The sequence below is a fragment of the Gilliamella sp. Lep-s35 genome (genome assembly GCF_009795845.1).
GTDB lineage: Bacteria > Pseudomonadota > Gammaproteobacteria > Enterobacterales > Orbaceae > Gilliamella.
In genome coordinates, this window is the sequence record NZ_WTEX01000005.1 from 57,672 (window position 1) to 142,011 (window position 84,340).

82 protein-coding genes and 1 pseudogene (1 of these 83 running past the window's edge) are annotated in these 84,340 nt (G+C 33.5%); 54 read left to right on the top strand and 29 right to left on the bottom strand.

Going from position 1 to position 84,340, the window contains the following annotated elements; translation table 11 throughout:
* Nucleotides 1-80 carry the 5' portion of an HTH-type transcriptional activator IlvY gene (ilvY, locus tag GQ590_RS03580; protein ID WP_160406682.1) on the bottom strand. It extends 823 nt beyond the left edge of the window, so only the first 80 of its 903 coding nucleotides appear in the window; its start codon is at nt 78-80; its stop codon lies beyond the left edge, outside the window.
* A 201-nt stretch (nt 81-281) separates the two neighbouring features.
* Here ilvY and prfC point away from each other — a divergent pair, with 201 nt between their 5' ends.
* The 7 genes from prfC to ihfB all read left to right on the top strand — a co-directional run bounded on the left by prfC (nt 282) and on the right by ihfB (nt 10,029).
* Nucleotides 282-1,874, top strand: coding sequence for a peptide chain release factor 3 (gene prfC, locus GQ590_RS03585; protein WP_160406686.1), 1,593 nt, complete (start codon nt 282-284; stop codon nt 1,872-1,874).
* A 100-nt stretch (nt 1,875-1,974) separates the two neighbouring features.
* A complete protein-coding gene (gene ptrA, locus GQ590_RS03590) occupies nt 1,975-4,863 on the top strand; it encodes a pitrilysin (RefSeq protein WP_160406688.1) in 2,889 nt (962 codons plus the stop codon).
* Nucleotides 4,864-4,977: 114 nt separating this feature from the next.
* Nucleotides 4,978-5,850, top strand: a complete 873-nt coding sequence (locus GQ590_RS03595; RefSeq protein WP_160406691.1) for a helix-turn-helix transcriptional regulator — start codon at nt 4,978-4,980, stop codon at nt 5,848-5,850.
* A gap of 26 nt (nt 5,851-5,876) precedes the next feature.
* The gene (gene aroA / locus GQ590_RS03600) at nt 5,877-7,160 is read left to right on the top strand and encodes a 3-phosphoshikimate 1-carboxyvinyltransferase (protein ID WP_160406894.1); all 1,284 of its coding nucleotides are present in this window, start codon (nt 5,877-5,879) and stop codon (nt 7,158-7,160) included.
* A gap of 1 nt (nt 7,161) precedes the next feature.
* Nucleotides 7,162-7,842, top strand: a complete 681-nt coding sequence (gene cmk, locus GQ590_RS03605; RefSeq protein WP_160406694.1) for a (d)CMP kinase — start codon at nt 7,162-7,164, stop codon at nt 7,840-7,842.
* 115 nt (nt 7,843-7,957) lie between these two features.
* Nucleotides 7,958-9,640, top strand: coding sequence for a 30S ribosomal protein S1 (rpsA, locus tag GQ590_RS03610; RefSeq protein WP_160406696.1), 1,683 nt, complete (start codon nt 7,958-7,960; stop codon nt 9,638-9,640).
* 98 nt (nt 9,641-9,738) lie between these two features.
* Entirely contained in the window at nt 9,739-10,029 is a 291-nt protein-coding gene (ihfB, locus tag GQ590_RS03615) for an integration host factor subunit beta (protein WP_065636617.1), read from the top strand.
* A 253-nt stretch (nt 10,030-10,282) separates the two neighbouring features.
* Here ihfB and GQ590_RS03620 read toward each other — a convergent pair whose 3' ends face one another.
* Nucleotides 10,283-10,999, bottom strand: a complete 717-nt coding sequence (locus GQ590_RS03620; protein ID WP_160406699.1) for a GntR family transcriptional regulator — start codon at nt 10,997-10,999, stop codon at nt 10,283-10,285.
* A 248-nt stretch (nt 11,000-11,247) separates the two neighbouring features.
* On the opposite strand from GQ590_RS03620, the gene GQ590_RS03625 reads away from it, so the two are divergent.
* The 3 genes from GQ590_RS03625 to GQ590_RS03635 all read left to right on the top strand — a co-directional run bounded on the left by GQ590_RS03625 (nt 11,248) and on the right by GQ590_RS03635 (nt 15,571).
* Complete coding sequence (locus tag GQ590_RS03625; RefSeq protein WP_065636619.1) at nt 11,248-12,576, top strand: 6-phospho-alpha-glucosidase; 1,329 nt, start codon at nt 11,248-11,250, stop codon at nt 12,574-12,576.
* Between the two features lie 123 nt (nt 12,577-12,699).
* Nucleotides 12,700-14,277 carry an alpha-glucoside-specific PTS transporter subunit IIBC gene (locus GQ590_RS03630; protein ID WP_160406703.1) on the top strand — a complete coding sequence of 526 codons (1,578 nt, stop codon included), beginning with the start codon at nt 12,700-12,702 and terminating at the stop codon, nt 14,275-14,277.
* Between the two features lie 631 nt (nt 14,278-14,908).
* Nucleotides 14,909-15,571, top strand: a complete 663-nt coding sequence (locus GQ590_RS03635) for a MarC family NAAT transporter (protein ID WP_160406706.1) — start codon at nt 14,909-14,911, stop codon at nt 15,569-15,571.
* A 24-nt stretch (nt 15,572-15,595) separates the two neighbouring features.
* Here GQ590_RS03635 and GQ590_RS03640 read toward each other — a convergent pair whose 3' ends face one another.
* From GQ590_RS03640 to GQ590_RS03660, 5 genes are all read right to left on the bottom strand, one after another.
* Nucleotides 15,596-16,288, bottom strand: coding sequence for a DUF2461 domain-containing protein (locus GQ590_RS03640; protein WP_160406709.1), 693 nt, complete (start codon nt 16,286-16,288; stop codon nt 15,596-15,598).
* Nucleotides 16,289-16,291: 3 nt separating this feature from the next.
* The gene (kdsB, locus tag GQ590_RS03645) at nt 16,292-17,056 is read right to left on the bottom strand and encodes a 3-deoxy-manno-octulosonate cytidylyltransferase (RefSeq protein ID WP_160406711.1); all 765 of its coding nucleotides are present in this window, start codon (nt 17,054-17,056) and stop codon (nt 16,292-16,294) included.
* Nucleotides 17,057-17,074: 18 nt separating this feature from the next.
* Nucleotides 17,075-17,260 (bottom strand): Trm112 family protein, encoded by a 186-nt coding sequence (locus tag GQ590_RS03650; protein ID WP_065636623.1) that lies wholly within the window; start codon nt 17,258-17,260, stop codon nt 17,075-17,077.
* Between the two features lie 3 nt (nt 17,261-17,263).
* Nucleotides 17,264-18,271 (bottom strand): tetraacyldisaccharide 4'-kinase, encoded by a 1,008-nt coding sequence (gene lpxK, locus GQ590_RS03655; protein ID WP_160406714.1) that lies wholly within the window; start codon nt 18,269-18,271, stop codon nt 17,264-17,266.
* A 100-nt stretch (nt 18,272-18,371) separates the two neighbouring features.
* Nucleotides 18,372-20,681 (bottom strand): DNA internalization-related competence protein ComEC/Rec2, encoded by a 2,310-nt coding sequence (locus GQ590_RS03660; protein WP_160406718.1) that lies wholly within the window; start codon nt 20,679-20,681, stop codon nt 18,372-18,374.
* Between the two features lie 289 nt (nt 20,682-20,970).
* Here GQ590_RS03660 and ggt point away from each other — a divergent pair, with 289 nt between their 5' ends.
* Nucleotides 20,971-22,674, top strand: coding sequence for a gamma-glutamyltransferase (gene ggt / locus GQ590_RS03665; protein WP_160406721.1), 1,704 nt, complete (start codon nt 20,971-20,973; stop codon nt 22,672-22,674).
* Between the two features lie 53 nt (nt 22,675-22,727).
* Here the strand turns inward: ggt and rplI are convergent, their stop codons facing one another.
* From rplI to rpsF, 4 genes are read right to left on the bottom strand one after another with little or no spacing between them, the layout of a single operon-like run.
* A complete protein-coding gene (gene rplI, locus GQ590_RS03670; RefSeq protein WP_160400066.1) occupies nt 22,728-23,177 on the bottom strand; it encodes a 50S ribosomal protein L9 in 450 nt (149 codons plus the stop codon).
* A 22-nt stretch (nt 23,178-23,199) separates the two neighbouring features.
* Nucleotides 23,200-23,427, bottom strand: coding sequence for a 30S ribosomal protein S18 (gene rpsR / locus GQ590_RS03675; RefSeq protein WP_025314965.1), 228 nt, complete (start codon nt 23,425-23,427; stop codon nt 23,200-23,202).
* Nucleotides 23,428-23,431: 4 nt separating this feature from the next.
* Nucleotides 23,432-23,740, bottom strand: coding sequence for a primosomal replication protein N (gene priB / locus GQ590_RS03680; RefSeq protein WP_160406724.1), 309 nt, complete (start codon nt 23,738-23,740; stop codon nt 23,432-23,434).
* Nucleotides 23,724-24,107: a 30S ribosomal protein S6 gene (rpsF, locus tag GQ590_RS03685; RefSeq protein WP_160406727.1), complete on the bottom strand. Its 384-nt coding sequence runs from the start codon at nt 24,105-24,107 to the stop codon at nt 23,724-23,726. Before rpsF ends, priB begins: the two co-directional genes overlap by 17 nt.
* A 416-nt stretch (nt 24,108-24,523) precedes the next feature.
* Here rpsF and GQ590_RS03690 point away from each other — a divergent pair, with 416 nt between their 5' ends.
* Genes GQ590_RS03690 through GQ590_RS03705 form a run of 4 tightly spaced genes read left to right on the top strand, consistent with a single transcriptional unit; the run spans nt 24,524 to nt 27,794 of the window.
* A complete protein-coding gene (locus GQ590_RS03690) occupies nt 24,524-24,871 on the top strand; it encodes an HIT domain-containing protein (RefSeq protein WP_160406729.1) in 348 nt (115 codons plus the stop codon).
* A 7-nt stretch (nt 24,872-24,878) separates the two neighbouring features.
* A complete protein-coding gene (locus GQ590_RS03695) occupies nt 24,879-25,529 on the top strand; it encodes a hypothetical protein (RefSeq protein ID WP_160406732.1) in 651 nt (216 codons plus the stop codon).
* Nucleotides 25,529-26,572, top strand: a complete 1,044-nt coding sequence (gene nagZ, locus GQ590_RS03700) for a beta-N-acetylhexosaminidase (RefSeq protein ID WP_160406735.1) — start codon at nt 25,529-25,531, stop codon at nt 26,570-26,572. Before GQ590_RS03695 ends, nagZ begins: the two co-directional genes overlap by 1 nt.
* Nucleotides 26,553-27,794 carry a sigma 54-interacting transcriptional regulator gene (locus tag GQ590_RS03705; RefSeq protein WP_202112858.1) on the top strand — a complete coding sequence of 414 codons (1,242 nt, stop codon included), beginning with the start codon at nt 26,553-26,555 and terminating at the stop codon, nt 27,792-27,794. The genes nagZ and GQ590_RS03705 overlap by 20 nt, the downstream gene beginning before the upstream one ends.
* Before the next feature lie 52 nt (nt 27,795-27,846).
* On the opposite strand, the gene GQ590_RS03710 is transcribed toward GQ590_RS03705, so the two are convergent.
* Together GQ590_RS03710 and GQ590_RS03715 are read right to left on the bottom strand one after the other, a co-directional pair.
* The gene (locus tag GQ590_RS03710) at nt 27,847-28,881 is read right to left on the bottom strand and encodes a glycosyltransferase (RefSeq protein WP_160406740.1); all 1,035 of its coding nucleotides are present in this window, start codon (nt 28,879-28,881) and stop codon (nt 27,847-27,849) included.
* Nucleotides 28,882-28,895: 14 nt separating this feature from the next.
* The gene (locus GQ590_RS03715) at nt 28,896-29,813 is read right to left on the bottom strand and encodes a glycosyl transferase (protein WP_160422535.1); all 918 of its coding nucleotides are present in this window, start codon (nt 29,811-29,813) and stop codon (nt 28,896-28,898) included.
* Between the two features lie 196 nt (nt 29,814-30,009).
* On the opposite strand from GQ590_RS03715, the gene rfbB reads away from it, so the two are divergent.
* From rfbB to rfbD, 4 genes are read left to right on the top strand one after another with little or no spacing between them, the layout of a single operon-like run.
* The gene (rfbB, locus tag GQ590_RS03720; RefSeq protein ID WP_160406746.1) at nt 30,010-31,071 is read left to right on the top strand and encodes a dTDP-glucose 4,6-dehydratase; all 1,062 of its coding nucleotides are present in this window, start codon (nt 30,010-30,012) and stop codon (nt 31,069-31,071) included.
* Nucleotides 31,072-31,084: 13 nt separating this feature from the next.
* Nucleotides 31,085-31,951 (top strand): glucose-1-phosphate thymidylyltransferase RfbA, encoded by an 867-nt coding sequence (gene rfbA / locus GQ590_RS03725; protein ID WP_065626154.1) that lies wholly within the window; start codon nt 31,085-31,087, stop codon nt 31,949-31,951.
* Between the two features lie 13 nt (nt 31,952-31,964).
* Complete coding sequence (gene rfbC, locus GQ590_RS03730; RefSeq protein ID WP_160406748.1) at nt 31,965-32,495, top strand: dTDP-4-dehydrorhamnose 3,5-epimerase; 531 nt, start codon at nt 31,965-31,967, stop codon at nt 32,493-32,495.
* A gap of 7 nt (nt 32,496-32,502) precedes the next feature.
* Nucleotides 32,503-33,369, top strand: a complete 867-nt coding sequence (gene rfbD / locus GQ590_RS03735; protein WP_160406751.1) for a dTDP-4-dehydrorhamnose reductase — start codon at nt 32,503-32,505, stop codon at nt 33,367-33,369.
* On the opposite strand, the gene GQ590_RS03740 is transcribed toward rfbD, so the two are convergent.
* Nucleotides 33,361-34,254, bottom strand: coding sequence for a glycosyltransferase (locus GQ590_RS03740; protein WP_160406754.1), 894 nt, complete (start codon nt 34,252-34,254; stop codon nt 33,361-33,363). The genes rfbD and GQ590_RS03740 overlap by 9 nt on opposite strands.
* Nucleotides 34,255-34,760: 506 nt before the next feature.
* Here GQ590_RS03740 and GQ590_RS03745 point away from each other — a divergent pair.
* The 3 genes from GQ590_RS03745 (at nt 34,761) to GQ590_RS03755 (ending at nt 38,317) form a co-directional block, all read left to right on the top strand.
* The gene (locus GQ590_RS03745) at nt 34,761-35,717 is read left to right on the top strand and encodes a UDP-glucuronic acid decarboxylase family protein (RefSeq protein ID WP_160406757.1); all 957 of its coding nucleotides are present in this window, start codon (nt 34,761-34,763) and stop codon (nt 35,715-35,717) included.
* 15 nt (nt 35,718-35,732) lie between these two features.
* Complete coding sequence (locus tag GQ590_RS03750) at nt 35,733-37,031, top strand: UDP-glucose/GDP-mannose dehydrogenase family protein (protein ID WP_160406760.1); 1,299 nt, start codon at nt 35,733-35,735, stop codon at nt 37,029-37,031.
* A gap of 167 nt (nt 37,032-37,198) precedes the next feature.
* A complete protein-coding gene (locus GQ590_RS03755; RefSeq protein WP_160406763.1) occupies nt 37,199-38,317 on the top strand; it encodes a glycosyltransferase in 1,119 nt (372 codons plus the stop codon).
* 307 nt (nt 38,318-38,624) lie between these two features.
* Here the strand turns inward: GQ590_RS03755 and GQ590_RS03760 are convergent, their stop codons facing one another.
* Complete coding sequence (locus GQ590_RS03760) at nt 38,625-38,891, bottom strand: DDE-type integrase/transposase/recombinase (protein WP_160406765.1); 267 nt, start codon at nt 38,889-38,891, stop codon at nt 38,625-38,627.
* A gap of 183 nt (nt 38,892-39,074) precedes the next feature.
* On the opposite strand from GQ590_RS03760, the gene GQ590_RS03765 reads away from it, so the two are divergent.
* The 11 genes from GQ590_RS03765 (at nt 39,075) to tsaB (ending at nt 53,748) form a co-directional block, all read left to right on the top strand.
* The gene (locus tag GQ590_RS03765; protein WP_160406767.1) at nt 39,075-40,154 is read left to right on the top strand and encodes a glycosyltransferase; all 1,080 of its coding nucleotides are present in this window, start codon (nt 39,075-39,077) and stop codon (nt 40,152-40,154) included.
* Between the two features lie 157 nt (nt 40,155-40,311).
* Nucleotides 40,312-41,256: a hypothetical protein gene (locus GQ590_RS03770; RefSeq protein WP_160406770.1), complete on the top strand. Its 945-nt coding sequence runs from the start codon at nt 40,312-40,314 to the stop codon at nt 41,254-41,256.
* Between the two features lie 439 nt (nt 41,257-41,695).
* Nucleotides 41,696-43,432, top strand: a complete 1,737-nt coding sequence (gene msbA, locus GQ590_RS03775; protein WP_160406773.1) for a lipid A export permease/ATP-binding protein MsbA — start codon at nt 41,696-41,698, stop codon at nt 43,430-43,432.
* A gap of 44 nt (nt 43,433-43,476) precedes the next feature.
* The gene (gene msbA / locus GQ590_RS03780; RefSeq protein WP_160406896.1) at nt 43,477-45,216 is read left to right on the top strand and encodes a lipid A ABC transporter ATP-binding protein/permease MsbA; all 1,740 of its coding nucleotides are present in this window, start codon (nt 43,477-43,479) and stop codon (nt 45,214-45,216) included.
* 81 nt (nt 45,217-45,297) lie between these two features.
* Nucleotides 45,298-46,374: a glycosyltransferase family 10 gene (locus GQ590_RS03785; RefSeq protein WP_160406776.1), complete on the top strand. Its 1,077-nt coding sequence runs from the start codon at nt 45,298-45,300 to the stop codon at nt 46,372-46,374.
* Nucleotides 46,375-46,482: 108 nt separating this feature from the next.
* Entirely contained in the window at nt 46,483-47,463 is a 981-nt protein-coding gene (locus tag GQ590_RS03790) for a glycosyltransferase family 8 protein (RefSeq protein ID WP_160406779.1), read from the top strand.
* Nucleotides 47,464-47,553: 90 nt separating this feature from the next.
* The gene (locus GQ590_RS03795) at nt 47,554-48,543 is read left to right on the top strand and encodes a glycosyltransferase family 2 protein (RefSeq protein WP_160406782.1); all 990 of its coding nucleotides are present in this window, start codon (nt 47,554-47,556) and stop codon (nt 48,541-48,543) included.
* A gap of 52 nt (nt 48,544-48,595) precedes the next feature.
* On the top strand, nt 48,596-49,549 hold the full coding sequence (locus tag GQ590_RS03800; protein ID WP_202112860.1) for a glycosyltransferase family 8 protein: 954 nt from the start codon (nt 48,596-48,598) through the stop codon (nt 49,547-49,549).
* Between the two features lie 21 nt (nt 49,550-49,570).
* Nucleotides 49,571-50,764: a glycosyltransferase family 9 protein gene (locus tag GQ590_RS03805; RefSeq protein WP_160406785.1), complete on the top strand. Its 1,194-nt coding sequence runs from the start codon at nt 49,571-49,573 to the stop codon at nt 50,762-50,764.
* A gap of 367 nt (nt 50,765-51,131) precedes the next feature.
* A complete protein-coding gene (locus tag GQ590_RS12835; RefSeq protein ID WP_160406787.1) occupies nt 51,132-53,036 on the top strand; it encodes an ATP-dependent DNA helicase in 1,905 nt (634 codons plus the stop codon).
* 31 nt (nt 53,037-53,067) lie between these two features.
* Nucleotides 53,068-53,748: a tRNA (adenosine(37)-N6)-threonylcarbamoyltransferase complex dimerization subunit type 1 TsaB gene (tsaB, locus tag GQ590_RS03815; RefSeq protein ID WP_160406790.1), complete on the top strand. Its 681-nt coding sequence runs from the start codon at nt 53,068-53,070 to the stop codon at nt 53,746-53,748.
* Between the two features lie 51 nt (nt 53,749-53,799).
* Here the strand turns inward: tsaB and GQ590_RS03820 are convergent, their stop codons facing one another.
* Nucleotides 53,800-54,066, bottom strand: a complete 267-nt coding sequence (locus tag GQ590_RS03820) for a GrxA family glutaredoxin (RefSeq protein WP_091119919.1) — start codon at nt 54,064-54,066, stop codon at nt 53,800-53,802.
* A gap of 805 nt (nt 54,067-54,871) precedes the next feature.
* Here GQ590_RS03820 and GQ590_RS03825 point away from each other — a divergent pair.
* The 5 genes from GQ590_RS03825 to GQ590_RS03845 all read left to right on the top strand — a co-directional run bounded on the left by GQ590_RS03825 (nt 54,872) and on the right by GQ590_RS03845 (nt 58,062).
* Nucleotides 54,872-55,042, top strand: a complete 171-nt coding sequence (locus tag GQ590_RS03825; RefSeq protein WP_160406793.1) for an integrase core domain-containing protein — start codon at nt 54,872-54,874, stop codon at nt 55,040-55,042.
* An 80-nt stretch (nt 55,043-55,122) separates the two neighbouring features.
* Entirely contained in the window at nt 55,123-55,812 is a 690-nt protein-coding gene (locus GQ590_RS03830) for a DUF2884 family protein (protein WP_160406797.1), read from the top strand.
* A 69-nt stretch (nt 55,813-55,881) separates the two neighbouring features.
* The gene (folD, locus tag GQ590_RS03835) at nt 55,882-56,733 is read left to right on the top strand and encodes a bifunctional methylenetetrahydrofolate dehydrogenase/methenyltetrahydrofolate cyclohydrolase FolD (RefSeq protein WP_160406800.1); all 852 of its coding nucleotides are present in this window, start codon (nt 55,882-55,884) and stop codon (nt 56,731-56,733) included.
* 92 nt (nt 56,734-56,825) lie between these two features.
* On the top strand, nt 56,826-57,317 hold the full coding sequence (ppiB, locus tag GQ590_RS03840; RefSeq protein WP_160406804.1) for a peptidylprolyl isomerase B: 492 nt from the start codon (nt 56,826-56,828) through the stop codon (nt 57,315-57,317).
* Entirely contained in the window at nt 57,310-58,062 is a 753-nt protein-coding gene (locus GQ590_RS03845) for a UDP-2,3-diacylglucosamine diphosphatase (RefSeq protein WP_160406806.1), read from the top strand. The genes ppiB and GQ590_RS03845 overlap by 8 nt, the downstream gene beginning before the upstream one ends.
* Here the strand turns inward: GQ590_RS03845 and modC are convergent.
* From modC to modA, 3 genes are all read right to left on the bottom strand, one after another.
* Complete coding sequence (modC, locus tag GQ590_RS03850) at nt 58,041-58,721, bottom strand: molybdenum ABC transporter ATP-binding protein (RefSeq protein WP_160406811.1); 681 nt, start codon at nt 58,719-58,721, stop codon at nt 58,041-58,043. The two genes, GQ590_RS03845 and modC, sit on opposite strands and share 22 nt — an antisense overlap.
* A gap of 3 nt (nt 58,722-58,724) precedes the next feature.
* Nucleotides 58,725-59,417 (bottom strand): molybdate ABC transporter permease subunit, encoded by a 693-nt coding sequence (gene modB / locus GQ590_RS03855; RefSeq protein WP_160406814.1) that lies wholly within the window; start codon nt 59,415-59,417, stop codon nt 58,725-58,727.
* Nucleotides 59,418-59,480: 63 nt separating this feature from the next.
* Nucleotides 59,481-60,248, bottom strand: a complete 768-nt coding sequence (gene modA, locus GQ590_RS03860) for a molybdate ABC transporter substrate-binding protein (RefSeq protein ID WP_160406817.1) — start codon at nt 60,246-60,248, stop codon at nt 59,481-59,483.
* A 277-nt stretch (nt 60,249-60,525) separates the two neighbouring features.
* Here modA and GQ590_RS03865 point away from each other — a divergent pair, with 277 nt between their 5' ends.
* From GQ590_RS03865 to GQ590_RS03880, 4 genes are all read left to right on the top strand, one after another.
* Entirely contained in the window at nt 60,526-61,302 is a 777-nt protein-coding gene (locus GQ590_RS03865; RefSeq protein ID WP_160406820.1) for a TOBE domain-containing protein, read from the top strand.
* A gap of 23 nt (nt 61,303-61,325) precedes the next feature.
* Nucleotides 61,326-62,789 carry a molybdate ABC transporter ATP-binding protein ModF gene (gene modF / locus GQ590_RS03870; protein ID WP_160406823.1) on the top strand — a complete coding sequence of 488 codons (1,464 nt, stop codon included), beginning with the start codon at nt 61,326-61,328 and terminating at the stop codon, nt 62,787-62,789.
* Nucleotides 62,790-63,176: 387 nt separating this feature from the next.
* Nucleotides 63,177-65,183, top strand: coding sequence for an excinuclease ABC subunit UvrB (gene uvrB / locus GQ590_RS03875; protein ID WP_160406826.1), 2,007 nt, complete (start codon nt 63,177-63,179; stop codon nt 65,181-65,183).
* 111 nt (nt 65,184-65,294) lie between these two features.
* The gene (locus GQ590_RS03880; RefSeq protein WP_160406829.1) at nt 65,295-65,558 is read left to right on the top strand and encodes a hypothetical protein; all 264 of its coding nucleotides are present in this window, start codon (nt 65,295-65,297) and stop codon (nt 65,556-65,558) included.
* Nucleotides 65,559-65,705: 147 nt separating this feature from the next.
* Here GQ590_RS03880 and purM read toward each other — a convergent pair whose 3' ends face one another.
* The 6 genes from purM to rsmE all read right to left on the bottom strand — a co-directional run bounded on the left by purM (nt 65,706) and on the right by rsmE (nt 70,168).
* A complete protein-coding gene (purM, locus tag GQ590_RS03885) occupies nt 65,706-66,743 on the bottom strand; it encodes a phosphoribosylformylglycinamidine cyclo-ligase (RefSeq protein ID WP_160406831.1) in 1,038 nt (345 codons plus the stop codon).
* Between the two features lie 98 nt (nt 66,744-66,841).
* Complete coding sequence (gene ruvX, locus GQ590_RS03890; protein WP_160406834.1) at nt 66,842-67,252, bottom strand: Holliday junction resolvase RuvX; 411 nt, start codon at nt 67,250-67,252, stop codon at nt 66,842-66,844.
* Nucleotides 67,253-67,255: 3 nt separating this feature from the next.
* Nucleotides 67,256-67,813 (bottom strand): YqgE/AlgH family protein, encoded by a 558-nt coding sequence (locus tag GQ590_RS03895; RefSeq protein ID WP_160406838.1) that lies wholly within the window; start codon nt 67,811-67,813, stop codon nt 67,256-67,258.
* 21 nt (nt 67,814-67,834) lie between these two features.
* A complete protein-coding gene (locus GQ590_RS03900; RefSeq protein WP_160406841.1) occupies nt 67,835-68,287 on the bottom strand; it encodes a GNAT family N-acetyltransferase in 453 nt (150 codons plus the stop codon).
* Nucleotides 68,288-68,290: 3 nt separating this feature from the next.
* A complete protein-coding gene (gene gshB / locus GQ590_RS03905; RefSeq protein WP_160406844.1) occupies nt 68,291-69,247 on the bottom strand; it encodes a glutathione synthase in 957 nt (318 codons plus the stop codon).
* Between the two features lie 195 nt (nt 69,248-69,442).
* Entirely contained in the window at nt 69,443-70,168 is a 726-nt protein-coding gene (rsmE, locus tag GQ590_RS03910) for a 16S rRNA (uracil(1498)-N(3))-methyltransferase (RefSeq protein WP_160406847.1), read from the bottom strand.
* 96 nt (nt 70,169-70,264) lie between these two features.
* Between rsmE and folB the strand changes: the two genes are divergently transcribed.
* From folB to GQ590_RS03925, 3 genes are read left to right on the top strand one after another with little or no spacing between them, the layout of a single operon-like run.
* Nucleotides 70,265-70,633, top strand: coding sequence for a dihydroneopterin aldolase (gene folB / locus GQ590_RS03915; RefSeq protein WP_160406850.1), 369 nt, complete (start codon nt 70,265-70,267; stop codon nt 70,631-70,633).
* A gap of 30 nt (nt 70,634-70,663) precedes the next feature.
* Nucleotides 70,664-70,918, top strand: a complete 255-nt coding sequence (locus GQ590_RS03920; protein WP_160406853.1) for a hypothetical protein — start codon at nt 70,664-70,666, stop codon at nt 70,916-70,918.
* Nucleotides 70,915-71,664, top strand: coding sequence for an MBL fold metallo-hydrolase (locus GQ590_RS03925; RefSeq protein ID WP_160422537.1), 750 nt, complete (start codon nt 70,915-70,917; stop codon nt 71,662-71,664). The genes GQ590_RS03920 and GQ590_RS03925 overlap by 4 nt, the downstream gene beginning before the upstream one ends.
* 333 nt (nt 71,665-71,997) lie before the next feature.
* Here the strand turns inward: GQ590_RS03925 and GQ590_RS03930 are convergent, their stop codons facing one another.
* Nucleotides 71,998-72,195, bottom strand: coding sequence for a hypothetical protein (locus tag GQ590_RS03930; protein WP_160406859.1), 198 nt, complete (start codon nt 72,193-72,195; stop codon nt 71,998-72,000).
* Nucleotides 72,196-72,244: 49 nt separating this feature from the next.
* On the opposite strand from GQ590_RS03930, the gene GQ590_RS03935 reads away from it, so the two are divergent.
* From GQ590_RS03935 to GQ590_RS03945, 3 genes are all read left to right on the top strand, one after another.
* On the top strand, nt 72,245-73,153 hold the full coding sequence (locus GQ590_RS03935; protein WP_160406863.1) for a hypothetical protein: 909 nt from the start codon (nt 72,245-72,247) through the stop codon (nt 73,151-73,153).
* 380 nt (nt 73,154-73,533) lie between these two features.
* Nucleotides 73,534-73,740, top strand: coding sequence for a hypothetical protein (locus tag GQ590_RS03940; RefSeq protein ID WP_160406867.1), 207 nt, complete (start codon nt 73,534-73,536; stop codon nt 73,738-73,740).
* Nucleotide 73,741: 1 nt separating this feature from the next.
* Nucleotides 73,742-74,170, top strand: coding sequence for an EamA family transporter (locus GQ590_RS03945; RefSeq protein WP_160406870.1), 429 nt, complete (start codon nt 73,742-73,744; stop codon nt 74,168-74,170).
* A gap of 30 nt (nt 74,171-74,200) precedes the next feature.
* Here the strand turns inward: GQ590_RS03945 and moeA are convergent, their stop codons facing one another.
* From moeA to rsmI, 3 genes are all read right to left on the bottom strand, one after another.
* The gene (gene moeA, locus GQ590_RS03950; protein ID WP_160406873.1) at nt 74,201-75,427 is read right to left on the bottom strand and encodes a molybdopterin molybdotransferase MoeA; all 1,227 of its coding nucleotides are present in this window, start codon (nt 75,425-75,427) and stop codon (nt 74,201-74,203) included.
* A gap of 175 nt (nt 75,428-75,602) precedes the next feature.
* Nucleotides 75,603-76,694, bottom strand: a complete 1,092-nt coding sequence (ychF, locus tag GQ590_RS03955; protein ID WP_160406876.1) for a redox-regulated ATPase YchF — start codon at nt 76,692-76,694, stop codon at nt 75,603-75,605.
* Nucleotides 76,695-77,418: 724 nt separating this feature from the next.
* Nucleotides 77,419-78,246: a 16S rRNA (cytidine(1402)-2'-O)-methyltransferase gene (rsmI, locus tag GQ590_RS03960; RefSeq protein ID WP_160406879.1), complete on the bottom strand. Its 828-nt coding sequence runs from the start codon at nt 78,244-78,246 to the stop codon at nt 77,419-77,421.
* 323 nt (nt 78,247-78,569) lie between these two features.
* Between rsmI and nlpD the strand changes: the two genes are divergently transcribed.
* The 6 genes and pseudogenes from nlpD to GQ590_RS03990 all read left to right on the top strand — a co-directional run bounded on the left by nlpD (nt 78,570) and on the right by GQ590_RS03990 (nt 83,871).
* Nucleotides 78,570-79,595 (top strand): murein hydrolase activator NlpD, encoded by a 1,026-nt coding sequence (gene nlpD / locus GQ590_RS03965; RefSeq protein WP_160406882.1) that lies wholly within the window; start codon nt 78,570-78,572, stop codon nt 79,593-79,595.
* Between the two features lie 124 nt (nt 79,596-79,719).
* Nucleotides 79,720-80,472 carry a 2,3-diphosphoglycerate-dependent phosphoglycerate mutase gene (gene gpmA / locus GQ590_RS03970; protein WP_091123425.1) on the top strand — a complete coding sequence of 251 codons (753 nt, stop codon included), beginning with the start codon at nt 79,720-79,722 and terminating at the stop codon, nt 80,470-80,472.
* A gap of 117 nt (nt 80,473-80,589) precedes the next feature.
* On the top strand, nt 80,590-81,168 hold the full coding sequence (locus tag GQ590_RS03975) for a thymidine kinase (RefSeq protein WP_160406884.1): 579 nt from the start codon (nt 80,590-80,592) through the stop codon (nt 81,166-81,168).
* Between the two features lie 188 nt (nt 81,169-81,356).
* A pseudogene (locus tag GQ590_RS03980) lies at nt 81,357-82,564 on the top strand (aldose 1-epimerase family protein).
* A gap of 269 nt (nt 82,565-82,833) precedes the next feature.
* Complete coding sequence (locus GQ590_RS03985; protein WP_160406886.1) at nt 82,834-83,427, top strand: UbiX family flavin prenyltransferase; 594 nt, start codon at nt 82,834-82,836, stop codon at nt 83,425-83,427.
* An 18-nt stretch (nt 83,428-83,445) separates the two neighbouring features.
* Nucleotides 83,446-83,871: a pyridoxamine 5'-phosphate oxidase family protein gene (locus GQ590_RS03990; RefSeq protein ID WP_160406890.1), complete on the top strand. Its 426-nt coding sequence runs from the start codon at nt 83,446-83,448 to the stop codon at nt 83,869-83,871.
* The last annotated feature ends 469 nt before the right edge of the window (nt 83,872-84,340 follow it).

The window sequence follows — 84,340 nt, forward strand, 5'->3', positions numbered from 1 at the left end:
ACATGCATGGCATTTGCCGTTACACCAAAGTGGCAGGTTTCGCATAAATGTAAGTACAGTTTTAAATCACGAATGTTCATAGCAGATTCCAATTTTATACTTAAACGCATACTTTTCCTGAAACTTTTTGACAAGAAGCAGTAAATTTTGCATTACTTATTGGGCAGATATTATGCATAGATAAATAAATAAGGCAAATTACGTTGCGTATAACGTTAATGGTAAAACAGGCAGATACCTGCTAAAATAGATGATTATTTTTTGTAGGTTAAAACAGTTTTATGACAGAGCAAGCTTATTTAGACGAAGTTAATGCGCGTCGCACTTTTGCAATTATTTCTCACCCCGATGCAGGTAAAACAACCATTACTGAAAAGGTGCTATTATTTGGTCATGCAATCCAAACAGCAGGTACCGTTAAAGGTCGCGGCGCTAATGCGCAGCATGCCAAATCCGACTGGATGGAGATGGAAAAACAGCGTGGTATTTCAATTACTACCTCTGTGATGCAGTTTCCTTATAATGAGTGCTTAGTTAACTTATTAGATACTCCCGGGCATGAGGACTTTTCTGAAGATACTTATCGTACGCTAACAGCGGTTGATAGTTGTTTGATGGTCATTGATGCGGCCAAAGGGGTTGAAGATCGCACACGAAAATTAATGGAAGTGACACGATTACGCAATACCCCAATTTTAACCTTTATGAATAAGTTAGACCGTGATATTCGTGATCCAATGGAATTGCTTGATGAAGTCGAAAATGAACTCAATATAATGTGTGCGCCCATTACTTGGCCAATTGGTTGTGGCAAGTTATTTAAAGGTGTTTACCATTTAGCTAAAGACGAAACTTATCTTTATCAATCAGGGCAAGGTCATACAATACAAGAGGTCAGAATTATTAAAGGGTTAACTAACCCTGATTTGGATTTAGCGGTGGGTGATGATTTAGCGCAGCAACTGCGTGAAGAGCTTGAATTAGTGCAAGGCGCATCAAACGAATTTGATTTAGATGCTTTCTTGTCAGGCGATTTAACACCAGTCTTTTTTGGTACGGCATTGGGTAATTTTGGCGTTGATCATATGCTTGATGGTTTAACAGCTTGGGCACCAACTCCTCAACCTCGTCAAACCGATAAGCGCGAAGTCGAATCATCAGAAGAAAAGTTCAGTGGTTTTGTTTTTAAAATTCAAGCCAATATGGATCCTAAACACCGTGACCGCGTTGCATTTATGCGCATTGTATCGGGTAAATATGAAAAGGGCATGAAATTACGACATGTACGTATTGCTAAAGATGTTAATATCTCTGATGCTTTAACGTTTATGGCTGGTGATCGTGAACATGTTGAACAGGCCTATGCCGGTGATATCATTGGTTTACATAATCATGGCACGATTCAAATAGGCGATACTTTTACACAAGGTGAAGATCTAAAATTTACAGGCATTCCTAACTTTGCACCAGAACTGTTTCGCCGAATTCGCCTTAAAGATCCGCTTAAACAAAAGCAACTTTTAAAAGGACTGGTTCAGCTTTCAGAAGAGGGGGCTGTACAGGTGTTTCGTCCATTAGCCAATAATGACTTAATTGTGGGTGCTGTTGGGGTTTTACAATTTGATGTTGTGGTTGCTCGATTAAAATCTGAGTATAACGTTGAAGCCATTTATGAGCCAGTTAATGTGACAACAGCGCGTTGGGTTGAGTGCTCAGATGTGAAAAAACTGGAAGAGTTTAAACGCAAATGCGAACAGAATTTGGCATTAGATGGTGGTGATAACCTTTCTTATATTGCGCCAAGCATGGTTAATTTGAATTTGACGCAAGAAAGGTATCCTGATGTTGAATTTAGAAAAACTCGCGAGCATTAAATTTTTTATTTCTTAATTACCGGCTTTATTAAGATACATTCGTATATTGGTAAAATTACTTTTGATATTATTTTAAACATGGATTGAGTGAGCAGATATTATGGTTTATAAAAACAAAAAATTGGTTAATTTTATTTTTAGTGGGATTATTGGGTTACTGCTTGTCACTTCTCCATCTTTTGCCATCGAAAATAAGCTTACAAAGCCCGTTTTGATAGAAAAAGTACAACAAAGCGAACGTGATAAGCGTCAATATGAAGTTGTTGAGCTAGCAAATAAAATGCGGGTGTTACTTGTTTCAGATCCTAAAGCAGTAAAATCACTGGCATCATTAGCACTGCCTGTTGGCTCGTTGCAAGATCCCAAAGATCAGCAAGGGTTGGCACATTATGCTGAACATATGGTATTAATGGGATCAAAAAAATACCCCGAACCTGCTAGCTTTTCTCAGTTTTTAAGCCGTCATGCCGGTAGTTATAACGCAAGTACTGCAGCGCATCGAACTGCGTTTTATTTTGAAGTTGAAAATAGCGCATTTGATAAAGCACTGGATTATTTAGCTGATGCTATTAGCGAGCCCAATTTAGATCCTAAATTTGCCGATAAAGAACGTAATGCAGTTAATGCTGAATTGACAATGGCTAGATCAAATGATGGTTTTAGGATAGGGCAAGTTGATTCTGAAACAATTAATCAAAACCATCCGAGTTCTCAATTTTCAGGCGGTAATTTAGAAACATTAAGTGATAAAGAAAATAGTAAATTGCAAGATGCTTTAGTGAATTTTCATAAAAATTATTATTCAGCCAATATTATGGTTGGCGTGATGTATAGCAATCAATCGATCAATAAATTGGCAAAATTAGCTGAAAATAGCTTTGGTAAAATCCCTAATAAAAATATTAATGCCCCAATAGTTGATAAGCCAGCTATAACGCCAAATGTGCTAAATAAACAAATTTCTATGGTACCAGCACAACCCAAAAAACTATTGTTTTTACAGTTTCCGATTGAAAATAATCTGGCTAAATTTGCCGATAAAACTGATGAGTATATCACTTATTTAATCAGTAACAGTAGTCATAATACGCTATCTGATCAGTTACAAAAGCAAGGTTTGATTGAAGGAATTAGTTCGTCTATCAATCCCATCCGTTATGGTAATAGTGGTATATTTAGTATTAATGTAAGTTTAACCGACGATGGACTTGCTCAAAAAGATAAAGTTATTGGCGCTATTTTTAATTATTTACAGTTAATTCAAAAGCAAGGAATTTCTGATGCTTATTATGAAGAGCTCAAAAAAGTTTTAGCGTTAGAATTTAAGTATCAAGATGTTGAGCGTGATATGTCTTATGTGGAATGGCTATCTGATCAGATGTTGTTGTACCCCGTTAAAAATATATTAAATTCTGATTTTATTGCTAATAATTTTGATAAAACAGCGATCACCGCTCGTTTAAAAAGCCTAACGCCCGATAACGTTAGAGTTTGGATTATTTCACCAAATCAAACAACTAATAAGACGGCTTATTTTGTAGACGCACCTTATAAAATCGATAATATTACTAGTGAGCAAAAAGCGAATTGGTTGGCTTTAGGCAAAAATTTCACATTTAGTTTACCTGAATTAAATCCTTATATTCCCGACGATTTTTCAATTGTGAAGCAAAACCGTGCTCAAGCTCAACCAGCTGGGTTTAGTAAACGTGGTAATCATCTTCATTTTGTTAGTCAATATTTCAAAACTGAACCTAAAGCAGCGATTGTGGTTTCGTTACGGAATAACGAGGCTTTTAGTGATGCTAAAGCAAAGGTCGCTTTTAATTTACTTGATTACATTGCAAGTCGTAATTTAGAACAATTACGATTTCAGGCAGGCGTTGCGGGTATTTCGTTATCAACAAATAATGATAATGGCCTGATGATTTCAGCTAGTGGCTTTAGTCAGCATCTACCTAAAATGGTGACAGCCATACTTGAGAGTTATCGAAATGTTACAATTGATGAGCAGAGTTTAGCATTAGCTAAATCTTGGTATTTGCAAGAATTGGATAAATCTGAGCATGCTAAAAGTTATTGGTTGGCGGTTAATCCTGTTAATGAATTGTCAGATTTGCCGTATTTTGAACGGGATGAAAGACGTCAAATCACAGCAACAATGACTATTAATGACGTGTTAACTTATCGCGATAATTTATTAACCCACTCAGTACCTTATATGCTTAGCTTGGGTAATTTGTCTAACGAGGATTCTTTAGATCTTTATCATTCCATTCAAAAAACACTAGTGCGTGATGTTGAATTTACTCCTGTTGATAATATTCAGATTAAAAAATCATTGGAGGCCAAAATGACTCAACACGCGAAAAGCACTGATAGTGCTTTGATGATGAGCTATATTCCAACAGGTTATGATCGAATTGCTAGTAGTATGCTAAGTTATACGCTATCGAAAATTATTTCACCTTGGTTTTATGATCAATTACGCACCAATGAACAACTTGGCTATGCGGTATTTGCTAGCCCTGTTACAGTTGGAGATTCAGTTGGAATGAGTTTTATCATTCAAAGTAACCAGTACGACCCTGCTTATTTATTGAAGCGTTATCAAGAATTTTATCCCGTTATATTAAATAAGCTTAAAGCATTATCGAAAGAAGATATTGAGCAATATAAAAAGGCGGCACTCAACGAGTTGAAAATGCCTCCGCAAACATTGGATGAAGAGTTTAGTCGCTATATGGCAGATTACCGTAATTCGCGTTTTGCGTTTGATTCACGGCACAAAAAAATTGAACAATTGAAAAAAATTAGTCAACAAGATTTAGTTGATTTTTATAACCGTTCAGTGATGGATAAAAAAGGTTTTGTATTTGCATCGCAAGTTCTTGGTAAGAGTGAAGATAGTGCTAAACAATCAGAGGCAATTTCTGAGTTTACTGAATTTGAAAATGTATCGGCATTGCAAAATGAGTTATTAAAATAGGTGTTATTTAAGTTGTTGATGAAAATATAGGCTACACCTGAAACATTTTGCCAAAAATTGGCATTGCTATCACCTTGTGATACACTGCCAAAATCTTAATAATTTGAGTGTATTATGATTACAGGATCGATTGATTATTGTGCTATAGGTCAGCGTCTACGTGCATATCGAATTGCCGCTTCGTTGAAAGCTGAGGATGTTGCAGAAAGTCTTAAAATTTCAAGAGCTGCGGTATATCGGTTAGAAAAAGGTGAAATTGTTAAAATCGAAACGTTAGAACGACTGGCATCTTTACTCGGTACTTCTTTTGCAAGTTTACTCGGTATTGATACTGAGTATTATTCGAGTGGCGAAGGTTTTTTTGAACGTATGCGCCAGTTAGAAGAACAATCAACACATATCTATTCTCACTTTGATCCTTTTTCATTTTTATTAACTTCTCCAGATTATTTAACCCATTTAGCCATGATGCTAAATGAGTCAAATGAGTCGATTGAACCTCAAAAATATTCAGTAATTTTGGCGATTTTAAAAGATCGTAAAAAGCAGTTTTATCAATCTGTTCCTAAAGTGATTAATTTAATTAGCTTGCGTAATATTGAACGGTTTTTGCATATTGGCTTAGTGGGTAATTTGACTATTTCCCCCGGTAAAAAGTCTGAAAGGATGCTACTTGCTCGCAACGAAATTTATCATTTAATTGATCTAATAGAACAGCAATCTTTTGCTTCAACGATTGCTATTACGCAAGAAGCTATTCCATCAATTACATTCCAAATTTTTTACCAAAACGACAACCCAATTTCGTTGGCAATAAGTCCATTTCGCTTAGGTGAATTGCCGAATGTGACAACAGGTATTGCTTCTATTACCTCATCGCAAGATGCTATTAAACGTTATCGTCATCTTTTTGATAAGTTATGGCAAAATAGTGCTAAAGATCATCACGCTATTGATTTGCTAAAAGCAACATTAGATAAATTTTAAATATTTATGAAATCTTAACGAGAGACATTATGTTATCTTTGACGTTACAACCAATAAAATCATTTAGTGGCACTATTAATTTGCCAGGATCTAAAAGCGTGTCTAATCGTGCTTTATTGTTATCAGCTCTAAGTAAGGGTAATACGCGTTTAACTAATTTACTTGATAGCGATGATGTGCGTTATATGCTTGATGCGCTTGCAGCATTAGGTGTGAAGTACCAGCTATCACACGATCGGACTATTTGTGATATTCAAGGAGTAGGGGGGATGTTGCAACCTGACCATGCATTAGAGCTTTTTTTAGGTAATGCTGGTACAGCAATGCGCCCTTTAGCTGCAGCTTTATGCCTTGGTCATAATAATATTGTGTTAACAGGCGAACCACGCATGAAAGAGCGTCCAATTGGTCATTTAGTTGATGCGCTGCGTCAAGGTGGAGCCAAAATTGATTATCTTGAAAATGAAGGTTACCCACCGTTACATCTTCATGGTGGCTTTATCGGGGGGAAAATCCAAGTCGATGGTTCGGTATCAAGTCAATTTTTAACCGCATTATTAATGGCTGCACCATTAGCAAAACAAGACACTGAAATTACTATTATTGGTGATCTTGTTTCTAAACCTTATATTGATATTACAGTCAAAATGATGGCAATGTTTGGCGTTACTGTAGTTAACAATAACTATCAATCATTTGTTATCAAAGCAAACCAAGATTATCAATCGCCAGGCGATTATTTAGTTGAAGGCGATGCTTCTTCTGCTTCTTATTTTTTAGCAGCGGCTGCAATTAAAGGCGGTACTGTTAAAGTAACTGGCATTGGAAAAAATAGCTTACAAGGCGATACCCAATTTGCTCATGTGCTTGAAAAAATGGGCGCTAAAATCACTTGGGCTGATGATTATATTGAATGTTCACATGGTGAATTAAATGGTATTGATATGGATATGAACCATATTCCCGATGCGGCCATGACTATTGCTACTACGGCACTGTTTGCTAAAGGCCCTACTACGATCCGTAATATTTATAATTGGCGAGTGAAAGAAACGGATCGCTTATATGCGATGGCAACTGAATTAAGAAAAGTTGGTGCAACAGTTGATGAGGGTCACGATTATATTACCATTGTGCCACCCAATAAATTAATCCATGCTGAAATCGAAACCTATAATGATCATCGTATGGCAATGTGTTTTTCGTTAGTGGCGCTTTCTGATACGCCTGTGACGATATTAGATCCTAAATGCACAATGAAAACTTTTCCTGATTATTTTGAACAATTTAAAAAATTAAGCGAACAATAAAATGAATAAAATAGTTCCCGTTGTTGCTGTTGATGGGCCAAGTGGTGTTGGTAAAGGTACGTTATGTCAGGCATTAGCCGATCATTTAAAATGGCATCTGTTAGATTCAGGTGCTATCTATCGTGTGCTTGCATTATCTGCTCTTGAAAAAAATATTGCATTGGATGATGAAAACCAGTTAGTTAATTTAGCGTTAAACTTACCTTTGACTTTTGATAGTAATGATATTGAAGTCAAGGTTTTGTTAAGTGGTGTTGATGTAACAAAACGTATCCGCACTGAAGAAACAGGAGGTGCTGCTTCAAAAGTGGCTGCGCTCAATAAAGTTAGAGCTGCATTATTACAGCGACAACGCGATTTTAGACAAGCACCTGGGCTTATTGCAGATGGTCGAGACATGGGGAGCGTGGTGTTTACCGATGCGCCTGTTAAAATTTTTCTTGATGCAAGTGCACAATCACGAGCCGAAAGACGAATGAAACAGTTGCAACATAGGCAAAAACATGTTAAATTCGCCGAAATTTTGCAGGAGATAACTGAGCGCGATGAACGTGATCGTAATCGGGCTGTTGCGCCACTTAAGCCTGCCATTGATGCGTTAATAATTGATACTACATCGCTTTCTATTCAAGATGTTTTTGAACAATCTATTACGTATATAAACAAAAAAATTGTGTTGTAAGTCAGTTTACAGCATGAGAAAACCAAGCTCCATCACAAGGATGAGTGGAGTATCATCAATAACCCCATAAGACATGATGTAATGTGGACGTTAAATTAATTTTAAGTATATAAATATGACTGAATCTTTTGCTCAACTCTTTGAAGAGTCTTTAAATCAACTAGACACTCGTTCTGGTAATATGATCCGTGGTACTGTCGTTGCAATCGACAAAGATGTTGTTTTAGTTGATGCTGGTTTAAAATCTGAATCCGCAATTCCAGTAGAGCAGTTTAAAAATGCCCAAGGTGAACTAGAAGTTCAAGTTGGCGATATTGTTGATGTTGTGCTTGACTCAATTGAAGATGGCTTTGGCGAAACAATTTTATCTCGCGAAAAAGCTAAACGTCATGAAGCATGGATAATACTAGAAAAAGCAGTTGAAGATGCTGCAACAGTTTTAGGTGTTATCAATGGTAAAGTTAAAGGTGGCTTTACGGTTGATCTTAATGGTGTTCGTGCGTTCCTGCCTGGTTCGCTTGTTGATGTTCGTCCATTACGCGATACTTCTCATATCGAAAACAGAGAAATCGAATTAAAAGTAATTAAATTAGATCAAAAACGTAACAACGTTGTTGTTTCACGTCGTGCAGTTATTGAATCTGAAAATAGTGCAGAAAGAGAACAACTTCTTGAAAATCTACAAGAAGGTTCAGAAGTTAAAGGTATTATTAAAAATCTTACAGATTACGGTGCATTCGTTGATCTTGGTGGGGTTGATGGTTTACTTCATATCACAGATATGGCTTGGAAACGTGTTAAACATCCAAGTGAAGTGGTTGAAGTGGGTCAAGAATTACTTGTTAAAGTACTTAAGTTTGACAAAGACCGCTCACGTGTTTCTCTTGGCTTAAAACAATTAGGCGAAGATCCATGGGTTTCAATTGCTAAACGTTACCCAGAAGGTACTAAAGTAACAGGTAAAGTAACTAACTTAACTGATTACGGTTGTTTTGTTGAAATCGAAACTGGCGTTGAAGGTTTAGTTCACGTTTCTGAAATGGATTGGACAAACAAAAACATCCACCCATCTAAAGTAGTTAGCTTAGGTGATGAAGTTGAAGTTATTGTGCTTGAAATTGATGAAGAACGTCGTCGTATTTCTCTTGGTCTTAAACAATGTAAACCAAACCCATGGTTACAATTTGCTGAATCACACAATAAAGGTGATAAAGTTAGCGGTAAGATCAAATCAATCACTGATTTCGGTATCTTTATTGGTTTAGATGGCGGTATTGATGGTTTAGTTCATCTTTCAGACATTTCTTGGAATATGCCTGGCGAAGAAGCAGTTAAAGCTTATAAGAAAGGTGATGATATTGAAGCGGTTGTGTTACAAGTTGATGCAGAACGTGAACGTATCTCTTTAGGTGTTAAACAACTAGAAGATGATCCATTTAGTAGTTTTGCGTCTAACTACAAAAAAGGTAATATTGTTAAAGGTACTGTAACAGCTGTTGATGCTAAAGGTGCAACTATCGAAATCGCTGAAGGTATTGAAGGCTACTTAAAAGCTCAAGATATTGCTCGTGAGCGTATTGAAGATGCGACAACAGCATTAAAAGTTGGTGATGAAGTTGAAGCTAAGATTGTCAATATTGATCGTAAAACTCGCGCAATTTCATTATCAGTACGTGCAAAAGATGAAGCTGACGAAAAAGAAGCCCTTGCTGCTGTAAATAATACTGCAACTCAAGAAGATGCATCATTTACTAACGCAATGGCTGAAGCATTTAAAGCAGCATCAAAAACTGAGTAAAAAATATTTATGTAAAGAGTAAAGAGGGCTTGCCCTCTTTTTCTTTTGTGGTATAAAATGAACAAGTTACATACCGCATAAATAAATTAGGAGTGATCATGAATAGATCAGATTTAGTAGAACGAATTGTTAACTGGCGAACACATCTTCCTGTTCAATTAGTTGATGATTCAGTTAGAGATATCATCGAACAGATCGCTTTAGCTATGGAAAGTAACGATCGTGTAGAAATTCGAGGCTTTGGTAGTTTTAGTTTAAACTATCGTGCTCCACGTAAAGCTAGAAACCCTAGAACTGGTGGTAATGTTGAAGTTAAACATAAATATATTCCGCATTTCAAACCAGGTAAAGAATTACGTGAAAGAGTAAATAATGCAGTAAATGCATAGTCTTTAAATTCTATATTTAGCAAGAAGCCATTGAGTCAAATCAATGGCTTTTTATTTTAAATAGTTTATAGTGAGCAAAAACCTCGATCGATCTTTCTTTAACAGGTTATAAATGGCTTGGCGGCCGAGCAAAAATGTTTAGCTAACCATAAAACCATAACCGTTATTACAGTTATTTTTCTTTATAATAGTGTGTTAGCTTTTGTATATGTTTGTATATGTAAAGAATGTGAGTAATTTTTACAATTGATATTTATTCTAATCCTCTGCGTGCAATATATTCAAACCTATATTGGAATCCCCTTAAATATTGAATACTATATTCAAATACTTCGCCATTAACTAATTCACTAGTTGAACGTAGGCATAATATAGGATAATTTGTTTCGATATTTAAATGTTTAGCAACAATGCTAGTTGCCAAAACTGGCTTTAAGTCTTGCCTACTTAGCGATATTTGATAGCCTTTTTGTTTTTCAATATAGTGATACTTCGATGTTTGCATTACTTTAACACTGAGATCAGGAAATAGTGAAAGAGGCATGTAACTTTGCTCTAAAATTTCAGGCTCATCGTCTATTGTTCTAATACGTATTATTGAATATATGAATGTTCCCACTTCAATATTTAGATGCTTTGCAATAACGGGTTGTGCTTGTTCTAACTGAAAATGTATTACTTTTGTACTAGCAATTCTTCCTTGTGAGGTAATGTTTTCTTCAAATCCTTTTAATTGAAAGGCATCGTGTTTAGCCGAATTACATTTAACATAGGTACCACTTCCTTTTATACGCACTAATAATCCTTGTTTTTCAAGTAGTTCAAGAGCTTTGCGAACAGTGACACGGCTAACATTATATATTTCTTGTAAAGCTTGTTCTGTAGGTAATACATCTTCAACATCTAATTCGCCAGAACGAATTTTTTTCTCAATAGTTTCAGCTATTTGTCGATAAAGTGGCTTACTCATAATCATATCCTACATATGAAATTTGTATTATCTTAACATTCAATAGTCAAAATATCATCAAATGAAAAATATTATTCTTTGAGCCTAACTATTATTGTTAAGTATCATTTATATGTCTATTTTCTGATACCGATAAAAATTTTGTGATCTTTTTCACATTAGTATTAAATAAGTATTATTTAATTTAATACTTATTGATAACATATAAATGTGTTTTTTATTCACAAATAGAGTTGAGGAAATTGGTTATGAAAAAGATTAATTTAACCGTTGTAGGTGCAGGTAGTACTTATACATTAGGTATTATGAGAAGTCTCGTTACAGAAAAACAAAATTTTCCGTTAAAACGCGTTGTTTTTTATGATATTGATGCAGCCCGTCAGGAGCTAAATGCCAAAGCAACTGAAATTATGTTTAAAGAACTTTATCCTGAAATTGAAGAGTTCATCTATACAACAGATAGAAAAATTGCTTTTGAAAACTCTGATTTCTTTTTTATGCAAATTCGTACCGGTGGTTTAAAAATGCGTGAGCGTGATGAACAAATCCCCTTATCTCACCAATGTGTAGGTCAAGAAACATGTGGTGCAGGTGGAATGGCTTACGGTTTGCGTTCCATAGGCGATATGATCGATCTTGTTCATGAAATTCGTTCATATAAAAAAGATGCTTGGATCTTAAACTATACTAACCCAGCTGCGATTGTTGCAGATGCCTTAAACCGAGAATTTCCTAATGATAATCGAATTTTAAATATTTGTGATATGCCTGCAGCAATCATGGTGAGCTACGCCAAATTACTTGGCTGTGAAATTTGGGATTTTGTACCGGAATACTTTGGTTTAAATCATTATGGTTGGTTTACTAAAATTAAAAATAAACAAGGCGAAGATTTAACTCAACGTATTAAAGATATTATTTTAAAAGAGGGGATTAAAGCAGTTGATTCAATTATTGCTAATGATCCTTCTTGGCAAGCAACGTTTAAAAACATGGAAACAATGTTAAGAGATAACCCTGAATTTTTGCCAAATACTTATTTACAATACTATTTATATCCAGAAAAAATGGTGAGTAAAGAAGATATTAATAATACGCGTGCGCGCCAAGTTATCAATGGGCGTGAAAAACAAGTATTTGAAATGTGTAAACGTATTATTGAAAAAAATTCTATTGTTGGTGAACAGCTTCATGATGATATTCATGGTCGTTATATGATTCGTGTTGCTGCATCACTAGCTTATAACAAAGGCGATATCTATCTTGTGATTGTTCCAAACAAAGGCATTATTAGCAACATACAAGATGATGCAATGGTTGAAGTGCCTTGTATGTTAACTTCTGATGGCCCTAAAGCGTTTGCTATTGGTAAGATTCCGACATTCCAAAAAGCGATGATAGAAATCCAATTAGGTTATGAAAAATTAGTCGTTGATGCTTGGTATGAAGGTTCTAAACAAAAATTAATCAATGCCTTAACGTTAAATAGAACTGTTGTTAACGTTCCAAAAGCAAAAGTAATTGTTGAAGAAATCTTAAACGAAAATAAAGACTATTTACCTCAGTTTTTTAAATAATTATTTTGTTTAACACGAATAATGCTAGCGTTTGAGTAAATGCAAACGTTTAGTGTTATTCACAAACATGTACAGAAATATTTAAGAATAACAAAATCATTATATTAATAAAAGGTTAATGTTATGAGAAATACAATTCAACGCTTTGGAGCAGCAATGTTTGTTCCTGTATTACTCTTTCCCGTTGCTGGTATCTTATTGGGATTGACTGTCGTTTTACTTAATCCTAATTTGTTTCCGTTTGCTGTAGAAGGATCCACTTATGTTAAAATTGTCAGTGTATTTCAAAAAGCATCCTTAGTTTTGTTTCAAAATATGCCAATGTTGTTTGCTTTAGGTTTGCCAATTGCATTAGCAAAAAAGGCATCAGGCCGAGCTGTATTAGCCGCTTTTATCTCTTATTTAACATTTAACTATTTTATTGCAGGAATACTTGATATTTGGAGTGAACAGTTAGGTATAAACTATCAAGTAGGGCAAACAGGATTAATTGAAATTAGTGGTGTATTAACATTAGATACTTCAATTGTTGGTTCAATTATGACAGCAGCTTTTACTGTTTGGATTCATAACCGTTATTTTGATTTACGTTTACCTGAATGGGCAAATGTATTTACAGGCACTCCATTAATCGTTATTATCTGTTTCCCTTTAATGTTGGTACTAGCTGTATTGACGGTATTGGTTTGGCCTCCTATTCAAAATGGTATTCAAAGTCTGCAAATTTTCATTTTAAATTCTGGTGCATTCGGTGTATGGCTATTTACTTTTTTAGAGCGCATTTTAATTCCTACAGGATTACATCATTTTGTTTATGGTCCAATCTATTTTGGTCCAATTGTTACCGATGGCGGTACAGTTAATTATTGGATTTCTCATATTTCTGAATTTGCTAATAGTACTAAATCATTAACTGAATTATTTCCTCAGGGTGGATTTATGTTAATTGGTATGGGGAAGGTATTTGGTTGCTCAGGTATTTCAATGGCTATTTATGCAACAGCAAAACCAGAAAATAAAAAAATGGTATTGGGACTATTAATTGGTGCAACAGTTACCGCTGTTTTGACAGGAATAACAGAGCCCATTGAATTTACATTCCTTTTTATTGCACCTATGTTATTTGTTGTTCATGCTTTTTTAGCAGCGTCAATGGCTGCAATTATGTATATGCTTGGTGTATCAGGAAATTTTTACTCAGGTATTATCGATTTTATCTTCCAAAACTGGTTACCTCTTGGGGAAAATCATTGGATGGCGTATGTTATTCAAGTTACTGTTGGTTTAACTTTTACAGCAATTTACTTTTTTGTGTTTAAATTCTTAATCCTTAAATTCAATCTTATGACGCCTGGCCGTTCAGATACTAATATTAAACTATTTACTAAATCAGATTACAAAAATAGTAAAAAGAATAAATCGCCAAATCAATCTGATACTGAATTTGAAACTAACGATTTGATAATTCAACAAGCAATTGCCTTTATTGAAGGATTAGGTGGTAAAGAAAATATTAGACAATTAACTAACTGTGCAACTCGTTTACGTATTGAAGTCAGTAATCCAGAATTAGTTCAGGAAGTGGCTTATTTTCAAAGTTATGGGGCAATAAATGTTGTATACAAAGGACAATCATTACAAATTATTGTTGGCTTAACTGTGCCTCAAGTTAGAGAAGAAATGAGTACGCGATTAAAATAAATCATGTCGATAAATTTTGTTAATAAGTAAACCATAAACCATTAATTGACGTGTTTAATCAATTCTAAAATAGAGATTATTTGTTATTTTGATTAAGCACGTAACTTATTAAAAAATAGAAATTTATTTTTGAATAATATATAGAAATTCTCTACATTGCTTTTAGTTATTTGAGCAACTCGGTAATAAATATCCATAAAAATAAAGTGATATCACAGACAAGAGATATGACGTTTATATCATAAAAAAATAGCCGCCCACATTTATTTTCTTGTAAAAAATATTCAGGAGTCTATACCGTTTAATTATTTTAAAAAATAAAAATTTGTTTTTACGTGTAATTGTGATGTGATTGATTAGTAAATATTTGAGGATTAAAAAAGTAGAAAGCAAAAGTTTAGTAATTTCGAGGAAAAATACATTATGAATTTATTTATAGGGTCTTCGAAAATTATTTTAATGATGTAGTTTTAACAGTACGGTATTTTTCTATACCTTATTTTTAATCTCAGTAATTGATTGTAACGCTTATTTATTACCCAATATTGGCTGTTAACTTACGCTCAATATATCATTTTTTATTTATTTCAATTATACTTAGCTACAATTTTTGTTAGATCTAAAAAAAGCTATGTTGGAACTGATACAAACTGTCGGCTTTGGTTTAATTCTATTTATTCCATTAACTAATCCTTTAACTACTGTGGTACTTTTATTGGGTCTATCGGGTGATATGACCAATGAAGAACGCAATTACCAATCAAAATTGACCTGTATTTATGTGTTTATAATTATGGTCGTGTCGTTTTATTGCGGACAGTTAGTTATGAGTACATTTGGCATATCAATCCCCGGATTACGCATTGCAGGCGGTATGATTGTTGGTATTATTGGCTTTAGAATGTTATTTCCACAACAACCATCACATAAAACCCTTGAAGCCGATGCTAAAAAGAAAGAAACCTCAAATAATATCGCTTTTGTGCCATTAGCCATGCCAAGTACAGCAGGGCCTGGAACGATTGCAATGATAATTAGTATGTCTTCAACAATAAAAAGTGGGGGCTATGACGTTTCTACTTGGGTTGTTTACGTCGCTTCAATATTAGTGCCTTTATTATTGTGTATTATTCTTTGGTTTTGTATGCGCAGTGCTGGCAGTATAATGCGCTTTATGGGAAAAAGTGGCATTGAGGCCACTTCAAGAATTATGGGCTTTTTATTAGTTTGTGTTGGAACACAATTTATAATTAATGGTGTGAAAGAAATTATATTAAATTTCCCTAATATCTAATATAAAAAGATAAACTCAATAAAGCTAAAGCATTGGTATATTTTTAATCATTTCCACTCGCATTAAATAATCGTAGAGTGGAACGAGCTGTTTAAATCCTTTAATTAATTTTTGGGGTAAGTCACTATCTAACACGTCTTCAATATGATTACTTGTTACCATAACTGCGAGGTTTTTTCGGTTATACCATGTTGCAATTTTGGCATCTTGCTCTTTGATTAAAGGACGTTTATAACTTTCCCCAACAAGTTCAAATGGTTTTTTGACACAACGTGTCATGGTTAAAAACTTGTTAGTATCGTTAAGAATCTCATCTCGAAAAATATCCATTGTTTGTTTTGATGAACAATAATAACCAAGTCCATATTGATAACTATTTGGACTAATTTCAAAAAAGTAAGCAGGTGCTTCTTTCCAATCTTTATTGGGTCGTTTAAATGTCAACCATAATCGGCTACGATAAAGTGATTTATCATTTGAAAAACGAGTGTCTCGATGTATGCGTGAAATCGTTTTACCAATAGCGGGGCGAGTTTCAAACCATTCATCAATTTTAAGCATTTCTGGTGCTAATTGTTCAACCAAAAGCCTAAATGGTTTAATTAAATCGTTATCATAAATAGCACGATGTTCTTCAAACCATGGTTTGCTGTTATTTATCCAAGCATCTTGTAAAAAATTAAGCCCTTCTTGCGTAAACCCAGTAAAGTTTGCCATTGCTTACTCCTTAAATAACGCTCTTACTTTTTCTAAATCTTCTAAAGTATCAACACCAATTGCAGGAGGTTGTTTTGCCACAGCGACATGAATCTTTTCACCGTACCAAAGTACTCTTAATTGTTCTAACATCTCAATTTGCTCAAGCGTTGATGGTGCCCATTTAATATATTGACGAATAAAGCCAGCACGATAAGCATAAATACCAATATGACGAAGATAAAAATCACCAATGCTAGACGGTTTTAACTGTTCAGCTGATTTCGCAAAACGATCGCGTTCCCAAGGAATGGTAGCCCTTGAAAAATAAAGCGCATAACCATCTTTATCTGTCACAACTTTAACAGCACCCGTATTAAATGCTTCTTCAACAGAATCAATTGGCACAGCTAACGTTGCCATTCCCGTTTTATATTGCACTAAATTTTCAGCCACTTGGTTAATAATGATAGGCGGTATTAAAGGTTCATCGCCTTGTACATTAACAATAATTTCATCATCTGCAAATTGATAAGTATTAATCACCTCAGCTAACCTTTCAGTACCTGAATTATGCTTATCACTTGTCAGAATAACTTCTCCACCATACGTTTTGACTACATCAAAAACTTGCTGATGATCGGTTGCAATGATCACTCGATTGGCTAAGGATTTTTTTGCTTGCTCCATTACACGCACAATCATAGGTTTTCCATGAATGTCCGCTAGCGGCTTAGCAGGTAAACGGCTTGAACCATATCTAGCAGGAATAATAACCGAAAAATTCATAACTAATATCCTATCTTTTTATTCTTGAGTAGATAATGGCTTATTAAGTGGCTGTGCTTCGCATTCAAGCAAAACAGGAATATTATCTTTTATGGTATAAACTAAATTATCCGCTAAACAAGTTAGCTGCTGATTATTGGCATCATACTGTAGTTGCCCATGGCATTTTGGACAAGCAAGTGCGCTCAAAAGGATTTCTTTCATATTTTATTCTCTTTGGGAGTTTATCTTATCTAATAAGGAACAGATCTGCTCAATTGCTTGCACGGGTATTACCGCATCAACGGGTAAATACCACCAATTTGGTTGAGCAAACTGCCTGCATTTAACCGCATCTTTTTCAGTCATTAAAAGAGTTTGGTTACAATTTGCAATATCGTTTAATAATGACAACGTAAATTTTTGATGATCGGCAAAAGGAACGGTTTTTATCACATTCGTTTGCATTTTTATCAACATATCAAAAAAACGGTTCGGATGACTAATACCAGCAATAGCACAAATATTTTGTAATGAAGATAATGGTTTTCTTTCTTGAGTAAGCAAATTTACCGCGTATCGTGGTGCTAATTGCATACTGTAGGCCTTATTTGGGTATTTTTGAGCTAGGTTATTTATACTGTCACCATTTATAATAATCAAATCAACTGATTTTAATCGACTTTCTCGCTCTCGCATTGGTCCTGCTGGCATCCACCATCCATTACCAAATAAACGTTTTCCATCAACGACCACCACTTCAATATCGCGCGATAATGCATAATGTTGCAAACCATCATCAGTTAAAATAACATCTAATTGATATTGCTTTAATAGTGCTTGAACAGCGTCAGAGCGGTGTGGAGATACAGCAATAGGCACATTAGTACGTTGATAAATAAGTACAGGTTCATCACCGGCTTGTTCGGTTGTTGTTGTTTTATCTAAAATAAGAGGATAATTGTCAGACTTACCACCATAGCCTCGCGAAACCACGCCAACTTGTAATCCTTTTTGTTTTAGTGATTCAATTAAACCAACAACTAGCGGTGTTTTACCATTACCACCAACGGATAAATTGCCAATAATAATAATAGGTACGGGTGAATGCCAAGATTTTAAAATACCTAATCGATATAAAGAGCGACGAACAAAAACAATCAAACCATATAATAAAGAAAATGGTATGAGTAACCAAAATAAACGATTTTTACCATACCATAGTTTTTCAATCATAACTTTAACATCACTCAATTAAATTTAGTAAAATTGCGTATAACTTAATGTTGATATCACAATTATAAAAATAGTCACTTATAACCAAAGATAGCTTATTTTACTCATAAATTGGTAAACTACCAAACCAATCATGATACCACCTAGGTTTAATTTCACCTCGCATAGTTTTTAGTTGCCAAGTTTGTTTATCAAAAAATAAACTTATTTGCCCTGTTTTAGCTGTAACAGAACTATTTAGTTGTAAATCTTGATACCTTTTTATTACTTTAGTGGAAGGCAGCTTCCAAGGATTATAACGAGAAGTAGAAACTAATAACTTTACTGGTTTAACATGATTTAAAAATGGATAACTTGATGAGGTATTACTACCGTGATGTGGCGCTTGTAAAATGGTTGAAGTTAGCTGGTTTCGGTATTTAGCCACTAATTGATACTCTTGATTGCGCTCTAAATCACCCGTTAATAATACAGAAAACTGTCCATCACTAATTTGCACTACACAAGCGTCTTCATTTTGAGCATAATCAACTAATTTATTAGGCCATAACACATTAAACGTTAGATCGTTCCAAATAAACTGATGACCGGCTAAACATGGATAGTCATTATTAAAACTAGAAGAAGAACTCATTAACCATGCTTTAGGATAAACACGTTGTAGCATATCCAAACCACCAACATGATCATTATGTTGATGGCTAATAATAATACCTTGTACATTTAAATTATGCCACTGTAAAAAAGGAATAATAACCCTTTCTACTGCTGAACTTTTTTCCCATTTAGTGCCTGTATCATACAAAATGGCTGACTTTCCGTCATGAATAACAATTGCCAACCCATGACCGACATCGAGCATATCTAACCGCCAGCGATAATTAGGTTTTTCAAAAATAGGCGTAATTAATAACATAAAAATAACAACAAGAGTAATGCTAAAACGGCGCCAAACTCCTGTGCGTATGATAACAACAGTAAGCCAACCTAAAAAACTTAACAAATAAAAATTGGCAGGAACTTTAAGCCATAGCAAATTGAACCAATTTAGACTAAAAAATAGCCACTCTAGTGATTTATCAGCAATCGACCAACACCATAATGCGATATAAAAACAGTCCATAAGACTAAATATCAACGCAAATAAAATAGCAGGAAAAGTGCATAACGAAATAATAGGGATGGCAATTAAATTAGTTAAAATAGAAACGACACTAACGCCCTGAAAAACAAAAAATTGAATAGGAAGCAATAACAAAGTTAAACCGAATTGCAAATGCAATAATCTAACCATGTACCAACGCTTTTTATACTTTATTTCTTGAGGTATTGGTAACCACTCAAATAAAAAAATTAAGCTAATTACTACATAACAAGACAACCAAAAACTTTCAGACAAAATTATCAATGGATCAAATAATAATAGCAATGCAATGATGCGGTTAATTTTTTGCCATGCGCTAATTTGATTTTTTTTATAACGCAAATAGATCCATATAGATAAAGCCAATATAGCTCGCAAAGTGGGGGGATTTAATCCAGTTAGCCATGCATAAAAAACTGCGGATAACCAACCGATTATAATAGGCACAAAAAAATAGATAAAACGTTTTGGGATAAAAAACAGAACAATCTTAACCAAAAAACAACTAAGCGTAAAAACGACTAAAATATGCATACCAGAGATTGCCATTAAATGAGCAACCCCGGTTTGCATCATCACCATACGATGGGATTCATCTAACTGAGAACGATCCCCAAACGCAAGCGCAAGCAATATGTCTCGATAATCAAACAAATCAATGTAAGGAAGTGCTAAATCAACAATAAATTGCCTTAAATTAGATTTGTCGTCTAACAATTTTGCATCAACTAACTTTGCTGACAATAAACTTCGGTTTGCTATCGAAAAGCGCTGGCTGTCAAATCCCCCTTCATTAAGATAACTATGCACCACTTTGGTTTTTAACGTTAATTGCCAAGTTTGCCCTGATTTTGGCGTTGCTAGGTTATCCCAATAAACTGAAATAGGAATATCATTAGAAAGCGTAACACCTGAAATAGAAAAAATAGAAAATGACAAATAATAAGGCGATATTGTAGCTGCTTTTTGATGGGTATTGATATTTACAACTTTTGCTTTAACCACTAACGTTTTATCAATATAAGGTGAAATATTGGTTAAATATTGCTTAGAATAAGCAACAGACCATAAAAAACTTAAACCAAATACAACAATAATAGATAAATTAAAGCGAAATTTAACTGGAACAACCAACATCAAAACAAGCAAAATAACAGCAATGAAATACCACTGAAGATCAGATAATAGATGTGGTAAAAACAGTAATGGTAAACACCCCAACGAAAACATGATAGCTAATAAATCAAGAGAATAAGATTGTCGCATTAGAGCCTAACATATTTATTTTATATAAATAATCAGCTTATCAGTTGATATCATAAAAAAAGAATTTTATTTGAATTTTTCGATCTAGCTTCCAATTTTATTATTAACCTAGAAAAAGTTTATAGTATTAGTATGCACGATTTTAGGTGAGTGATATTTGATCAACATTTTACTTTTCTATGTTATATTGAAGATTCCTCTTAACCTATCTATGTATGATTTATTAATATTTTTATGTATTTTGGGGTAAGTGGGTAAGATAAATAATACTTTTATTAGGAGGTGCAAAATGTTCTATCTTAAACGTAAGTTGATAAATTATTGCTACTTTATTGTATTTTTACTGATAAGCCAACAAGTACTTGCTGTTGAAAACATAAAACAAAAATTAAAAGCTAGTGCAGTTGCTTCGCCCGATTATTATGGTGCAATCGCTGCACAAGAAATATTGAAAAAAGGGGGCAATGCGGCTGATGCAGCAGTTGCTACCGCCTTTGCGCTTGCTGTGACTTATCCTGAAGCGGGTAACATTGGTGGCGGCGGTTTTATGACCCTTTGGATGGACGGTAAGCCTTATTTTATTGATTATCGTGAAGTTGCACCAAGTAAAGCTGATAAAGATATGTATCTTGATGAACATAAAAATGTGATCCCTAATTTAAGTTTATATTCTCACAAAGCATCGGGTGTTCCTGGAACTGTTGCTGGTATGTGGGCTGTGCATCAACGTTTTGGTAAATTATCTTGGAAAGAGGTTATGGCTCCTGCTATTTATTTTGCCAATGAAGGATTTACTGTAGATAAACAGCTAGTTAAACGTTATCAAGAAACATTAGAGGTGGCGCCTGCTAATGGTTACTTTAAGCAATACTTTGGTACTATGCAAGCAGGAAAGGTATTTAAACAACCTGAACTTGGCAAAGTATTAGAGCGTATTGCAAATCAAGGTAGTGACGGCTTTTATAAAGGCGAAACAGCTAAATTAATCGCCCAGCAAATGAAAGAAAATGATGGACTAATTAGCGAAAGTGATCTGGCCAATTATCAAGCTAAATGGCGAGATCCTTTAATTGCTAACTGGCATGATATGCAGATTGTTACTGCTCCACCGCCAAGCTCAGGAGGTGTTGGTTTAATTCAATTATTATTAATGAAACAATATTTAGCGAATGATTTCAAAGAGGTAAAAGTAAATTCAGCGCAATATATTCACTTGTTAGCAGAAATAGAAAAACGTGTTTTTGCCGATCGAGCCGAATATATGGGAGATCCTGATTTTATCTCTGTACCTGTCACTGAATTGATTGATACTAATTATTTAGCGCAGAGAGCGAAACAAGTTAATCCAAAAGCGATTTCTGTTACTGAACAAGTTAAACCGGGTTTAGATAATAATCGTGAAAAATTACAGACAACCCATTTTTCGATTTTGGATAAATGGGGTAATGCAGTGTCAAATACTTATACACTTAATGGTTGGTTTGGCTCCGCGGTTGTCGTAAAAGGAACAGGCATTATATTGAATAATGAAATGGATGATTTTAGTAGTAAACCAGGCGTGGCGAATCAATTTGGCGTGATTGGTAAAGATGCCAATGCGATCGAGCCTAATAAACGTCCGTTATCTTCAATGACGCCAAGTATTTTTATTAAAAATAACGATGTGGCTATGGTTATTGGTACACCGGGCGGCTCAAGAATTTTTACATCAATATTCCAAGTTGTCACTAATGTTTTTGATAATCATATGTCATTAAAAGCGGCAATGGATGCTCCGCGTTATCATCACCAACTATTACCGGCGAATCTTATTTTTATTGAACGTTTTCAAAATAAAGTACCCGAGGCGTTAAAAGACAAACTTAAACAGATGGGCTATCATTTTAAACAACAATATTTTAGTGGTGATATTCAAGCTATAAAAATAACTGATAATAAACCCGAAGCTGTATCAGATATTCGAGGTCGAGGTAAATCAATCATTGTAAAATAAATAATAAAAAACCCGTCACTTGAACGGGTTTTTTTGTATTTATTGTTGGATGATTATTCAGGAATAATATCAACAATAACTTTAGCAAATGCTTCGCTGTGTACTTGGAATAACACTTCGTGTTCACCAGTAGTACGTAATACACCATTTGGCAGGCGAACTTCGCTTTTTGATACTTGAATACCACGCGCTTTAACTGCATCAGCGATATCGCGAGTACCGATTGAACCAAATAATTTACCTTCATCACCAGCTTTAGAAGTAATAGTTACTTTACCAAGTGCATTGATTTGAGCAACGCGTTCTTCAGCTGCTTTTAAAGTTTCAGCAAGTTTTGCTTCTAGTTCAGCACGACGGGCTTCAAAGAATTCGATGTTCTTTTTAGTCGCTGCTACTGCTTTACCTTGTGGAATCAGAAAGTTACGCGCATAACCCGCTTTAACATTAACTTGATCACCTAAGCTGCCTAAATTAGCAACTTTGTCGAGTAAAATAATTTGCATTATATGTTCCCTCTGTTGCTAATTACTGATGGTTGTCAGTGTATGGTAATAATGCCAAGTAACGAGCGCGTTTAATTGCGCGAGCTAGTTGACGTTGGTATTTTGCGCTAGTACCTGTAATACGGCTTGGTACAATTTTACCACTTTCTGTGATATAGCTTTTTAATAAAGAAACATCTTTATAATCAATTTCTTTAACGCCTTCTGCAGTAAAACGGCAGAATTTGCGACGACGGAAATAACGTGCCATTTGGCTATTCTCCTAATAGTTTAATTTGGTCAGCATGTAAAACAAGTTGGCTTGTTTTGTTGCGTTTAGTGTGGGTGCTTATAAATCCACTCACTAAAATGTTGCTGCCTTTTTTTATGTAACTTAACTCATGTTGTCCACTGGCTATGACGGGCATGACGCACCATGCTTGCCTTGTGAGCTCTGCTTCAATTTGCTCAGAAACATGTTCTAAATAAAACTGGCAGTGTGATATCCCACTTGGACTGACTTTTCGTATCGGTGTTTTGATAACAATACCCGATAACGTTAAACGATTATTCTTCGGAATCATCGTCCATGTTTGTTTCGTTAAACTCTTCATCAGAGCTACGACGCTCATCTTTCGCTTTTAACATTGGTGAAGTTTCAGTTACAGCATGTTTAGTACGCATAATTAAACTGCGAATTACTGCATCATTAAAACGGAAGTTATCTTCAAGTTCGTTAACCGCTTCTTGAGTTGCTTCAACATTCATTAACACATAATGTGCTTTGTGCAGTTTTTCGATAGGATAGGCTAATTGGCGACGACCCCAATCTTCTAATCGATGGATTTTGCCACCATCAGTGGTTAACGTACCAGTATAACGTTCAATCATACCCGGTACTTGTTCACTTTGATCTGGGTGAACCATAAATACTATTTCGTAATGACGCATTATCGCTCCCTACGGATTAATCAGCTTTCTGTCGGGGCAACCGCAACCCATTGAAAGCAAGGAACATGAAAATAGGCGGTTGAAATCGACGGGGCATTATATATCAAGTTATTGGGTTTGACAAATGAATATGGCAAGATTCTTTGTAAGACAGTGTCACTTTTAGTTGATAGGAAGTATCTGTTTTTATGACTGTTTTTTATGAAATTTTTTTGAAAAAGCGTCAAAAAAAGCAGGAAAAACTTTAATAAAATCAATCCCTTTTCTGACCGATTTTTGTGGTTGTAAAAATGCATTGTAAAATGTAACGATTTCTATACATTTTTGTTAGTAAAATATGATATGCTTTCGCGCAATAGAATTGTTATTAATAGATGTTTGTATAACTATATAAGTAAGATAAGAGGAAAGGTTTGATGGCTCAGGAAACTATTTTTAGTAAAATTATTCGACAAGAAATCCCCGCTGATATTGTTTTTCAGGACGATAAGGTGACAGCATTTCGTGATATTTCTCCTCAAGCGCCGACTCATGTGTTGATTATCCCAAATAAACTAATTCCAACCGTTAATGATATTCAAGAAGAAGATGAAGCTGTTATTGGGCATATGATGGTAGTTGCTGCTAAAATTGCCAAGCAAGAAGGTATTGATGAAAGCGGTTATCGTTTAATTATGAATTGTAATAAAGATGCAGGACAAGAGGTTTTCCATCTTCATATGCATTTATTAGGTGGTAAAAATTTAGGTAGATTAATAGGTTAATCATGATATGAAACAGATCAAACGTATATTTGTTGTTAGCTCATTAGCTTTTTTGTTAGCGGGTTGTCATCTTCTTGGGAACTCTCAAAAAACCGAAGTAAAACCGCCTGTTGATGCTAATCAACCTGATGGTACTGGTGTGATTGAAACACCACCGCAAATTGTTAGGCAGACTGATTGGCATTCAATATTATCACCATTTATCAGTAAATTAGTGAGTTCGTCATCTTTAGACTCAGATAATAAGTTGATTTTAATTAGCGATATCCAAAACCGTAGTGGTGATTATCTTGCCAATAATAAAATTGCCGATGCATTACATCAATTAATGCATAAACAAAATACGTTCACTGTAGTTGATCAACAAGCGATAAGCCAAGCTAAACAATCACTGGGTATTTCGGCTGATGATAAGCTTGTGTCACGAGGTAAGATGATTGGTTTAGCTAAGTCGATGAATGCAAATTATGTCCTTTTTACAACAATTTATAAAGTGCCAAGCGAAAGTACTGATGCCGATTTAGCTATGGAATTACTTTCAACGAAAAGTGGCGAAATATTAACTAGAGTTGCGTCGAAAGATTTTCCAAAACCGTCTGATAGCAATAGTAATGCCAATAGTAATGCACAATCAAAACAAATTGGAGATAATCAATAATGGGGCCGTTGTTGATTGATGTTGATGGTTTAACATTAACCCAAGACGATAAAAAGTTGTTACAAAATCCATTGGTGGCAGGGGTAATTTTATTTAGCCGAAATTACCAAGATCCTATGCAACTATACGAATTAATTAAACAAATTCGAGCAGCTAGCTCACAACGTTTATTAATCTCGGTCGATCATGAGGGCGGGCGAGTTCAGCGATTTAGAGAGGGGTTTACAGCAATTCCTCCTGCGCAATCGTTTGCGGCACTTAATAACCTAGAGCAAGCAAAGTCCTTGGCTTTTGATGCGGGTTGGGTTCTTGCTATGGAGTTAATTGCGTTTGATATCGATCTAAGCTATGCCCCTGTTTTAGATTTGGGACATGATTGTCTAGCCATTGGTACACGTTCATTTCATCAAGATGTCGATATTGCTTATCAAGTTGCTTCTGCCATGATTGATGGTATGCATGCAGCAGGGATGAAGACAACAGGCAAGCATTTTCCTGGGCATGGGCATGTGATTGCCGATTCGCATAAAGAAACGCCCGTTGATCATCGTGAAAAATCATTGATTGAACATGATATGCAAATATTTGCTAAGCTTATTGCTGATAAAAAACTCGATGCGATTATGCCAGCGCATGTTATTTATCCTGCCTTTAATGATAAACCTGCTAGCGGTTCGCCATATTGGCTTAAAACAGTGCTTCGTGAGCAATTACATTTTGATGGTGTAATCTTTTCTGATGATTTATCAATGGAAGGTGCTTCAATAATGGGGAATCACGCTGAGCGTGCCCAAGCTGCATTAGCTGCTGGTTGTGATCTGCTTTTGGCTTGTAATAATCGGCAAGGAACGATGGCTATTTTAGAGCAGTTAATGGCGTTAGATAAGGTTAGTCCGCTAACATCAGATAAAGCAAAATGCTTATTAGCTCATACCAAAATCACTTATGATGAATTAATAAAAAATCCTAAGTGGCAAAATCGCCGAGATAATTTAATCAAACTTAATGAGAAGTGGGCAAATTATGCAAGTAGCCATCATTGAAATTGATCATAATCAACATCTGATTGCGTATAATGATACTGCTAGGGTATTGTTGGGGCCTAAGGCTTTGGTATTAAAACAACTTTTTGATTATCAATTGATTTTCAGTTTTGATAATACTGTTAATATTGATAAGCAAGATGATACGATTATTGTTTTAAATTCTCAGCACTTTTTATTGCAAAAGGTGATGGAATCATCTAAAACAATATTTATTTTACAACCTATTGATTATCTAAAAAAACGCTTATCAAAAATAACCGTAGTGGCTTGCCATGCTTTTGATATCTTTGCTACCCAAAGCGTGGTTATGCAAAAACTCATTGCACAAGCGAAAGTGTTTTCTATGCAACGTGAACCGTTATTAATATCTGGCGAAACAGGTACCGGTAAGGATTTATTGGCTAAAGCTTGTCATCAATATAGTCCCCGTGGCGATCAGGCTTTTTTAGCCTTAAATTGTGCAGCCATGCCTGATGAAGTCGTTGAAAGTGAGTTATACGGTCATGCTGCAGGTGCTTACCCCGGCGCAATTGAGAGTAAAAAAGGTTTTTTTGAACAAGCCAATGGCGGTTCAGTATTGCTTGATGGTATTGATGAGATGTCGTTTCAAATGCAAACTAAGTTATTACGTTTTATCAACGATGGCTATTTTCGTCGTGTGGGGGACGATAACGAGGTTTATGTCGATGTTAGAATCATTTGCGCAACAAAGGTTGATTTGGCTGATTTGGTTGAGCAAGGAAAATTTAGAAAAGATCTTTATTATAGGCTAAATGTATTAGCGCTTAATCTACCTTCTTTACAAGAACGCAAAGATGATATGACTCAACTTACGGGTATTTTTGTGAATGAATTTGCCAATAAACAAGGCATCACACCGCCAGCAGTTGACGATAATGCTATTGATTATTTGAAGAGTTATTCATGGCCGGGTAATGTAAGGCAACTTAAAAATATTCTTTATTCGGCATTGGCACAATTGAAAACACCTAAACTAACCGCTAAAGATATCGTATTACCAACCTCAACTCCAACGCAATTGTCTTGGACTAACAATATTGAAAATAAGACATTAGATCAAATGACTAAACAATTCGAGAAAGAGGTTTTATTAAAACTTTATGACAAATACCCAAGCTCAAGAAAACTTGCCAAAAGATTAGGTGTATCGCATACGGCGATAGCGAATAAGTTGAGAGATTATGGGATAGGGCGGTGAATTTTATATAAAACAAGCGAGGAATATTTGCTTGTTTTATACTCTATGAATGTTAATTTAGTAAGGCATTTATTTTGTTAGTTATAAAATTAATGTCTTTATTCAATGAAGCTCTTATAAATATCATAATATGTTTTAAAGGTATTTTGTGCCTCATTCCATAACGCATTATATACAATATATTGCTCAGTTTTTTTGCGTTATTTTTTATAAATAATCGTGTATATATATGCATGTACACTTCTATTATAGGTGGTTTTTCTTTATATAAATAATAGATATTGATATTAAAAAGGTAATCAGACCGTAAAAAATTTATATACTGTATTTTTGTGTTTGGTAATAGATTACTTTTTTGTATACATTTTGTACACTTATTAATAACCTGAGAAAACAATTCAATATATTGTGTACTTATTTTTTTATTGCTAGTTAATGAGTTAGCTCTTTTTCTATAATAATATAAAGGCGTTTTTGAGTAATAAGTTAAATTTGTAGATAATAGTACATCTAATGTTATTAAGTGATCTTCGTGATTTCTTCCTTCAAATCGTAAATTGAGCTTTTCCTTTTTAAAAATATATTTCCAACATGCGCTAGGATATTTTTTATTTTCAACTATATACTTAAATAACTCATTACCCGTGTTAAATCTGATTAAACTATTGTCATTATTATTAAATTCTAGATTCTCTAATTTTTCAAAGTTTTGGTTTTCAAAATAGAATAACTCAATAGCATTACTCATGTTTAAAACTTTTAAAAATGTTGCAAATAAATTAGGATGTAAAATATCATCCGGATCAACAAATTGAATATATTGCCCTGTAGCCTGATTAATTCCAACATTTCGAGCTTGACTAACTCCTTGATTATTCTGATATATATATTTTATATAAGAGGATTTTTGAGCGATTTTTTGAATAACATTAGCAGTGTTGTCAGTAGCACCATCATCTATACATATAATTTCTTTAGGTTGAACAGTTTGTTGAACAATAGAATTGAGACACTGTTCAATGTAATTTTCAACATTATAACAAGGAATAATGATAGAAAGGTTAAGTATTAATTTTTCATTTTCCATAGTAAAAATATCTTTTAAGAAGAAATATTGCTGTTAGTAGGTTTGACATCTTTGTCTATGGATGCGTATGAACGAGGATGCTTTTTTGTTATTACACATTTCAACAATTTTAAAAAGCTTTTAAAACTTAAATTGTCTTTTTTCTTCATTTTATGAGCATAAAATAAATTTCGGCGTACTTCAATTTTAGGATTGCGAGATCGATACATTCGCATTAACATTTTTGCATAAGCGATTTCAAGTCTTGCACGTTCACTAAGTTCATCATAGGAAACTTCACAAGTCATATCATGATACATTTTTCCTATACATAAGCCTTTTAACATCGCAGTTTGTGGTGTTGCATGAATTAAATCAAATAATCGATGGTCTGTATGATAAAAAGCAAATTTTTCATCAAAAACATAATGATGATTAACTAGTAATTTATCAATTAAATCTTTTGATAATGCGGTACCAGAATTGATGGTTCTGGTATTGCTTAGGCTGAATTCCCCTAAAGGTACAACTTTCTCTTTTTGTTCAAAATCAGAAGGAAAACATTGCTTGTCAAATTTTTGCTTAGGGAAAATTGCTGGGCAAATAATTGCATATTGACTATTATGATAGATATTTTGGAAGAAAGAAAAATCAATATTAGAATCTTGATCAAAAATAACAAAAAAATCATAATCTATTTTATTAATAAAATGATTATAAATTTTACTTAATGATAGGTTTCGGACATCTTGATAAATTGATGTTGTTATTCCTTTTTTTTGATTTGATTTTAGATAATTATTAATATCTTGTTTTTCAAGTAAAGTTGGTCCATTATTCCAAATAATCATATTTAATTTAGTGGATTCCAAATTTGCTTGTAAAATTGATTTTAACGTTGCAGAATCAGATAGAGTGCAATTATAAAGCACAGTTAATACATTTATTCTCATGTTGATTTTGAACAAACTAAGCGGTAAAAATATTGTAACAATATAACATATAAAGAATTACGAATACAATGTTTACAAAATGATGAGAAATTCAGTTCTTTTTTGAAAATGTAACGATTAATACCTAATTCTAAATATTGCTATTTATTGGCTTTGTTATTATTATTCCGTGCATAAGATTTTAGAGGATTAATTAATGAAAGTGATTGTTACAGGAGGAGCTGGTTTTATTGGTTCTGCTGTTGTGAGACATATTATTGAACAGACTAATGATGAAGTATTGGTTATTGATAAATTAACTTATGCTGGGAATTTGGAATCATTAGATGAGATATCTAAAAACGAACGATTCCATTTTAAGCAAATTGATATTTGTGACCGAAAATCACTTGATTCTATAATCACTGATTTTCGACCTGATATTATTATGCATTTAGCTGCAGAAAGTCATGTTGACCGTTCTATTGATAATCCTTCTACATTTATTGAAACCAATATAATAGGTACTTATACTCTATTAGAAGCATCTTTGGCTTATTGGAAAACGCTAGAGGCAACTAAACAATCTACATTTCGCTTTCATCATATTTCAACTGATGAAGTGTATGGTGATTTACATGGAACTAATGATTTATTTACTGAAAAAACGCCTTATTCGCCAAGTAGCCCATATTCGGCATCGAAAGCTTCAAGTGATCATTTAGTCCGTGCATGGCATAGAACTTTTGGTTTACCTACAATTATCACTAATTGCTCAAATAACTATGGACCTTATCATTTTCCAGAAAAACTCATTCCATTAATGATACTTAATGCTCTTGAAGGTAAGCCGTTACCTGTATATGGTAATGGTCAGCAAATTAGAGACTGGTTATATGTAGAAGATCATGCAAGAGCACTTTATCTTGTTGCTACTAAAGCAAAAGTAGGTGAGACTTATAATATCGGTGGGCACAATGAACAAAAAAATATTGATGTTGTAAATATTATTTGTGAATTACTTGAAGAACTCGTTCCAAATAAGCCTGATGGCGTTAAGTGTTATAAAGATCTGATTACTTATGTTACTGATCGGCCAGGTCATGATCAACGTTATGCTATTGATGCATCAAAGATCTATCAAGATTTGGGTTGGAAACCACAAGAAACATTCCAAACAGGAATGCGTAAAACAGTAGAGTGGTATCTCAAAAACAAACAATGGTGTGATCATATTAAAGATGGCTCATATGCAAGATCACGACAAGGAATTATTTAATATAGGTAACTTTATGAAAGGTATTGTATTAGCTGGTGGGTCAGGAACCCGTCTTTATCCCATAACTCGAGGTATTTCAAAACAGTTATTACCTGTTTATGATAAACCTATGATTTATTATCCTTTATCTGTACTCATGCTTGCCGGTATTCGTGATATTTTAATAATCACAACACCCGATGATTTACCTATGTTTCAACGATTGCTAGGTGACGGTTCCCGTTTTGGTGTCAAACTAAGTTATGCACAGCAACCTAAGCCAGAAGGTTTGGCACAAGCTTTTTTAATCGGTGAGGAGTTTATTCAAAAACAACGCTGTTCTTTAGTGTTAGGTGATAATTTATTTTTTGGCGAAAGCTTTGGCAAAAAATTGGTAAGAGTTGCAGCTCAAAAAGAAGGTGCAACAATTTTTGGTTATCAGGTAGTGGATCCTGAACGATTTGGGGTTGTTGATTTTGATGAAAACTTTAAAGCATTATCAATTGAAGAAAAACCAATTAAACCAAAATCTAATTGGGCTGTAACGGGGCTTTATTTTTATGATGAAAATGTGGTTGAAATGGCAAAACAAGTCAAGCCATCTCATCGTGGTGAGCTAGAAATTACAACGCTTAATCAGATGTATTTGGATGCAGGACTGTTAAATGTTGAGATCCTAGGACGCGGTTTTGCTTGGCTTGATACAGGTACACATGACAGTTTGCTTGAAGCGTCATCGTTTGTTCAAGTAATAGAAAAAAGACAAGGACTCAAAGTTGCCTGTCTTGAAGAGATTGCTTATCGTAATGGCTGGCTCAGTGCTGAACAGGTGAAAGAAGAAGCCATTAGTTCAGGTAAAACATTATATGGGCAATATTTAGCAAGATTGATAGAACAATAAAATAGGTGGACAAATGGAAGTTATTTCAACGAATATTGCGGATGTAAAAATTATAAAACCGAAAGTGTTTGGTGATGAACGAGGCTTTTTTCTTGAAACTTTCGAACAAAAACGGTATCAAGAAATGTTAGGTATAGAACTTAATTTTGTTCAAGATAACCATTCGCGTTCACAAAAAGATGTGTTAAGAGGATTACATTTTCAAAAGGAAAACCCTCAGGGTAAACTAGTTCGAGTTGTTCGAGGTGAAGTTTTTGATGTGGTTGTCGATATTCGTAAAGATTCTCCAACTTATGGAAAGTGGGTTGGTGTTACCTTAACAGAAGAAAATAAAACACAGTTGTGGATTCCTCCTGGGCTTGCTCATGGTTTTGCGGTACTGTCAGATATTGCTGACTTTGAATATAAATGTACTAATTATTATGACCCTAAGTCAGAAGGCTGTTTGTTGTGGAACGATCCAACAGTAAATATTAGTTGGCCGATTTCAAATCCATTACTATCGGCAAAAGATAAGTTAGGTAAAACATTACAGGAGTTATAGTTAATTGATGAAAGTTTTGTTAACTGGTGCTAATGGTCAGTTAGGCCATTGTTTTAAAGATATCTTTCCTTCAGATTGGCAATTACTTGCCACTGACAGCCAGCAATTAGATATAACTGATGGTTTAGTTGTTGATAATTTTGTTGCCTTGCATAGACCTGATGCCATTGTAAATGCCGCAGCATATACAGCAGTGGATAAAGCAGAAGATGAATATGAATTAGCTTATAAAGTTAATGCTGTCGGTCCTAAGAATTTAGCAACAGCTGCTAAAAAATATCATGCAAAACTAGTTCATGTTTCGACCGATTATGTTTTCGATGGGACTAAACGTTCTCCTTATTTAGAGGATGATTTAACCAATCCGGTTAATGTCTATGGTGAGACTAAACGAGCTGGTGAATTATCTCTCTTAGACAATTATTCCTCTGCAATTGTAATTAGAACCTCTTGGGTTTTTAGTGAATATGGCAATAATTTTGTCAAAACGATGTTAAAGCTTAGTCAAACTAGACCTGAATTAACCATTATTGATGATCAGTTAGGATGTCCAACTTATGCTGGTGATATTGCTAAAACGATTTTAGAAATGCTAATGAATGATATTCAAGGTGGTATATATCATTATTGTGGTGATGAGTACGTAAGTTGGTTCCAGTTCGCATCTAAGATATTTGCAGCAGCTCATGAATTGAATTTTATGACTAATAGTAACGTAACAATAAAGCCAATTTTAACCTCAGCATATCCAACTAAGGCTAAAAGGCCATTATACTCTGTTTTAAATATGGATAAAATAAAACAGTTAGATATAAAAGCATCTGATTGGAACAAAGCATTAATGGATGTGATTCCTTGCATCTATTTAGAGTAATTGATTCATTGTTAGAGGTATACAAGAACGAGGGTGTTTTTTCCTAAAAAGACATTTAGCTAATTTGAGAAATTCTGAGCATGAATACTCTCTTCTTGTAAATTTTCTAAGTAGGTACAAAAAGACATTTAAACGACTTTTTTTATCATAAAAAATTTTGTTTAATACTTTTGAATATTCCATTTCTAGTCTTCTCATAGGGCTTATTTTTTTTCGATCTTGTAAGTTAAAATCTAAAGAATGGTTAATTTTACCTACACATATTCCTTTAAATTCGGTTTGTTTTAATTCTATCAAATCAAGGAAAAAACTGGTATCTATAGCATAAAGTGCATAGCGTTCGTTAAAAATCTCTTGTTTACTTTTACTTATGTACTTTATTAATTGATTAGATAGCGTTAATCCAGATGAGATAGACTCAATTTCTCCCATGGTAAAAACTTTTTTATCAAAAATTTTTCGATTTTCATGATATATCGGGAAACATAATGAATTTTCTTTTGAAATCCATCCGGCAGAATAAACTTGAGGAACAATGACGTCAAAATCATTATTTATCTTAATATTTTGGAAAAAATCATTATTTAATATTGAGTCTTGATCCAAAATAGTGAAAAAATCAAAACTTTCTTGGTTGATAAAAAAATTATAGATTTTACTTAAAGCAATATTGTGAAGATCTTCATAGACTGAAAGGTTAATATTCTTACTATCACAAATAGATTTATATTGTCTACATTCTTGTAAATTAAGTGCTTTTGGGCCATTATTCCATATAATTACATTTAAAGTAATATCACTTCTATCTGAATTTAATAATGATTCGAAAGTTTTAGAATTTTTAATGTTTTCATTGTATAAAATGATTATAGCCGTAATTTTCATTTATGTAGTTATGAGTATTTATTATAACGCTATTATATTCTAACTTTCTATTTTTAGGAAAGATTACTATACAAATTGATAAAATTATACTATTTTAATAAGCTATTTCCTATTTAAAAAAATGTTGATAGAATTTTTATTGATATTTTTATTTAAATTTAAAGAATTAATTCGTTATTTATAGAAACTATTCATGGATTTCTATAACACTAGATTATTATTACTATAGATAATTACAAAAAAATCACAAAAAATATTGTCAATAATACGATAATATAGTTATACTCCCCCAAAAATTATTAAGTTGAATAAGGTTTCGCTTATTTGAAAGGACATGAAAATAGATTTGTTGTTCATTTCAGTATCTGTTAACTTAAAATAAAAATATAATATTTTTTAATTCATACTTAATCAGAAAGATAAATCAATTTAAATCAATTTAAATTAAAGATAGTAATTCATTTTTACTAAAAATCATAACGTCTTTGTTCAATTGGAGATTATAAATGGCAAGCATTTTGGTAACAGGTGGGAGCGGTTTTCTTGGATCAAACTTATGTATAAGGTTGATCAATGAAGGAAATAAAGTTATTTGTGTTGATAATAACTATACAGGTCGAATGAAAAACTTGGCAAGTATCATTGATCACCCAAATTTTTCATTCATCAACCATGATGTTATTAATCCTATTGAAATTGATGGATATTTGGATGAAATTTATCATTTAGCTTGTCCTGCCTCGCCTCCTGCTTATCAGGGTAAAGCAGCCATAATGACAACAAAAACGTGTGTTTATGGAGCTGTTAATCTACTTGAATTAGCAAAAGAGAAAAATGCCAAAATATTATTATCGTCCACATCAGAAGTTTATGGTGATCCGTTAGTTCACCCTCAAGTTGAAAGTTATCGTGGCAATGTAAACCCTAATGGTATAAGAGCTTGCTATGATGAAGGAAAACGTTGTGCAGAAAGTTTATTTTTTGATTATTATCGTGAAGAAAATGTAAGAATAAAAGTTATTCGTATTTTTAATACTTATGGTCCTAGAATGGATCCTAAAGACGGAAGAGTAGTAAGTAATTTTATTTGCCAAGCACTACGTGGAGAGGATATCACCATTTATGGACAAGGCACACAAACTCGATCATTTTGTTATGTGGATGATTTAATTGATGCAATTATCAAAATGATGAAAACTTCAGATGATTTTGTGGGGCCAGTAAATACAGGTAATCCAGGTGAGTTTACGATAAAAGAATTAGCTGAGAAAGTAATAGCCAAAGTTGGTGGAACTTCTAGAATTGTTTATTGTGACTTACCTAAAGATGATCCTACTCAGCGTAAACCAGATATATCTCTAGCGAATGAAAAATTATCATGGCAACCAAAGGTTGATTTAGATCATGGTTTAGACAAAACGATTGAATATTTTAAATCTGAAATAATAAATGAATATGAATAATAGAGGTGATAAATAATGCAAATAGGTATTATTGGTACGGGATATGTAGGACTGCCTACGGGTGTTGGGCTAGCAGAATTAGGCCATAAAGTTATCTGTATTGATAGAGAGAAGTCAAAAATAGAAAAATTGCAAAAAGGTGAAGTTACCCTTTTTGAAGATGGTTTAGAAGAATTACTAAAGAAAAATCTAAAAAATGGAAATATTTCATTTACTACCTCTATGCAAGAAGGGGTTGCAGGGGCAGATATTGTCCTTATTGCAGTGGGCACACCACCACATCCAGTGACTAAAGAAGCCGATATGAAATATGTTCATGCGGCTGCTACTGAACTTGCTCAGTATCTAGATGGTTATACGGTTATTGCAACTAAATCAACCGTTCCTGTTGGTACAGGTGATGATATTGAAATGTTAATATCTAAAAGAAATCCAGAAGCAAAATTTGATGTGGTATCTTTGCCTGAATTTTTGAGAGAAGGTTTTGCCGTCTATGACTTTTTCAATCCAGACCGCATTGTGATAGGAACCGATTCAGAAAAAGCTAAAGAAATATTAACTGAGTTATATAAACCATTCGCTGAAAAATCAAAAATTTTATTTGTAAAAAGAAGATCAAGCGAAACGATCAAATATGCTTCTAATGCATTTTTAGCGATGAAAATTCATTATATCAATGAAATGGCTGACTTTTGTGAAAAGGCGCATGCAGATATAGATGAGGTAGCCAAAGGGATGGGATTAGATTCTCGTATTGGTAATAAATTTCTAAATCCTGGTCCTGGTTATGGAGGTAGCTGTTTTCCTAAAGATACTCATGCCATGCATTTTATGGCTAAGCAAAATGGTGTGGAGCTTACACTGATCGATGCGGCAATAAAAGGCAATGAAAAACGTAAACAGAATATTGCCGAAAAAATTATTGCGAAAGTAAGTAATGTCAAAAATGCTAAAATTGCAGTATTAGGACTCGCTTTTAAAGGTGGTACGGATGATTGCCGAGAAAGCCCCTCAATGGAAATTATTACAGAGTTATTAAAATCTGAGATGAAAATTATTGCCTATGATCCTAAAGGAATGGCAAATGCTAAAGAGTTACTTGACGATAAAATCTGCTATGCTGATGACATGTATTCAGTAGCTCATGGGGCAGATATTTTAGTAATTTTAACTGAATGGGATGATTTTAAAAATTACGATTTAAGCCGTATTGCATCAACAATGAGAACTAAAAATATTTTCGATACTCGTAACCTTCTAAATTGTGATGTTGCTAATAAACTTGGGTTTTCATATTGCAGAATAGGTAACTAAATGAAAATCAATATTATTAATAAAGTGGATTTATATGCGATTTTGTAGTAGAACGATTAATTAACATTATAAATTTATTGTCTTGAATAACTTTATTGATGTATATAGAGGCGCGTTTAATTAATTGTAAAATAATAACCATTTAATTTGAATATTATGAGGCTATAATGTCATTAGATATATCAATTATTGTACCTGTTTACAATTGTGATAAATATTTGAAAAAAAGTATAGATAGTTTATTAAACCAAACAATATCTAACATAGAAATCATTTGTATTGATGATGGATCCATTGATGAGTCGCCTAACATTTTAAAAGATTATGCTAATAAGCATTCACGGATCATTTTGTTAATTCAAGAAAACAAAGGCCCGGCAATAGCTAGAAATAGAGGACTAGCTATTGCACGAGGTGAATACATCATGTTTTGTGATAGCGATGATTGGTATGAGCCAACTATGTGCGAAAAAATGTTAGAAACAATAAGGCTAAAGAATGTCGACATGGTTATGTGTAATTGTAATATAGTAAAATACGAAAAATCATATGACGCACGTGATGATGATATTAATTATCATAAACTAGATATTTTTGGGTATCATTCCTTAAATTTTGAGCTAAGACATAAAGTTAATAGTGTCCTTTGGAATAAAATCTTCAAAAAAAGTATTATTGATAAATTTAATATTGATTTTCCGTCAGGTCATTATCATGATGATATGGCATTTATTTTACAATACCTTTGTTCGTCAAAAAATTTGTATGGGATTGATTGTAATCTATATAATTATGTATTTAGAAGCAATTCGATAATGCATCAAACTTATTTTACAGCAAATCATGAAAAAAAATTATTTGATGTAATTGATGCAATGAGATATTTCTATTTTAAATTACTTGAAACTAATAATTTAGTTGGCCATAAGAAACTTTTTATTTCAAAGTTAGTTTCTATGATTCAATGGGTAATATTAAAATGCAATAACAATGAAGAAAAAATGATTAATTTTTTAAATTATTGTAATGATAAATTAATATTTGATTTAGATCTAAATATTTTTCCTGAAAGCGATGAACGTTATTACTTAAATATGGCAAAAGATAAAAATTACGATTTTTTTAAACGGTTATATAATTTTCAAAAAGAAAACAATATTCCTCATTTGAAACAGGTTAATAAAAAAACCAAAGTTATTAAAGTAATTTTTAGAAAAATATTAGTTATTATTCGTAGTTATTTATTTTTTCCATACTATATTTATCGAATATATAAGAAATTATAAAAGATCTTTTCATGAAATTTTTTAAAAGGCATAAACTGTAGGGAAACGCCGAGTTGTTTAAACATCCTGATTAGAATAATTCTCTAAAAACTCATAAGGCGTTTTCCCTTAAATCGATTTACACGGTTTAAAGCTATTATAAAAATGGATAAAGTATTTATGCTTTTGTTGTCTATCTTTTGCCTCACTAAATATTTATTGATTGTGATCCTCGTCAAAATATTAGCCAGTTTCCTCGTTTTGTAGTAACAGTCATGAATAATATGTGTTTTGAGTGTATGGAAAAAAACTCTCAACAACCGCATTATTAAAGCAGTTGCCTTTTTGACTTATGCCTTTGCCCATATTGTAACAATAACTGCTTGAAATCAGCACTGCAATACTTGCTTCCTTGGTCACTATGAATGAGTAAATTTTTAGGAAAGTGACGCCGAAATGAGGCTTGTTTTAATGTATTACATACTAAATGACGGTCTATGTAGCGACTGGTTTGCCTAGCAATCACTTTTCGTCCATATAAATCGATAATCACCGACAAATATAACCAACCTTCACCCGTTTTAATGTTAGGCATAATAACCAATGGATTTCTACATATGATAGACTAAAGCTAGTATGCATATTCTAAAATTTTTTCTAAAGTATATTGGGGGAAAAGATATAAATAAAAAGGAATAAATTACTCGAATTCGTCGTATAATAAAAAAATTTACGTTATAAAAGATTTTTTCTTTATTAATTATATTGTGAGGAATGAATGTCACCGGTAATATCAATTATTGTACCAGTATTTAATTGCGATAGTTTTCTTGAAAAAAGTATTACTAGCTTAATTAATCAAACTTTTGAAAATATTGAAATTATATGTATTAATGATGGTTCTAAAGATAATTCGTTAGCTATTTTGAATGATTTCTCACAAAAAGATAAGCGAATAATTGTTATTGACCAAAAAAATAGTGGACCAGCTGAAGCAAGAAATAAAGGATTAAAAAAGGCTCGTGGTGAGTACATTATGTTTTGTGATGGTGATGATTGGTATGAACCAACAATGTGTGAAAAAATGTTGGAAACTATTCGATCTAAAAGTGTTGATTTAGTAATATGCAGTTGTAATGTTGTCAAAGATGAACAAACTTATAATTTGCGTGATAGTGATATTGATTATCATAAGTTGACTTATTATGGTCTTCATTCCCTAACGTATCCATTTAAAACTCGAGTTAATAGTGTTCTTTGGAATAAAATTTTCAAAAAGAGTATTATTGAACAATACAATATAGACTTTCCTTCAGGTTATTACCATGATGATATGGTATTTGTATTACAATATCTTTGTTGTTCAAAAACAATTTATGCTATTGATATTCATCTTTATAATTATTTACTTCGAAGTAACTCTATCATGCATCAAACATATTTTTCACCTAAAGACCGGAAAAAAATGTTTGATACAATAGATGTAATGAAATATTTTCTTATAAAGCTTTCAGATAACAACTTATTAAATGATAATAAAGCTTATTTTATTGTAATATTATCGGGATTAATAAAATGGATCGTGAGTATATTAAGCAGTAAAGAAGAAATTAATTTCTTTTTAGATTACTGTAATGAGACTATATTATTTGATTTAGATCTTGATTATTTTCCTGATATTGAAAATAAATCCCATTTGTTAAATATAAAAAATAAATATTATCAACCTTTTTATCAAGAGGACAATAAAAAGAAAAGAAATAAGCCAGTTAAAAAATTTATCAAAAAAGTATTAACTTTTAGTTTTTCTTATTTTCTTTTCCCTTATTATATTTATAAAATTTATAAAAGAATGTAATTCTTTTTTAATAAATAGTTTGACTGGTCAATAGTCTAAATATTAAGATATAAGCAATAAATAGCTACAGAGTTTTTATTGCATCGTGGTTATAAGTAAAATTATTGTCAATAAAAATTTAACGATTTATATATAATTTTAGGAAAATAAGAGTTTTGTGATTTATAAGAAAGTAGAAAAGGGTGATATTCGTTATTATCAAATTTTCGGATTAAATTGTGTTAAAGTTGTAAATTCGAAAAAACTAATGTGTATTTATATTTTTGGTTTTAGAATTTTGAAAAGAGTGAAATTAAAATATCTTAAATCGCTTACTGAAAAATTGGTAAATGAAATTAGTATTATTCGAACTGAGAATGCGACTAGATATGAACAATTGGAAAAAACTATAAATAATTTATCTAAAAATATTGATAACCAATGTAATGTTTTGCGTTTGAATATTAATAATATCAATACTTATTCAAAAGCCCATATGGAAAGTTTTTCTGGTTTTAAAGAGAAATTTTTAGGGCAAGATATAGTAATTTTATGTACGGGTCCAACGCTTGCCAAATACCGGCCAATTGAAAAAACTATCAATATCGGAGTAAATAGGGCTTTCAGGCGTTATGACATTAGTCTTGATTTTATTTTTATTCAAGATATCACAGGTCTTAAAAATGATATTGATGCTATAAATAATTATAATCCTGAAACATGTCAAAAATTTTATGGAAGTAGCATAACTTTTGGTGCTTCCATACCCGAAAAAGACTTAATTAAAGCTAATGCTAAACGATATTATGTTGGTAACTTTTTTACTGACTTTTATCCTGATATTACATCTTCAGTGTTTCCTGAATATGGTTCCGTTGTATTTTCAGCACTAACATTTGCACTTTATACCCATCCCAAACGAATTTATTTGGTTGGATGTGATGCATGCCAAAATGGTTATTTTGATAATGATGACCAAGCAGCATTCTCTTCTAATATTGACTTTCTTTTAAATGGGTGGCACGCATTTAAAAAATTCAAAGATCAGTTTTATCCTGATGTGGAAATAGTTTCTATAAATCCAGTAGGATTGAAAGGAGTTTTTAAAGATGTTTATCAATAGAATATTAACTTTCAATATTATAAGCCGTATTTAATAATTGTTGCTATTAAAAATTATTTATAAAATATAGTTTATTTGTGGAAAAGTTAATATGTAACTATCCTCAAAATAGTCAACTACAAAAGTAGAAAATTTATCTATGATAAAAATAAGCACTATAGTAGGTAAGTCTTATGCTTAAGTAGTTATTTACTGAATTGAGTTTAAAATCGCAGTATCAAGGAGAAATCATAAACATCTGTAGTGCCATCAAAGTGCATAAAATGAGAGTAGAGACCTTACGAACTAGTCATTTTTTTATTGCCATGAGTTGTGCTCTAATAATGGCAAATTTGTAATTACATTATGTATTGTAAAAAAGATAATAGTTCAATAATTTAATCAATACGGCTTTTTTTATAGTATAATCTATAAAATTTGTTATTTTGTAAAAATTATTATGCCCAAAAAATATAATTCTTTGACTGCGCTTATACAACTATGGCCATTTGTCAAACAATATAAAAAAGCTTTATTTGTTGCTATACTAGGGCTTTTGTTAAATGCAGCTACAGATTCGACCTTAATATCTCTAACCAAACCGTTGCTAGATAATGGTTTAATGAATAAAAACTACATTTTGTTAGTTTACATTGCTATAGCAATTATTGGTTTGATTGCATTACGTGGATTGTCAAATTATGCTTCTACATACTGTCTTTCATGGTTATCTGGTAAAGTTATAACTAAATTTAGACAAATGATATTTAATCATTTGCTAAAAAGTCCTGTAAGTTTTCATGATAAACATTCTGTGGGTGATCTTGTTTCCATTATTACTTATAATACTCAAATGCTTTCTAAAGCCTCATCCGATGCTTTAATTATTCTTGTTCGTGAAATAACCTATGCGATTGGTTTATGTTTTGTTATGTTTTATGGTAGTTGGAAATTGGCATTAGTGCTAATTTTTCTTATACCATTAATAATTGGTGTTGCTCAATTTATTGCAAAAAAATTTAGAAAAACATTAATGTCAATGCAAAAAGGTATGGGGGAAATAACAACTTCGGCTGATGAAATGTTAAAAGGCCATAAAGATGTTTTAATTTTTAATGCTAAAGAATATGAAAAAAATAATTTTAATAAAATTACTAATATTTTTCGGCGAGATATGTTGAAGATTGAAATGGTTTCAAGATTATCAACACCGATCATTCAAATGATTGCAACTTTAGGTTTAGCTTTAATATTATATCTTGTTGCAAGCCAAAGTTTAGATATTACACCAGGATCTTTTACTGTCGTTTTTTCAGCAATGATAGCTATAATGCGTCCTTTACGAGAGTTAACAAGCCTACATGTTGAATTACAAAAAGGTGCTGTAGCGTGTGAATCATTATTTGGGCTGTTAGAAGCTCCACTTGAAGAAGATAAAGGCACAATTGATGCAAATCATATAACTGGAAATATTGAATTTAGAGATGTGACCTATCAATACCCTACAACCAGTACTTCTGTTCTTAATAATATTAATTTTAAAATTGAGGCAGGCCAAACGATTGCTTTAGTTGGGCGATCAGGTGCAGGTAAGTCAACCATTGCAAGTTTAATTCCAAGATTTTATGATTTAGAAAAAGGAGAAATACTTTTAGATGGTATTAATATTAAAGATTATACTTTAAAATCATTAAGAAACCAGATTGGGTATGTTTCTCAAAGGGTACACTTATTTAATGGTACTATTGCAGATAACATTGTTTATGGTGAAAAAGGATTACATAGCCAAGAAGAAATAATTAAGGTTGCTGAACTAGCTAATGCCATGGAGTTTATAAATAAACTAGAAAATGGAATTGATACAGAAATAGGAGATAATGGTGTTTTATTATCAGGAGGACAGCGGCAACGCATTGCTATTGCGAGAGTTTTGTTACGTAATAATCCAATTTTAATTTTGGATGAAGCGACTTCAGCACTAGATAATGAATCTGAAAGGCTAGTACAAGAAGCCATTGAAGTTTTACAAAAAAATAGAACTTCGATTGTTATTGCTCATAGATTATCAACCATTGAAAAAGCGGATCGAATTTTAGTCATTGATAATGGTGAAATTGTAGAAGATGGTAATCATCATAGTCTTATTGAACAAAATGGTATTTATGCCTTAATGCATAAAATGCAATTCAAATCATAATATATTAAATAATGAATATGAATCAGAATAATCATAAAGAAAGTATCAATATTGATAAGGACTCTTCAACTTGGTGTACTTTTACTAAGTTATGGCCCTATATTGCTCAACATAAATTAGTATTATTTATATCAATAATTTTGTTAATAATTAGTGCATTTGCCGATACTTCATTAATAGGCCTATTGCGCCCTTTACTCGATCTTGGTTTTTCAATGAATGACCGAGAGTTTTTATATATGGCACCTATCTATATTTTTGGTTTAGTGTTTATTCGTGGTATTGCTAATTATGGTTATTCTGTATTATTAGCATTGATCTCTGGTAAAATTGTCATGCGCATTCGACAAAGGCTTTTTGCACATTTTGTTGATGCACCTGTAAGTTTTTACGATCAATCCTCAACAGGAAGGTTATTGTCACGAATAACATATGATACAGATCAGGTCGCAGCGTCTTCATCGGATGCTTTAATTACTATAATTCGTGAATCAGCTTTTATATGTGGGCTATTTTATACAATGTTTTATAATAGTTGGCAATTATCACTATCTTTACTTGTTGTCACTCCTATTGTAATTGGATTAATTTCTTTTATTTCAGTAAAATTTAGAAAATTGGCAAAAAACATGCAAAATTCTATGGGAAATGTCACCATGGCAGTTGAGCAAATGCTAAAGGGATATAGAGAAATTATTGTTTTTGGTGCGCAGAATGAAGAATCGAAAAATTTTGAAAAAGTTAGCAATAAATTCCGCCGTGATGGAATGCGCTTAGTTTCTATCTCCGCACTATCAACGCCAATAATACAATTGGTGATCTCATTTGCCATTGCTTTTGTGTTATTAACCGCAAGTGATCCTGATTTAAATATTACAGCTGGAGAATTTACTGTCGTTTTTTCATCTCTAGTAGCATTGATGCAACCTATTAAAAATTTAACCAGTGTTAATGCAAACTTCCAAAAAGGAATGGCAGCTTGTCAAACTTTATTTGCAATTTTTGAACAACCTTTAGAAAAAGATAATGGATCTATTAGTGTTGATCGTGTAAAAGGAAATATTGTATTTGATCACGTTACTTTTAGTTATGAAACTAGAAAAGAACCAGCTCTTAAAGACATTAGTTTTTCTGTTCCAGCAGGAAAAACAATTGCTTTAGTTGGTCGCTCAGGTTCAGGAAAAACGACAATAGCAAGTTTACTTACTCGCTTCTATGATATATCTAAAGGACAAATTTTAATTGATGGACATAACATTCATGATTTCACATTACATTGTTTACGAGATCAAATAGGTTTAGTATCACAAAATATTCATCTTTTTAACGATACAATAGCGAATAATATCGCCTATGGAAGAATTGGTGAATATACGCAACAACAAATAGAAGAAGCTGCAAAAAAAGCCTACGCTTATGATTTTATAATGCAAAGTGAGCATGGGTTTAATACTAAAGTGGGAGAAAGTGGAATACTATTATCTGGTGGGCAAAGGCAAAGAATAGCAATTGCACGAGCGCTATTACGTGATAATCCTATATTGATTTTAGATGAAGCTACATCAGCCTTAGATACTGAGTCAGAATATGCAATACAACAAGCGCTTTCTGAACTACAAAAAGGGCGTACTTCAATTGTTATTGCGCATCGATTATCAACCATTGAGAATGCAGATGAAATACTAGTTATTGATGCTGGGGAGATTATAGAACAGGGAACACATCATGAATTACTTCTCAAAGATGGTGTTTATAATAAATTATATCAAGCAAATCACTTATAGGCTGTAATGTTATAAGAAATAGTTTATTGATCATTATTAAACTCAATAGGATATAGGCAATTTAGGAGTATAGGATATTAAATGAGTATTAAAAGAATTGTTACAGATTGTGCTTGTTTATTTGTGAAAGATAAAAAAAAGAAATATTTCCTAACCAAAAAGTATGGTAGCACTCCACCGTATATTTTGTCTAAAAAGAAAGCTAAAGTATATCAAGATATTTATATTCCTATTTATAAACATAATGTTCGATTATGCCCTGTTGAGCCTGAAATTTATAATAAAAAAGGAGAAAGATTAAGAGTTATTTTTTTGAGAGATAATTATAAACCTAATGCATCCTCACAAACAAGTAATCTGATATATTGGGATAAATATAATTTTGAACTTCCATTACATCTTTATACTCATGGACGCATGTTGGAGACAATGGGATCTCCAACTGGCCGTTTTGGTGCTTTGGTTGAAACTAAAGGTATAAAACCTGATAGTTATGAAATATTTCAAAAATATAGAGGGTTAGAGAAAGATTTTGATTTAATTTTTACTTATGATGAACAACTTCTTAATGATATACCTAACGCAAGATTCGTTCCTTTTTGTGCCGATATAAAGCTTTTTTCTGGCGATTTTGTAATGCGACCAAACTTAGATGAAATATTTCAACAAAATTTGTTTTATGAAAAAAATAAACATATCTCAATGTTATCGTCAGATAAAAAATTATGTGAATTGCATCTAAAAAGAATTTTGACAGCAATTAAATTAAAAAAGCATCCTAAGGTAGATACTTTTGGAACTTTTGATGGCGGAGAGTTTGTTAATCCTTATGAAACATTGAAAGATTACCGTTATTCTATTGTGTTTGAAAATGAAATATCTGGGTATTGTTTTACTGAAAAATTGACAAATTGTTTTGCTACTCAAACTGTACCGATTTATATAGGTGCTAGTAAAATAGATCAATTTTTTGATGAAGATGGTATTATTAGGGTTAAAGAAAGCGAAATTGATAACATAGAAAATATTATCAAACAATGTTCAGAAGCTGATTATATATCCAGAAAAAACGCAATTATGAAAAATTTCATGACTGTTCAACAATTTAGTAATAATGAAGACTATATGTACAAAACATATATAGAAGGTTATTTTTAAATAATTAAGATAATATTTTATAAGTGTTTAAACTAGAAATATAGATACAAAATAATAATTAGATTAAATTTCAAATATTATTAAATAATTCAAAAGTGGTTATTATAGATGATAGATGTAACTAAGTTTATAGAAGATAAAAAAACTATTATTGGTAATGAAAGTAATGATACTGATACACAATGGCATATTTTGCTATGCTTTGATGATAATTACGCTTTACCTGCTGGTGTTAATATGTATTCTATTATTAGCAATAATCCAAATAAAAAATTACATTTTCATTTATTTATGCAAAACGTATCAAATGATAATAAATGTAAAATAGAACAGCTTTCATCAAATCATGTTTCAATAACGCAATACTATCTGAATGATAAATTTAAGATTCACGCTAACAATACAAAATATTTCCCTATTTCTGCTTGCCTGCGAATTATTGCTCCATTAGTTATTCCCAAAGAAGTAACTAAATTACTTTATGTTGATAGTGATACTTTATGTTTGGCATCATTAGATCAACTGTTTAGTTTAAATATAGCTGATAAAATTATTGCTGCTGTGCCAGATGTTGAAAATACACAAAATTCCCAATGTAAAAAATTTCAAATTGAGTATGGTAGTTATTTTAATTCAGGAGTTTTGTTATACAACTTGAAAAAGTGGAATGAAGCTAATATCACAGAAAAAGCACTTAAGTTATTAAATGAGGGGATTGCTTATAAATTTCCCGATCAGGATGTGCTAAATATTTTATTAAGTAATAATATTTATTATTTACCCACAAAATATAATTGTCTTACTTTATTAAGTGTTGGTGGCCATGAAGATCAACAAAAAGCTGAAACAGGTGCAGTTTTTATACATTATACTTCGGGCAGTAAACCTTGGTTCAAACTCTATTTGACATCAACTTATCAAAAATTCATTGATGGCTCACCTTGGTATCAAGCCAAGCTAGCCTTAGCCAATAATCTTTCCCCCTCTACAACTAGACGTTATGCTAAATTTTTAATCACTCAAAGAAAATATCTCCGTGCTTTTCTTTACTATTTGTTATATTTAAAACATAAGTTGCTAAAAAAATAATTCAATAATGATCATGTTTTTATATTTATCTTAATAAAATAGTTTTAGATAATCGATATATTTATAATTAAAAAGTTAATAAAGGCATATATGAATAATACTCCTCTTATATCCGTAATTATACCAGCATACAATACAAGAGATGTTATTGAAAAAACATTAAAATCAATAGAAGCTCAAACCTATCAAAATTATCAAATAATCATTATAGATGATGGCTCCACTGATGGTACAGGCCTATTTATAGATGAATACCAACAAAAAAATGTTAAAACTATTGTTTATCATCAGAATAACAGTGGTGTGTCTGCTGCCAGAAATAATGCTATCAAATATGCTTCAGGTGAGTTCATCTGTTTTTTAGATAGTGATGATACTTATGAATCTTCTTTTTTTGAGAAAATGTTAATTCGCCAACAACAAACCAATTTTAACATTGTTTATTGCGGTTTTTATCGAGTAAAAAAGAATAGAAGTATTAAAGAATACTTACCCTTTGAAGAAGGAAATATACTTAATAGTTTTATCAAAAAAAGTTTTCATATTTCAGGTATGATAATTAAGCGTTCTTTTTTACTCGATAAAAATATTACTTTTGATACTGATCTTAAAATTTGTGAAGATATTTTTTTTACTATTAAAGCTATAAGCCAATGCGAAGTGGCTGTAGTTAAAGATCATTTATTCAACTATTTATATAGAGAAAAATCGGTAACAAATTCAATTGCTACCATTGAATTATATTTACAGAATATAGTAACTTGGGAACGGATTGAGTATTATCTGATGCATAACTACAATAAAAACGACAAAGAAGAGATTCATCAACGAGTTCAATCTATAGTAGTTAAATTAAAAGTAAGGCTTCTTATTGAATATTTAAAAAAATTTAATTATAAAAAAATTTATTATTATCTAAATAAAGATATTAAATTTACTACTGATATGAAATTGGTAAATAAAAAGTACTTACCAAAAAGTGATATAAAAAAAATGAATATAATAAAAAGTAATTGTCTAGTCATTTGGTTTTGGGGTAGTTTGTACTACCGATATATCAGGCGTGAAAATGCAAAATAACTCAAGATATAAACAGTAATTTATTGTTAATGCTATAACAAGGACAATTTATATGAAAAATGAAGTGATAAATATAGCCTTTTGTACTGATGGTAATTATCTCGAATATGTAGCTATAGCAATAAAATCAATTCAATTAAATAATTTAGGTAACGATCTTCAATTTCATGTATTTCTTTATGATGTTCCCAAAGAGGCCTTTCATAAATTACAAAAATTAAATGTTTCTATTAAAAGTTATTTTATTGAAAACAATGAATTAGATAAATATCAAACTGAACACCAATTACAGCATATCAATCGTTCAATGTATATTCGACTACTTGTACCTCGATTACTGAAGAATGAAGTTGATAAATTTATATATTTGGATGCTGATATATTATGTTTTCGTGATATATCATCAATTAATCAGATTGATATTGATTCAGTGGTTTGTGCTGTTGTCTCTGACTCTCTAATTTCAAAAAATATTGAAAAAAATATTACTCGTTTGGAGTTAAGTTCAGATAATTATTTTAATTCTGGTTTTCTCTATATTAATACAAAAAATTGGTGTGATTCTGACATAGAAAATAAAGTTAATTTAGTTTTGTTAAATCCGCAACGATATAGACTTGTTTATCCTGATCAGGATGCTTTAAATCTTATTCTTCAAAATAAAGTTAAGTATATTGATTGTAGATGGAATTATTTATTTACATGGATGACTGAAACAGAAAAGAATAAAATCTTTGATAATGAAGATATTCTACCATTTTTTATCCACTTTACAGGTGCCAGAAAACCTTGGTATCAAGAACATAAAGGAATAGCACAAAATTTATATGTATTTTACAAGCATTTTACACCATGGGCTAATAAACCTTTAGAAAGCTACCTACCCAGAATGAGAGTTAATGACTATCGTATATATGCGAAATCATTCTTTAGAAACGGTGACTTTTATAAAGGAATAAAATTTTTCATTAAATACTTATTATTAAAATTCAGAAAAAAGAAATAAAATATTGTAGGAATTCTAGTTATGAGTCATTTTTCTTGGCAATTAAAGTTTATTCGAAAAAAAATAAAACTATATTTTTTTAACTTTTTAAATAAAATTCTAATGTATTTTTTTCCTAAAAGAAAAACGATATTTGAACCGTCAAAAATAAAAACTATTTTAATAGCTCGTAATGATAAAATTGGTGATATGGTTGTAACTACCGCTTTAATAAAAAATCTTGCTCAAGCTGGTTATGATGTTTATGTTTCTTCGCAACAATCAAGTTTAGATATTCTTAAAAATAATCCTAATGTTAAAGCTACATTTAGTTATAATGATTATTCGTTAAAGGATTTATTTAAAACTATACAAACAATCAGAAAGCATCATTTTGATTTAGTAATTGATACAAGACCATTTTATTCATTTGAAATGCGTAAAATTATATTTTGTGCATTTACTAACTCAACTCATTTGATGGGATTTAATAAAAGTAATGTAAAATCATATAATATTTCAATTCCTTATTATAATAATAATGTTCATATTACTAATCAGTTAAATAAAATATATGAGTATATGAACATTAAAAATTATGATGAAAACTATGATCTTTATACTTTAGATAATAATAAAAAAAATGTTGATAATTTTATATTAGAAAATAATATAGATAAATTTGTTATTATTAACCCTTTTGGTGGAGCAAGAAAGCGTGAATTGTCTCAATGGCAAATGGAGCATATTGTTTCACTCATGAAAAAAAACAAACCAGATCATAAAATTATTTTTATTGGTGAACCCAATAAACTTAAAAATGTTAAACTTGACTTAGGATTAATATTTCAATCAAATACCATTTTAGATGTCATTGCTTTAATCAAAAAAGCTGAATATGTTATTACTGTTGATACTTCTATAGTGCATATTACAGCAGCATTCAATAAACCATGTTTAACCATTTATTCAGAATCAAATCTATTTGAACAAACAGACGATTTTAATTTAATAATGCGTAAAAAATGGAAAGACTATTACCGACAAACGTGTAATAATTTGGTAGATAGTTCCTATTTGAAAAAAAATAATCTATTAGTAGAAATACCATATTGCTATGATCAAATTTGGTCTCCTAATAATCCAAATGCGAAACAAATTGTATTTTATAAAACTTTTTTAGCAAAAGTAGACAATGATGAATTTAGCAGATGTATATCACCTTATTTAGGATAAATTCACTTAATTAATATACAAAATAGTAATATTGTGATGATCATAATTGCAATAGAGGATGATGCAATAATTTATTTTTAATTGACTGTTAATAAAATTGGTAATAAATAAAAACTCAAATTTTAATTTTTATACTATATCTGGCAATTTCAAGTAGTTAATCTACTATACTTTGTAGATACCTATACTTTGAAAATATTAATTGATATAGTATATTAAGTTTTTTTAACTATTCAATTCAGCAATAATAAATTCATCTCATTTTTGAAATGAGTCATTATATTTTCATAACGTTTTATTTTTCTTAGAATATATTTTTTTAATTTTATTGGTGTGTTGAACTTAGCTTTTTATTGGGTATATTTAAGTGATTGATGATTTTGCAGAGGATGGTTTACTTGCTAAGGCTATAGAAGGATTTGTGGCAAGAGAGCCACAACGCAATATGGCAAGTAAAGTCTCTGAATCAATAAAAAAACAGCGCTCTCTTGTGGTTGAAGCGGGAACTGGGACTGGCAAGACTTTTGCTTATTTAGTACCCGCACTGCGTAGTGATAAAAAAGTAATACTTTCAACTGGTTCTAAAAATTTACAGGAACAGTTATTCAGCAAAGACTTACCAATAATAAAAAAAGCATTAAATTATACAGGCAAAATAGCCCTACTTAAAGGTCGAGCTAATTATCTTTGTTTAGAAAGAATGTATCATCAATATGCAGCAGCAGGTGACCTTGATAAGGAGTTACGTGCTGATTTAGCGCGTGTTAAAAATTGGTCGATTAAAACCAAAGACGGGGATATTAGCAAATGCACAACTGTCACAGAAGATAATTCTATTTGGCCAATATTAACAAGCACAAATGATAATTGTTTAGGAAGTGATTGTGAACACTATAGTGATTGTTATGTTGTCAAAGCGCGCAAACGAGCTTTAAATGCAGATATTGTTGTGGTTAACCATCATTTGTTTTTAGCTGATGTTGTAGTAAAAGATACCGGTTTTGGTGAACTTATTCCTAAAGCAGATGCTATGATCTTTGATGAGGCTCATCAATTACCCGATCTTGCTTGCCACTATTTTGGAGAACAGCTAACTAGCCGTCAACTTTTTGATCTAGCAAAAGAAATTAATTTAGCTTATCGTACCGAAGTCAAAGATATGTCTCAGTTACAGCAATGTGCGGACAAACTACAAAAATGCACGCAAGACTTGCGAATTGTTATTAGTCAACAGCCACCAAAAGGTAACTTGCGGTTTTTATTTAACCAAGAAGCGGTTAAAAAAGAGATTTCTTATCTTGTCGATGCATTAGATTTTTGTCAAGAAGTTTTGTTATTAGCCGTTGGACGTTCGACAACGTTAGATAACTGTCTTGAACGCATTAAGCAATATACTATGCTTTTAAAGCGATTACAGCAAACCAATATAACAGGCTTTAGTTACTGGTATGAAAGTAGCTATAACTCATTTATCTTTGCTTTAACACCGCTGTCTGTGGCTGATAAATTTACAGAATTACTTACTGAACGTAAAGGCAGTTGGATTTTTACGTCTGCAACGTTATCGGTTGATAATCAATTAGATTATTTTACTAAACGTTTAGGGCTAACTAATGCCGATTCGCTAATATTAGAAAGCCCATTTGATTATATTAATCAGACGATTTTGTGTGTTCCACGTTATATTCCATCACCAAATGAACAAGGTAATGCTGAAAAATTAGCCAATATTTTATTACCCGTTATTGAAGCTAATAATGGACGTTGTTTCTTTTTGTGTACCTCATACGCAATGATGAATGCACTGGCTAAACAGTTTCGAGAATTAACCCAATTACCGGTACTTGTACAAGGCGAAACCAGTAAAGTTAAATTGCTTGAACAGTTTATTCATACTGGCAATGCGTTACTTATTGCTACCAGCAGCTTTTGGGAAGGGATTGATGTTAGAGGAGATACACTCTCATGTGTTATTATAGATAAATTGCCGTTTACCTCGCCTGATGATCCGTTAATTAAAGCTCGTATGGAAGATTGTCAAATGCAGGGCGGGGATGCATTTAATGATATACAATTGCCGGAAGCTGTTATCACCTTAAAACAAGGCGTAGGGCGATTAATTCGTCATCACAATGATCGTGGTGCAGTTATTATTTGCGATAATCGTTTAGTAATGCGACCTTATGGTGCAACATTTATTAATAGCTTACCGCCTTCACCAAGAACACGGGATATAAAAAAAGTTATAAACTTTTTAACAACGAAAAGCTAAATGACAATAGATAAAATATTTTGGAAAAAACATGAGTACTATTTTAGCCATTGATACCTCGACAGAAGCTTGTTCGGCAGCTTTACTCTACCGTAACGAAATCACTCACGATTTTATTGTATCGGCTCGTGATCATACGAAACAAATATTACCGATGGTAGACAGACTTCTTAAACAATCAGACTGTTCACTTACGCAAGTGGATGCAATTGCTTTTGGACAAGGTCCAGGTAGTTTTACTGGGGTTAGAATTGGTATTGGCGTGGCTCAAGGTTTAGCATTAGGTATTGATAAACCCATGATAGGTGTATCAACATTAATGACTTTGGCACAAGGTGTTTACCGAACAACACAAGCAACAAATGTTATTGCCGCAATTGATGCTAGAATGAATGAAGTCTATTTAGGTCAATATCATTATGTTAACGAACAATGGCAAACGGTTATTGCTGAGTGTGTTATTGGGCCTGAAAAAGTAATCGAAACGGTAAAGCATATTAGTCAAAATGATTATTGTGCAGGTACGGGGTGGAAAACTTATCCTGATATGATTAATGGAGTAAAGCAAAGCGACATTTTATTACCTCATGCCCAAGATCTTATTGTTCTTGCTAAAAATAAATGGCAAAAGAATGAAATTGTGAATGTTGAAGATGTTGAGCCAACTTATTTACGTAACGAAGTGACTTGGAAAAAGTTACCAGGAAGATAAAATAAAAAAGCCACTCAAAGGAGGGGCTTTTAGCAAAAAATTGCGTGTTATTTATTCTTTAAAAAGTCCTAAATGCGCTTTTGCATAGGCTTCAAAATCAGTACAGCCACCGATTGGCTTTTCATCAATAAAGATTTGTGGCACTGTTTCAACAGGTTTGCCAACGCTTTTAGAAAGATCTTCTTTAGTAATACCTTCAGCATTTATATCTACATAGCGATAAGAAAAATCATCACGCTCTTGAGATAGTTTTTCGGCTAACTCTTTAGCACGAACACAATAAGGACAACCTTGACGTCCAAAAATTACAGTATACATTTGTCACCTCGAATAAGTTGTTTTTAATATGTCATTACTATACGTTACTTTTAATTAAAAAAAAATTGTTAAATATAGTTAATTAAATAGATTATATCTATTGATGATACACTTTAAAAGCTAATCAGGCTTTATATATAAAAACTTGCAATTGGTTGCTTATTTTTTCACAATTTAGATTGACTATTCAAAGCATCGCACACCATAAAAGGCAACTTATCGATCCTTTTTAATCACAACAAAAGAGAATTTATCGGTATAAAAAAGTTTAGAAAAAAGCATTGATTTTATTGATATTTTTATACAAAAAACAAAGCTAACGCCTTGTCATAGACAAGCGATAGAGCGCTGATATCAAAAAGAAAAATAACTGTCACCAATTTGGCTAAACGCTTTATGGTCAGTTGTCCTACCATTTATAACGTACTAAAAAAAGCTCGATTGAAGCTTTTTGTACCTTTAAGCAGTAAAAATGAACGTATAAAACCATCAGTTATGGAATTAAACGTTTGGTTAAAGTCGAAAAATCGATTGGAGATAAATTAAGACGGCAAGCTAAAGGCGATAACAAAATTTCTCTGAGCGAAATACGACAGACTGATACCTACGGTTTACCTTTACTTAAAAATGAAACGATATAGCAGAATAGAGAATATTCACTTGAGATTATCTATTTGATTTTTATTGTTTTTATACATAAACGTAGTACACTCCTGAAACTTTTTAACAAAAACACTACTGTATTGATTTATTTAGATAAACTGTGTGATAACCTGTATATCAAGCAAAAATCACCAGCCCACAAATGAATGGGAAAGCCGAAAGAGTGATACGAACTTTAATGGAGATGTGGCATAATCAGCATATATTTAGCGATTCAAAAGATAGAAAACAAAAACTTAAACGCTTTATTAATTTTTATAATACCGTTAAACCACATAAAGCGATTTTTGGAAAAACGCCTTATGAGTTTTAGCGAATTATTTTAACCATGAAGTGTAAACAACTCGGTGTTTTCCTACATATCATTAATTAAATAAATAGTTGGATATGAATATGTTAAAAAGATTATTATTGATTACTTTATTACTGCCTATCACTGCATTTGCTGCAAAAAAAGAGTGTGGGGTTAAACCTAGCTATGATATTACTATCAATAAAGAAAGCGTGCATATTTTTAATAAAAAAGATGATTTAACTATCATGCCAAATGGTAATGTGGTTTTAAATAACAGATCTATCTTACCCAATCCGTCATTACAAAAAAAACTGGTTTATTTTCAGCAAGATTTACGCCAACAATTACCACAGTTAGAGCAACAGTCGTTAAATTTATTGTTAGAAGTTAAAATGACTTTTGAGCAGGCAATAAAAAAACACCTTAGCTATGATAGTGAACTAAAAAGTGAATTAAATAAATTATATAAACGTTTAGTTAAGTTGCTACATGGCTCAATTAGTACAGAAAATGGCAATACGCGGTTTTCTTACCAAAACTTCAATAATCTAAAAAAAGATGGAGAAGATATTGGTCAACACATTTTTTATAATGTCGCGGGTGGCAGTATTTTACATTTGAATTTTTTCAAAAATTTAGAGGCAATTAAGACAATTTCTAAAAATGAGTGGAAAGCGCAAAAACCGAAATTAAAGGCTTTTGATGCTCATATTTGTTCTGTTATTACAGGCATTGATACGCAATACGAACAAATATTAATGCAACTTAATCAATCTATTCACAAGTAAATAGACATTAATAAAAACTTTTGCGAAAATGATGCCTTTACTATGATAGCTAAACGGAAGCTTATGCTTATGAGTGCACAAATAATTGATGGTAAGGTATTATCGCAACAAATTCGTCATGAAATTGCCAGCAAAGTCAACAAGCGTATTGAAAGTGGCTTATCTGTTCCAGGACTTGCTGTTATACAAGTAGGTTCAGATCCTGCATCAAAAATCTATGTCAAAAATAAGCAAAAAGCGTGCGACGATGTTGGTTTTGTTTCTTTTGCTTATGATTTCCCATCGGCTACTACCGATGAGTTGTTAGCATTAATTGATGAACTCAATCAACGTCCTGATGTGCATGGTATTTTAGTGCAACTCCCTTTGCCTGATAATATTGACAAAACCAAGGTTCTTGAACGTATTGATCCAAGTAAAGATGTTGATGGTTTTCATCCTTACAATATTGGGCACTTATTACAACGTGACCCTATTTTGCGACCATGTACACCATATGGTGTAGTTAAAATGCTTGAGTCAACAGGTGTTAATCTATCAGGTTTAAATGCCACAGTGGTTGGGGCATCTAGTATTGTTGGTCGCCCTATGGCGTTAGAGCTATTATTATTAGGTTGCACAACCACTATTACTCATAGTCGTACCATTGATTTGGCCAAACATGTGAGTAATGCTGATATTGTTGTAGCAGGAGTCGGTATTGCTAACTATGTTAAAGGGGAATGGATTAAACCCGGAGCAATTGTTATTGATGTTGGTATTAATCGCTTGCCTGATGGTAAACTTGTTGGTGATGTCGAATTTGATGTTGCAGTTAATCGAGCGGGTTGGATAACTCCAGTTCCTGGTGGCGTTGGTCCTATGACAGTTGCTATGTTGATGAGTAACACGCTTGAAGCCTGTGAAAAGTTTAGCAAGTAACTAAAATTAATGTAGTTAAAATAAATATAGTCTCATCGTTTGGAATTCATCCATTTACGTTATAAATTAAAGAAGAGAGTAAGGAACTTTTTATGATTATATTTCACACTAATTTAGGTGATATTAAAATCGAAACTTTTGATGACAAAGCGCCAGAAACAGTTAAAAATTTTATTGAATATTGCAAAGACGGTTTTTATAACAATACGATCTTTCATCGTGTTATTAATAATTTCATGATTCAAGGCGGTGGTTTTGAACCCGGTATGAAGCAGAAAAAAACCAAATCACCTATTAAAAATGAAGCAGATAACGGTCTAAAAAATGACCGCGGTACTTTAGCCATGGCACGTACAGCTGATCCACATTCTGCAACAGCTCAATTTTTTATCAACGTAGTGGATAATGATTATCTTAACTTCCGTTCTGCTGATGTTAATGGTTATGGTTATTGCGTTTTTGCCCAAGTTGTAGACGGTCTTGATGTGGTTGATAAAATTAAAGCCGTTAAAACAGGGCGCAATGGTATGCATTCAGATGTTCCTATGGAAGATGTTGTTATTACGAGTGTAACGGTTGAATAATCCTGTTCGTTATTTTATCGCTGATATTCATCTAGCGGATAATGAGCCTGCTTCTGGTTATAGCGATATAACCGCAGGCTTTTTGTCTTTTCTAAATACATTACCTGATAATTGTGAGCTTTATATTTTAGGCGATCTATTTGATTACTGGGTTGGTGATGATATAAAAACAGACTTACATTACCAAGTTGCACAAGCGCTACAAGCTTTATCAAAACGTAATATCAAAAAATATTTTGTTCATGGTAACCGTGATTTTTTATTAAGTAAAAAATATGCTAAGCAGTGTGATATGACCTTATTGCCAGAGGTTAATTGTTTACCTAATCAAGAAACAAATATTGTTTTTTTACATGGCGATTTGCTGTGCACTGATGATCTTCAATATCAAAAATTCCGAAAAGTGATGCATAATAAATGGTTACAAAAACTATTTTTATTTTTGCCGTTGTTTATTCGGCTTAAAATTGCCACTAAGTTAAGGAAAAAAAGTAGTCAGCAGAATCAAATCAAGTCTGAATCTATTATGGATGTAAATCAACAAGCGGTAGTTGATATGTTGATGGTGCATAATGCCGATATTATGATTCATGGCCATACACACAAACCAGCAACTCACCACTTTCAAATAAATGGCCGCCCAGTAACTCGCTTAGTTCTTGGCGCATGGCATGATGGGGTGACATATGTTAAACAAACACAAAACAGTGCTATTTTTGAGCTTTACAACCACTCTTTTAAATAATCACTTTGCAAAACTTGATCGGTTTTACCAAACTCAATAAGCTTTCCTTGCTCTAAAATGACAACATTATTGGCGATTTGTTTAACTTCATTAATATTATGTGTAACATAAATAATAGGTATATTTAATTCGTTAGCTAATTTATTAATATAGGTTAATAGTTCTTTTTTTCTTGGCATATCAAGCGCAGAAAGCGGTTCGTCCATCAATAGTAGTAAAGGATCTGTTAATAGTGCTCGACCAATTGCTACGCGATGTTTTTCACCACCTGATAGCATAGCTGGATAACGATTTAATAATGGGCGAATATTAAGCACATTTACGATTTCGTCAAATCTTGAGGTTTCAATCTTTTTAGCCCCGTAAGTCAAATTTTTAATCACTGTATAATGGGGAAAGAGTAATGCATCTTGAAAAACGGTACCAATTTGGCGGTTTTCTGGCGCAACAAAAAGGCGCTTATCACAATCAACTAGTGTTATGTTATTTAGTTCAATATAACCTTGGTCTGGTTTAATTAATCCATTAATAAGGTTGATTAGTGTTGATTTACCCGATCCCGAAACACCTAAAATAGCGGTAATACCTTGGCAATCAATATTATGATTGAATTGGAACAAAAACGAAGCAAGCTGTTTGCTGACCTGTATCTTTAACATAATTTATTGTCCAACAAGTTTATTTTTATGCCAACGATTTAATAATTCAGATAAAAATAGTGCAATTAGCGACAGCATAATCGAAATAATACAAAGCCGTAATGCACCTTGTTCGCCATCGGGAATTTGTAACATTGTGTACATGGCAAGCGGCAAAGTACGGGTTTCGCCTTGAATATTTGATACAAACGTAATTGTGGCACCAAATTCCCCCAAACAACGAGCAAAACCTAGCACTATTCCCATTAAAATACCCGGAAAGGCTAAGGGTAACGTGATTGTCATAAATACTCGCCATCGACAAGCACCAAGGGTTCTAGCCACATTTTCAAGGCGTATATCAATTGACTCAATGGCTAAACGAATTGAGCGTACCATAAGAGGAAAGGCAACCACAGCAGAAGCTAAAGCAGCACCTTGCCAATTAAAACTGAAACTAATATTAAAGTGGTGATTTAACCACTCACCAATTACACCGTGTTTCCCCATGGTGATTAATAATAAATAGCCCAAAACCACTGGCGGTAAAACAAGAGGAAGGTGCACAATACTATCAAATAGTGATTTTCCCCAAAATTGACAGCGTGCTAATACCCAAGCCGTTAAAATACCAATGGGTAAACTAAAACCAATTGCAGCAAAGGCGATTTTTAAACTAAGTAGCAAGGTTTGCCATTCAAATTCGTTTAATAACATAATTGTTTTAATGACATAGTCGTTTTAATAAATAGTTGTATTGTATTATTTCACCCGCGTAAACTACTTAATTATAAAACCATATTTTTCAAAAATAGCTTTTGCTTGTGGTGAATTTAAATATTGATAAAAATCGTTCGCTTTTACGTTTAATAACGTGATTGGGTATTCAATCGATTTGAATGTATTTGCAGGAAACGTTCCAATAATTTTGACTTTATCACTTACTTTGGCATCAGTACTGTAGACAATACCAAGCGCTGCTTCGTTACGTTCTACTAACATCAAAGCATCACGCACATTACTCGCAGGGGCAAATTGTGGCGATAATTTGTCAAATACGCCTAAGTTGGTGAGTGATTCTTTTGCATAGAGTCCTGCAGGAACATGATCAGGATCGCCAATAGCAATTCTTTCACCTTTAGGTAAAATTGCTTGCCAATTGGTATTGCTATTAATTAAGACGCTATCTACTTGTGACTTTTTTGGCGCAATAAGAACCAATGCATTTTTCAATAAATCTTGTTTGTTTTTAACAATATTATGTTCAATTAAGTAAGTCATCCATTTTTGATCGGCTGACATAAAAATATCTGCGGGAGCACCTTGTTCAATTTGTTTAGCTAATACTGATGAGGACGCAAATGAAAACACAATATCGGCATCTTTATGTTCCGTTTTATAACTTGTTGCGATATCTTGCATCGCATTTGTTAATGATGCGGCGGCAAATACTGTGATTTTTTCAACTGCCACTTTTTCAACTGCTGATGTTGAATATGTCATCGCCATTATGACGATAGAGGTGATAATTCCAATAATTTTTTTCATTTTTCCCTCACAAACAAAAGTCGTTATTAATTTAAGCCGTCAATGATATTCATTTGTTTTTAAACGTATATTTTTATTTTTCAGCCGATCGCTTAATTACCGTTATATAATATAATACATATCGATGTTAACAAAATTTATTCACAAAGTACAATTAAACTGATGAGATAAAATGATCAATAAGATTTTTAACAAGTTTTGAAGAATACTAAAAAGCGTCTACAATGATTAATCGTGTTTGTTCTAATTGGCTAGCAGTTATTTGTGGTGTTAAATTATGTTTTCTCCTGAAATTTTATTAACGTTAAATATACATCAGCAGTTATTTACTGATCCAAGGCGCATTGCATTGTTAAAAGCAATTGAGCAAACAGGCTCATTAACTCAGGCTGCTAAGCAAGTGGGTATTAGCTATAAAACGGCCTGGGATGCTACTAATGAAATTAACCAACTAGCACCGAAACCTTTTTTAATTACTGAAATTGGCGGTAAAAAAGGAGGAGGGACTAAGTTAAGTCATTACGCCGTTAGATTTATACAACTTTATGAGCTATTAACTCAGTTACAGCAACATGCTTTTAATATTCTTAGGGATGATAAAGTACCATTAGACGATATATTAAAAGCAACAGCTAAATTATCATTGCAAACTAGTGCTCGTAATCAATTATATGGTAGCGTAAAACAAATAGAAACCAATGGTGTTGCAGGCTTTGTAACGGTTCAACTAGATGATAATCAAACGCAATTAAAGGTCTATATTACTCAACCAAGCGTGCAACGATTAAAATTAAGCCCAGATAAAACGGTTATTTTATTAATTAAAGCGCCATTGATTGAATTAAATGATACCCATGAAAATCGTTTATTGATGAAAGTTGAAAATATAACAACTGATGGTGATTGGAGTGACATTACCTTTTCATTACCTTCTGGAATTATGATTTATGCCAGCAGAGAAACTCGTGAAATTGAACAATACGCATTAACCGAAGGTAAGCAAATTACACTTTCCATTGATCCGCAAAATATTATTATCGCTACTTTAGTTTAGTATTTTATTAAGACGAGGTATTCATGTTACAAATAGAAAATGCGGTTTATAAAATCAGTGACTATAAGGTTTTTAGTATTGAAAAACTAGAAGTTTATCAAGGTGGCAATTTAGCGTGCATTGGTCGCAATGGTAGCGGTAAATCTATGTTAGTTAAAGCATTATCTGGCGAGCTCACACTATTGTCAGGTAGGGTAGACAATCAATTTAAATCAACCGCTTATATTTCATTTGAGCAGTTACAGAAACTGATTGATGATGAGTGGAAGCGAAATAATACTGATATGCTAAGTGAAAGCGAAAATGATATAGGATTAACCACTGAGCAAATCATTCAAGAAAATAACGTTAATTCAGCACGCTGCTTACAGTTAGCAAACCAATTTGGTATCGGCCATTTATTAACTAGACGATTTAAATACCTTTCAACAGGCGAAACACGCAAAACATTAATCTGCCGAGTTTTGATGCAACAACCCGATTTGCTAATATTAGATGACCCCTTTGATGGCTTAGATGTTGCATCGCGTGAAAATTTAGCCGAAGTTCTTGCTGATCTTGCTAAGCAAGATATCACGGTTATTCTTGTTTTAAATCGCTTTAATGAAATTCCTAGCTTTATCAAAAATATTGGTATATTAGCGGATTGCCAACTATTGAAAATTGATACAAAAGACACAATATTGAATGATGTAACAGTCAAGCAATTGGTCAATTTGGAAAATATACCCAATACACCATTACCTGAAGCCGACGAACCACCAATTCAATTAACTGATGAATTAGATCGTATCATATTAAATAATGGTTATGTTCATTACGATGATAAACCCATTATTAATGGATTAACTTGGCGAGTCAAAGCCAAGCAAAATTGGCAAATTGTTGGGCCTAATGGTGCAGGTAAATCGACGTTATTAAGTTTAATAACAGGTGATCATCCGCAAGGATATTGCAATGATCTTATTTTATTTGGTCGTAAACGTGGATCAGGTGAAACAATTTGGGATATTAAACGCCATATTGGTTATGTTAGTAGTAGTTTACATTTAGATTATCGCGTTAATGCGAGCGTTAAAACCGTGTTATTGTCTGGTTATTTTGATTCGATTGGTGTATATCAAGCCACCAGCGATAAACAAACTAAATTAGCTGATGAATGGTTAAAGTTGTTAGGTTTACAAGCACAAACAGATAAACCTTTTCAATCACTTTCTTGGGGGCAACAACGTTTAGTATTGATAGCTAGGGCTTTGGTTAAACATCCAACATTGCTAATATTAGATGAACCTTTACAAGGGCTCGATCATCTTAATCGGGAATTAGTCAAACGCTGGATAGATCGTTTAATTAGTGAAGGACATACTCAGTTACTCTTTGTGTCTCATCACGCAGAAGATGCGCCAAAATGCATCACTCATCGATTAACTTTCGTTCGTGAATTTGATGAAAGCTATCAATATCAATTTGAACAGCTAAACAAATAGATTAATTAAACCTATTAAAAGAAGTTTAAAAATAGGAAAAACCATCCAAAATAAAAGTTTTTTTTGGGTAAAAATTGTCTTGATAATAGAAAAAAGCCTATAAAGGCTATACTTATGAAGTTATCCCCGTTGCCTGTGGATAACTCTGTTAATAGTTTATTGAAAAAAACGCTAACCTCAGTAACTATCAGGCTTTTTCTTGATTTGATTGTAAGTTAGTCGTTAAATAAATTTTTGTTTATTATCAACATGTTATTATAAATCAAGCCATAGATAAATTGTTTTTTTTATAAATAAAAAAGCAATTTGAATAAAAAATATAAAATATTAAAAGGTCAAGTCCTTTTGGGGATAATTTTTATTAATAGGTAAAATATTGGTTGCGATGTGATGAAAAAATTTAAATTATATTCTGAATTCAAGCCTGCTGGTGATCAGCCTGAAGCAATAAGAAAAATTAATCAAAATCTGCAAGACGGGATTGCACACCAAACGTTATTGGGTGTAACAGGATCTGGTAAAACCTTTACCATGGCCAATGTCATTGCTGCGCATAATCGCCCAACAATTATTTTAGCGCCCAACAAAACATTGGCCGCTCAGTTATATGGCGAAATGAAAGCCTTTTTCCCTGAAAATGCGGTTGAATACTTCGTATCTTATTACGATTACTATCAACCCGAATCTTATGTCCCTTCAACCGATACATTTATTGAAAAAGATGCATCAATCAATGAACATATAGAGCAGATGCGTCTTTCAGCCACTAAATCGCTATTAGAACGACGTGATGTTGTCATCGTTGCTTCGGTATCAGCAATTTATGGTTTAGGCGCGCCAGAAACCTATATGTCGATGATATTGCATTTAACGAAAGGCACCATAACCGATCAACGTTCAATTTTGACTCGTTTGGCCGAATTGCAATACACTCGTAACGAAATAGGCTTTAGTCGTGGTACATTTCGCGTTAGAGGTGATGTGATTGACATCTTCCCTGCCGATTCAGATGAGCTTGCAGTGCGTGTAGAGTTATTTGATGATGAAGTGGACCGAATTGTTATGTTCGATCCGCTCACAGGCAATAGCATAAATGAAGTATCACGAATAACTATTTATCCAAAAACACACTATGTCACTCCAAGAAATATAATGGAAAACGCTATTACCCAAATAAAGCAGGAACTTAAAGAGCGTCAAAAAGTATTGTTAGACAACAATCGTTTGTTAGAAGAACAGCGCTTAACTCAACGAACACTATTTGATATCGAAATGATGACTGAGCTAGGTTACTGCTCAGGAATCGAAAACTATTCACGCTTTTTAGCGCAGCGAAATCCAGGTGATCCGCCTGCAACCTTATTTGATTATTTACCGGCTGATGGATTATTATTCATTGACGAATCGCATGTGGCAATTCCGCAACTTGGCGCAATGTATAACGGTGATCGTTCACGCAAACTTAATCTTGTTGAATATGGCTTTCGTTTACCATCAGCACTAGACAATCGACCGTTAAAATTTGCTGAATTTGAAAACATTATGCCACAAACTATTTATGTGTCAGCAACACCTGCCAAATACGAAATTGAAAAATCAGGTGGTGAAATTATAGATCAAGTGGTTAGACCAACAGGGCTATTAGATCCCATTATTGAAGTACGACCAGTTGCAACTCAGGTTGATGATTTGTTATCTGAAATCAAAATTCGCATTAATAATGATGAGCGTGTTTTAGTAACTACATTAACTAAACGGATGGCAGAAAACTTAACAGATTATTTGTCAGAACATAATGTCAATATCAAATATTTGCATTCAGATATTAATACGGTTGAACGAATGGAAATTATTCGAGATTTACGTTTAGGTAAAGTTGATGTACTAGTAGGGATTAACTTATTGCGAGAAGGCCTTGATATACCTGAAGTGTCGTTAGTTGCTATATTGGATGCTGATCGTGAAGGTTTTTTGCGTTCAGAAAGTGCACTTATTCAAACTGTCGGCCGTGCAGCTCGAAATGTGCATGGTAAAGCGATATTATATGCCGACAAAATTACACCGGCTATGCAAAAAACGATTGATGAAACAGCTCGCCGTCGTCAAAAACAGGAAGATTTTAATACTGCACATGGCATTACACCAAAATCAGTACGTAAAGAAATCAAAGACATACTAGAGGCAGGTTTAAGTACCAAAAAATCAACAGCCAAAGTACAAGCATTTGAACCAGGCAAACCGTATCAGTATGTCTCAGTTAAAGAGGTTCAGGCAAAAGTAAAAGAACTTGAAGCAATGATGTATGAAGCAGCTCAGAATCTTGAATTTGAAAAAGCAGGTGTACTACGTGATGAAATAAAAAAATTGCGTGCTGATTTTATTAAAGTGTCTTAATTAACCCCATCCCAAATTTTGTGTATTTATCCGATAAAAGGTGATGGTGAAGTCTGTCACCTAATTCTATCATAAATCGACTCATTGCTCTTTTCCAATTTTTAATCGGAATTGTCCACTTCTTGGGCGAGAATCAATCCTAAACCTTGGTTACATAATTGGTTAAATGAACATGAGCGCTTTAAAAAACTTAACCGCTCAGGTAATCCTGAATTATATGATGATCCACAAACTCCAGAATTTGAACGAATTAAAAAACTTGACCCTTATGCTAACTATTATTGCCGTACCCCCATTTTGCCCAATTGGGTTAAAATAATTGATGAGTGGGGATTTGTGCAAAAAACCACAGAGCAAGAAGAAAACTCAAATTAATAATACCAATAACTAAATGCGATTTATTAAATGGATCGTTTAGATGTTTGCTAAATGTTTTAGGCGGTGATAACGATTTTGAAAGGTGCATATTATCCATCCAACTAATTCATTATATTAAATGGATGGATAATATGAAAACACAAATTATTTTATCACAACACGCTCGCTTGATGTGGTGTGCTTTATTTCACCTAATAACCATGCCTTTTCACCATGATTATTTAGTAAAGTAATTGCTTTATCAGCTAACTGTTTTGGTAAAGCAATAATTAAGCCAACACCACAGTTAAAAGTTCGATACATTTCGTGACGGCTGACATTACCTGCGTTTTGTAACCAATTAAATATTTCAGGCCATTGCCAGCTTGCTTCATTAATTATGGCTTGTGTATTATCAGGTAATACGCGAGGGATGTTTTCCCAAAATCCACCGCCAGTAATATGGGCAATGGCGTGGACGTCAACTTGAGCGATAAGGTCAAGAACAGATTTAACGTAGATCTTAGTTGGTGCAAGTAAATGATCAGCAAGTGGTTTGCCATTTAACTGTTCTGTAGCAGGGTTTACGCCACTGACTTCAATAATTTTACGCACTAATGAATAACCATTAGAATGAGCACCGCTTGATGCTAATGCAATTAATGCATCACCGTCTTGTACTTTGCTACCGTCGATCATGGCTGATTTTTCAACAACACCAACGCAAAATCCTGCTAAATCATAGTCATTACCATGATACATACCTGGCATTTCGGCCGTTTCACCACCTACTAAAGCACAACCTGATTGCTTACAACCCTCTGCAATGCCTGTAACTACAGTAGCTGCTACATCAACATTCAGTTTTCCTGTAGCATAGTAATCAAGGAAAAATAAAGGCTCAGCACCTTGCACAATTAGATCGTTAACACACATTGCGACTAAATCGATGCCAATTGATTCGTGACGATTTAAATCCATTGCTAGACGTAATTTAGTCCCGACACCATCGGTGCCTGATACTAAAATAGGTTCTTTATATTTTTGTGGAATAGCACACAGTGCGCCAAAGCCACCCAGTCCACCCATAACCTCAGGTCGTTTGGTTTCTTTAACAACAGATTTAATACGATTAACAAGTTCATTGCCAGCATCAATATCGACACCAGCATCTTTATAACTAAGAGAATTGTTGTTTGACACGGTAAGTAGTCCTTACAATAAAAAGTTGTTACTATTTTAGCAAGGATGAAATTTAATGGCGATTAATTATTGACAAAATAATTAATTAAATAAAATTACTAATTATTTTCAAACCAACTTTCCAAAATAATAATGGCAGAAGTTGCATCAACATGACCTTTTTCAAGTGCTCGATAACCTCGTGAAGCAAAAATATGTGATTTTGCTTCAACGGTCGATAACCGCTCATCTTGCAAATGTACTTGATAACCAAATCTGCCATGCAAACGATTAGCAAATTTACGAGCTCGGGCTGTTAATGATTGCTCGGTGCCATCCATATTTAGGGGAAGCCCAACGACTAAAAAATCAGGTTTCCACTCATTTAATACCTTTTCGATAGCTTGCCAGTTAGGAATACCATCGCGCGCTTTAAATGAGCATAAAGGATTGGCTGTTTTGGTAATATCTTGACCAATCGCTGCACCAATACTTGCTGTACCAAAATCAAATGCAATAATTGTAGCCATCGATTATGCATTACCCATTTGGTGTGAAATAGTTTTGATATTGATACCAAGTGATTCGGCCGCTTTTTGCCAACGCTCATCAATGGCCTCTTCATAAATAATTTTCGGCACAGCATGGGTAACTAGCCAATCATTACGGGCAATTTCACTTTCAAGTTGCAATGATTGCCAGCTTGAATAACCTAAAGATAAGAAGATATTTTTGGGTTGCTCTGGGGAGCCAATTGATTTGAGTGCATCGAGCGATGTGGTGATCATTACATCATCAGAAATCTGAATACTAGAAGCAAATCCTTGTTGAGGCGTGTGTAGAATAAACCCTTGCTCTTCAGCAAGTGGACCGCCACAAAATACGGGATGCTCTAATTCAGCGCAACTTTTTGGTGAAGTAATTTCTAACCGTGTAAGAACGGTTGCAACATTAAGATCAACAATCGGTTTATTAATCATAATGCCCATGGCACCATCACGATTGTGTTCACAAATATAAATAACTGAACGACTAAAGAAGGAGTCATCCAATGTTGGCATAGCAATAATAAAATGATCTTTTAAATTCATAAGCTCACGTTTAGGTAATTTTTATAATGCACATTTGCCAATTTTAACATTATGCTCAATATGACAGCGCATTAATAATTCTGGTTCGTTGGTTTCTTCATTGATCGATTCTGAAACAATCTCAAAATTTTGAGAAAGATAAAAATCAATGGCCGTAACATTTTTTTTATAAACATGTACTAACAGTTCATTATGGCGCTGTTTTGCTTTATTGACTAATGCTTTACCGATGCCTTGGTGACGATAATTTTGATCAACAAACAGCCCAGAAATATAGTTTTCAGTTAAACCAATAAAACCTTTAATACCGTTAAGATCTTGTACATATAATCTAGACATTGGAATTAGCATTTTTACTAAATCATAATTTTGTTTAAAAAATTCAGGGTTAATAAAATCATGCGCTTGCAAATTACCTTGCAACCATATTTCCATTACGCTGTCTAAATCCTCAAGTTTATATTCTCTAATCATGATTTAACTCTTCTTATTTAATCGATGTTCGATTGCATTCATTAACATGCCAGTGATTGAAAGGTCAGGATTAGCTGCTTCAATTTCACGAACACAAGTTGGACTGGTGACGTTAATTTCGGTTAACTTATCACCAATAATATCAAGTCCTACAAACAGTAAGCCCTTTTCTTTTAAAACGGGGGCGATGCTTTTAGCAATGTGCCAATCGCTTTCGCTTAATGCTCTAACTTCGCCATGGCCGCCTGCAGCAAGGTTGCCACGTGTTTCGCCTTTTTGTGGAATTCGAGCTAAACAGTAAGGAACTGGTTCACCATCAACCACTAAAACACGCTTATCGCCATCTTTAATGGCTGGAATAAAATTTTGAGCCATGCAATAACGTGTATTATGTTCGGTTAACGTTTCAATAATGACTGAAACATTCGGATCGCCTTGTTTGATTCTAAAAATTGACGATCCGCCCATACCATCTAATGGCTTTAAAATGATGTCGTTATGTTTTTGGAAAAATGCTTTAATTTGCTTTGTTTGTCGGGTAACTAGCGTTTGCGGAGTAAACTGCGCAAACCAAGCGGTAAACAGTTTTTCGTTACAATCACGCAGGCTTTGTGGTTTATTGACCACTAATACACCTTTTGCCTCGGCTCTTTCTAGGATATAAGTGGCATAAATAAACTCAGTATCAAAAGGGGGATCTTTACGCATTAAAATCGTATCAAGGTCACTAAGTGCAATGGTCTGTTCTTGCCCAAACTCAAACCAATGATCTTTATCGTTATAAACCGTCAAAGAGCGAGTTGTGGCATAAGCTTCGCCTGTGTCTAAAAAAAGATCGTTCATTTCAATATAAAAAAGCTCATAACCGCGTTTTTGTGCCTCAAGCAACATAGCAAAACTGGTGTCTTTTTTAATATTGATATGGCTAATTGGATCCATAACAATACCAAGCTTAATCATGGTGACTCCTTATTGATTTTTGGTTTTAGCGAATAGTGAATTGATAATATATATTATCCTATACTTGCTCATTGAATTAGTTTGAACAAACTATAGCTGTCGCGCTAAAGCATTATTAAAAGTGTACTTTCAACTATCATACTCGTTACCGATTAAGATGCAAAGTAAACATTAGTTATATTGGATTAATTTATATTAACCCAAATCACCAAAATGCACTTGTAAAGCGGTTAAAGCCGTTAATGCCGCTGTTTCGGTACGTAACACGCGTGGACCAAGCAAAATATCGGTAAATTGATAACGATGAGTCATACTAATTTCACTGTCCGACAGCCCACCTTCAGGGCCAATTAATAAACTAATATCTTTTTTAGCATTCGGTAACTGCTTAATACCATGTTTTGCTTTAGGGTGCAGATTTAAGCGTAGCTGCGTTTTTAAACTTGCGCACCAAGCTTCAAGTTTAGTCACTGGGTGAATTATGGGCACGACATTACGACCACATTGTTCACAAGCTGAAATTACAATCTTTTGCCATTGTTGAACTTTTTTATCTAGTCTTTCGGTATCGAGTTTCACACCGCAACGTTCAGAAAGTAGGGGAGTAATACTTGTTACACCTAATTCAACTGATTTTTGAATGGTAAATTCCATTTTCTCACCACGAGAAATAACTTGCCCTAAATGAATGTTTAAAGGCGATTCACGGTCATCAGTTATTGTTAAAGCGGTTTTCACCGTGACTGATTTTTTATTAACTTCATGGATAACGGCAGGAGTGATTTGATTCGAACCATCAAATAAAATAATATTTTCGCCGACTTTCATTCGCAAAACGCGAATAAGGTGATTAAAGGCGTTATCATCTAACGTAATAATACTATTTTGGGTAATTGTAAATGGTTGAAAAATTCGTGTCATAATTGCTAGTCTTAAAATATATTGCAATAAATTATAGCGTAATTTACTAAGATTCGGTAATCTCTATTTAAATAAACTAAGTTTTTGGAATCTAGCATGAATACACATAGCAACGATAGGGTATTAATTGAAGGGTTAACGGTTTTAACCACTATAGGTGTTTACGAGTGGGAAAAGACCATCAAACAAAAACTGATACTCGATCTCGAAATGGCATGGAATAATAAACCCGCAGGCGAAAGCGATAATGTTTCACTTTGTTTAGATTACTTTCTAGTTAGCCAAGCTATCACTCAATTTATTGAATCAAACCAATTTGAATTGATCGAATCGGTAGCTGAAAACATTGCCAAATTAATCATACAAAAATTTGCGGTGCAATGGCTAAAAATCAAAGTCTCTAAACCGAGCGCAATTGCTAATGCCAATAATGTTGCAGTGGTGATTGAACGTACGGCAAATTAAAACAACTAGCTGGTTAAAAAGGCAATAATAATGACAAACCTTAAACAAGATCCAACGACTAAAAAAATACGCCAAACAGCTAAAGGCCTTAGGTATGATGGCTCGTTTAAAATCAAAATAGGCGAATTTATACGTTGGCGTTTAGCGCGTAGAGTCTTACCACCTAAAGCAGGTTATTACGCTTTTAATCAATCATGGTCTGAACCAATAGATCTTAGCTTGCCTGATAATAGGGTTTGGTGGATTGGTCACTCGACAACCTTAATTCGTTTAAACGGCAAATGATATTGACTGATCCCATCTTTTTTAAACGCGCTTCGCCATCGCAATTAATTGGCCCAAAACGCCGCACACCACCCGCTTTAAGCATCAGGCAATTACCACAAATTGATTTTATTGTCATATCACATAACCATTATGATCACCTTGACTATCATAGCATTCGCCAATTACTGGCTCGTTTTCCTAATATTGTAATAATGGTTCCTATGGGGTTAAAAAGAGCCTTGCTAAAATGGGGTGCTAAGCATGTTGTAGAATTAGATTGGTGGGATTGTGTCACGGTTGATGGACTTTGTTTTTCGGCCACACCTGCTAGGCACTGGAGTAATCGTAGCTTGTTTAATGTAAATAAATCCTTGTGGTGTGGTTGGGTGGTTCAATCTAATATTGATAATCAAAAGCAATTAAAAACGCTCTATTTTATGGGCGATACATGTTATTCGCCTGAATTAAAAGAGATAGCTAAACGCTTTCCGTCAATTGATTTGGCTTTAATCCCTATTGGCGCTTATGCACCACGTTGGTATATGCAATCACAACATATTGCCCCCAAACAAGCTGTACAATTATATGACGAACTCAATTGTCATTGTGCAATAGCTATTCATTGGGGGGCATTTGAGCTAGCTGATGAACCATTAGATGAACCTGCACAATTATTAAATGCCTACAAAGGTAATCGCTCTTTTCATCTAATAAAAATAGGCGGTAGCCAAGCTATTAATCGTATTGATTCTGAAGTAGAATAATTCAAATAAAAACAAACGTAATACGTGTAACGACATTTATTTTATTAAAGTTTTTATTTAACGTTTTTTAACTAAAACACATCTCTTTACAACTGCTTACAAAAAATTAATAAAAAACTGGTTTTTTAGTGTTTAAGCGATTACAATTTAGTCCTCCTTTAACAAGGGGAGAGCTCATTAAATGAGCGTTCAATTATAAAAAAATAAAATAAAACAAACAATTATTTGACAGGTAGAATATTATGTACTATCATATTACCAAACACCAAACACCAAACACTGCCAGTCTTATGCCCTAAATCTACTTCAGTTTTATCATAGCCGAAACCATACTCAGCTCTTATTTTTATCACCCAACCCCATAGAATCGCTGGCGTTATCGGTACAATTACCTTCAAGGATATTGCTGATTTTCAAGTTATTATCTAGGTCATTGCTTGTTTTTGCCATATCATTCACATTATTATTGTCGTTTTTATGCAGCGCGCCGGTATTGGCAGGCCAAAACAGTAATAATCGCGGTGATGCCATAATATTGCCACCATCAAAATGGGGTGAGGTCAAATTCGCAAAGCCGAATATGAAGAAGGGTTATACGGAGTATAGTACTGGTCGGCCTCAAGAGTTTTTTGGTCCACCTAATATATGGCACAAAGATAGGGGATTTTTACTTCAATCAACCGATCCCGCATCATATCATCTTAATTTTCCAACAACAGGTGCTAATAATTTGTTTTTTGATTTAGTGATAGAAGGAGATGCCACTGACTTGATATGGACACCAGTGACGCATGCGGGTATCACTGCCACGGTGACACCACTAACAGGATGTGATTATAATCAAGGTCAATATGATACCTCTCGCAACCGCTACTATAACCATGAAGGTTGTTTTGTTGTGTATCGTGTTAAGTTAACCGGTCCATCGGCAATCGCACAAGGAAATAACGACATTCCAGCTCCAATTGCTAAGCCAAATTTACCACAGACCTTCGAGTTAGTGGGTAAAGACAGCGGAGGCAATGAAATAATCAAATATGGTTTTCAGTTAAGGCAGTGGTTTGTCAGTAGAGCAAAGTGGTCCGTCTATTCAGAACAATTAGCTTGGTGTAATGGTTTAGGTTATCGCATGCCACAAATAAAGGATTTAACTAACGCGGGTAATTTTTTTTATAGAGACGAAGCCTTAGGCAATGTAGGTGGTACGCCATCGTCAAATAGTAGCAATTACACTCGAGTTATAGGAGGAGGCTTTTTGGGTGAATGGGGAGATTTTGGAAAATATTATCCTGGAGTGGACCCTATTAGTGGATATGTCTGGACGAGCAATACCAGACCCTACGACGGCGGAAGCAGAAGTCGCATCAGTCGGTTCGCTATCCTTTCTTGGCTCGGGGAGGTGGACCACCAGCCTTGTGATTCATCTGATCCAAGCGACTTTTTTTGTCATAATTACTACCATTATGGCGTTGTTTGCGTTACACCTTAGCGTTTAGCGCTTTGTCCTAAATCAGGGCTATGCTATTGCAGTTAGCTACCGCAACATCGGTAGCTTATTTTAAAGCCCAAATCATTTTAGCAAAAAAATGTTATAAAACACATTGATTTTATTATTGTTTTTATGGTGGTGGTATTTATTGCTTAGGTGTTTAAATCACTCCTATTTTTTGTATACAATTTGTGGGGAGTTCGCTATTAGGAGCCTTTGCAATTATTAAATGCCTACAAAGGTAATCGCTCTTTTCATCTAATAAAAATAGGTGGTAGCCAAGCTATTAATCGTATTGATTCTGAAGTAGAATAATTCAAATAAAAACAAACGTAATACCGTTTATTATTTCAATGCGTTTGCCAAAAAAGGAGGAGCAAATGAAATCAGCCATTATTGGGATGTCTTGTTTAATGTTTAGCTTAGCATTAGTCGGATGTGGTGGCAAAAACGACGAAGGTAAGACCTATCATTGGTCAAAAGCCCACGGAGTTTTAGAAGATTGCCGTGGTGTTATGAATAAATCACAACAATGTGAAGCTAATTCAAATAATCAGCAATATTTATTCAAAATCGATAAATACTAATATGAGTGCATGGCTTATTTATGCGTTACTTTCCGCTATTACTGCGGCAAGTGTTGCTATTTTAGGAAAAATTGGCTTGCAACACCTTGATGCCAACACCGCAACTGCCATTCGTGCTATTGTTATGGCCATTTTTTTAGTTGGCGTTGTGGTTGTACAAGGTAAGCTTAACCTTATTAATACCTTTTTCAACGATAAAAAAGCTCTATTCATTATTGCGCTTAGTGGTATTGCTGGTGCGCTCTCTTGGTTATTTTACTTTATGGCAATAAAAGAAGGTAAAGTGTCACAAGTTGCGCCAATTGATAAATTAAGTGTTGTGTTTGCGGTTGTGTTTGCTGTGGTTTTATTTGGTGAAAAGATCTCGTTATTAGCAGGGATTGGCGTTGCCATGATCGCGGCAGGTGCGATATTGGTTGCACTATTTTGATATTAAATAGTGCATTAATCTGAACCTAGGCTACTTTAATAGCGCATTAAATAGCTCAACAGTAACAAGTTCACCTTTAGCTACATTGCCTCGTTCTTGTTCAAGCACAATAAAACAGTTTGCTTGATTAAATGATTGAGTAATATGCGAACCTTGCGCTCCAGTTGTACTTACTTCTAATTCGCCCTGTGCATTGATTTGCAACATGCCACGTTGAAAGTCTAACCTACCGACAGTCTTTTTAAGATTTGTTGCTGTTTTAACTTTAAAGCTTAAATCTTTGGATGAATCTTCAAGCCCTGAAAGCGCCAAAATCAAAGGCTGCACTAATTGGTAAAATGTCACCAAGGTTGAAACAGGATTACCCGGCAAACCACAAAATAGCGCATTGCCGATTTTACCAAAAGCAAAAGGTTTGCCAGGTTTTATTGCCATTTTCCAAAAGTTGATTGTACCCAGCTCTTCTAAGGCTGTTTTGGTATAATCAGCATCACCGACTGAAACACCGCCGCTGGTTATCACCAAATCAGCCTGATTTGATGCACTTATCAACGCTTGTTTAATTTGGTTTGGATCATCAGCAATAATATCAAGATCAACAATTTCACAGTTAAGTTTGCTCAGTAATAATTTTAGCGTAAAGCGATTACTGTCATAAATAGCACCATTACCTGACAACGGTTCACCGATTGGTGTTAATTCATTACCGGTTGATAAAATAGCGACTTTTAACTTTTTAAATACCACAAGTTCGCTCATGCCTAGCGTTGCTAGTGTCGATAGGGTTGGTACTGTTAATTTAGTTCCTTTGTTAATAATGATTGAACCTTGTTTAACATCTTCGCCCGTACGGCGGATATTATCGCCAGCTTTTACCTGACTTAAAAATGCAATACCCAAATCTGATTTTTCGGTTTGCTCTTGCATAACTACGGCATCGGCATCATTTGGCACAGGCGCACCTGTCATAATGCGTAAACAAGTACCTTGTGGCCAATGAAGATTGCTTATATCATCGCCTGCAAAAATCGCACCTGCTAAGGGTAATAAGGTTGATTGCTTAAGATCCGCTAATCGAACCGCATAACCATCCATCGCAGAATTATCAAATTGTGGCACATTCATTGGTGAAATCACATTCTCAGCAGTGATTCGATCTAGCGCATCGAACAATCCAATTTTTTCGTGAGTGAGTGATTTTATGGTTGATACGCTTTGTAGTACTTGCTGTTTGGCTTGTTGAAAAGTGAGTAACATAAAAGTGAGCAGTCCTTATATTTACCAATCTGTTATTAAAACGCTTGACAAGAAGTTTTAGGAAACACCTGCGTTTAAGTAAAAAAATTTATTTTATCTTAATGTTAACTTAATATTAATTAGTTATATAAAGTCAATACAAAAACGTCGCCAAAAGGCGACGTAAAATAATCAACTATACATTAAATAAGAAATTCATAATATCGCCATCTTGCACGATATAATCCTTACCTTCGGCGCGCATTTTGCCGGCCTCTTTAGCACCTTGCTCACCGCCGTATTTAATAAAATCATCAAAAGCGATGGTTTGCGCACGAATAAAGCCTTTCTCAAAATCGGTATGAATTTTGCCTGCTGCTTGTGGAGCTGTATCACCAACCGAAATGGTCCAAGCACGAACTTCTTTAACGCCTGCGGTAAAATAAGTTTGCAGATTAAGCAAGCTATACCCAGCACGAATTACACGGTTTAAACCGGGTTCGGTTAGGCCTAAATCTTGCATAAACTCATCACGATCATCGTCATCAAGCTCAGAAAGTTCTGCTTCAATTGCCGCACAAACTGGCACTACAACCGCCTTTTCTTGTTCTGCTATTGCTTTAACTTTATCTAAATAAGGGTTATTTTCAAAACCATCTTCATTCACATTGGCAATGTACATAGTTGGTTTTAACGTTAAAAAACTAAGGTATTTGATGGCTTCAAGTTCTTCTTTGCTAAGATCTAATAAGAGTAGCTTTTTGCCTTGCTCAAGATGAGGTAAACACTTTTCAAGGATTTCCACCTCAAATTTGGCGTCTTTATCGCCACCTTTTGCGCGTTTTTGTTGGCGAGTGATTGCTCGTTCACACGCTTCAAGATCGGCTAATGCTAGCTCGGTATTGATAATTTCGATATCTTCAGCAGGATCGATTTTACCCGCAACGTGGACAATGTTCTCGTTTTCAAAACAACGCACAACATGCCCAATGGCTTCGGTTTCACGAATATTGGCTAAAAATTGATTGCCAAGGCCTTCACCTTTTGACGCCCCTTTAACAAGGCCTGCAATATCAACAAACTCCATTGTTGTTGGCAAAGTGCGTTGTGGTTTAACAATTTTAGCTAGCTCATCTAAACGTGGATCGGGCATCGGCACAACCCCAGTATTTGGCTCGATAGTACAAAACGGAAAGTTAGCTGCCTCAATGCCTGCTTTAGTTAGTGCGTTAAAAAGCGTTGACTTACCTACATTCGGTAATCCGACAATCCCACATTTAAATCCCATACTGTTTGTTACCTTTTGTTTTAAAGTGTCTTAAAAATAAGGGGCGATTATATACTAAATTGTGCTATTTGTGCCAATATTCTTATCGATAGATCAAGCAATAAATGTCAGAATTACTCACGTTATTTACAGTAATTCGAGAAACGACTGTAATCAATACCTCATAAAACCGCATCTTAGACAATAGATAAGGTATTTAAATTATAAAGAAAATAATTGTTACCGTTTTAGCTAAACGTTTTATGGTTAGGCATCCAAATTTATAAACCTGTCAGCCACCGCACAAATAAGAAAAAGATAGATACTTTAATGATGTGATGCTTACAGTTTAGGTTATATTTTTTGTAAAAAATATTCAGGAGTGTATACCGTTTGGTGATTAATTTAGTCTTTGTGGTTTTTCATTTATTAAAAGGTATGATCAGCTAGTATCAATTAAAATTTATAAACTTGTTAGCCACCGCACAAATAAGAAAAAGATAGATACTTTAATAATGTGATGCTTACAGTTTAGGTTATATTTTTTGTAAAAAATATTCAGGAGTGTATACCGTTTGGTGATTAATTTAGCCTTTGTGGTTTTTCATTTGTTAAAAGGTATGATCAGCTAGTATCAATTAAAAATTCACAAAACCTACTAGTCTTGAAATGAATGGGTAAGTGGTAAGCGCGATACCGACTTTACTGGTGATGTGGCATAATCAGCAAATTGTTAGCGGTTTAATTATTGCTCTGCATCCAAACCAATTTGATAAAGCTGGTTCTTTTTCAGTCCATAGATTTCAGCTGTAATAGCAGCAGCTTTTTTAAGAGGTAACTCTTTTTGCAATAATTTAAGGGTATTAATGGCTTTTTGGTCAATGTCATTATCGGTTTTTACATGCCCTTCAACAATTAAAACAAATTCGCCTTTTTGGCGATTGGTATCTTCGTTTAGCCATGCTATTAGCTCGCTTATGGTAAAACTGACAATAGTTTCCCATGTTTTGGTGAGTTCTTTAGCCAAAACAATACGTTTATTTGCACCAAAAACAGTTTGCATATCTTGCAGTGTATCTAGCAAACGATGCGTTGACTCATAAAAAATCATAGTTCGTGGTTCATCAATTAATTTAGCTAAACTATCTTGCCGTGCTTTGCTTTTAGCGGGTAAAAATCCTTCATAACTAAATTTATCAGAAGGTAGTCCAGCGACTGATAACGCTGCAATAGCAGCGCAAGCACCGGGAATTGGCACGACTTGAATATTATTATCACGGCAAGCTTTAACCAAGTGATAACCGGGATCGTTAATTAATGGTGTACCGGCATCTGAAATTAAAGCAATTGACAAGCCAGATTTTAGTTTTTCAATCAAAAGGTGAGATTTTTCTTGTTCATTATGATCATGTAAAGCAAACAGCTTTGCTTTAATGCCAAGATGTTGTAAAAGTAGACCGCTATGGCGAGTATCTTCAGCCGCAATAAGATCAACGCTTTTAAGAGTATTGATTGCTCTAAGCGTAATATCATCTAAGTTTCCAATTGGTGTTGCAACAATATATAAAGTCATTATTTTAAATCACATTAAATTTTTATAGAAATACGGTAAAGATACTGTACGAAAGCCTATTTTATTGTATATACTCACTACTTTCAAAATAAATCCAACAAAAACCAAATAAATAGTTAATCCCAAACAGTAAAAAATAGTCATAATAATTATTTTTTAAAAAAATTTATAGGCAAAACTATCAAATTTTGAGTGAATTTATTGATTTAACCAATAAGTAATCAATATAATAGCTTTTTGCTATAAAAACGCTAAAATGTGCTAATTAAACAAGATGTATAAAATGCTATTGAATAAAAAATAGCTAAAAATAAAATTCACGAATGAAAGGTGTCGCTTTGAAAAAAATATTTATATTAAGTTGCTTAAGTTTGTTAATTGTTGCGTGTACACAAACCGAGCAAGCCGAAATCGAAGATATTTCTAGCGCAGGTGGTTCATCAACTTCTTCTGTTTATACTAAACCACCAGCCAATATTTCAACAAGAGGTAGGGTATCTTCTTCTGCGGTTACTAACAGCACCAATAATAGTACGGTGATTAGTAATGAGCGTATTGTTTATAACCGTAATTATGATGATATTCCAAAAGGCGGATATCAAGGCGATACTTACACGGTTAAACGTGGTGATACCTTATTTTATATTGCGTGGGTAACGGGCAATGATTATCGTTCATTAGCGGCTAAAAATAATATCAAAGAGCCTTTTGCGGTTAATGTCGGTCAAGTATTAGATGTTAGTGGTGGGACTGTTGTGGTAACACAAAAAACTACAACAAATAATACAATAGCAAATAAATCAAATAGTAATGGCTCATCGGTATCAGTTGGGCAAACCAAAGGCAAACCAACAATAACCAAAACAACAACAACTTCAATTACTACAACGAATAAAAATAAACAACCAACAATAACAGAAACAACTGAAACTATAACTGAACCACTAGAGGATTCTGCAAGTAATCAAAAGGCAAATTCAAATATTGTCAATATTGCTTGGCGATGGCCGGCTCGAGGTAAAATTATTGAAAAATACTCAAGAGCAAGTAAAGGTATTGATATTTCAGGTTCACTTGGCGACAAAGTCATGGCTGCAGCTGATGGGCGAGTTGTCTATTCGGGTAATGCGTTACCGGGTTATGGTAATTTAATTATCATCAAACATAACGATGATTACTTAACCGCTTATGCACATAATCAATCTATATTAGTTAAAGAACAACAAGCAGTGCGTGCAGGTGAACAAATTGCCACAATGGGGGCAACAGGCACATCGTCAGTTAGATTACACTTTGAAATTCGATACAAAGCGCAATCAGTTGATCCATTAAAATATTTATCAAAATAATAATAAATGTGTTGTGTTAATTAATTGACGCAATGCTAATGGCTATGCCAAGCAGCAACTAGGTGGTATATCCATAAATAAGAATTTACTAAAATTAAATCTATGTAACAAAGGAGTTATATTTATGGCAGTAAAAAAATTAGTGCTTATTCGACATGGAGAAAGCGTTTGGAACCAAGAAAACCGTTTTTGCGGTTGGACTGATGTTGATTTATCTGACAAAGGCAACCAAGAAGCTGCTGAAGCAGGTAAATTACTTAAACAAGAAGGTTTTGAATTTGATTATGCTTATACATCAGTATTAAAACGTGCAATTCACACTTTATGGCACGTTTTAGACGAAGTTGACCAAGCATGGTTACCGGTTGAAAAAAGTTGGAAATTAAATGAACGCCATTATGGTGCATTACAAGGCTTAAACAAAGCTGAAACAGCAGCAAAATATGGTGATGACCAAGTAAAATTATGGCGTCGTGGCTTTGCAATCACACCTCCTGCACTTGAAAAATCAGATGAACGCTTCCCAGGTCACGATTCACGCTACAGCAAATTACCGGAATCAGAACTACCATTAACTGAAAGCTTAGCATTAACGATCAAACGTGTATTACCTTACTGGGAATCAACCATCGCACCACGAGTAGCTAAAGGTGAACGTGTTATTATTGCCGCTCATGGTAACTCACTACGTGCGTTAGTAAAACACCTAGACAACATTAGTGATGACGACATCATCGAACTTAATATCCCAACTGGTGTACCATTAGTGTATGAATTTGACGACAATATGAAAGTCATCAAACACTATTATCTAGGCAATGCAGACGAAATTGCTGCAAAACAAGCAGCTGTTGCAAACCAAGGTAAAGCAAAATAATTATTCTTTAAGTAAACAAAAAGGTAGGTTGTTTAACTTACCTTTTTTATTATCTGCATAATAGCTGTTATTCACTTATTTTTATGTCTTATTTCTTTTAATTTTGAGAGCGTTATTTTGTCTAAGATCTACTATATATATGGCGTAATGAATGCCGGTAAATCTACCGAATTATTACAAATTGACCACAACTACCTAAGTAACAATATGCAAACGTTACTGCTTAAATCATCGGTTGATACGCGCGATTCGGCGGTTGAAATTGTCTCGCGCTTGGGGTTGCGCAAAAAGGCGCTACAGCTTGATGACACAACGGTTGATGGCATCATTGAGCACATCAAACAAAGTAACTATGCCTGTATACTTATTGACGAAAGTCAATTCTTGTCACGCAACACTATCTGGAAACTATCCGATGTATGCGACGAAAAAGGCGTGCCTATCATGTTTTTTGGCATCAAAACTGATTATATGGGACATCTATTTGAAGGTTCTAAAACACTGCTCGAAATTGCCGATAATTTTAGAGAACTCAAAACCGTCTGTTGGTGTGGCAAAAAAGCTACTATGATCTTACTAGAAGGACAAGACGGGCAAATTGTAAAATTTGGCAACTCCATCCATCTAGGTGATAGCGAATACCACTCAGTATGTCGAAAACACTGGAAAGCAGGGCAAATAAGACCTAAGCACTGATCTTCTAACCTTTTCACACTGATTCGGATAAATAAAACATTTTTATAATGTGCAATTATTTGATGTCGGAAAAGTGTGAATAACTTCTCATTTTTATAATATTTCTTTTGTTTATTGTTGCTATTTTGTGCCATATTGACTGAAACGATTCAGTACTATTTTATTAACTATGAAAGATGAGGAATATTATGAAAGTCAAAACTGTTTCATTAGCTGTAGTACTTAGTTTGATTAGTTATAACGCCAATGCTAAAGAGTTTGTATTAACAGATACCGAAAAGAATATTGCTAAAGGTAACTGGTCAATTTCAAATCAAGATTTAGGCGTAAATGGTAATAAATTTACCATTCAAAATACTGTGCTCAAAGGTGGAAAACAAGACGGTACAGAACTTCTTACTATTTCTAGTGATGATTTTACTATTAAATTAATTCCAACTCGTGGTTTAGGTATTTTATCTGTTGTTGGTGATGGCGTACGTATGGGGTGGGATTCACCAGTAGACGAAGTTGTTAATCCTAAATATATTAATTTAGAAAGCCGGGTGGAATAGGTTGGTTAGATGGCTTTAACGAAATGATGGTTCGTTGTGGTTTTGAATGGACAGGTCATGCGGCGCAAGCTGATGGAATGATGTACACGCTTCATGGTCGAGCCCAAAATACTCCTGTATCTAAATTAATCGTTGATATTAGTGATAAAACACCACATACTATTACAGTTAAAGGCCTAATTAAAGAAAATACCTTCAAAAAAAGTAATCTAGAAACTTGGGTATCGCTTAGTTATGTACCAGGAAGTAAAGAATTTACTGTTCATGATGTGGTCACTAATAAAGGTGATTATACTCGTGATTATCAGATTATCTATCACAGTAACTTTGGTACACCAATTCTTGAAGAGGGCGCAAGGTTTGTTGCACCTGTTAAAGAAATTTCACCATTTAACGACTATGCAAAAGGCGGACTTAATACATGGCAAACTTATTTAGGTCCAACTAAAGGCTTTGATGAAATGGTATTTAATGTTTATCCTTTTGCTGATACCAATGGACAAACACAGGTGATGGTAACCAATAAAGCAGGCGATAAAGCAGCCGGTATTGCTTTTAATATTAATCAGCTACCCGTGCTTTCATTGTGGAAAAATACAGATACTTTAAAACAAGGCTATGTCACTGGATTAGAGCCTGGCACCAGTTTTGCTTATCCAGTAACTATCGAACGTGAGCAAAAACGTGTGCGTCAGTTAGAACCTGGACAAAGCACTGAGTTTACCCTAACTTATAGCTTATTATCTAATAAAGATGCTGTAACAAAATATGCAGAAAAGATTAAAGCTATTCAAGGTGAGCAACAAACCAAAGTTGTTAATGAGCCAATGGCTAAAGAATAAATCATTAAAAAAGGCTACCACTTATACAGGGTAGCCATAAACGCAATCTAATAAACACTCTTCCTCCCATGTAATTTACGTATTATTAATGTAATAGCTATGCTAATAGCTAGTGACTACTTGATTCACTATCAATAGCTAGGTATAGTCATTTATTTCATAACAAGCTTTAATATCATTTGTTTTTTAAAGTATCATTTGACTGGTTAACTATTTAAAATAGTAATTAATGATATTTATTGCAATTTGATATTAATAAAGGAACAAGCATGACACAACCGCGGATCGTAATTGGTATTAGTGGCGCAACAGGGTTTGCTTATGGAATCAAAGCGTTGACGCTTTTAAAGTCGCTCAATATCCAAACACATGTAGTGATCTCAAAAGCGGCACATGTCACACGCGCTTACGAAGCACCTGATATAAGCCTAGCGCAAATAGAATCACTAGCAGATAAAATATATGCTGTTAATAACATTGGTGCAGCCATTGCAAGCGGTTCATTTAAAACCATGGGCATGCTGATCGCTCCTTGCTCAATGCGAACGCTTGCCGCTATAGCGCAAGGGTTATCTGATAATTTACTCACTCGCGCTGCTGATGTGGTATTAAAAGAGCGTCGTCGTTTAGTGCTAATGGTACGTGAATCGCCCTTAAACTTAGCACATATAAAAAATATGGAAGCAGTCACCCTTATGGGGGGGGTTATTTGCCCACCAGTACCTGCGCTATATCAGCATATTAACAGCATTGATGACATCATTACCCATAGCGTAGCTAGAGCACTTGACTTATTTGGTCTTGATATTCCAACACTACCGCGGTGGGGCGAAGATTTGCACTTAAATCACAAACCAGAATAACTCATATAAGCTAAAAGTATGCAAGCTGATCTTAAAATCATAAAATTTATCAAAAAGCATCATGTGTTAACACTCAGTGTTATCTTACCTGACAACACACCATGGGCGTGTAATGCTTTTTATGTATTTGATGAACAACTAATGTGCTTATACTTCCTTTCCGAACTAAAAACTCAGCACGCCAAAGCGATGTTAGTACATCCAAAAGTGGCAGGAACCATTAGTGTCACGCCTAAAACTATTACGCAAATCCAAGGTATCCAATTTCAAGCTAAAGCAACTCAATTACAAAATGAACAAGCCAAACAAGCTTATGGGCAATATTATCAAGCATTCCCCTTTGCAAGAGTCATCAAAGCACCGATTTGGGCTTTACAGTTGCAACGTGTAAAAATGACAAGTAATTTATTAGGATTTGCGATCAAAACATATTGGGAAAAATAAGCGTGTAGGTATCTTTAACGTTATTTACAGTCATTTGAGTAATGAGGCAATAAATATTCATAAAAAACGATCTTACTAAAATCGATATATCGACACCCAATGTTTGCTTTGTGGATCGGCTACACTAATTCATACAACTTTTTTAAGGGGTAAGGAAAACTTATCACCACTAAAAAAGGAACAAATATGAATAAAATTAAACGCAAAAACGCACATCCACTGATGATTTTAAACACCAAATGGTCAGTCTTTATCAACATGGTAAATCACGTAGTGAAATCGTTACTAAAAAATAGGATCTGACACCATTAGCTTTGAACCATTGGAAAACAAAAAGCAGATGATATACTTCAATCATTAAAAAAAGATCAAATAGATAAAATCTGTAAATACCCCCTAGTTAGTCCAAAACAGATGTAGAAAATTTTTGCTGTACTTTAAAACACCCAAAACTGTGTAAATTTTTTTT

Coding starts and splice junctions, on each gene's coding strand:
- folD (WP_160406800.1), top strand. CDS start 55,882: ATGAGTGCACAAATAATTGATGGTAAGGTATTATCGCAACAAATTCGT.
- rfbA (WP_065626154.1), top strand. CDS start 31,085: ATGAAAGGTATTGTATTAGCTGGTGGGTCAGGAACCCGTCTTTATCCC.
- GQ590_RS03935 (WP_160406863.1), top strand. CDS start 72,245: ATGAAGAAGGGTTATACGGAGTATAGTACTGGTCGGCCTCAAGAGTTT.
- rfbD (WP_160406751.1), top strand. CDS start 32,503: ATGAAAGTTTTGTTAACTGGTGCTAATGGTCAGTTAGGCCATTGTTTT.
- nlpD (WP_160406882.1), top strand. CDS start 78,570: ATGAAAGGTGTCGCTTTGAAAAAAATATTTATATTAAGTTGCTTAAGT.
- GQ590_RS03925 (WP_160422537.1), top strand. CDS start 70,915: ATGATATTGACTGATCCCATCTTTTTTAAACGCGCTTCGCCATCGCAA.
- GQ590_RS03745 (WP_160406757.1), top strand. CDS start 34,761: ATGGCAAGCATTTTGGTAACAGGTGGGAGCGGTTTTCTTGGATCAAAC.
- gpmA (WP_091123425.1), top strand. CDS start 79,720: ATGGCAGTAAAAAAATTAGTGCTTATTCGACATGGAGAAAGCGTTTGG.
- rpsA (WP_160406696.1), top strand. CDS start 7,958: ATGACTGAATCTTTTGCTCAACTCTTTGAAGAGTCTTTAAATCAACTA.
- GQ590_RS03750 (WP_160406760.1), top strand. CDS start 35,733: ATGCAAATAGGTATTATTGGTACGGGATATGTAGGACTGCCTACGGGT.
- GQ590_RS03800 (WP_202112860.1), top strand. CDS start 48,596: ATGAAAAATGAAGTGATAAATATAGCCTTTTGTACTGATGGTAATTAT.
- msbA (WP_160406773.1), top strand. CDS start 41,696: ATGCCCAAAAAATATAATTCTTTGACTGCGCTTATACAACTATGGCCA.
- GQ590_RS03620 (WP_160406699.1), bottom strand. CDS start 10,999: ATGAGTAAGCCACTTTATCGACAAATAGCTGAAACTATTGAGAAAAAA.
- GQ590_RS03900 (WP_160406841.1), bottom strand. CDS start 68,287: ATGATTAGAGAATATAAACTTGAGGATTTAGACAGCGTAATGGAAATA.
- modF (WP_160406823.1), top strand. CDS start 61,326: ATGTTACAAATAGAAAATGCGGTTTATAAAATCAGTGACTATAAGGTT.
- GQ590_RS03710 (WP_160406740.1), bottom strand. CDS start 28,881: ATGGAAAATGAAAAATTAATACTTAACCTTTCTATCATTATTCCTTGT.
- GQ590_RS03985 (WP_160406886.1), top strand. CDS start 82,834: ATGACACAACCGCGGATCGTAATTGGTATTAGTGGCGCAACAGGGTTT.
- modC (WP_160406811.1), bottom strand. CDS start 58,721: ATGTTAAAGATACAGGTCAGCAAACAGCTTGCTTCGTTTTTGTTCCAA.
- GQ590_RS03805 (WP_160406785.1), top strand. CDS start 49,571: ATGAGTCATTTTTCTTGGCAATTAAAGTTTATTCGAAAAAAAATAAAA.
- cmk (WP_160406694.1), top strand. CDS start 7,162: ATGAATAAAATAGTTCCCGTTGTTGCTGTTGATGGGCCAAGTGGTGTT.
- GQ590_RS03920 (WP_160406853.1), top strand. CDS start 70,664: ATGACAAACCTTAAACAAGATCCAACGACTAAAAAAATACGCCAAACA.
- GQ590_RS03795 (WP_160406782.1), top strand. CDS start 47,554: ATGAATAATACTCCTCTTATATCCGTAATTATACCAGCATACAATACA.
- rsmE (WP_160406847.1), bottom strand. CDS start 70,168: ATGACACGAATTTTTCAACCATTTACAATTACCCAAAATAGTATTATT.
- GQ590_RS03760 (WP_160406765.1), bottom strand. CDS start 38,891: ATGCCTAACATTAAAACGGGTGAAGGTTGGTTATATTTGTCGGTGATT.
- GQ590_RS03940 (WP_160406867.1), top strand. CDS start 73,534: ATGAAATCAGCCATTATTGGGATGTCTTGTTTAATGTTTAGCTTAGCA.
- nagZ (WP_160406735.1), top strand. CDS start 25,529: ATGGGGCCGTTGTTGATTGATGTTGATGGTTTAACATTAACCCAAGAC.
- gshB (WP_160406844.1), bottom strand. CDS start 69,247: ATGATTAAGCTTGGTATTGTTATGGATCCAATTAGCCATATCAATATT.
- GQ590_RS03595 (WP_160406691.1), top strand. CDS start 4,978: ATGATTACAGGATCGATTGATTATTGTGCTATAGGTCAGCGTCTACGT.
- GQ590_RS03635 (WP_160406706.1), top strand. CDS start 14,909: ATGTTGGAACTGATACAAACTGTCGGCTTTGGTTTAATTCTATTTATT.
- ihfB (WP_065636617.1), top strand. CDS start 9,739: ATGAATAGATCAGATTTAGTAGAACGAATTGTTAACTGGCGAACACAT.
- kdsB (WP_160406711.1), bottom strand. CDS start 17,056: ATGAATTTTTCGGTTATTATTCCTGCTAGATATGGTTCAAGCCGTTTA.
- lpxK (WP_160406714.1), bottom strand. CDS start 18,271: ATGATTGAAAAACTATGGTATGGTAAAAATCGTTTATTTTGGTTACTC.
- GQ590_RS03790 (WP_160406779.1), top strand. CDS start 46,483: ATGATAGATGTAACTAAGTTTATAGAAGATAAAAAAACTATTATTGGT.
- GQ590_RS03625 (WP_065636619.1), top strand. CDS start 11,248: ATGAAAAAGATTAATTTAACCGTTGTAGGTGCAGGTAGTACTTATACA.
- GQ590_RS03825 (WP_160406793.1), top strand. CDS start 54,872: ATGAATGGGAAAGCCGAAAGAGTGATACGAACTTTAATGGAGATGTGG.
- GQ590_RS03695 (WP_160406732.1), top strand. CDS start 24,879: ATGAAACAGATCAAACGTATATTTGTTGTTAGCTCATTAGCTTTTTTG.
- ptrA (WP_160406688.1), top strand. CDS start 1,975: ATGGTTTATAAAAACAAAAAATTGGTTAATTTTATTTTTAGTGGGATT.
- tsaB (WP_160406790.1), top strand. CDS start 53,068: ATGAGTACTATTTTAGCCATTGATACCTCGACAGAAGCTTGTTCGGCA.
- ggt (WP_160406721.1), top strand. CDS start 20,971: ATGTTCTATCTTAAACGTAAGTTGATAAATTATTGCTACTTTATTGTA.
- ruvX (WP_160406834.1), bottom strand. CDS start 67,252: ATGGCTACAATTATTGCATTTGATTTTGGTACAGCAAGTATTGGTGCA.
- modB (WP_160406814.1), bottom strand. CDS start 59,417: ATGTTATTAAACGAATTTGAATGGCAAACCTTGCTACTTAGTTTAAAA.
- rsmI (WP_160406879.1), bottom strand. CDS start 78,246: ATGACTTTATATATTGTTGCAACACCAATTGGAAACTTAGATGATATT.
- rfbB (WP_160406746.1), top strand. CDS start 30,010: ATGAAAGTGATTGTTACAGGAGGAGCTGGTTTTATTGGTTCTGCTGTT.
- modA (WP_160406817.1), bottom strand. CDS start 60,248: ATGAAAAAAATTATTGGAATTATCACCTCTATCGTCATAATGGCGATG.
- GQ590_RS03865 (WP_160406820.1), top strand. CDS start 60,526: ATGTTTTCTCCTGAAATTTTATTAACGTTAAATATACATCAGCAGTTA.
- GQ590_RS03630 (WP_160406703.1), top strand. CDS start 12,700: ATGAGAAATACAATTCAACGCTTTGGAGCAGCAATGTTTGTTCCTGTA.
- GQ590_RS03755 (WP_160406763.1), top strand. CDS start 37,199: ATGTCATTAGATATATCAATTATTGTACCTGTTTACAATTGTGATAAA.
- GQ590_RS03650 (WP_065636623.1), bottom strand. CDS start 17,260: ATGAAAGAAATCCTTTTGAGCGCACTTGCTTGTCCAAAATGCCATGGG.
- GQ590_RS03740 (WP_160406754.1), bottom strand. CDS start 34,254: ATGAAAATTACGGCTATAATCATTTTATACAATGAAAACATTAAAAAT.
- rpsF (WP_160406727.1), bottom strand. CDS start 24,107: ATGCGTCATTACGAAATAGTATTTATGGTTCACCCAGATCAAAGTGAA.
- GQ590_RS03690 (WP_160406729.1), top strand. CDS start 24,524: ATGGCTCAGGAAACTATTTTTAGTAAAATTATTCGACAAGAAATCCCC.
- rplI (WP_160400066.1), bottom strand. CDS start 23,177: ATGCAAATTATTTTACTCGACAAAGTTGCTAATTTAGGCAGCTTAGGT.
- ppiB (WP_160406804.1), top strand. CDS start 56,826: ATGATTATATTTCACACTAATTTAGGTGATATTAAAATCGAAACTTTT.
- GQ590_RS03930 (WP_160406859.1), bottom strand. CDS start 72,195: ATGGCATCACCGCGATTATTACTGTTTTGGCCTGCCAATACCGGCGCG.
- prfC (WP_160406686.1), top strand. CDS start 282: ATGACAGAGCAAGCTTATTTAGACGAAGTTAATGCGCGTCGCACTTTT.
- GQ590_RS03785 (WP_160406776.1), top strand. CDS start 45,298: ATGAGTATTAAAAGAATTGTTACAGATTGTGCTTGTTTATTTGTGAAA.
- GQ590_RS03705 (WP_202112858.1), top strand. CDS start 26,553: ATGCAAGTAGCCATCATTGAAATTGATCATAATCAACATCTGATTGCG.
- GQ590_RS03830 (WP_160406797.1), top strand. CDS start 55,123: ATGTTAAAAAGATTATTATTGATTACTTTATTACTGCCTATCACTGCA.
- GQ590_RS03990 (WP_160406890.1), top strand. CDS start 83,446: ATGCAAGCTGATCTTAAAATCATAAAATTTATCAAAAAGCATCATGTG.
- ychF (WP_160406876.1), bottom strand. CDS start 76,694: ATGGGATTTAAATGTGGGATTGTCGGATTACCGAATGTAGGTAAGTCA.
- GQ590_RS03660 (WP_160406718.1), bottom strand. CDS start 20,681: ATGCGACAATCTTATTCTCTTGATTTATTAGCTATCATGTTTTCGTTG.
- rfbC (WP_160406748.1), top strand. CDS start 31,965: ATGGAAGTTATTTCAACGAATATTGCGGATGTAAAAATTATAAAACCG.
- folB (WP_160406850.1), top strand. CDS start 70,265: ATGAATACACATAGCAACGATAGGGTATTAATTGAAGGGTTAACGGTT.
- priB (WP_160406724.1), bottom strand. CDS start 23,740: ATGATTCCGAAGAATAATCGTTTAACGTTATCGGGTATTGTTATCAAA.
- GQ590_RS03640 (WP_160406709.1), bottom strand. CDS start 16,288: ATGGCAAACTTTACTGGGTTTACGCAAGAAGGGCTTAATTTTTTACAA.
- GQ590_RS03715 (WP_160422535.1), bottom strand. CDS start 29,813: ATGAGAATAAATGTATTAACTGTGCTTTATAATTGCACTCTATCTGAT.
- moeA (WP_160406873.1), bottom strand. CDS start 75,427: ATGTTACTCACTTTTCAACAAGCCAAACAGCAAGTACTACAAAGCGTA.
- GQ590_RS03820 (WP_091119919.1), bottom strand. CDS start 54,066: ATGTATACTGTAATTTTTGGACGTCAAGGTTGTCCTTATTGTGTTCGT.
- GQ590_RS03945 (WP_160406870.1), top strand. CDS start 73,742: ATGAGTGCATGGCTTATTTATGCGTTACTTTCCGCTATTACTGCGGCA.
- GQ590_RS03765 (WP_160406767.1), top strand. CDS start 39,075: ATGTCACCGGTAATATCAATTATTGTACCAGTATTTAATTGCGATAGT.
- GQ590_RS03895 (WP_160406838.1), bottom strand. CDS start 67,813: ATGAATTTAAAAGATCATTTTATTATTGCTATGCCAACATTGGATGAC.
- rpsR (WP_025314965.1), bottom strand. CDS start 23,427: ATGGCACGTTATTTCCGTCGTCGCAAATTCTGCCGTTTTACTGCAGAA.